Below are 113807 nucleotides of genomic sequence, written 5' to 3'. Positions count from 1 at the left end.
GAACCGCAACTGGTCGCCGTATCTCGAAGAGGCCGTGACCGAGGCGGCCGAGGCGGGCGACACCACGCTGCTGGCGATCGCCACCAGCGCCTACAGCTCGTTCTCGAGCTGCCGCCAGTACCGCGAGGACTACGCGCGGGTGCTCGAGGCCACCGGTCTCGGCGAGACGGTCACCATCGATAAGGTGCGTCAGTTCTTCGACCACCCCGGCTTCGTCTCCACCTTCGTCACGGGCGTCTCTGAGGCCGTGTCGGCGTTCGTGGCCGACGGCATCGCCCCCGAGAAGATCCGCGTGCTCTTCTCCACCCACTCCATCCCGACCGCCGACGCGCAGCGTTCCGGCCCGCGTGACGTCGACTTCGGCGAGGGCGGGGCGTACGAGGCCCAGCACAAGGCCGTCGCCGCCTTCGTCATGGCCGAGGTCGCTGCCGCGGTCGCCGACGTCGAGTGGGAGCTCGTTTACCAGTCGCGCTCCGGCCCGCCGACGCAGCCCTGGCTCGAGCCCGACGTCAACGACGTGATCGCCGAACTCCCCGGCCGCGGGGCGGAGGCCGTGGTCATCGTGCCGCTCGGGTTCGTCAGCGACCACATGGAAGTGCTGTGGGACCTCGACACCGAGGCGATGGAGGCCGCCGAGGAGGCCGGCATCCGAGCGGTGCGCACACCGACCCCCGGCATCGACCCCGCGTACGTGTCGGGTCTGGTGGACCTGGTCGAGGAGCGCCTCAAGGGCACCCCGAAGGCCGAGCGCCCGCACCTGACCGACCTGGGTCCCTGGTACGACGTCTGCCGTCCTGGTTGCTGCGAGAACATCCGCGCCGGCTTCAAGCCCGTCGCGGCAGGGCTTCGGCCCTGACGTCCCCGATGCCGCCCGTCCCTCCGGGGGTGGGCGGCATCGTCGTCCCCGCCCGGCGTGTCCGCGGCCCTCAATAGGATGGGCCCCATGCGCATCCACATCGGCACCGATCACGCCGGTCTCGAGTTCTCCACCCAGATCCAGCACCACCTCGCCGCCCAGGGGCACGAGGTCATCGATCACGGGCCGGTCGAGTACGACCCGCTCGACGACTACCCGGCCTTCTGCATCCGCGCAGCCCAGGCCGTGGTGCGCGACCAGGCGGCCGGCGTCGAGGCCCTCGGTGTGGTCTTCGGCGGCTCGGGAAACGGCGAGCAGATCGCGGCCAACAAGGTGCTGGGCGTCCGCGCAGCCCTGGTGTGGAACATCTCCACCGCCGAGCTCGCCCGCGAGCACAACGACGCTAACGTCATCTCCATCGGCGCGCGCCAGCACACGTTCGACGAGGCCGCGTCGTTCATCGACCGCTTCATCGCGACGCCGTTCTCGGGCGAGGAGCGCCACGTGCGCCGCATCGGCCAGCTCGCCGCCTTCGAGCAGGACGGCGTGCTGCTGCCCGACCCGCGCGCCGGCCGCGCGGAGAACACGATGACCGACGCGAGCGACTCGTTCGACCCCGAGGCAGGCTGATGCCCGAAGGGCATTCCGTCCATCGGATCGCTCGGCAGTTCGAGCGCAACATCGTCGGACGCACGGTCACGGCATCCAGTCCGCAGGGCCGCTTCGTCGAGGGCGCCGCGGTGCTCGACGGGCGGGAGGCGCTGGAGGCGCGGGCGGTCGCGAAGCAGATGTTCCTGCGCTTCGACGGCGATGTGTGGCTGCGGGTGCACCTCGGCATGTACGGCGCGTGGGATTTCTCGGGCGACGTGTCGGTCGACGCCACGATCGCGTCGTCCAACGGGCGCATGGGCCAGACGAACCAGCGGGGCACCGTCGTCGACGAGGCGATCATGGATGCCGCGGGCGAGAACTCCCTGAGCTCGATCGGCGCTCCGCGTCGCGCGCGCGTGCGCATGTCGGAGCAGACGACGGGCCTCGACGAGCAGATCGAGTGGCCGCCGCCGCCCGTGGGGGCGGTGCGCCTGCGCCTGCTCACCGACACGACGTGCGCCGACCTGCGCGGACCGACGGCCTGCGCGCTGCAGACGTCCGACGAGGTGCAGGCGACGATCGACAAGCTCGGGCCCGATCCCCTGGTCGACGACGTCGCCGAAGGCGAAGAGCGCTTCACCGCGACGGTGAAGAAGAAGCCGACCTCGATCGGCCTGCTGCTGATGGACCAGTCCGTGGTCAGCGGCATCGGCAACGTCTATCGCGCCGAGCTCCTGTTCCGGGCGCGGCAGAACCCTCACACCCCCGGTCGTGACGTCCCCGAAGAGGTCGTGCGCGAGCTGTGGCGCGACTGGGCGCGGCTGCTGCCGATCGGCGTCGAGACCGGCCAGATGATGACGATGGACGACCTCGACCCCGAGGCGTACCGCCGCGCGATGGCGCACCGCGACGACCGGCACTGGGTGTACCACCGCGCCGGACTGCCGTGCCGGGTGTGCGGGACGACGGTGCTCATGGAGGAGGCCGCGGGGCGCAAGCTCTACTGGTGCCCGCGCTGCCAGGCGTGACGTCGCGGGATTCCGGCCCCTTCGACGGGCTCAGGGACCTGTGCATCGAGGCTGCGCGTACCGAAGCCTCCGTGGCATCCGGCCCCTTCGATGGGCTCAGGGACCGGGGTGCGGGGGAGCACGGGCTCGTCGCGGCCCACCGCAGCGTTCCGCGCGTTCTAGGCTGATCCGGTGCGCCAGAACCCGAGCTTCACGATGACCGACGTCGGCGAGATCCGCCGTCTCATCGACCTCAACCCGTGGGTGACTCTCGTGAGCGGGAGCGGCGACAGCCTGGTCGCCTCGCACTACGCCGTCATGCTCGACGACACCCGTGACGACCTCACGATCGTCGGTCACGTGGGCAAGCCCGACGACGCCATCCTCGGCCTCGGCGAGCGGGAGCTGCTCGTGGTCGTGCAGGGGCCGCACGGGTACATCACCCCGCGCTGGTACGGCGACGTCCCCGCCGTGCCGACCTGGAACTTCGTCTCGGCGCACCTGTCCGGCATCCCGGAACTGCTGTCGCCCGAGGAGAACCTGCGTGTGCTCGACCGGCTCGTCGACCGCTTCGAGGGACACGGCGCCGACGCGCGCGGACTCTACACCCTCCCCAACGACGCCGCATTCGTCGAGCGGCTCGAGCGCGGCACGGTGGGCTTCCGCCTGACGCCGACCCGCGTGACGGCGAAGCGCAAGCTCAGCCAGAACCGCAGCCCCGAGGTGGTCGACACGATCATCGCCGGGCTCGGGACGCAGAACCCCGCTCTCGCCGCCGAGATGCAGCGCGCCGCCGACGCGCGGGTGCGCCCGTGATCGGGGAACAGGTCGGCTTCGTCCGCGCCGTTCGCGTCGCCGGTCCCGGACGCGAGCTGCTGCCCACCGACGAACCCGTCGACCTCGTCCTTGCCGACGGCGTCATCGTCGACATCGCTCCCACGGGCAACCTGCGCCCCACCGGTGCGGTGGTCGAGGGCGAGGGGGGATGGCTCCTCCCGGGCATGTGGGACCACCACGTGCACGTGCTGCAGTGGGCACTCGCCGCGGATCGCGTCCCCCTGGGCGAGGTCGCCTCGGCGCATGACGCCGCGGCCGTCATGGCGCTCGCGCCCGTCGTCGACGGGCGTCGCATCGGCTCCGGCTTCCGCGACGGCCTGTGGGCCGACAAGCCCCGCCTCGACCTCCTGGATGCCGCGACCGGCGACGTCGCCACGTACCTCATCAACGCCGACGTGCACAGCGTCTGGATGAACTCCGCGGCGTTCCGGCGCGAGGGGTTCGCGCCCGTGGCACCCGGGATGCTGGTCGAGGAGGACGCCTTCGAGATCTCGCGCCGCCTCAATGCGGTCGATGCGCAGACCGCCGACGACGCGGTGGACCGTATGGCCCGCGCCGCGGCGGCCCGTGGTCTCGTCGGGCTCGTCGACCTCGACATGACGTGGAACGACGGACCGTGGCAGCGACGTGCGGCGCGCGGGTTCGACACCCTGCGGGTGTCGTACGGCACGTATCCGCAGCACCTCGACCGGGCGATCGCGGAGGGGCTGCGCACCGGCGACCGCGTGCGCGGGGGGCGCGACGACCTCATCCGCGTCGGGCCGTTGAAGGCGATCACCGACGGTTCCCTGGGCACCCGCACGGCCGCGTGCGCTCACCCCTACCCGGGTGATCCGGCGAACCACGGTCTGCTCACCGTCGCCCCCGGCGACCTCGTCGACATGATGACGCGCGCGACCGCCGCCGGACTCGAGTGCGCGATCCACGCCATCGGCGACGTCGCGAACAGTCACGCTCTCGACGCGTACGCGGTGACGGGCGCGGTGGGAACCATCGAGCACGCGCAGCTCGTGGCGCACGCCGACATCCCGCGGTTCGCCCGCCTCGGCGTGGCGGCGAGCGTGCAGCCCGAGCACGCGCTCGACGACCGCGACATGACGGATGCCATCTGGGCCGGGCAATCCGCCCAGCCCTACCCCCTGCGGGCCCTCGCCGACAGTGGCGCGAACCTGCGGTTCGGTTCCGACGCGCCGGTGGCGCCGCTGGACCCCTGGGCGGCGATCGCCTCGGCGGTGTTCCGCACGCGCGACGGGCGGGAACCGTGGCAGGCGCACCAGCGGGTCGGGATCGGCACCGCGATCGCGGCATCCACCGCCGGCGGGTCGACGACGCCCACCGAGATCGCACCGGGGGCGATCGCCGATCTCGTCATCGTGGGCGTCGATCCGCTCGCCGCCGACGAACGGGCGTTGCGCTCGATGCCGGTACGGGCCACGCTGCTCGCCGGTCGGGTGACGCACGGCGGCTGACGAAGCCTCGAGCGCGGGCGAGGAGTCGCCATCTGTCGCCGCAGAGAGCTTCCGGCGACGCTCTGCCCGAAGGGCCCGTCGGGCGGGACGACGAAGGGGGCGGTGCTGACGCACCGCCCCCTTCGAGGAATCGTCTTACGCGGCGAGGTGTGCGAAGAGGAACCAGCGGTCCTTGTCGAGACCGCGCTTGATCTCGATCGCGACGTCCTGGCTCGACATGTCGATCTCGTCGAGTCCCTCGATCGCGGCCTCGATGTCGACGAGTACGGCGTCGATGTCGGCGATCACGGCGCGGATGACGACGTCGGACTGTGCGAAACCGGCGGGCACCTCGGTGGCCTTCGCCTTGGCGGCGACGGTCGACAGGCGCGAGTCGATCGGCAGGCCCAGGGCGACGATGCGCTCGGCGGCCAGGTCGGCCCAGTCCTGCGCGTGGGCGACCACGGTGTCGAGCAGCTCGTGCACGCCGATGAAGTTCGAGCCGCGCACGTGCCAGTGCGCCTGCTTGCCGTTGACGACGAGCGCTTCGAGGCCGATCACGACGGGGGAGAGGAACTGGGCCGTGCCGGCGGCCATCGTCGGGTCGACGGTGGTGGCGGCGGGGGTCTGAACGGTGCTCATGTCTGCTCCTTGTCGCAGTGAACGAAGTCTGTTGGATGCAACGCTACTCACGCCCGCGCATTCCGCAAGCAAGATGAGGCTCGGCTAAATCCCCGGTGAGCAGGCAATCCTTACCTTGCTTGCGGCCTCGGTCCACGGCATCGGGCGTGCCCTTGGCGAGCGGACCGGACCGCGTCATCAGTACGGCTGATCGCGGGACGCTACCCTCGGCGCATGACGATCGCTTCCGACGCCTCCCTGCTCGCCCTCGACGGCGCCACGCCCTCCGTGCACGACACCGCGTTCGTGGCATCCGGGGCTCGCATCGTCGGCGACGTCCGGCTCGAGGAGGGCGCGAGCGTCTGGTACAACGCCGTGCTGCGTGGCGACAGCGCGTCGATCGTGGTGGGGGCGCGCAGCAACCTCCAGGACAACGTCTCGGTGCACGTCGACGCCGAACACGGCGTCGTGATCGGTGACGACGTCTCGGTGGGGCACAACGCCGTCGTGCACGGCTGCCGGATCGGCGACGGCTCGCTCATCGGCATGGGAAGCGTGGTGCTGTCGGGGGCGCGGATCGGGGCGGGGTGCCTGATCGCCGGGGGAGCGGTGGTGCTCGAAGGGACGGTGGTGCCCGACGGTTCGCTCGTCGCGGGCGTGCCGGCGAGGGTGCGTCGGGCGCTCACCGACGACGAACGTACGGGGATCCTCCGCAACGCCCAGACCTATCTGCGGCACACGGTGCGCCACGCCGACGCGCGGCGCGTGTGAGCGGAACGACCCCTCCGGTCGTCGCGCGCAGCGCCGGCGCCGTGAGGCCTTCGTTCGTCGTCCGCCGCGCGTGACGACACAGACCCCCGGACGGGGCGTGCATAGGGTGGGGCGATGACCATCACCACCCTCCAGCCCGGCGAGGTGTTCGTCTTCGGCTCGAATGCGGCCGGCGCGCACGGCGGGGGAGCCGCACGCTTCGCCCTCGACCACTTCGGTGCTTTGTGGGGGCAGGGTGAGGGCCTGCAGGGGCGGTCCTATGCCATCGACACGATGTCCGGAACGGCCGTCTTCGAACAACAGGCACGACGGTTCGTCGCCTTCGCCGAGGCGCACCCCGAGCTGCGATTCCTCGTCACCGAAGTGGGCTGCGGCATCGCCGGATACCGCCCCGATCAGGTGGCATTTTTCTTCTCCGCGGCGGGCGGGAACGTCGTCCTGCCCGACTCCTTCCGCCGGATCCTGAGCCGGCACGACACCCCGTGACCGGAGTTCCCCATGCCGGGTGCGGGTGTCGACGCCCCGCGGCGGCCGGGAAGTATCGAGAATTCCCCCGGCGAGCCGGGCCGCATAGGAGACACCCAGGCAAGCCCCCCGACCGCTAGTGTCCGATGCATACGGCGTCATCAGCAGCGTTATGGAGGATCCATGTCCGTCGAATACAACCGCCCCGCGTCCGGTCCCGTCCCCGGTCGTACTCTGGGCATCGTCGCCCTCGTCGTCGCGATCTTCTTCAATGTCATCGGGCTGATCCTGGGCATCATCGCGCTCGTGCAGAGCCGCAAGGCGGGGCACAAGAACGGCTTCGCCCTGGCGGCGATCATCGTCGGGGCCGTGCTCACGGTCGTCGGGATCATCGTGGCGATCGCCGTGGTCTCGGCCATCGGCTTCGGTGCAGCGGCCTACCAGGCCTGCGAGGCCGCCGGATTCACCGGCACCGTCGTGGTGAACGGCAACGAGGTCGCCTGCAACACGCTCGGCGGCTGATCACCGGCAAAGAAGAACGGCCCGTCCTCGAGGGGACGGGCCGTTCTTCATGTCGGAGGGGCTGACGAGAATCGAACTCGCATCATCTGTTTGGAAGACAGAGGCTTTACCACTAAGCTACAGCCCCGAATTCCGCCGCTCTCGCGGAGCGACGTCGTCGGATGCTTCCACTCTACGACACCACGCGCGAGCTCGTGAACGCGCCGCAAGCGGCTGGAGGTCGAGCGGGGAAGGCATTTCCGCCCCGCACCGCGGGAAAACCGGCGCTCCCGGGTCGATCGACTAGACTTTCCGAGGTCGTTTCGTCGAACGCGTTCGCGCGCGTCGCCCCGGGGCGTAGCTCAGCTTGGTAGAGCGCCCGCTTTGGGAGCGGGAGGCCGCAGGTTCAAATCCTGTCGCCCCGACGCAACGGCCCCACAGACCACAGGCCCACACGGCCCCCGCGTGCGCGCGGGCCACACGAGGAGAACACACCGCATGGTCAACAGCACCGTCGAGCAGCTCAGCCCCACCCGGGTCAAGCTCCACATCACGGTCTCGCCCGACGAGCTCAAGCCGAGCATCGCCCACGCCTACGAGCACATCGCCCGCGACGTGCAGATCCCCGGCTTCCGCAAGGGCAAGGTTCCGGCTCCCATCATCGACCAGCGCATGGGACGCGGCGCCGTCATCGAGCACGCCGTCAACGAGGGTCTCGACGGGTTCTACCGCGAGGCCGTCGAGGCGCAGGACCTTCGCGTCATCGGTCGCCCCAGCGCCGAGATCGTCGAGCTCCCCGAGCTCAAGGACTTCTCCGGCGACCTCGTCGTCGACGTCGAGGTCGACGTGCGCCCCGAGTTCGAGCTCCCCGCGTACGACACCATCACGGTGACTGTCGACGCCGCCTCCGCCGATGAGGCCGGCATCGACGCCGAGCTCGACCGCCTGCGCGCCCGTTTCGGCACGCTCGTGACCGTCGACCGCCCCGCCACGGCCGGTGACTTCGTCGAGCTCGACCTCGTCGCCACCATCGACGGAAACGAGATCGACCGCGCCGAGGGCGTGTCGTACGAGATCGGCTCGGGCGAGCTGCTCGAGGGCATCGACGAGGCGATCGAATCGCTCACCGCCGACGAGCAGACCACTTTCCGCTCGAAGCTCGTCGGTGGCGAGCACGCCGGCGAAGAGGCCGAGGTGGCCGTCACGATCAAGGCCGTCAAGGAGCGCGAGCTGCCCGAGGCCGACGACGAGTTCGCGCAGATGGCGTCCGAGTTCGACACCATCGCCGAGCTCCGCGAGTCGCTGAGCGAGCGCGTGTCGCAGCAGGCCGTGTTCACGCAGGGCTCCGCCGCGCGCGACAAGTTCATCGACGCCCTCCTCGAGGCCGTCGAGATCCCCGTGCCGCCGCAGCTCATCGAAGACGAGGTGCACAACCACCTCGAGGGCGAGAACCGCCTCGAGGACGACGAGCACCGCGCCGAGGTCACCGAGGCGAGCGAGAAGCAGTTCCGCACGCAGATGGTGCTCGACAAGATCGCCGAGGACGCCAACGTCCAGGTGTCGCAGGACGAGCTGACGCAGTACCTCATCCAGTCGGCAGCGCAGTACAACATGGCGCCGCAGGACTTCGTCAACGCGCTGCAGCAGGGCAACCAGCTGCCCGCGCTCGTCGGGGAGGTCGCCCGCAACAAGGCCCTCGCGATCGCGCTCGGCAAGGTCACCGTCGTCGACACCGACGGCAAGCCCGTCGACCTGACCGGCTTCGTTGCCGTCGAGGGTGAAGAGCCCGTCGAGGACGAGGATGCCGCCGAGGGTGACGCCGCTCCGGCTGACGACGCCGCTGAGGCGCCCGCCGCGGAGGAGGCCCCGAAGAAGGCTCCCGCCAAGAAGCGTGCCCCCGCGAAGAAGAAGACCGACGACGAGGCTCCCGCCGACGAGGCCTCTACGGAGGAGGCCCCGGCGAAGGCTCCCGCCAAGAAGCGCGCTCCGGTCAAGAAGAAGACCGACGCCGCTGACAGCGAGTAAGTCATGACGGAGGGGGTGGATGCCACGGCATCCGCCCCCTCCTTCGTTCGCGGATGCCGTCGCGCGTCGACGACGGGCCGTCCGGCGCACAGCCCGGTCGGCGTGCTCTGGACACTCGACCGCGGGGACGACGACACCTGCTGAGTGTCCACGGCACGCCGAATGTCCCCCCGGCCAGCGGCGTGTCGTGGACACTCAGCGATCAGGACACCGACCCGATCGAGTGTCCACGACACCCGGAAGGGTGGTCGAAGCGTCCGGGTGGTCTGGACATCCCGTGCGTGCGGGCACATCGAGAAAGAGAATGGGATGCGACAGATGGACGAATGGCAGAGCAGAGTGGATGCCGTCTGGGCTGATGACGCGCTCGCCCCCGAAGACGTGATCACCCGCATCGATGAACTCGCCGCCGAGCGACCGGCCGACGACGCCGTCGCCCTGTTCGAGCGCGCCGGCGCCCGGGACTCCGCCGGCGTGGAAGTCGAGGCGGAGGTGCTCTACCGCCAGGCCCTCGCGATCGGACTCGACGACCACCGCCGAACGCGGGCGACCATCCAGCTGGCGAGCACGATCCGCAACCTCGGCAAAACGGAGGAAGCGCTCGAGATGCTCCGCGTCGAGTACGTGCGCGAGCCGCGCGGAGACCTGCATGACGCGGCTGCCGCGTTCTACGCCCTGGCCCTGGTGTCGAGCGGGGAACCGGAGCGGGCGGCATCCATCGCCCTGCAGGCCCTCGCGCCGCACCTGCCGCGCTATACCCGTTCCGTGACCGGATACGCGCGAGAAATCGCCGACGATCCGCGCTGATCCGCCCGCGGCGAACACGGCGTCCCGCCCCCGGGCCCGCCGGTAGATTCGTTGCAGATCACCGGAAGAGGAGCACACATGCCCGAACCCCTTATGGCAACGAGCGTCTTCGACAGGCTGCTGAAGGACCGCATCATCTGGCTCGGTTCGGAGGTGCGCGACGAGAACGCGAACGAGATCTGCGCCAAGATCCTGCTGCTCGCGGCAGAGGACCCGCAGAAGGACATCTACCTCTACATCAACTCGCCCGGCGGCTCGATCACGGCCGGCATGGCGATCTACGACACGATGCAGTTCGTGCCGAACGACATCGTCACCGTCGGTATCGGCATGGCGGCGTCGATGGGCCAGCTGCTGCTGACCAGCGGCACCAAGGGCAAGCGCTACATCACGCCGAACGCGCGCGTGCTGCTGCACCAGCCCCACGGCGGCTTCGGCGGCACCTCGAGCGATATCCAGACCCAGGCGCAGCTCATCCTCGACATGAAGCGCCGCCTGGCCGAGATCACCGCGAACCAGACCGGCAAGAGCGTCGAGCAGATCAACGCCGACGGTGACCGCGACCGCTGGTTCACCGCCCAGGAAGCCCTCGAGTACGGGTTCGTCGACCACATGCGCGAGCACGCCACCGACGTCACCGGCGGCGGCGGAACCGCAGCCTGAGTCGAGAGGAAAAGGACACCGACATGAACATCCCCACCTTCGGCGGCGCCGCATCGCACATGCCCTCGAGCCGCTACGTCCTGCCTCAGTTCGAGGAGCGCACGGCCTACGGCTACAAGCGCCAGGACCCGTACAACAAGCTGTTCGAGGACCGCGTCATCTTCCTGGGCGTCCAGGTCGACGACGCCTCGGCCGATGACGTCATGGCCCAGCTTCTCGTGCTCGAGTCGCAGGACCCCGACCGCGACATCATCATGTACATCAACTCGCCCGGTGGCTCGTTCACGGCCATGACGGCGATCTACGACACGATGCAGTACGTCTCGCCGCAGATCCAGACGGTCGTGCTCGGTCAGGCCGCGTCCGCGGCATCCGTGCTGTTGGCCGCCGGAGCCCCCGGCAAGCGTCTCGCCCTGCCGAACGCCCGCATCCTGATCCACCAGCCCGCCATGGGCGAGGCCGGCCACGGGCAGGCGTCCGACATCGAGATCCAGGCGCAGGAGATCCTCCGCATGCGCACGTGGCTCGAAGAGACGATGGCCCGCCACACCGGGCAGGACGTCGCCAAGGTCAACAAGGACATCGACCGCGACAAGATCCTTTCGGCCCACGAGGCGATGGAGTACGGCATCGTCGACCAGGTCCTCACGACCCGCAAGCGCCAGCCCGCGGCCCTCACGGCCTGACGCGCTCGCGACACGACCAGCCCCGCAGACCCGTTTCGGTCTGCGGGGCTTCGTCGTGTGCGCAGCGCCCGCGTGAGTCTCCAGGTTTCGTCGCCTCGAGCGACGCGGCAGCGACAGATTCTGGCGACTCACGCGGGGGAGCGGCAGGATGCCGCGTGTCCGCCGTCGGCGATCACGACACCGCCGGGCGCGCAAATGCCCTCGGATGTCGCGGGGTCGGGTTAGGCTCGGGTACACACCGGCGGGGGCCGGGCGACGGGAGGAACCGGGATGGCACGCATCGGTGAGAGCGCCGACCTGTTCAAGTGCTCCTTCTGCGGCAAGAGCCAGAAGCAGGTGCAGCAGCTGATCGCCGGTCCCGGCGTGTACATCTGCGACGAGTGCGTCGAGCTCTGCAACGAGATCATCGAAGAGCGCATGGCGGAGTCGTCGGCCGGCGAGGTCGCCGAGTTCGATCTGCCCAAGCCCCGCGAGATCTTCTCGTTCCTCGAGGAGTACGTCGTCGGTCAGGAGCCCGCCAAGCGTGCCCTCGCCGTCGCCGTCTACAACCACTACAAGCGCGTGCGCTCGCACGGCACGCTGCAGCCCGCCGAGGCGCGCGCCGAAGAAATCGACATCGCCAAAAGCAACATTTTGCTGCTGGGCCCCACGGGCTGCGGCAAGACGTACCTCGCTCAGACGCTCGCGAAACGCCTCAACGTGCCCTTCGCGGTGGCGGATGCCACGGCCCTCACCGAGGCCGGCTACGTCGGTGAGGATGTGGAGAATATCCTCCTCAAGCTCCTGCAAGCCGCCGACTTCGACGTCAAGCGCGCAGAGACCGGCATCATCTACATCGACGAGGTCGACAAGATCGCCCGCAAGGCCGAGAACCCCTCGATCACGCGCGACGTGTCGGGCGAGGGCGTGCAGCAGGCACTGCTGAAGATCCTAGAGGGCACGGTCGCCTCGGTTCCGCCGCAGGGCGGACGCAAGCACCCCCATCAGGAATTCATCCAGATCGACACGACGAACGTCCTGTTCATCGTGGCCGGGGCCTTCGCGGGACTCGAGGAGATCATCTCGGCCCGCGTCGGCAAGCACGGCGTCGGCTTCGGCGCTCCGCTGCAGCGCAAGGAAGACGCGCCCGACCTGTTCAGCGAGGCGCTGCCGGAAGACCTGCACAAGTTCGGTCTGATCCCCGAGTTCATCGGTCGCCTGCCCGTCGTGGCATCCGTCTCGCCGCTCGACCAGGACGCGCTCATGGAGATCCTGACCGCGCCGCGCAACGCGCTGGTGAAGCAGTACCAGCGCATGTTCGAGCTCGACGGCGTTCAGCTGGAGTTCGACGAGGATGCGCTGCGGGCAATCGCCGACCTCGCGGTGGCCCGCAAGACCGGCGCCCGCGGTCTGCGCGCGATCCTGGAAGACGTCCTGGGCCCGATCATGTTCGACGTGCCCTCGGCCGACGACATCGCCAAGGTGGTCATCACCCGGGCGGCCGTGGAAGACCGCGCCCAGCCGACGATCGTGCTGGCGCAGAAGCGCCGTAGCGCCTGACGGGGCTTCACGGGGCGTCGTGCCCGGTGCGCGAGCCCGCCAGCGGCAGGATGGGACGATGCTCCCCGACCTGCGCCTTCCCGTCGAGTTGTCCACCCGCGTCGGCGACGTCGCCGTACGTCGCGCGACGGCGTCGGATCTTCCCGCTCTCATCGCGTTGCTCTCGGACGATCCGATCAGCGCGGCCCGTGGTGACCGCGCCGCTGACGGAGACGCCGCAGCGTATCAAGAGGCCCTGACCGGCGTCCTCGACGCCCCGCTCAACGACCTGCTCGTCGTGGATGCCGCCGACGGCACCGTCGTGGGGACTCTTCAGCTGACCGTCATCCCCGGCATGGCCCGCCGCGGCGCGACGCGTCTGCTGGTCGAGGCGGTACGCGTGTCGTCGCGCGTGCGTTCCAGCGGCATCGGCGGCGCGGTGATGCGCTGGGTGATGCACGAGGCGGCCTCGGATACCGGGGCGACCCTCGTGCAGCTGACCTCCGACGCGGCCCGCGTCGACGCGCACCGCTTCTACACGCGACTCGGCTTCGCCGACTCCCACATCGGCTTCAAGTACACCGTCGGAAGATGATCCGGCGGGCCCGCCTCGTGCACGCGAAGCGGGCCCGCCGGCCAGGGTACGGCCTCAGCCGGCGAGACCGCGGCGTTCCAGCAGCGGCTGGATCTCGGCATCCCGACCGCGGAAATCGCGGTACGCGGCGAGAGGGTCGCCGGAACCACCGACCCCCAGCAGGCGCTGGCGGAAGCGGTCGCCGTTCTCGCGCGTGAGTCCGCCGTTCTCGCGGAACCACTCGACCGTGTCGGCGTCGAGCACCTCGCTCCAGATGTAGGAGTAGTACCCGGCGCTGTAGCCGCCCGAGAACACGTGCGCGAAGTACGTCGAGGCGTACCGAGTGGGGGCGGCGGGGTTGTCGAGACCGATGTCGGACAGCGCCGCGGCCTGAAAGGCGGCGACGTCGATCTCGGCGGAGGCCTCCTCGACGGACAGGCCGTGCCAGGCCTGATCGATCCAGGATGCCGCGAGGTACTCGCTCGTCGCGAAGCCCTGGTTGAACGCCTCGGAGGCGTGCAGGCGCTCGACGACGTCGGCGGGCAGGGGCTCGTCGGTGTCGATGTGTCGGGCGTAGTTGGCGAGGATCTCCGGCCACAGGATCCACATCTCGTTCACCTGGCTCGGGAACTCGACGAAATCGCGGTACACGGCCGTGCCGGCGAAGTGCGGGTAGGTGACCGTGGCGAACAGACCGTGCAGGGCGTGGCCGAACTCGTGGAACAAGGTCGTGACCTCGTCGAGGGACAGCAGCGTCGGCGTGCCCGGCGCGGGCTTGCTGACGTTGAGGTTGTTGACCACGACGGGGGCCGTACCGCGCAGGGCGGACTGCGTGACGATCGAGTTCATCCAGGCTCCGCCGCGCTTGGTGTCGCGCGTGTAAAGGTCGAGCAGGAACAGACCGAGCTCGCTGCCGTCGGCGTTGTGCACCTCGAACACGCGCACCTCGGGGTGGTAGCCCTGCAGGTCGTGCCGCTCGGTGACGCGGATGCCGTAGAGCTGCTCGGCCGCGAAGAACACGCCGTCGCGCAGCACGCGCTCGGCTTCGAACCACGGACGCAGCGCTGCGCGGTCGAGGTCGTACTTCTCGGCGCGCACTTTCTCGGTGTAGAACGCCCAGTCGTGTGCCTCGATCCGGATGCCGTCGGCGTCGGCGATGTCCTGAAGGGCGGTCTGTTCGGCCCGGGCGTTCGCGGCAGCGGGGGCGGCGAGTCGACGCAGAAGCTCGGCGACGGCATCCGGGGATCCCGCCGTCTGATCGGCGAGGACGGCGGCCGCGTGGGAGGGATAGCCGAGGAGGGCGGCGCGCTCGGCGCGCAGACGCACGATCTCACGGAGCACCGGACGGTTGTCGTTCGCGTTGTCGCGGGAGGCGCGGGCTCGCGAGGCCTCGAGCAGGCGTCGACGGCTTTCGCGGTTCGTCAGGGAGGCGAGATACGGGTGACCCGTGTACAGCGTCAGGGTGACGACGTACCGGCCGTCGAGCCCTCGGGTCGTGGCGGCCTGCGCGGTGGCCGACAGTTCGCCGTCGCCAAGGCCGTCCAGCTCGGACGCGTCATCGAAGACGACCGCGAGGTCGTTGGTGTCGGCGAGCAGGTTCTTCTCGAACGTGGTGGTCAGCACCGACAGGCTCTGGTTGAGGTCGGTGAGGTGCTGCTTCTGCGCGTCGTCGAGGCCGGCGCCCGCCAGGGCCATCTCGCGGTGGTGGCGCTGGACGAGGTAGCGGCTCTCCGCGTCCAGGTCGAGGTCGTCGAGCTGCTCGTGCACCGCGGCGATGCGGGCGAACAACGTGGCATCGAGCTGGATCGCGTCGCGGTGCGCGGACATGAGCGGCGCGAGCTCCTCCTCGACGGCCTGGATCTCGGCGGTGCCGTCGGCACCCGTGATCGTGTAGAAGGTGCGGGACACGCGGCCGAGGAGCTCGCCGCTGCGCTCGAGGGCGATCAGCGTGTTCTCGAACGTGGGCTCGTCCGTCTGCGCGGTGATCGCGTCGACCTCCGCGCGCTGCGCCGCGAAGGCGGCGTGGAACGCGGGCAGGTAGTGCTCGACCGCGATGCTGCCGTACGGCGGCAGGTCGTAGGGCAGCGCCGGCGGGGACAGGAGGGGATTGGGGGAATCCGTCATCCGCCCAGCCTACGTCGCGGCGCGAACCGAGTGCAGAGAATATGTTGCAAAGAGCATGATGCAAAGATATCTTTGTATACATGACGTCCGAGCCCCGCAGCGAGCGCATCCTCGATGCCGGAGCGCTCCGCGCCCTGGCGCACCCCCTGCGCGTCCGGCTGTACGACATCCTCAGTCAGTACGGTCCGCAGACGGCGAGTTCGCTCGCGGAACTGACGGGGGAGTCTACGGGAGCGACCAGCTACCACCTGCGCGCCCTCGCGCGGCACGACCTCATCCGCGAGGTCGAAGGCCGCGGCACCGCCCGCGAGCGATGGTGGGAACGCCCCGCCGGGATGGTCACCCTCACGAACCCCGAGATGCAGAACACCCCCGCCGGACGCGCCGTGATGGAAGCCGTCCAGTCCGAGACGCTCACCCTGCGTCACCAGCAGCTCATGCACTTCGCCGCCCACGGCTGGGACGAGGCCGAGGACTGGCGTGATGCCGCGGTCATCTCGACGGCGACCGCCCGACTCACGGCGGAGCAGTCGCGCGACCTCGTGTCGCGGATCCAGGCATTGGTCGATGAGACCGTCGCCCTCTACCGCGACCAGACCGGCGAGGGCGTCCGCCCCGTCACGATCCGCAACGACGTCTTCCCGCTCCCGACCGAGAGGGGCTCCGCATGAGCGCCGTCACGCATACCGTCGTCCTGCCGGGCCGCCCCACCCTTCTCGAGGCAGCCCTGCTCGCCCTCTCGCGGACGGCGGCGGGGTTGGCCGAGAAGCGTATGCGCCGCCGCGCCCGGGCCGTCGAGGCGGAGCCGACGCGTCGAGCCGGGCGCGCCGCGTCGGCGGCGATGTCGGCGGATGCCGCGCGGTACCTGCTGCCGCGATGATGACCGGGTCGCGGTGGCTTCGACAGGCTCAGCCACCACCCGCGCGACGCCTGGCAGCGCCTCGGTGGTTGCGACGAACGCGGACACCTTGCGCCGGAAACGCCGCGAGCCCGCCGACGCGAGGAAGCGTCGACGGGCGCAGCGGCTCCAGACGGAGAAGTCAGGCGAATTCGGCGTCGTCGTCGTAGCGCACGACGACCTCGCCCGAGGCGTCCTGGCTCACGATGACCCCGGTGTCGAGCTCGGCGACCGGGCGCCCTTCGAGGAAAGTGAGGGTCCACTTCGGCGCGGGGGCGCTGAGTCCGTCCGGATTCAGCGCGGCCTCGACCGCGGCGATCTGCGCGTGCAGCGCCTCGGGAACGGCCTTCGGCGGCTGCTCACGGGCGGTCCAACGGGTTCCGAGTTGCATCAGGCCTCCTGGGGTGCGAACACGATGTCGGTGACGGTGGTGGTTTCGGCCTCGGCGAAGGAGATCGCCTCGATCCGGCCCACGGCGCGCAGGTCGCCCTCGGCGAGGCGCAGGGCCTCGACGTGGGGACCGGCGACGGTGAGCGAGGTGACCGGGGTCTTCTGGGAGGCCTTCGCTTCGGTCTTGGCGCGACGGATGCCGATCAGAGCGGCGCTGACGGCGGTGAGCACGGCCGGGTCGCCCTCGGAGCCGCTCGGCTCGGGCCACGCGGCGGTGTGCACCGAGCCCTCTTCGAACCACGACCACACCTCCTCCGCCGCGAACGACAGCACGGGGGCGAACAGGCGCACCAGCGTCGACAGGGCCGTGCGCAGCGCGAGAGCCGCGGAGGCCTGCCCGACGTCGGTCTGGTCGTAGGCGCGCTCCTTGACGAGCTCGAGGTAGTCGTCGCAGAACGTCCAGAAGAACGACTCGGTGGTCTCCAGCGCCCGCGCGTGGTCGTAGGCCTCGAACGCGGCGGTGGCGTCGCGCACCACGGCATCCAGGGTCGCGAGCATCGACGCGTCGAGCGCGTGCGTGACCTCGGCGCCCTCGGGCACCGGGAACGACAGTACGAACTTCGCCGCGTTCAGCAGCTTGATCGCCAGGCGCCGGCCGATCTTGACCTGCGTGGGATTCTGCGGGTCGAAGGCCGCGTCGGTGCCGAGACGGCTCGACGCCGACCAGTACCGCACGGCGTCGGAGCCGTGCTGCTTGAGGATGTCGGCGGGCGTCACCACGTTCCCCTTCGACTTCGACATCTTCTTGCGGTCGGGGTCGACGATGAAGCCCGAGATGGCGGCATCCGACCAGGGGCTCCGGTCGTCTTCGAGGGCGCTGCGCAGCATGGTCGAGAACAGCCACGTGCGGATGATGTCCTGACCCTGCGGGCGCAGGTCGAACGGCGAGACGAGGTTCCACAGTTCCTCGTCGCGCTGCCAGCCGCCCGCGAGCTGCGGGGTGAGCGAGGACGTCGCCCAGGTGTCGAGGATGTCGCGCTCGGCGTCGAAGCCGCCGGCGACGCCCCGCTGGTCCTCGGTGTAGCCCGGGGGCACGTCGGTGGTCGGGTCGACGGGGAGCGAGGCGAGGTCGGGGGTCAGCACGCGGTCGTAGTCGCGCTCCCCGTTCTCGTCGAGCGCGTACCAGACCGGGATCGGCACGCCGAAGAAGCGCTGACGCGACACGAGCCAGTCACCCGTGAGGCCGTTGGTCCAGTTCTCGAAGCGCACGCGCATGAAGTCGGGATGCCACGACATCTCGCGACCGAGCGAGATGAGGCGCTCACGCAGCTCGGCATCCCGTGCGCCGTTGCGGATGTACCACTGGCGCGTGGAGACGATCTCGAGGGGACGGTCGCCCTTCTCGAAGAACTTCACGGGGTGGGTGAAGGGCTTGGGCGTGCCCTCCATGTCGCCGGACTCCTGCAGCAGCTCGACGATGCGCTTCTTGGCGCTGAAGACGGTCTTGCCCGCGAGTTCCGCGTACGCCGCCTTCGCGGCATCCGTCGAGATCACGTCGGGAGCGTCGGCGACGATGCGACCGTCTTTCCCGATGATCGTGCGGTTGGGCAGGTCGAGCTCGCGCCACCAGATGATGTCGGTCACGTCGCCGAAGGTGCAGATCATGGCGATGCCCGATCCCTTGTCCTTCTGCGCGAGGGGGTGGGCGAGCACGGGCACCTCGACGTCGAACAGGGGAGTGCGCACGGTCGTGCCGAACAGGGGCTGATAGCGCTCGTCATCCGGGTTCGCCACGAGAGCGACGCATGCGGGTAGCAGCTCAGGACGCGTCGTCTCGATGAACACCTCGCCCGAGCCGTCGGTCTTGGGGAAGCCGACGCGGTGGTACGCGGCGGGCTGGTCGCGGTCTTCGAGCTCGGCCTGCGCGATCGCGGAGCGGAAGTCGACGTCCCAGAGCGTCGGCGCGAGGGCCTGGTACGCCTCGCCGCGCTCGATGTTGCGCAGGAACGCCAGCTGGCTCGTGCGGATCGAGTCGTCGGAGATGGTGCGGTACGTCTGGGTCCAGTCGACGCTGAGGCCCAGCTCGCGGAAGAGGTCTTCGAACTGCTTCTCGTCTTCGACGGTGAGCTGCTCGCACAGCTCGATGAAGTTGCGGCGACTGATGGGCACCTGGTCGGCGGCCTTGCTGCTCTTGTTGTCGCCGCCCGCGAACGGCGGGGTGAAGTCGGCGTCGTAGGGGAGCGAGGGGTCGCAGCGCACGCCGTAGTAGTTCTGCACGCGGCGCTCGGTGGGCAGGCCGTTGTCGTCCCAGCCCATCGGGTAGAACACGGTCTTGCCGCGCATGCGCTCGAAGCGCACCTTCACGTCGGTGTGCGTGAACGAGAACACGTGGCCGATGTGCAGGCTTCCGGATGCCGTCGGCGGCGGCGTGTCCACCGAGTACACGCCCTGACGGCCGGCGTCAGCTGCGCGCAGGCGGTCGAAGACGTACGTGCCGCGATCGCGCCACGCGGCGTCCCACTTCTGCTCGAGGCCTTCCAGTGCGGGTTTGTCCGGGATCGTGGCCATGACGGGTACTCCTCGAGCGATATGGGCGGCACTGTGTGAGCGTGCCTGATGGGTGTGGTGTCCCAGGATACCGGGGCGCGACGTGCCCTGCGGCAGCGGGTGGATGGTGTCTGCGACCGGGGCGGCCGCCGCTCGCGGGTCGAACTCGTCGCGCACGCTCGCAGTGCGCACCCTCAGCGGTCGCCGCATGTGCGCGCGACGGGGCGGAGTTTCCGCACCCGGTCCAGGAACCCGGGTAGGCTGGAGGTTCCCCACCAAGACTTCGAGGTTTCGTCATGCCTTCTCAGCTTTCCCGGCGCGTGCTCTCGGCCGTGGCCGTCGGCGCGGTCGCCGCTCTCTCCCTCTCGGCGTGTGCCGGATCCGACCCGGCGGCATCCGGTGACGGCGAGATCGTCTGGGCGATCGAGGGCGCGAACCTCTCCGCCGGGAAGATGGACCCCCAGACCAGCCAGCTCGACGTCACCGCCATGGTGCAGCGCGCCGTGCTCGACTCGCTCGTGTACCAGGAGGCCGACGGGACGTTCTCGCCGTGGCTCGCCGAATCGTGGGACATCGAGGACGGCGGCGCGAGCTACCTCTTCCGCCTGCGCACCGACGTGACCTTCCACGACGGCACGCCCTTCGACGCCGCCGCGGTCAAGGCGAACTTCGACCGCATCGTCGACCCCGACACGGCGTCCGCCCAGGCCGCGAGCATGCTCGGTGGCGACCTGTACGCGGGTACCGACGTCGTCGACGAGCACACCGTGCGCGTGCGATTCACGCAGCCCTACGCGCCGTTCCTCCAGGCCGCGAGTACGGCGCTCCTCGGCTTCTACTCGCCGGCGGTGCTCGAGACCAAGTCCGACCAGCTCGCCGCCGGTGGCCCCGACATCACCGTCGGCACGGGTCCCTTCGAACTGACCGAATACACGCCCGACCAGGACATCGTCTACACCCGCAACGACGACTACACCTGGGGTCCCGACGGGGGCGGTGCGCCCGCGTTCAAGACGCTGCGCGTCGACATCCTCCCCGAGGCCGCGGTGCGCGTGGGGGCGCTCTCCAGCGGCCAGGCCGATGTCGTCACCAACCTCACGCCGAACCTCGTGTCGCAGGTGCCCGCCGACGACACCGTGCAGTCCATCGCGTATCCCGGCCTGCCCTACTCGCTGTTCCTCAACGAGAAGTACGGCGTCTTCGCCGACCAGAAGGTGCGTCAGGCGTTCACCCGCGCCATCGACGTCGACACGGCGGTGCAGGAGATCTTCTTCGGCCAGTACCCCCGCGCGTGGAGCATCCTCGGCGCCACCACCCCCGGCTACGACGCCAGCCTCGAGAACTCGTGGCCCTTCGATCAGGCCGCGGCCGACGCCCTGCTCGACGAGGCCGGCTGGACCGGGCGGGATGCCGACGGCATCCGGACCAAGGACGGTCAGCGCCTCACGGCTCGCTGGATCGCCTGGACCCCCGTGCCCGACGACCGCGCCGCGCTGGCCAACGCCGTGCAGAGCGACCTGAAGGCCGTGGGCTTCGACCTGCAGCGGGAGGTGCTCGAACCCGGCGCGTACAACGAGCAGTACGGACCCAAGACCTACGACGTGACCGACTGGGGCTTCTCCGGCGTCGACCCCGACCTGCTGCGCAGCCACCTCGCGACCGACGGCTTCCAGAACGCCTCCCAGGTGAGCGACCCGGCGATCGACGCGCTGCTCGAGCAGGGCGCCTCGACCACCGACACGGCCGCCCGCAACGACGTGTACGCCCAGGTGCAGCAGTGGAACGCCGAGCACGCCGCGATCGTGCCGCTGTACAGCCCCACGCTTATCAGCGCCGTGCGTCCCGACGTCACCGGCCTGAGCTTCGACCTGTACGGTCGTCCGCTCTTCGCCACCGCGTCGGTCGGCTGAGCCTCCCACCCACGACGGACCCCGGATGCCACGCTCCCGCCCGCGCGCGATCCTCACGCGCCTCGGTGGGATCGTGGCATCCGTCGTCCTGGTGCTCTGGGGCGCGGCGACGCTCGCGTTCCTCGCCTTCCGCGTCATCCCCGGCGATCCCGTCGAGGTGATGCTGGGGCCGCAGGCGCAGGTGAGCGACGCGGTCAAGGCGGCGATGCGCAGCGACCTCGGCCTCGACCGGCCGGTGCTCGAGCAGTACGCCGCGTTCCTCGGTCGCCTCGTGCGGGGCGACCTCGGCGAGTCGTATCAGCTGCGCCTGCCCGTGACCGAGGTCATCGGTCGGCAGCTCGGGCCGACGCTGCAGCTCTCGGCGCTGGCCCTGGTGATCGCCGTCGTGCTGGCGCTGGCATCCGTTCTGCTCGTGCGCGGGCGGGCGGGCCGGGCGGTGGCATCCGGGATCGAGCTCGTGGTGCTGTCGTCGCCGGTGTTCTGGACGGGGCTCGTGCTGCTGAGCGTCTTCTCGTTCCAGCTGGGGTGGTTCCCGGTGTCGGGCGCGCGCGACGGCGCGGCGATCGTGCTCCCCGCGGTGACGCTGGCCCTGCCCGTCGCCGCCCTGCTGTCGCAGGTGCTGCGCGACGGCGTCGAAGCGGCCGAGCGCGAACCGTTCCTGCTGACCGTGCGAGCCCGCGGCGCGGGAGCGGTGCGCGAGAGCGTGCACCACACGCTGCGCCACGCCGCTGCCGGCGGCGTCACGCTCGCGGCCTACCTCGTGGGCTCGCTCCTGGGCGGAGCGGTGCTGGTCGAGACGGTGTTCGCGCGTCCCGGCATCGGCCGCGTCACGCTCACCGCCATCACCGACCGCGACCTGCCCGTGATCACGGGGGTGATCCTGCTCAGCGCGCTCGTCTTCGTCGTGGTCAACACGATCGTCGACCTGGTCGTGCCCCTCATCGACCCGCGGCTGCGCACCGCCGGCCCCGCCCTGAGTGTGCGCACGGCGGTGCCGTCATGAACGCCGTCGCGACAAGCCGTGCCCGCCGAACGGTCGCGTTGTCCGTCGCGGGCGCGGTGCTCGCCGTCATCGCGCTCGCGGCCGTCGCTCCGACACTGCTCGCGACCCATGACCCGCTGCTCACCGACGTACGGTCGACGCTGCAACCGCCCAGCGCGGCGCACTGGTTCGGCACCGATCAGAGCGGACGCGACGTGTACTCGCGCGTGGTCCACGGGGCCGGTCGGTCGGTCGGCATCGGGCTGCTCGCCACCGTCCTCGCGCTCGTCATCGGCGTCGCCGCGGGCTCGCTCTCGGCCGTCGCGCCGCGCCTCGTCGACGCCGCCGCGATGCGCGTGGTCGATGTGCTGCTGGCCTTCCCCGAGTTCCTTGTGGCGTTGCTCGTGGTCGCGGTGCTGGGCCCCGGCGCGGTCAACGTCGCGATCGCCGTCACGATCGCCGCGGTGCCGGTCTACGTGCGACTGGCGCGCGCGCAGACACGCTCACGTGCCGTGGCCGAGCACGTCGAAGCCGCGCGTCTCATCGGCGTCCCCGCCGCGGCGGTGCACGTGCGGCACGTGCTGCCGGGTGTCCTGGGCGCCGTCAGCGTGCTCGCCACCATCGGGATCGGCACCAGCATCCTCGCCGCCGCCGGGCTCAGCTTCCTGGGGCTCGGCCCCACCGAACCCACACCGGAGTGGGGCCTCATGCTCTCAGCCGGCCGCAATCTCCTCCTGCAGGCTCCGTGGGTGGCCGTCTTCCCGGGGCTCGCGATCACCGCGACCGTGGTGAGCGTCAGCGTCGTCGGCCGCGTCCTGCGCTCTCGAGCCGAGGAGCGCGGCGCGTGAGCGGCGTGCGGCTGCGCGGCTTGCGCATCGAGGGCCCCTCGGGCGAGGTCGTCCGCGGGCTGGACCTCGATGTCGCGCCGGGGGAGTGCGTCGCGATCGTCGGCGAGTCCGGCACAGGGAAATCGGTGAGCGCGCGCGCTCTGCTGGGCCTCGTGCCCCCGGGTCTGCGCGCCACGGTCGACGAGCTCGAGATCGACGGCGTCGACACGCGGACGTTCCGTGAGCGGCAGTGGAGACGGCTCCGCGGCCGTCGCATCGCGCTGGTGTCGCAGGACGCACTGGTGTCGCTCGACCCGCTGCGCCGCATCGGCGCGGAAGTGGCCGAACCGATCCGCATCCACGAGCCGTCCGTGCGCGGCAGGGCCCTCGAGACGCGCGTGCGCGACAGCCTCGACCGGGTGTCGCTGCCCGAGCCCGACCTGCGCGCACGGCAGTACCCGCACGAGCTGTCAGGGGGTCTGCGTCAGCGCGCGCTCATCGCCTCCGCGCTCGCGGCGCGACCGGCGGTGCTCGTCGCCGACGAGCCGACCACGGCTCTGGATGCCACGGTGCAGGCGCGCGTGCTGACCCTGCTGCGTCGCATCGCCGACGAGGGCGTGGGCGTGGTGTTCATCAGCCACGACCTGGGGGCGGTCGCGCGCGTCGCCGACCGGGTGGTCGTGATGCACGAGGGACGCGTCGTGGAAACGGGCGTCACGGCCGAGGTGCTGGCATCCCCCTGCGATCCCCACACGCGGGCACTGGTCGAGGCGGTGTCGCACGAACCGCTCGGGCGGTCGCCGCGGACGAGCGTCCCGCTGCTGAGCGCCGAGGGCCTGACCAAGCGCTTCGGCGATCGACTCGCCGTCGACGACGTCTCGCTCGCCGTCCAACGCGGGCGCACCCTCGCGGTGGTGGGGGAGTCGGGTTCGGGCAAGACGACGCTGGCCCGCATGCTCGTGGGCGCGACGGACCCGGATGCCGGGTCCCTGCGGTTCGACGCCCGCCCATGGTCGTCGCGAGTGGCGGTCGGCGCCGCGCGCCGGCGCGTGCAGCTCGTGCAGCAGAATCCGTGGGGCGCGCTCGACCCGCGCTGGAGCGTCGGACGCACGCTCACCGAAGCCGTCGCCGCGGGGGGCGTGCCGCGCGGGGCGCGCCGCGCCGCCGTCGCCGCCCTCCTCGGCGAGGTCGGCCTCTCGCCGGCGTACGTGCGCCGCCGACCCGCGCAGTTGTCGGGAGGTCAGCGCCAGCGCGTCGCGATCGCCCGGGCCCTGGCGGTGTCGCCCGATCTCCTCGTGCTCGATGAGCCGGTGTCGGCCCTCGATGCGACGGTGCGCGCGCGGATCCTCGACCGCCTTCTCGCCCTCCAGGCCGAGCGCGACCTGGCCGTGGTGTTCGTCACGCACGACCTCGACGTGGTGGCGGCGATCGCTGACGACGTCATCGTCATGCAACACGGACGCGTCGTCGATTCGGGGGCGGTCTCGTGCGTCTTCGCCGCCCCCGGTCACCCGTTCACCCGCGAGCTGCTCGCCTCCGCCGGCCTGGGGCCCGCGGCATCCTGAGCCCGCGCCCTCCCGGTCGTCCGGCGTCGCGCGCGTACGCTCCTCTGTCGAGCGTCCAGGGCACGCCGCATCCACCGCAGACGCGCGGCGTGTCCTGGACACTCGAAGGGTCGACGTCCGGGCGCGCGGGGAAGCCGCCGCGCGGGGCGTCGGGCTCGCGTAGAATGGAGCGAACAGCGTCGATCCGGCCATCACCGGGGAGCTCGCGGAAGAAACGGGCTGCGGCCCGGACTAGAACCGCGCGGGGCAGGCCCGTCACCGCCGCAGTGAGAGTGGCGCTCCGTCGCGGGGCGCAATGCAGGGTGGTACCGCGGTCCTCACAGGATCGTCCCGGCGAGCAGACCTCGACCCGCGGAGAGACATGACCTACCCACGCCCCTCATCCTTCGGCCCCGCCGCCGACGCGTCGAACGCGACCCCGGATGCCACGACCCCGGCAGCCGGCCAGGGCGCCGCCGCCACGGCATCCGTCGTCCCCAGCCCCCGCTTCCCGGCGATCGAGAACGACACGCTCGCGTTCTGGGAGCGCGACGACACGTTCCGCGCGTCGATCGACAACCGGGAGGGCGCCGACGAGTGGGTCTTCTACGACGGCCCGCCCTTCGCCAACGGCCTGCCGCACTACGGGCACCTGCTCACCGGCTATGCGAAGGACGTGTTCCCGCGCTTCCAGACCATGCGCGGCAAGAAGGTCGATCGCGTGTTCGGGTGGGACACCCACGGCCTGCCCGCCGAGCTCGAGGCGATGAAGCAGCTCGGCATCACCGAGAAGGACGAGATCGAGGCCATGGGCGTGGCCACCTTCAACGCCAAGGCCCGCGAGTCGGTGCTCGAGTACACGCGCGAGTGGCAGGACTACGTCACGCGTCAGGCCCGCTGGGTCGACTTCGAGCGCGGCTACAAGACGCTCGATACGACATACATGGAGAGCGTGCTCTGGGCCTTCAAGACCCTGCACGACAAGGGCCTCGCGTACGAGGGCTACCGCGTGCTGCCGTACTGCTGGCGCGACGAGACGCCCCTGTCGACGCACGAGCTGCGCATGGACGACGACGTCTACAAGATGCGTCAGGACCCGTCGGTCACGGTGACGTTCCCGCTCGTCGGGGCGAAGGCCGAGGCGCTCGGCCTCACCGGCGTCCGCGCGCTCGCCTGGACGACGACGCCGTGGACCCTGCCGACGAACCTCGCGCTCGCGGTGGGTCCCGGCATCCGGTACGCCGTCATCGAGGGCGGCCCCAACGGCGCCGCCGACGTGCACACCACCCCCGACGGCACGCCCGATGAGGCGTTCGAGGCGGTCGCCCACCGCTACCTGCTGGCCGAGGACCTGCTGCCGAACTACGCCAAGGACCTCGGTTACGAGACCCCGGATGCCGCCCGCGCGGCCGTGCAGACGACGATCCTGGGCTCCGAGCTCGAGGGCGTGTCGTACGACCGGCTCTTCGACTACTACGCCGACGCCGACACGTGGGGCACGCAGAACGCGTGGAAGATCCTCGTCGACGACTACGTCACCGTCAGCGACGGCACGGGCATCGTGCACCAGGCCCCGGCCTACGGTGAGGACGACAAGCGCCTCGCGGATGCCGCGGGCCTGCCGACGATCATCTCCCTCGACGACGGCGGCCGGTTCCTCGCCGCGGTCACCGACGTGGCCGGCGAGCTGTGGCTCGAGGCCAACCGTCCGTTGATCCGCCTGCTCAAGCAGGGCGGTCGCCTGCTGCGCGAGGCGTCGTACGAGCACTCGTACCCGCACTGCTGGCGCTGCCGGAACCCCCTCATCTACAAGGCCGTGTCGAGTTGGTTCGTCCGCGTGACCGACATCAAGGACGACCTGCTGGCGAACAATCAGCAGATCACCTGGGTGCCCGAGAACGTCAAGGAGGGCCAGTTCGGCAAGTGGCTCGAGGGCGCGCGCGACTGGTCGATCAGCCGCAACCGCTACTGGGGCTCGCCGATCCCCGTGTGGAAGAGCGACGACCCGAACCACCCGCGCATCGACGTGTACGGCTCGCTCGCCGACATGGAGGCCGACTTCGGCCGCCTGCCGATGAACGCCGACGGCGAGGTCGACCTGCACCGCCCCTACATCGACGACCTCACGCGTCCGAACCCCGACGACCCGACGGGGCGGTCGACGATGCGCCGCATCGAGGACGTCCTCGACGTGTGGTTCGACTCGGGCTCGATGCCCTTCGCGCAGGTGCACTACCCGTTCGAGAACCACGACTGGTTCGACGAGCACGCCCCGGCCGACTTCATCGTCGAGTACATCGGGCAGACCCGCGGGTGGTTCTACGTGATGCACGTGCTGTCGACAGCGCTGTTCGATCGCCCCGCGTTCACGGGCGTGTCGTGCCACGGCATCGTGCTCGGCAACGACGGGCAGAAGATGTCGAAGTCGCTGCGCAACTACCCCGACGTGCGCGAGGTGTTCGACCGCGACGGTTCGGATGCCATGCGGTGGTTCCTCATGTCGTCCAGCGTCCTGCGCGGCGGCAACCTCGTCGTGACGGAGGAGGGCATCCGCGCCGGGGTGCGCGAATTCCTGCTGCCGCTGTGGAACGCGTGGTACTTCTTCGCGACCTACGCGAACGCGTCCGGCGCGGAGGGCTACACGGCCGAGTGGCGCACCGACTCGACCGACGTGCTCGACCGGTACATCCTCGCGCTCACGGGCGACCTCGTCCGCGACGTCGCCGCTGATCTCGAGGGCCTCGACTCGACGACCGCGGCCGAGCGCCTGCGCGACTTCGCCGAGGTGCTGACCAACTGGTACATCCGCCGCTCGCGCGACCGGTTCTGGGTCGGCGTGACCGACGACCCCTCGAGTCGCGAGGCGTTCGACACCCTGTACACGGTGCTCGAGACGCTCACCCGCGTCGCCGCGCCCCTGCTGCCCCTGGTCACCGAGCGCGTCTGGCAGGGGCTCACCGGCGGCCGCAGCGTGCACCTCGAGAACTGGCCTGATGCCTCCGTGTTCCCCGCAGCGACGGACATCCGCACCGCGATGGACACCGTCCGCGAGGTCTCGAGCGTCGCCAACGCCCTGCGCAAGCGCGAGGGCAAGCGCGTGCGCCTGCCGCTGCCGCGTCTGACGGTGGTGACCCCGGATGCCGCAGGGCTCGCGCAGTTCGACGACATCCTCCGCGAGGAGCTCAACGTCAAGGCCGTCGAGCAGGTCGCCCTGGAGGGCGGCACGGCCGCCGAGTACGGCATCACCCACCGCCTGTCGGTGAATGCCCGTGCTGCGGGCCCCCGCCTTGGCAAGCAGGTGCAGCAGGCCATCAAGGCGGCGCGCGAGGGCGACTGGAGCGAGGTCGACGGGCGGGTCGTCGCGGGGGGCATCCCGCTCGAGCCCGCCGAGTACGACCTCGTCGTCGAGACCGCCGGCCGGCCCGAGGGCGAGGCGCTCGCGGTGCTGTCATCGGGCGGCTTCGTGCTGCTCGACACCGTCACCACGCCCGAGCTCGAGGCCGAAGGCCTGGCGCGCGACATGATCCGCGGCATCCAGGACACCCGCAAGGCCGCCGGCTTCGACGTGAGCGACCGCATCTTCCTGTCGCTGACCTTCGTCGAGGATGCCGACGCGCGGGCCGTCGCCCAGGCGTTCGACGTCGCCGGGGTGGCATCCGAGACGCTCGCCGAGGCGGTCGTCCTGGCCGGGCCCGAGGGTCGACTCATCGAGAGCGGTTCCGCCCTTCCCGCGGAGTACGAGACGCGGATCGCCGCGAAGACCTATGCGAACGTCGGTGCCGTCACCGTCGCCGTCGCCCGTATCGGAGGAATCGTATGAGCGACCGTACCCGGGCCGACGCCGTCTACAGTGCGCTCCTGCAGCGGCAGGGCGAGCAGTGGGTGCAGCCGCGTGTCGAGCGCACGCGCCGCGTGCTCGAGCTGCTCGCCGACCCGCAGCGCACGTATCGCGTCATCCACGTGACCGGTACGAACGGCAAGACCTCGACCAGCCGCATGATCGAGAGCCTGCTGCGGGCGGTGGGTCTGCGCACGGGCCTGTTCACCAGCCCCCACCTCGAGCGCTTCACCGAGCGCATCCTCATCGACGGCGAGCCCGTCGACGACGCCGCGATCGCCGACGCGTGGGACGAGATCCAGCCGTTCGTCGACCTGGTGGATGCCGAGCTCGCGGCATCCGACGACGCTCCGCTGACGTTCTTCGAGCTGCTCACGGTGCTCGCCTTCGTGGTCGCCGCTGACGCGCCGATCGACGTGCTCGTGCTCGAGGTCGGCATGGGTGGGGAGTGGGACTCCACGAACACCGCCGACGGCGACGTCGCGGTCTTCACCCCCATCGACATCGATCACGCCGACCGCCTCGGTTCGACGATCGCGGAGATCGCGACCGTGAAGGCCGGGATCATCAAGCCCGGCGCGGCGGTCGTCTCGGCCGCCCAGCCGCCCGAGGCGCTGCGGGCTATCCGCGCGCGTGCCGAGAAGGAGGGCGCCATCGTCTCCGTGGCGGGCGACGGCTTCGCGCTCGAGGGCCAGACGCTCGCCGTCGGCGGGCAGCAGGTGTCGATCCGCGGTGTGGCCGGAACCTACCGTGACGTCTACCTCCCGCTGTACGGCGCGCACCAGGGCGCCAACGCCGCCCTCGCCGTCGCCGCGGTCGAGTCGCTCATCGGCGGGGGAGAGCAGCCGCTCAACGCCGACGTCGTGGCCGACGGTCTCGGCAACACGACCTCGCCGGGCCGCCTGCAGCTCCTCGGCACGGCTCCGACCGTGTTCGTCGACGCCGCCCACAACCCGCACGGTGCGCGCGCGCTGGTCGCGGCGTTGAAGGACTCGTTCGACATCGACGAGTGGGGCGCCGTGGTCGGCATCCTGGAGGGAAAGGATGCCGCGGGCATCATGTCGACGCTCGCCCCGGCCGTCGCCCGCGTCTTCGCCACAGCGCCCGACAGCGACCGCGCGACCGACCCCGACACGATCGCCGACGTCGCCGAAGCGGCCGACCTCCCCGTGACGGTGCACCCGACGCTCGAGGACGCGGCCGACGCGGCCCGCGCGTGGGCGGCGGAGTCCGACCGACGCGCCGTCGTCATCGCCGGTTCCGTCGTGCTCGCCGGCGAAGCCCTGCGCCTCGCTGCGCTCGAGGACTGGAAGGCCGGGTGGCAGGGATGAGCCCGCGCGAGTCTCGCGCCCCGCGGCCGCGTCGTCAGCGCGGCGCGCAGGAATCGCTCGGCGCGGTGGTGCTCGGCTTCGAGTCGATCATCGTCTTCCTCGGCGGCCTCGTCGTCTACGGCCTGAAGGTGCTGCCGTTCGGCATCGAACCGTGGTGGGGGATTGTCGGGGGAGTCGTGCTCGCCATCGCGATGGTCGCGGTGTCGGGCCTCTTGCGACACCGCTGGGCGCTGTTCGCCGGGTGGGGACTGCAGGTGCTCCTGCTCCTCGGCGGCTTCCTCGTTCCGGCCCTCGCGGTCGTCGCCGTCATTTTCGGCGGGATGTGGGCGTATGCGACGATCAAGGGAGCGGCCCTCGATCGTGCGAATGCGCGGCGGGCCGCCGACCCCGACCTCTCGAACGGAGAATGACCCATGGCCACCGAAGAGACCCTCGTCCTGGTCAAGCCCGATGGCGTCGCCCGCGGCCTCACCGGCGCGATCCTCGCCCGCATCGAGGCGAAGGGCTACGCGCTCGTCGACATCCGCCTCGTCGAGCCCGACCGTGAGACCCTCGCCCGGCACTACGCCGAGCACGAGGGCAAGCCGTTCTACGAGCCGCTGCTGGAGTTCATGCTCTCCGGCCCCTCTGTGGCGATCCGCCTCGCGGGCAACCGCGTGATCGAGGGCTTCCGCTCCCTCGCCGGCACCACCGACCCCACCACCGCCGCTCCCGGCACGATCCGCGGCGACTTCGGCCGCGACTGGGGCCTCAAGGTGCAGCAGAACCTGGTTCACGGCAGCGACAGCGTCGAATCCGCCGAGCGCGAGCTCGCGATCTGGTTCGCCTGATCCCGGATGCCGACAAGGCCGCCGCCCCGCAAGGGGTGGCGGCCTTCGTCGTGTCACGGTCCCTTCGACGAGCTCAGGAACCTCCCCCTCCGGTGGCACAAGCTTCCGCCCGAGGCGGCTGAGCCGGTCGAAGCCACCGGCGCGGAAACGCGGTCAGGTCCGCGCGACCCCGGCCCGACGACCCGCGAGCAGCCACGAGACCGGCCCGAGCACGGGAACGAGAAGGATCACCAGCGCCCACACCAAGGCTGTCGCCGACGACAGGCGACTCGCACCCCGGGAGAGGCTCACGATGCCCCAGACAGCGAGACCGAACGCCACGACGGTCACGCTTGACCAGACAAGGTCGTACGCCGCGAGCATCAGCGGGTTCACGGCATCCGTTTGTCGAAGCTAGGGCACGGAAGGCCGCACCCGCCAGGTCAGAACTGCGCGAGCACGTTCAGCCGCAGCTGCGCGAGCACCGCGACGACGACGTAGCAGGCGATGCTCATCAGCGGCACCCAGATCATGAGCCGGTCGGCGACCTCGCGCACCCTCGGCGCGCCCGGGATGACCCCCTCGCGAAGCACGTGCAGGGTGACGACGAAGAACGACGGGATGACGACCGACCACGTCACCATGCACCACGGGCAGAGGGTCGCGAGTACGAAGAGACTCTGCGCGATGAGCCAGGCGACGAAACCGATCGCGAAGACGAAGCCCAGCCAGAACAGCACCCAGAACCACCGCGCGAAGCGCGCACCCGCCAGCAAGGCCATGCCGACCACGATGGGTGCGATCCAGGCGGCGAGGCCGATGATCGGGTTGGGGAAGCCGAAGACGCTGCCCTGCGACGACTGCAGGTTGGTGGAGCACTGCACGAGCACGCTGAAGTCGCAGGATGCCGCGGCCCCAGGGTTGATGAGCTGGTGGAAGCGCTCCATGGTCAACGAGAACGCCGCCCACCATCCGACGGCCCCGGCGAAGATCAGCCAGATGGCGACGACGACCGGACGACGGGGGGTGACGCTCTCGCTCATGGGGCGATTCTGCCACCGCCGGCATATCGGCCCGCTGTGGACGCCTCGGCGTCGAAGCGACCACCCCCGCGCGCCCGATCCAGGGGAGCGGATGCCGGTCTCACGGACGACGAGCGCGTGGACGGCCCCGTCCGCTGGCCGTTTCGCCCGTCCGTGCGATAATGAAAGCTGATGTGACCGCGGCCGCGCCGCAGGAACATCACCCAGAAGACTTCGGGCGATGACCGCCCTTCGCAGCACGAGCCGCAGGCCTGCTGCAGACCGAGTGAGTTCGCAGCCCCGCCGGGTGCGGCGCTGCATGAGATTTCGTCGGGCGACGCGCGGTGTCGCCCGCCAGGGAGAACACCCGATATGGCCGAAGTGACCGACGATCAGACCCCCGCCGAGCAGGCGCCGATCGAGACCCCCGAGACCGAGACCCCCGAGACCGAGACGGTCCCCGCCGGCGACACCGCGTCGAACGAGGCGTCCGGCGTCGACGAGGAGGAGGCCGCGGTCCAGGATGCCGCCTCGGCCGCCGCCGACGACACGCAGGCGCCCGCCGTGCTCGAAGCCGACGCTTCCGCGTCCGAGGCCCCGGCCGACGCTCCCGCGGAAGAGTTCGACGCCACGGGTGAGACGGCCCCCGGTGCCCCCGAGGCGGATGACGCCGACGTCCCCGCCGCCGACGCGAATGACGCCGAGGCTCCTGAGGCCGACGCCCCGGCCGCGGACGCTTCCGACGCCGCTCGAGCGAATGACCCCGCGGGTCCCGCCGCTGAGGCGAATGACGCCGGGCAGAGCGCGAACACCGCCGACGCAGCAGCCAAGCGCCGAATCGCCGCCGAGCCCGAGACCCCCGCCGAGCCCGAGAAGCCGGCCCGCCCCACGGCGGTGTCGCTCGGCCTGCTGCCCGAGAACTTCGTCTCGGCCGTGTCGACCGCACTGCACTTCTACGCCCCCGCGCTCCCGCCGCTTCCGGCGCGCGACGAGGCCTGGGAAAGCGACGATCGTGACGACGACGGACCCGCCGAGCGCGGCTCCGCCAACGCGCGCCGCCGCAACCGCCGCCGCGGGGGAGCGAGCACCGGTTCCGCCGACGAGCTCCCCGAGACGCCGGCCGCGCCCGTCCGCCAGCGCGCGGTCGAGGTCATCACCGAGCCGCAGCGCATCAAGGGCTCCACGCGCCTGGAGGCCAAGAAGCAGCGTCGCCGCGACGGACGCGAGGCCGGCCGCCGCCGTCCCGTGGTGACCGAGGCCGAGTTCCTCGCCCGCCGCGAGGCCGTCGACCGCGTCATGGTCGTGCGCTCCAAGGCCGGTCGCATCCAGATCGCCGTGCTCGAAGACAACGTGCTCGTCGAGCACTACGTCGCGCGCAACCAGGACGCCTCGCTCATCGGCAACGTCTACCTCGGCCGCGTGCAGAACGTGCTGCCGAGCATGGAGGCCGCGTTCGTCGACATCGGCCGCGGCCGCAACGCGGTGCTGTACTCCGGCGAGGTCGATTGGGACGGCGTCGAGACCAACAATCAGCCCCGCCGCATCGAGCTTGCGCTCAAGTCGGGCGACCGCGTGCTCGTGCAGGTCACGAAAGACCCCGTCGGTCACAAGGGCGCGCGCCTGACGAGCCAGATCTCGCTGCCCGGCCGCTACCTGGTCTACGTGCCGAACGGCACGATGAACGGCATCTCCCGCAAGCTGCCCGACACCGAGCGCGCACGCCTGAAGAAGATCCTCAAGGAGGTGCTCCCCGAGTCGTCGGGCGTGATCGTGCGCACGGCCGCCGAGGGCGCCACCGAGGAGCAGCTGACCCTCGACGTGCAGCGTCTCACCTCGCAGTGGGAGCACGTGTCCAGCCAGGTCAAGACGATCCAGGCCCCGGCCCTGCTGCACTCCGAGCCCGACCTCCTCGTCAAGATCGTGCGCGACGTCTTCAACGAGGACTTCACGCGCATGCTCATCCAGGGCGACGAGGCGCTGCAGACGATCTCGTCGTACCTGAAGGGCGTCGCGCCCGACCTGCTCGAGCGCGTCGAGAAGTACGAGGGCGAGCAGGACCCCTTCGACGCCTTCCGCGTCACGGAGCAGATCGAGAAGGCCCTCGACCGCAAGGTGTGGCTGCCCTCCGGCGGTTCGCTCGTCATCGACCGCACCGAAGCGATGACCGTCGTCGACGTCAACACCGGCAAGTTCGTCGGGTCGGGCGGCAACCTCGAAGAGACCGTGACCAAGAACAACCTCGAGGCCGCCGAGGAGATCGTCCGCCAGCTCCGCCTGCGCGACATCGGCGGCATCATCGTGGTCGACTTCATCGACATGGTGCTCGAGTCCAACCGCGACCTCGTGCTGCGCCGCCTCATCGAGTGCCTCAGTCGCGACCGCACCAAGCACCAGGTGGCCGAGGTCACCTCCCTCGGTCTCGTGCAGATGACCCGCAAGAAGCTGGGTCTGGGTCTTCTCGAGACCTTCAGCGAGGCGTGCGAGGTGTGCGCCGGTCGCGGCGTCATCGTGCACCACGACCCGGTGGTGCGCCACCGGTCGTCGAGCCCGGCCGGCGGCAGTGGTAGCGGCAACGGCAACGGCAACGGCGGCTCGTCGAACCGTCGCGGTCGCGGCGGCAACGGCCAGGGCGGCAACGGACAGAACAACGGCTCCGGCAACGGCGCGTCGCAGAACGGCGGCAATGGCGCCAACGGCGCAGGCGCGGCGGCGCAAGCCGGCGGCACGCACGTGATCACCGAGGGCGTGAAGTCCGCGCTCGCGCAGATCGCGGCATCCACCGTCAAGCCGACCATCGACGACCCGGCCGTGGTCGAGGCGGCGGTCGTCGCCTCCGTCGAGGCCGTCCTGGAGGCCAAGTCCGAGCCCGAGGCGCCCGCCGCTCCCGTGCGCGAGAAGCGTCCGCGCAAGAAGCGCGAGCCCAAGGCCCCGCGCACCGAGAAGGACGCGCTCCTGGAGTCCGTGCTCGAGGCACTCCCCGAGCCCAAGGCTCCCGGACAGGGACGCTCGCGCCGTCGCGTGACGACCGCGGCCCTCACCGGCACCCCGGTCAACGCGCAGCCGACGACGCCGGAGTCCTGAGTCCGCTCATCCCTCCCGTGGGGTCGTCCTTTATCGCCGAGCACCAGCCCCGGCGACGGAGGACGGCCCCTCGTGCACGAGGGCGGAGGGGCGGATGCCGTCGTCCCGTACGTGATCGCCGAGATCGGCCGCTCGGGAGATCGGCGTCAGCGTCCCGCGTCGCGTCGCTCACGCGCGGTGATGCGCAGCCCGGAGGCGCGCAGGCGGCGGACGAGCTCCTTGCCGCCCACGTGCTCGGCACCGGCGGCGACGAGGTCCGCGTGCCGCGCATCGGGTACGTCGTAGTGGTCGAGGTCGAAGGCACGGGCGGGGATCCCCGCGGCCGCGGCGAAGGCGTGCAGCTCGTCCAGGTCGCTGTCGCTCACCAGGTGCGCCCAGAGCCGTCCGTGCGCGGGCCACTGCGGGTCGTCGATGAGGATCGCCATCCCGCGATCCTACGGTCGACACGCGGGGCGGATGCTTTTGCCGGATGCCCCCGGGTGAGCTAAACTTGACCCTTGGTGCGTCGCGTCCGCTCTCATCGGAGCGTGACCCCGCTGACTTTCGTCGGCCGGATCGCACCGAGACTTGGGTCGCCAGACCCTCCCGACGTCATCAGACAACCGGAGCCGTGCGCTCCCGAACGAAAACAGGTGTGAAGTGGTTTACGCAGTTGTGCGCGCCGGCGGCCGCCAGGAGAAGGTCCAGGTCGGCACGGTCGTCGTGCTCGACCGCCAGAAGGCGAAGGTCGGCGAGAGCATCCAGCTGCCCGCCGTCCTGTTCGTCGACGGCGACGCGGTCACGACCGACGCCGACAAGCTCGCGAAGGTCTCGGTCACGGCCGAGGTGCTCGGCGAGGAGCGCGGTCCGAAGATCGTGATCCAGAAGTTCAAGAACAAGACCGGCTACAAGAAGCGCCAGGGCCACCGCCAGGACCTCACGCGCGTCAAGATCACCGGCATCAAGTAAGAGCCAGGAGACGCAGAGATGGCACACAAAAAGGGCGCAAGCTCCACCCGCAACGGTCGTGACTCCAACGCACAGCGCCTCGGCGTGAAGCGCTTCGGCGGCCAGGCCGTCAACGCCGGCGAGATCCTCGTCCGCCAGCGCGGCACGCACTTCCACCCCGGCGCCAACGTCGGCCGTGGTGGCGACGACACGCTGTTCGCTCTGGCCGCCGGTGCGGTCGAGTTCGGCAACAAGGGCGGCCGCAAGGTCGTCAACATCGTCGCCGCTGCGGAGTAATCCTCAGCGCTCCGGCGCTTCCGAGGGGGTGGGCACTGCCCGCCCCCTCGTCTTTTTTCCCGTGCACGGCTGACCCGAACCCGCCGGCACCGACGGCATTCCCGTCTCCCGCCGCGTCGGCCCCGCCGCCGCCCACCCGGAAGGACCCGCCATGGTCACCTTCGTCGACCGCGTGACCCTGCACCTGCGTGCGGGCAAGGGCGGCAACGGCTGCGTCTCGGTGCGCCGTGAGAAGTTCAAGCCGCTGGCCGGTCCCGACGGCGGCAACGGCGGCAGCGGCGGCGACGTCGTGCTCGTCGCCGACCCGCAGGTGACGACCCTGCTGTCGTACCACCACTCGCCGCACCGCTCCGCCGGAAACGGCGGGTTCGGCATGGGCGACCACCGCTCGGGCGCCCTGGGCGAGGACCAGGAGCTCCCGGTCCCGCTCGGCACCGTGGTCAAAGACCCCGACGGCAACGTGCTGGTCGACATGCTCACCCCCGGCATGCGCTTCGTCGCCGCTCCCGGCGGCCTGGGCGGACTCGGCAACGCGGCGCTCGCGTCGCCGAAGCGCAAGGCCCCCGGCTTCGCGCTGCTCGGCACCCCGGGCTGGGAGGGCGATGTCGTCCTCGAGCTGAAGACCGTGGCCGACGTGGCCCTGGTCGGCTTCCCGTCGGCCGGCAAGTCGAGCCTCATCGCCGCGGTGTCCGCCGCGCGGCCCAAGATCGCCGACTACCCCTTCACGACCCTCCACCCGAACCTCGGCGTGGTCCAGGCGGGCGACGCCCGCTACACGATCGCCGACGTCCCGGGCCTCATCGAGGGCGCGAGCGAGGGCAAGGGCCTGGGGCTGGAGTTCCTCCGCCACGTCGAGCGCTGCACCGCGCTCGTGCACGTTCTGGACTGCGCCACCCTCGACCCGGGCCGCGACCCGCTGAGCGACCTCGACATCATCCTCGCCGAGCTGGCCGCCTACCCGGTGCCCGAGGGCCAGGTGCCGCTGCTCGAGCGTCCGCAGATCGTCGTGCTGAACAAGATCGACGTCCCCGAGGCGCACGAGCTCGCCGACTTCGTCCGCCCCGACATCGAGGAACGCGGATTCCGCGTCTTCGAGATCTCCACCGTCAGCCGCGCGGGTCTGCGTGAGCTGACCTTCGCGCTCGGCGACATCGTCGAGCAGCACCGGCTCGCCACCATCGAGGACGCTCCGGCCGAGCGGGTCGTCATCCGCCCCAAGGGTGCGGAGAAGGATTTCGAGATCAAGGTCGAGGGCGGCACCTACGGTCCCGTCTACCGCATCCTCGGCGAGAAGCCGGTCAAGTGGGTGCAGCAGACCGACTTCCAGAACGAGGAGGCCGTGGGCTATCTCGCCGATCGCCTCGCGCGCCTCGGCGTCGAAGACGGCCTCTTCCGCGCCGGCGCGGTCGCCGGTGCGACCGTGGTCATCGGCCCCGGCGACGGCATCGTCTTCGACTGGGAGCCCACGCTCACCTCCGCGGCCGAACTCATGACGGCCCCGCGCGGAACCGATCCGCGTCTCGTGCAGAACAGCCGCCGCACCTCCTCCGAGCGTCGCGAGCAGTACCACGAGCGGATGGATGCCAAGGCCGACGCTCGAGCCGAGCTCGAAGCCGAGCGCCGCGCGGCGCGTGCCGCGGGTATCTCGCCCGACGGCGACTCGTCCGCGGTGACGTCGGGGGACGAGGAGCGATGACCGCGACGACACGCTCCGACATCCCCGGCGCCGCCCGCGTCGTGGTGAAGGTCGGATCGTCGTCGATCAGCGGCGACGGTGCTCACCGCATCGACACGATCGTGGAGGCGCTGTCCCGGGCCCACGGTGCCGGGACCGAGGTCGTCCTCGTGTCGTCGGGCGCGATCGCCACCGCCCTGCCCCTGCTCGACCTCGAGGGGCGCCCCAACGACCTCGCGACGCAGCAGGCTGCGGCCGCCGTGGGCCAGAACGTCCTCATGTGGCGGTACCAGACCTCCCTCGACCGCTTCGGCCTGCTCGCGGGCCAGGTGCTGCTGACCGCCGGCGATCTCGAGAACGCCACGCACCGTTCCAACGCGCGTCGCGCCATGGAGCGGCTGCTGGGGCTCGGCATCCTTCCGATCGTCAACGAGAACGACACCGTCGCCACCCACGAGATCCGCTTCGGCGACAACGATCGGCTCGCTGCCCTCGTGGCGCAGCTCATCGGTGCCGACGCGCTGGTGCTCCTGAGCGACATCGAGACGCTCTTCACCCGCCCGCCGAGCGAGCCGGGCGCGCGCGCGATCACCGACGTGGCCTGGGGCGACGACCTGTCCGATTTCGAGTTCGGCGCCGGGGTCGTCAACGGCGTCGGTACCGGGGGAGCGGCGACGAAAGCGTCCGCCGCGAAGCTCGCCTCCACCGCCGGCGTCGGGGTGCTCGTCACGAGCGCCGACCTCGTGGCATCCGCCCTCGCCGGCGAGGCCGTCGGCACGTGGTTCGCCCCGAACCCCGACCCCGTCACCCTGGCAACGGGCCCCGTGGGCGCCGTGAACGCGCCGGTACACTGAGCCCATGACCGTGATCGCCGCCTCCGTCGACGAGCGCCTTCGTCTGGCCAAAGACGCCGCGCGCGAGATCGCGCTGCTCGACTCGGCGCGCAAGAGCGCGTTGCTCATGGGGGTGGCGGGTGCCATCGACGCGGCCTCCGCCGAGATCGTCGCGGCGAACGCCGATGACCTCGAGCGCGGTCGGGCGGATGCCATCGGCGAATCGCTGCTGGATCGGTTGCGGCTCGACCCGGGACGTGTCGCGGCTCTGGCCGCCGCCGTCCGCGAGGTGGCCGAGCTACCCGACCCGGTGGGTCGCGTCCTCGACACGCGGGTCCTGCCCAACGGCCTCTCGCTGCAGAAGGTCGCCGTGCCGTTCGGCGTCGTCGGCTCGATCTATGAGGCCCGCCCCAACGTCACGGTCGACATCGCGTCGCTCGCGCTGCGCTCGGGCAATGCCGTCGTCCTGCGGGGCGGCTCGGCGGCCCGGAGCAGCAACGCCACGCTCGTCCGGGTCATGCGCGACGCGCTGAGCGCGCAGGGCGTCAGCGCCGAGGCGATCCAGAGCGTCGACGATTTCGGGCGCGACGGCGCACGGGCTCTCATGAACGCCCGCGGTCTCGTCGACGTGCTCGTGCCGCGGGGGAGCGCCGCGCTCATCGAGACCGTCGTGACCGAGTCCACCGTCCCCGTCATCGAGACCGGCGCGGGCGTGGTGCACGTCTTCCTCGACGCGACGGCCCGCGACGACTGGGCGCGCGACATCGTCCTCAACGCCAAGGTGCAGCGCCCGAGCGTCTGTAACGCCGTCGAGACCGTCCTCGTTCACCGCGACGCCGCCGACCGTCTGCTGCCCGAGCTGCTGGCATCCCTGTCCGACGCGGGGGTCACCGTGCACGGCGACGACGCCACCCGCGCGCACGACGGCCGCGTCGTGGCCGCCACCGCCGACGACTGGGCGCGCGAATACGGCACGCTCGACCTCGCCGTGCGCGTGGTCGACGATCTCGACGACGCCCTGGCGCACATCCGTCGCTATTCCACCCAGCACACGGAGTCGATCGTCACCGCCGACCAGAGCGCCGCCGATCGCTTCCTGGCCGAGGTCGACTCGGCCGTCGTGCTGGTGAACGCCTCCACACGTTTCACCGACGGAGGCGAGTTCGGCTTCGGAGCCGAGGTCGGCATCTCGACCCAGAAACTGCACGCCCGCGGACCCATGGGCCTCGCCGAGCTGACGAGCACCAAGTGGCTCGGGCGCGGCGACGGCCAGGTGCGCGCCTGACCGCCTAAAATGGCAACGCGCGTCGCGACGCGCGGTTACTTCGAACGGAGCACTGATGACTTTCGTGTCACTTCTCGCCCAGGCCGCTGAAGAGGGCGCCCACCACGGGGGCAACGTCCAGGCCTCGACCTTCTGGTACGGCGTGGTGGCCTTCGTCGTCTTCGTCGCGTTGAGCCTGGTCACGCTGTCGTACCGCAACGTCTCCAACCGTCACGCGCACAAGGCCGAGGCCTACACGCAGAAGCACGGCACGCCCACGCCCGAGGCCCACGGCCACTGAGGGCCACCGTATGTCGGTGACGCGCGCCCCTCGTATCGGGGTCATGGGTGGGACGTTCGATCCCATCCATCACGGTCACCTCGTCGCGGCCAGCGAAGTCGCGCAATCGTTCGATCTCGACGAGGTCGTCTTCGTTCCCACGGGCCGCCCCTGGCAGAAGGACGACGTCACCGAGAGCGAGCACCGCTACCTCATGACGGTGATCGCGACGGCATCCAATCCGCAGTTCACGGTGAGCCGTGTCGACATCGACCGGGCGGGCCCCACCTACACGATCGACACCCTGCGCGACCTGCAGGAGCAGCGCCCCGGCGCCGAGCTCTTCTTCATCACCGGGGCCGACGCGGTCGCGCAGATCCTCAGCTGGCGCAACCACCAGGAGCTGTGGGACCTGGCGCACTTCGTCGCCGTCTCGCGTCCGGGCCACGTGCTCACCACGGAGGGATTGCCCTCCGACAACGTGAGCCAGCTCGAGATCCCGGCGCTGTCGATCTCGTCCACAGACTGCCGCGCTCGTGTGCGCCGAGGACACCCCGTGTGGTACCTCGTGCCCGACGGCGTCGTGCAGTACATCGCGAAGCATCACCTCTACCGGAGTAAGGCATGAGCACTTCCGAGACCCCAGAGACGCCCGCGCTGACCCGTCGTCAGCTGCGCGAGCTGCGCCAGACCGGCGCGACCCCGATCATCCCGCCGCAGCCCGAGGGCGAGCAGTCTCCGGATGCCGCGACCCCGGCATCTGCGGAGGTCATCGATGCGGTCCCCGCCGCCCCGGCCGATGAGGCGGCGGCCGAAGACGCCCCCGCCGGCACAGCCGACGAGGCGGCAACCGATGACGTCCCCGCCGGCGCGGACGGCGCAGAGCAGCTCGCCGAGACGCCCGCCGTCGAATCCTCCGACGACGAGTCCGCCGCCCTCGACGACGTCGAGACCGACGACGCTGCGTCCACCGCGAGCGGCGAGACCGCCGCCGCACCGGCACCGGCCGAACAGCCGGCCGCGCAGGCTCTGCGTCCCGCCGTCTTCGACTCGCCGTTCACCGACACGGGCGCCGAATTCGGTGTGTCGGGTCTCACGCGTCGTCAGGCGCGTGCGCAGGAGAAGATCCGCACGGCGGCGGTTCCGATCATCAGCTCCGACCTGGAGCCCGGGCAGCCTCGTCAGAGCGCGGCATCGGCCCCGGCCGCGGGCGCCCCCGTGTCCCCGGCCATCTTCCGGCCCGCCGCCGCCGACGAGAACGCCACCGCGGTTCCCGAGGAGGCACCGGCCCCGTCGGTCGTCAACCCGGCGCTCGGATCCGACCTGCTCGACGGGCAGACGCCCGACATCAGCCTGCCGGCGTCGTTCGATCAGCTCATCTCGCGCAACACCGGGGCCACCGGCACCGTTTCGACCCCGAACGCGCTCATCCTGTCGCAGACCCCCACCGGCGTCCCGCTGGTCGGTCCGATCAACGGCACGGGCGAGATCATGATCACCGGCACGTTCGAGCTGCCCGAGGGACTCGGTTCCGTCGGCCACGCACCCGGCACCACCGACGGCCGTGACGCCGACGCGGTGCTTCTCGACGGCGAGCTCCCGCCCGCCTCGTCCCCCACGCCGATCGCCGCCAGTGCCGCGATCAGCACCGTCAAGCAACCGGGCGAGATCATTCGCCCCCCGGCGCCCGAGAAGGGGAGCAAGCTCCTCGTCGGCCTCATCATCACGACTGGCGCGCTCGCGCTGGCGGTGGCCGTCACCCTCGTGCTCGCCTTCACGACAGGAGTCTTCCGATGACAGCCACCGACAACGGGCGGGAGATGGCGCAGATCGCCGCCCTCGCCGCCGATTCCAAGAGCGGCGACGACATCGTCGCCCTCGACGTGTCCGAGCCCCTTCCTCTGGTCGACGTGTTCCTGCTCGTCACCGGTCGCAACGAGCGCAACGTCGCCGCGATCGCCGACGAGGTCGAGGAGAAGCTCCTCGAGGCCGGCCACAAGCGGCTGCGCCGCGAGGGCCGTCAGGAGTCGCGCTGGGTCTTGCTCGACTTCGGCGACCTGGTCGTGCACGTGTTCCACGAGGAGGAACGCGTCTATTACGGCCTCGAGCGCCTTTGGAAGGACTGCCCCGTCATCCCGATGGAGCTGCCCGCGCCCGCGAACGCGTCCGAGTAACGCACGCACCCGTGACGCCCCCTGCCGATTGGCGGGGGGCGTTCGTCGTCCGCCGCGCACGCCGGTGGAGAATCGTCGGGGTGCGCGCTCCGCGCGGCGAGCCCGACGAGATCGCGACCATCTGCGCACCTCGGCGTAGCGGGGGAGCAGACTCCCCGCTGCGCGCGGCGAGCCCGGCGAGATCCGCCACCGTCTGCGCACTTCGGCGTAGCGGGGGAGCAGACTCCGCGCTCCGCGCGGCGCGACCGATGAGATCCGCGACCATCTGCGCACCGCGGCTCAGCGGGGGCAGACTTCGCGCGGGGGCGGTACCAGCACCAGGATGCAACGAGAAAGCCCCCGCCGAAGCGGGGGCATTCTCAACCGGGTGGACCTGAGGGGACTCGAACCCCTGACCCCCTGCATGCCATGCAGGTGCGCTACCAGCTGCGCCACAGGCCCGTGTTTTTGTTTTCCGCCCCGTTTGAGGCAACTCCATGAGCTTACAACACGGATCGCAGACGAGGAAAATCGGCGCCGCCGGGCGTGTCGTCGGGCGCCGTCACGGCGTCGAGAAGGCGACGGCGCAGCTCCTGCCCTCGGGCGCTCAGCGCGCGCTGCCGGGTGACGTATTCGGCCTTGCCCTCCGGCGTCTCGATCGCGACGGCGCCGTACCCCCAGTCGGTCAGGTCGTAGGGGGACGCCTCCATGTCGAGGGTGCGGATGTCACGGGCGAGCTCGAACGCGTCGAGGAGGATCGCACCGGGGGTCAGGGGGCCGAGTTTGACCGCCCACTTGTAGACGTCCATACCGGCGTGCAGACACCCCGGCTGCTCCCACGCGACCTGGTCGTCGCGCCGCAGCGGCGAGCGGTTCCGGGGCACGGCGTCGGGCGTGAAGAACCGGAACGCGTCGAAGTGCGTGCACTTCAAATCGTGCGCGTCCACGACGGCGTCGGTGCCGTGCCGGCCCAAGCGCAGCGGCACCGCGTGACGCACCTCGTCGGCGCGGTAGGCCATGGCCCACTCGTGCAGACCGAAGCAGCCGAACTGCGCGGGGCGATCGAGCGTCGCCCGCAGGAGGTTCACGATGCCGCGGTACATCGAGTCCTTGTCGGCGCGGAAACCCGCGGCATCCACTCGCACGTCGTCGCCATCGGCGCGGTACCAGCGCCACGCGGAGCGCTCGGCGGCGTCGCGCAGGACGACGCCGGGACCGGGATGCCACCGCCGCAGGATCGCGGGCTTGTACGAGTAGTACGTGAAGAGGAAGTCCTCGACGGGGTGCTTCTCGCCCCGGCTCGCGCGTGCGCGGTGGGCGGCGGTGAGCGCCTCCGCGCGCGCAGCATGCGCGGAGGCCCGTGGCATCCATTCGTCGCGGGAGAGGACGGCGACGGCATCTACCGTGAGGCTCATTCGACCGGTTCGATGAGCTCGGGGGAGTCGTTGCGCACGTTGCCCACGGCGGACGACACGACGTGATCGTCGAGCGTCTCGGCGACGTCGGGGGCAGCGTCGATCGCGGCATCGAGGATGTCGCCGACGTTCTCGGTCGTCGGGTCGAGCCACGCGTCGGCGACATCGGGGTCCATGAACAGCGGCATGCGGTCGTGGATCGAGCCGAGCCGGCCGATCGAGTCGCGCGTGAGGATCGTGCAGCTGAGCACCCAGCGCGCCGGGTCGTCGTCGGCGCGTGCGGGGTCTTTCCACCACTCGTAGAGCCCGGCGAAGAAGAGAGGCGACCCGTCGGCGGGGTGGATGTAGTGCGGCGTCTTGCCGGCCTCGGTCGTCTTCCACTCGTAGTAGCCGGATGCCGGGACGATGGCGCGTCGCTTGATGAGGGCGTTGCGGAACATCGGCTTGTCTTCGACTTCTTCGCTACGGGCGTTGAAGGCGCGTGCGCCGACCTTCACGTCTTTGGCCCACCCGGGCACGAGACCCCAGCGGGCGACCTCGAGGCGGCGCACCGGCGGCTCGCTCTTGAGCGAGTCGAGCACGATCGCCACCGAAGAGGTGGGGGCGATGTTGTACGACGGCTGGGGCAGCTCGTCGGCCTCGACGTCGACGCGGAGCACCCCCACGAGCTCACTGGCGACATTGGCCACGACGAATCGACCGCACATGCCTCCACCGTACGCGGCCCCTCCGACATCGAGCACTCGCAGGTGCCCGCGGCATCCGGCGGTCAGGCGTCGCGCGAGATGACGCCGACGTCTTCGAGGCGGTCGAGCAGGGCCGCGCCGTCGGAGCCGGTGACCCAGGGAACCTCCGCCGCGGAGTGGTCGTCGACGACGGTTCGACCACCGGCGAGCACGGCCTCGGCAGGCAGCAGACGGCGGATCGCGACCGCCTCGACGTTCTGCGGCCGCTCGATCGCGAAGCCCGTGTAGATCGCGTCGTCGTGCTGGCCGTCGTCGCCGACGAGCAACCACTTCACCTGGGGGAACTCGTCCGCGAGGCGACGCAGGTTGAGCTCCTTGTGGTCGCGGCCGCTGCGGAACCACCGGTCGTGCGTCGGGCCCCAGTCGGTGAGGAGGAAGGAACCCGCCGGGAACAGGTGCCGGCGCATGAACCGCGTGAGCGTCGGCGCGACGTTCCACGCGCCCGTGGAGAGGTAGATCACGGGCGTGCCGGGGTGCTCGCGGGTGAGGCGCTCGAGCATGACCGCCATACCGGGGACGGGCTGCCGCGCGTGCTCGTCGACCACGAAGGAGTTCCACGCCGCCAGCAGCGGACGGGGGAGGGCGGTGACCATGACGGTGTCGTCGATGTCGCTGACGACGCCGAAGCGCACGTCGGAGCCGACGATGAAGACGCGCACCTCCGCCGGGGTGCTGCCCTCGACCGACATCGTCACCGTCTGCCACCCGGGCTTCATCGTGGCGGGCAACTTCGCGTCGATGACGCCTCCGCGGTCGGCGGCGACCTGGTGCGTGACGCCGTCGACGACGACCGTGACGTGCGCGAAACCCACCGGCACGGCCGCGAAGCTGCGCCACCCGCGCAGGCTCTCGAGCTCGCCCGTGGACGTGCGTTTGGTCGGCGGGGCGATGAGGACCCGACCGAGGACGCGCACCCACTCTTCGGTGCCGTAGCCCGGGAAGCCGGTGACGGCGGGACGCAGGCCGCGGGCGCGGGCGCGTCGTTCGCGCCAGCGGTGGAAGCGGCGCTCCAGTCGGGCGAACCAGAGCACTTTGGCGCGAGGATTGCGAGGCATCCGCCTCAGTCTTTCACGTCACCGTCCGCGGATTCGAGGATCTGGTCGTCATCGGCCAGGTGACGACGTTCCATCCGTTCGATGACCTTCTTGCCGACGAACACCAGCACGAGGAAGACGACGAGGATGCCGACGAAGACGTAGCCGGCGTAGTGGATGCGATCGCTGAGCTCGCGGTACGTGCCCGCCGCGCCCGCCGCCACTGTCACGTACAGGCTCGCCCAGACGATGCACGCCGGCGTCGTCCACGCGAGGAAGCGGCGGTAGCTGTAGCCGCTCATGCCCACCGTGAGCGGCACGAGGGAGTGCAGCACGGGGAGGAAGCGCGAGAGGAAGATCGCCGGACCCCCGCGTCGGCGCAGGTAGCGGTCGGCACGGTCCCAGTTGCGCTCGCCCAGCTTCTGCCCGATGCGCGACGCGCGAATGCGCGGGCCGAAGTACCGCCCGAGCCAGAACCCGAAGCTCTCGCCGATGAGCGCGCCCACGACGATCGCCGCGGCCAGCACCACACCCTCCACCGGCGAGGCGACGGCCGTGCCGGCGACGATGACCATCGTGTCGCCCGGGACGATGAGGCCGACCAGCACGCTCGTCTCGAGCATGACCGCGAGACCGGCGATGACCGTGCGCAACACGGGGTCGACGTTCTGGACGACGTCGAGCAGCCACGTGAGGATCTCGTTCACCTCCGTCAGCCTAGAGCCGCGCGCCGCGCCTAGCCTGGGAGCGTGCCCGACTCCGCCTCTCCGTTCACCCGGCACGCCTGGATCGACCCCGAAGCGGCGTTCCTGCACCTCTTCGCGGCGTCCGACCAGGCGTTCTGGCTCGACGCGGGCGTCAACGCCGAGTCGGGGTGGAGCTGGATGGGCGTGGGGACCCCGGTCGCGGAGGCCGGCCCCTCCGGCGTCGATGCGACGCGCACGAGCGCGCCAGACGACGAGGCCGGGGCGTTCCGCGGGGGATGGGTCGGCTGGCGCACCTACGAGGGCGACGGCGCGTGGCTGCGCGTCGACTCTTTCCTGGCGTTCGACCACGTCACCCGTCGTCTCCTCGTCTTCGGCGACGCGGCGACGGCTGAGCGCCTCGCCGCCGTTCCCCCCGCGCAGCCCGTGCCCGACGCGCCGGCGCGGGGTGTGGCATCCGCCCGCGTGTCACCCGAGCGGTACGCCGACCTCATCGAGGCCTGTCGGGAGCGGATCCGCGAGGGCGACGCCTACCAGCTGTGCCTCACCACCCGCTTCACCGTCCCGGGGGCGGTCGACGCGCTCGACGTGTTCCGCCGCCTGCGCCGGGCGTCGGGGTCGCACCACGCCGGGTTCCTCCGCCAGGGCGGTGTCGCCCTCGCGAGCGTGTCGCCCGAGCGCTTCCTCACCGTGCGCGACGGCCACGTGCACACGCACCCCATCAAGGGCACGCGGCGCCGCTCGGCCGACGACGCGATCGATCGGGCCCTCGCCGAGGAGTTGCGGACGGATGCCAAGGAGCGCGCGGAGAACGTCATGATCGTCGACCTCATGCGCAACGACCTCTCGCGCGTGTGCGAGCCGTCGACGGTCGGCGTCGATCGCCTGCTCGAGGTCGAGACGTACCCGAGCGTACACCAACTCGTGAGCGAGGTCTCGGGCCGACTGCTGCCCGGCATCACGCTGGGCGATCTGCTGGCGGCGACCTTTCCGGCGGGGAGCATGACGGGCGCGCCCAAGCGCTCGGCGATGGACATCCTCGCCGGCCTCGAGACGGAACCCCGCGGCGTCTACTCCGGGGCGTTCGGGTGGGTCGGCGACGACGGCTCCGCCGACCTCGCCATGGTGATCCGCAGCGTCGTCGTCGAACCGGATGCCGCCTGGGTCGGCGCCGGCGGCGGCATCACGTGGCGCTCGGTCGCGGCATCCGAGGTCGCCGAAGTGGGCCTCAAGGCGCGCAGCCCGCTCGCCGCCCTCGGGGCTGCGGTGCCGCCCGGGTGGTGACGCGGACTCCGATAGCCTGGGAGTTGGTCCCCGCGGCCTCCCGACCTTCACGATTGGCTTCACCCGTGTCTCAGAACTCCGCAGCAGACCCCCGCGAGGGGGGCTTCGACACCCACGCCATCCAGGCGAAGTGGCAGCAGGCTTGGGCCGAGAGAGACCCCTTCCGCGCCGGTGGCGACGACGACACGCGTCCGCGCAAGTACGTGCTCGCGATGTTCCCCTACCCCTCGGGCGACCTGCACATGGGTCACGCCGAGAACTACCTCTACTCCGACATCGTGGCGCGTTTCTGGCGCCACCGCGGCTACAACGTGCTCAACCCCATCGGGTGGGACTCGTTCGGCCTGCCCGCCGAGAACGCCGCCATCCAGCGCGGTGCCGACCCGGTCGAGTGGACCTACGCGAACATCGCCCAGCAGAAGGAGAGCCTGAAGGACTACGGCGTCTCGTTCGACTGGAGCCGCGTGCTGCACACGAGCGACCCTGAGTACTACCGCTGGAACCAGTGGCTGTTCCAGAAGCTGTACGAGAAGGGCCTCGCCTACCGCAAGGACGCCCTCGTCAACTGGGATCCCGTGGATCAGACCGTGCTCGCCAACGAGCAGGTTCTGCCCGACGGGACGAGCGAGCGCAGCGGCGCGGTCGTGGTGAAGAAGAAGCTGACGCAGTGGTTCCTGCGGATCACCGACTACGCCGACCGCCTGCTCGACGACCTGAACCAGCTCGAGGGCTTCTGGCCGAGCAAGGTCATCCAGATGCAGCGCAACTGGATCGGACGCTCCGTCGGCGCCGACATCGCGTTCGAGATCGAGGGCCGCGCCGACAAGATCACGGTGTTCTCGACGCGCCCCGACACGCTGCACGGTGCGACGTTCTTCGTCGTGGCGCCCGAGTCCGACCTCGCCGCCGAGCTGGCGGCATCCGCTGATCAGGGTGTGCAGGAGACGTTCCGCGCGTACCTCGAGCAGGTGCAGCGCGCGACCGACATCGAACGTCAGGCGACCGACCGCCCCAAGACCGGCGTCTTCCTGGGCCACTACGCGATCAACCCGATCAACGGCGAGAAGCTGCCGATCTGGGCCGCCGACTACGTGCTGGCCGACTACGGTCACGGCGCGGTCATGGCCGTGCCCGCGCACGACCAGCGCGACCTCGACTTCGCCCGCGCGTTCGACCTGCCGGTGAAGGTGGTCGTCGACACCAACGCCCCCGTGACCGGCGCCATCCCCGTGATCGAGCTGGATGCCGACGGCGTGCCGATCGATCCGCTCGGCGACGTCGAGGAGACCGACCCGGTGAAGACCGGTGTCGCGCTGACCGGCGACGGTCGCATGATCAACTCCGGATCGCTGAACGGCCTGAGCAAGCGCAACGCGATCGCGCGCATGATCGAGGAGCTCGAGGCGAAGGGCGTCGGCCGCGCGGCCAAGACGTACCGCCTGCGCGACTGGCTGATCTCGCGCCAGCGATACTGGGGCACGCCCATCCCGATGCTGCACGGAGAGGACGGCTCGATCACGCCGGTCCCCGCCGACCAGCTGCCCGTCCGCCTGCCGTCGGTCGAGGGCCTCGACCTCAAGCCCAAGGGCACCTCGCCGCTGGGCGCCGCGACCGAGTGGGTGCAGGTCACCGACCCCGAGACGGGTCAGACACTGCTGCGCGACCCCGACACGATGGACACCTTCGTCGACAGCTCGTGGTACTACCTGCGCTTCCTCTCGCCGAACAGCGAGACCGAGGCGTTCCCGGCCCGCGAGGCGTCGAAGTGGGGTCCGGTCGACTTCTACATCGGCGGCGTCGAGCACGCGATCCTGCACCTGCTGTACGCCCGCTTCATCACCAAGGCACTGTTCGACATGGGCCTGGTGGAGTTCACCGAGCCGTTCTCGAGCCTGATCAACCAGGGCATGGTCATCCTCGACGGCGCGAAGATGTCGAAGAGCAAGGGCAACGTCGTGCTCTTCCAGGAGGAGCTCAACGCCCACGGCGCCGACGCGCTGCGCGTCGCGCTCGCCTTCGCTGGTCCGGTGGAAGACGACAAGGACTGGAGCGACGTCTCGACCACGGGAGCGGCGAAGTTCCTCGCCCGCGCCCTGCGCATCGCGCACGACGTCGACAGCGAGACCGACGTGGTCTGGGCCGAGGGCGACGCGTCGCTGCGCCGCGTGACCCATCGCCTGCTGGCCGAGGCGCCGAACCTCGTCGAGCAGACGAAGTTCAACGTCGTCGTCGCGCGGCTCATGGAGCTCGTGAACGCCACCCGCAAGGCGATCGACGGGTCCGCGGGGGCGAGCGACCCCGCCGTGCGCGAGGCCGCCGAGGTCATCGCGATGACCCTCGACCTCTTCGCCCCGCACACCGCGGAGGAGATGTGGCAGACGCTCGGCTACGACGGCTTCGTCGGTCTCGCCACCTGGCGCCAGGCCGACCCGACGCTGCTGGTCGAAGACACCGTCACCGCCGTCGTGCAGATCGACGGCAAGGTGCGCGGCACGCTGCAGGTCTCGGCCAAGATCGGCGCCGACGAGCTCGAGAAGCTCGCTCGCGGCGACGACAAGGTGCTGCGCGCGCTCGGCGAGCGCGAGATCGTGCGCGCGGTCGTGCGTCCGCCGAAGGTGGTCAGCTTCTCGACGAAGTGATCGTCGACTCCGGATGCCACGTCCCCGAGCTCTGCGGAGCGGTGCGGGCGTGGCATCCGGGGTTTCGGGGGCCGGGCATGTGCTCGGCGTGGTCGACGCGGGGCGTCAGTCGTCCCGGCGCGAGCGAGGAGTTCGCCGGCATCCATCGGGTCGTGACGCGGCATCGTCAGAGGTCGTGCCTCAGCGACGACGGCGGGTCGGCTCGGGATCGCTGCCTTCCCGCCAGGTTCGTCGTGACTTCTCCCCAGCGGGGGAGCTGAGGGGTTTCGTCCACGGATCCGCCCGCCGCGCCCGCGCGGCCCGGCCGGTCGTGCCTACCGTGAGCGCATGATCGCCCGCTCCTCCGATGCTCCGGATGCCGAGACCCCCGGCGCGCGGCGGAAGATGGGCGTCGGCGCCGTCATCGTGCTGATCCTCGCGGCCTTCGCCATCACGATCGCGACCGGGATGTTCCGCGGAGCGACCGGGGCCGAGACGGTCACACCCGGTCCGTCGCCGTCGCGCAGCGCCGTCGTCCCCGCGCAGACCGGGGTCTATGTGCACGTCGCCGGTGCGGTACACCGCGCGGGGCTGTACCGGCTCGACGCGGGCGGTCGGGTCGCCGACGCCGTCGCGCGAGCCGGCGGGTTCGCGGACGATGCGGACCGCGACGGCGTCAACCTCGCCCGCACCGTCACCGACGGCGAGCAGATCGTCGTTCCCGTGCGCGGCGCCGCGCCGGTGGACGCCGGGTCCGGGAGCGCCGGTGGCGGGGGTGCGGGTAGCGGGGGTGCGAGCGGTGGAAGCCCCCTCATCGATCTCAACACGGCGACGCGGGAACAGCTCGACACCCTTCCGCGCGTGGGCCCGGCGATGGCCGACCGGATCATCGCGTGGCGGCAGGAGAACGGACGATTCACCAGCGTCGACGACCTGCTGTCGGTCCCCGGCATCGGCGACAAGATGCTCGCCGCGATCCGCGACCTGGTGCGGGTGTGAGCGAGCGGAAGGCCTTGCGCCGCCGGTCCTGGCGCGCGGTCGCGGTGGCGGCGGCGACCTGGGCGGCGGCTGCCGCAGCGACCGCCGCACCGGAACCCGGGATCCCCGCCGGCGTGCTCGTGGCCGGCACGGCGTGCGCGGTCGTGCTCCTCGCACGGGTGCGGCATCCGGTCGTGATCGTCACCGCCGTCGCGCTGGCGTGCGGGGGAGCGGCCGCGGGCACGGTTGCGTCGCTCCTGCCGGTGAAGGAGGCCATCGACCACCTGCAGGTGGACGGGGGACGCCACCTGCGCGTCACCGCGACCGTCACCGGTCATCTCGCGCGGAGCGCGAGCGGCGGGGCGTGGCTCGACGCGACGGTCTCGACGGTGGTCGCCGGCGACACGGAAGTGCACGGGTGGATCCCCTCGCGGATCGGTCTCGACGGCGACGGTCTGCGCGACGCGTCGCAGGCGGGTCCCGGCAGCGAGATCGTCGTGGCCGGAACCGCGATGCCCCGCGACCCCGCGGACCGCGCGATCCTGGTTCTCCGCGCGACGGATGTCGAGCGCTCAGCCCCGCCCGAGGGCGTCTGGTCCGTGTTCGAGCAACTGCGAGACGGGCTGGTGGCCTCGACGCGCGGACTACCGCAGCCGGGGGCCGGGCTCGTTCCCGGACTGGCCGTGGGCGACACCTCGGCCCTCGATCCGGCTACCGAAGCCGCCATGAACGCGGCCTCGCTGTCTCACCTCACGGCCGTGTCGGGCGCGAATTGCGCGCTCGTGGTCGGAGCGGCCTTCAGTCTCCTCGCGGCCTGCGGCGCGCGGCGGTGGATCCGCGTGAGCGGCTCGCTGCTGGTTTTGGCCGGGTTCGTCGTGCTCGTCACGCCCGAGCCGAGCGTCGTCCGCGCCGCCGCGATGAGCGCGATCGCCCTCCTCGCCGTCGGGCTCGGACGACCCGCGATCGGCGTGGCCGTGCTCGCTGCGGCGACCACGGTCCTCCTGATCGCCGATCCATGGCTCTGCCGCTCCCTGGGCTTCGCCCTGTCGGCCGCGGCGACGGCAGCCCTGCTCGTCCTGGCGCGGCCGCTCGCCACCGGTCTCGGTCGATGGATGCCGGAACCCCTCGCTCTGGGGCTGGCGGTGCCGACGTCGGCTCAGATCGTCTGCGGGCCGCTCATCGTGCTGATCGACCCCCATGTCCCGCTGCTCGGGGTGGTCGCGAACATCCTCGCCGATCCGGCCGCAGCACCGGCGACGATCCTGGGGGCGCTGGCCTGCATCGCCCCCGTCCCCTGGCTCCGCGACGGTCTGACGGCACTCGCATGGATCCCGGCGGCGTGGATCGCCGCCGTTGCGCGCACCACCGCCGGGATCCCCGCGCAGAACTTGCCCTGGCCGGACGGCATCGGCGGGGCCGGGCTGCTGGCCGTCGTGGGTGCAGCGATCACCGTCGCGATCGCCCGTCCGCGAACGGTGCCGCGCCTGACCGCGACGGCGACGGCGATGGTGGCGGTCCTCGTGGGCGTGACAGGGGCGACGGGCGCCGTCCGCTCCGTGGCCGGGCCGCTGACCGTACCGGCAGCCTGGCAGGTGGCGATGTGCGACGTCGGGCAGGGGGACGCCACGCTGTGGCGATCCGGCTCGGCGGTAGCCCTCGTCGACACCGGACCGGATCCGCAGCCGCTCGCGGAATGCCTGCAGACCCTGGGCATCTCACACCTCGACCTGGTCGTGCTCACGCATTTCGATAAGGACCACGTGGGCGGATCGACCGCGGTGGTGGGGCGGACCTCGCTGGTGATCCACGGTCCGGCGGGGGAGGCAGATGACGAAAGGCTGCTCGACCTCTACGCGGCCGGTGGGGCACGGTTGCTCGCCGCGTCGCTGGGGATGACCGGCGAGGTGGGCGACACACGGTGGCAGGCGCTCGGGCCCCTGCCCGGTATGAAGCCCGGGAACGACGCGAGCGTCGCGATCGACGTCGCGGGGGAGGACTTCCCGCGCACCATCCTGCTCGGTGATCTCGGCGCCGAGCCGCAAGCAGCGTTGATGCGACGCGTCGAGCTGCCACGGGTGGAGATCGTGAAGGTCTCCCATCACGGCAGCGCCGACCAGGATCCGGAGCTCTACCGCCGGTTGCACGCCGCCGTCGGACTGATCGGCGTCGGCGCCGACAACACCTACGGCCACCCGACCGCGCGTCTGCTCGACATCCTTCAGCAGGGGGCGACCGTCGCCGCGCGGACGGACACCGGGGGGCTGCTTGCCGTTTGGCACGATGAGGAGGGGCGGCTCGCGCTGTGGCGGCAGCGTGGCGGATGAGGGGACCGGCATCGGTTCCTCGTGCTGCGCGGCCCCTTTCGCGGCGCGGCCCCCCCCGTACCGAGGTCCGGCACGCGGCACCGTCCTCCCGCTCCACGCTCCGGCGCGCGGCACCGTCCCCCGCTCCAGGATGCGTCTCGCCCGTCGCGAGGCTTCCCGCCCACACCTCCAGCGCGGCGGCCGCCGTTCCCACAAAGCGCCGCAGCATCACGGGCTCGTCGCGCCGAGCGTCTCCGGCCCGACCGCGGTGTCCGAGGCGGTCGGTAGGCTGGGGGAGTGACCCCGGCCCCCCGACGCGCAGCCCCTGCCAAGGCCAAAACGGCGATCCCGCAGGTGTCGTGGCGTGCCCCGCAGCCGGCTCCCATCGTGCTCGTCTCGGGCCCCGAAGAGGTCTGCGCCGAACGCGCCATCGCCGGCATCCGCTCGATGCTCAAGAGCGAAGACCCGAGCCTCGAGGTCACCGACATCCGCGCCGACGACTACGCCGCCGGAACGCTGCTCTCCGTCACGTCGCCGTCGCTGTTCGGCGAACCGCGCCTCGTCCGCGTGAGCGGGGTCGAGAAGTGCAGCGACACGTTCCTCACCGAGGCCGTGTCGTACCTCTCGCAGACGCAGGAGGGTGCCACGGTCGTCCTCCGCCACACCGGCGCGAGCGTCCGCGGCAAGAAGCTCCTCGACGGCATCCGCGCGGGCCAGGGGAGCGGTATCGAGATCGCGTGCCCCGCGGTCAAGCGCGACTCCGACCGCTTCGACTTCGCGGTCGGCGAGTTCAAGGCCGCTCAGAAGCGCATCGCGCCGGTCGCGCTGCGCTCGCTCGTCTCGGCGTTCGCCGACGACCTCACCGAGCTCGCCGCCGCGTGCCAGCAGCTCATCGCCGACGTCCCGGGCGACATCGACGAGCGCATCGTCGAGCGCTATTACGGGGGCCGCGTCGAGACCTCCGCCTTCACCGTGGCCGACACGGCCATCGCCGGGCAGTACGGCCCCGCCCTCCTCGCGCTGCGCCACGCCCTGGCATCCGGAGCCGACCCCGTACCCCTGGTCGCCGCCGTCGCGATGAAGCTGCGCACGATGGCCCGCGTCGCGGGCACGCGCGAGTCGTCGTCGGCCACCGCGCAGCGCCTCGGCATGAAGGACTGGCAGGTCGACCGCGCGCGACGCGACCTGGTCGGCTGGACCGGCAACACGCTCGGCATGGCGATCCACGCCACGGCGCGAGCCGACGCCGAGGTGAAGGGCGCCTCACGCGACCCCGTCTTCGCGCTCGAGCGCATGATCACGATCATCGCCACCCGCGCGCCGTACGGCGACTGACGCGGCGCGCGGGCACAGCAAGGCGCCTCCGACATCGGGCGGTGCTATGGGGCACCGTCCCAGAACAGGATCAATCCGGCCGGGGCGCCCCCGTCACGGAAAGGTCCCCGTCCTCGAGTGCGCGCCTCATCGGCATCCGCTCATTCCCGCGTGAGGTGCCGCGCCAGGAACGTCGCCGCCCGGAGCGTGAGCCGAGGCTCCGCCCGCCGCAGGTCGCGAATCACGACGACCTCATCATCGTCCGGCGAGGCCACCGCCCGTGCCCACCGGAGCGCCGATTCCGGAGGCTGGCCGCCCGCCGGGATCTCGCCGCTGAAGAGGCCCACGAGCCGTGCCCGGGGATCCTCCCGATCACCGAAGACCTTCGCCGCGCGTTCGCTCTGCATGCTGCACCTCCTGGCATCCACGCTACGAAGGCCGAGCGGCGGGTGCCTCCGCCGCGCGGGGGAGATCACGGGCGTCCGAGCCTCGCCCACCCCGGAAACGACGAAGCCCGCCCCGCCGAGGCGGGACGGGCTGTCGAAACGGCTGCGGCTCAGAGAGCGTTGACCTGCTTCGCGATGGCCGACTTGCGGTTCGCGGCCTGGTTCTGGTGGATGACACCCTTGCTCACGGCCTTGTCGAGCTTCTTGCCGGCGAGGACGAGCGCCTTCTCGGCGGCTTCCTTGTCACCGGCGAGGACGGCCTCGCGCGTACGACGCACGTGCGTCTTCAGCTCGCTCTTGACGGCCTTGTTGCGCTCGTGCGCCTTCTCGTTGGTCTTGTTGCGCTTGATCTGCGACTTGATGTTCGCCACGTCGACGGTCTTTCGTTTGAGTGAATGTTGGAAGTGCCGGTCAAGCGGTAGAGGGGCGCTGCACCGGCGATCGTGGAGGTCGGGAAAAACCCCACACGCAAGCCAAGAGTCGAGTCTAACAGGTCGAGGTCTCGACCGTGGTGAGCGCCACCTCCAGCAGCGCGTTGAACACGCGCGGCCGCATGGCCGTGACGAGGTGGGTCGTGCGCGGGACGACGATCAACTCGGCATCCTTCGCGATCGACGTGAACAGCTTCTCGTTCACGCGCAGCTGGTCCCACTGTCCGTTGATGAACCACAGCGGTACCTCGATGCGCCGCAGCGCCGCGAGCAGGTCCAGCACCGACAGCGAGGCGAGCGCGGTGTCCTGCGCGTCGAACGCGTAGCCGCCGGCGCCGAAATCCGGCCGCGTCTCGGCCGGGAGCGTGCGATCCAGCACCCGGTTGGTCAGCCCCAGGCCGCGGTCGGGGAGGCTGTCGAACCGCCGCGCAAGGAAGCGGTAGGCCGCGAGCCCCACGCCGCGCGGGATCGACGTGCAGGATGCCGCGACGAACGCCGCGACGGGCGGCGGGTCCTCCCGCCCGACGTACTCGATCGACAGCAGCCCGCCCATCGAATGGCCCACGAGCAGCACGGGACCGCGGGTCGCGGCATCCTGGACCGCCCGGTCGATCGTCGCGAAGGCCTCGTCGAGCGTGAACTCCTCGCCGCGGCGCGTGCCGTGCCCCGGGAGGTCGACGGCGGTCACCGGATTGCCGCGCTGCTCGAGGTACGCGATCTGCGCACGCCACATGGTCGCCGACGTGCGGATGCCGTGCACGAGCACGACCTGGACCGCCATGGCCTCCATGCTACGAGCGCAGGACTCGGCCGAGCCCGGCCGCTCCGGGCTGCCCGCGTCCAGAGCGCGCGACCTGGGCCACGAACCACGCGATCTCAGGCGCAGTGAGCGGCGGTGGAGGCGGAGGATGCCGGGATCGGGCACCTTCGCGGACGGCGATGTCGGCGCACCACCGTAGAATCGTCGGAACATGTCACCGCGCGCCCTGAAGCCCCTCGAGCCGTCCGCCACCCCGCCGGCGCAGATCCGCAACTTCTGCATCATCGCCCACATCGACCACGGCAAGTCGACGTTGGCCGACCGCATGCTGCAGATCACCGGCGTGGTCGCCGATCGCGACATGCGCGCGCAGTACCTCGACCGCATGGACATCGAGCGCGAGCGCGGCATCACCATCAAGTCGCAGGCCGTTCGGATGCCGTGGTCCACCGCCGACGGCACGTTCGCCCTCAACATGATCGACACGCCCGGTCACGTCGACTTCACGTACGAGGTCAGCCGCTCGCTCGCCGCATGCGAGGGCGCGATCCTCCTCGTCGACGCCGCTCAGGGCATCGAAGCCCAGACGCTCGCGAACCTCTACCTCGCGCTCGAGAACGATCTGACGATCATCCCGGTGCTCAACAAGATCGACCTCCCCGCCGCCGACCCCGACAAGTACGCGGCCGAGCTCGCCGGTCTCATCGGCGGCGATCCCGCCGACGTGCTGCGCGTCAGCGGCAAGACGGGAATGGGCGTTGAGGAGCTGCTCGACCTCATCGTCGAGAAGATCCCCGCCCCGGTCGGGGAGGCCGACGCCCCGGCCCGCGCGATGATCTTCGACTCGGTGTACGACGCGTACCGCGGCGTCGTCACCTACGTCCGCATGATCGACGGCGCGCTGCAGCCGCGCGAGCGCCTGCAGATGATGTCGACCGGCGCAACGCACGAGGCCCTCGAGATCGGCGTCTCGAGCCCCGAACCGATCCCGACCAAGGGGCTCGGCGTCGGCGAGGTCGGCTACCTCATCACGGGCGTGAAAGACGTGCGCCAGTCGAAGGTCGGCGACACGATCACGACGCATCGCAAGCCCGCCACCGAAGCACTCGCCGGGTACACCGACCCGAAGCCCATGGTCTTCTCGGGCATCTACCCGATCGACGGCAGCGACTACGCCGAGCTGCGCGAAGCCCTCGACAAGCTCAAGCTCTCCGACGCCTCGCTGCAGTACGAGCCCGAGACCTCGGTCGCCCTCGGCTTCGGCTTCCGCTGCGGCTTCCTCGGCCTGCTGCACCTCGAGATCATCACCGAGCGCCTCTCGCGCGAGTTTGGCCTCGACCTCATCACCACGGCGCCGTCGGTGACGTACGAGGTCACCACCGACACCGGTGAGACGGTCTCGGTCACCAACCCCAGCGAATACCCCGACGGGCGCGTCGCCTCGGTGTCGGAGCCGATCGTCAAGGTCGGCATCCTGCTGCCGAAGGACTACGTCGGCACGGTCATGGAGCTGTGCCAGTCGCGCCGCGGCACCCTGCTCGGCATGGACTACCTCAGCGAGGACCGCGTCGAGCTGCGCTACAACATGCCGCTCGGCGAGATCGTGTTCGACTTCTTCGACCACCTCAAGTCGCGCACGCAGGGCTACGCGAGCCTCGACTACGAACCCGCCGGGTCGCAGACCGCCGACCTCGTCAAGGTCGACATCCTGCTCCAGGGCGACAAGGTCGACGCGTTCAGCTCGATCGTGCACCGTGAGAAGGCCTACAGCTACGGCACCATGATGGCCGAGCGTCTGCGCAAGCTCATCCCGCGCCAGCAGTTCGAGGTGCCCATCCAGGCTGCGATCGGCGCCCGCATCATCGCGCGCGAGACCATCCGCGCGATCCGCAAGGACGTGCTCGCGAAGTGCTACGGCGGTGACATCACCCGAAAGCGCAAGCTCCTCGAAAAGCAGAAAGAGGGCAAGAAGCGCATGAAGATGGTCGGTCGCGTCGAGGTCCCCCAAGAGGCGTTCATCGCCGCGCTCTCCGGCGACGTCGAGGCCAAGAAGTAACGACCCACCCATCCGCCCCATCGAAAGGGAAGATCATGCGCCGGCAGAACTTCACGGACGACACGGTCGATTACGCGGCAGTCGGAGCCACGCAGGCCCACGATCTCATGCAGTACCCGCCCGAGAACTCGGTGCCCGCCGAAGACGCGTGGCGCATCGGCAGCGGTGAGGAGCGCTTCGCCGCCGCCACGGAGCTCCTGCTGTCGTGGGCCCCGCTGCGCGTCGCCGAACTCAGCATCAGCGACGTGCGACCGGCCTCCAACGCCGGGTACTCCGGCGTCGGCTTCGACGCCGACGGCGCCCCGGTCGCCCCGAGCAGTCTCGAGGCCGAGCAACGTTTCGCCGCGGACGGCACCCCGTTCGTCAGCCCCGGTACGGGTGTCCGCCTGCACGGCAAGGTCGACGGTCACCGCGCCGACGCCGAACTGCGCGTCATCTCGGTCTTCGAAGAACCGCGCCGCGTCGGCTTCATCCTCGGCACGGTGGGGCACTCCATCGTGAGCGGTGAGGAGCTGTTCGCCCTCGAGTGGCGCGAGAACGATGAGGTGTGGTTCGTCGTGCGCGCGTTCGACCGACCCACCGCCCCGTCGTATCGTCTCTTCACCAGTCGCGTCCGGCGCCGGCGCAAGGCGTTGTTCGCGCGGTACCTGCGCGCGATCTCGCCGCTGTACTCGTCCTGATGGGCGGGCCCCTGCCACTCGGCGACCCCGCGCCGGTCGACGGACGCCTGCCCGACGACCTCGTCATCGACCCCTCCGCCGACTTCGGCGTATACCTGCACGTGCCGTTCTGCCGGGTGCGCTGCGGCTACTGCGACTTCAATACCTACACCGCGAGCGAGCTGCGCGGGGCACGGCAGGACGACTTCGCCGACACCCTGACCACCGAGGTGCGCCTCGCGGGTGCAGTGATGGATGCCGCGGGCGGTCGGCGCACGGCATCCACGGTGTTCTTCGGGGGCGGGACGCCGACGCTGCTGCCGCCGGGCGACCTCGCCCGCATGCTCTCCGCGGTGCGCGACGAGTTCGGCATCGCCGAGGGCGCCGAGGTGACGGTCGAGGCGAACCCCGACACCGTCGACGACGCCACGGCCGAGACCCTCGCCGCCGCCGGGGTGACGCGCCTGTCGATCGGCATGCAGTCGGCCCGGCCGCACGTGCTCGCTGCCCTCGACCGCACCCACGACCCGCTCAACGTCGCGACCGCGGTCGCCGCCGCGCGCCGCGCCGGTCTCGACGTCTCGGTCGACTTGATCTACGGCGCACCCGGGGAGTCGATCGACGACTGGCGCGCCTCGCTCGAGGCGGCCACCGCCCTCGAACCCGATCACGTCTCGGCCTATGCGCTCATCGTCGAGGACGGCACGAAGCTCGCCCGGCAGATCCGTTCCGGCGCGGTCGAGATGCCCGACGACGATCTGCAAGCCGACATGTACGAGCTGGCCGACGACCTGCTCGCCGCCGCCGGCTACGACTGGTACGAGGTCTCGAACTGGTCGCGGGGCGTGGACCATCGTTCACGTCACAATCTCGCCTATTGGCGCGGCACCGATTGGTGGGGCTTCGGTCCGGGGGCGCACAGTCACGTGGCGGGCCTGCGCTGGTGGAACGTCAAGCACCCCGCCGCCTACGCCCAGCGCCTCGCCGCAGACGAGTCGCCGGCTGCGGCTCGTGAACGGCCCGACGAGACCGCGCGCCGGCTGGAGTCGGTGCTCCTGCGCAGCCGCATCCGCGAGGGGCTGGCGGTGTCGGAGATCCTCGGCGAAGGCCGCAAGGCTGTGGCATCCCTCATCGCCGACGGGCTCATCGAGGGCCCGGATGCCGTGCGCGGGCGCATCGTGCTGACCCGCCGCGGGCGCCTGCTGGCGGATGCCGTGGTGCGGGCGCTGACGGCCTGATCGACGCCGAGAGATCCACCCGTTGGATCTGTGTCTCCCCGAGCGGACGGCGCACGTGGGTGACGGTGCCTCGCGCATCCCGGCATCCCCGGTATTTATTCAGCCCGCGCATCCCGGCTCACCGGCATCCCGGTAGCCGGGCGCCCCGGCATCCCGGCATCCCGGCATCCCGGCATCCCGGTGACCACCGACAGCCCGGCGCATGCCGCATCCCCAACGAGAAACGCCGATCCGTGCGAGACACTGCGCGACGGAGCGTGTTTCGCACGAATCAGCGTTTATCGCCCGGGCTGGATGGGGGCGCCACGGGCGCCACGCGAGCCGCTCGGCGCGCGAGCGGGTCGGGCGTCGTAGAATTGGCACTCAGTCGAGTCGAGTGCCAGACGGGAGGAGCTGCGCATGGTGTCGGAACGCGGCCTGCAGGTCCTGCGCGCAATCGTGCAGGACTACGTCGACACGCGCGAGCCCGTCGGCAGCAAGGCGATCGTCGAGCGGCACGCGTTCGGAGTGTCGGCGGCGACCATCCGCAACGACATGGCCCTGCTCGAAGACGAAGACCTCATCGTCGCGCCGCACACCTCGTCGGGGCGCGTCCCCACAGACAAGGGCTACCGCGTCTTCGTCGACCACCTCGCCGAGCTGCGCCCGTTGTCGACGGCTCAGCGGAGCGCCATCACCTCGTTCCTCGACGAGGCGGGCGACCTCGACGACCTCCTCGCGCGCACGGTGCGGGCGCTCACGCAGCTGACCGGACAGGTCGCGATCGTGCAGTACCCCTCGTTCGCGCGCGCCAACGTCACCCACGTCGAACTCGTCGCCCTCGGCGGGCCGCGCGTGCTCGTCATCCTCGTCACCGATACCGGCCGGGTGTCGCAGCGCATCGCGCTCGTCGCCGCCGAGCCGGGGGAGAGCGACATCGCCCTGCTCCGCGCACGCGTGGGCGCGCTGCTCGTCGGGCGCAGCGTCGCCGACAGCTCTCAGCGGGTCACCGAGGCCCTCGCCGTCGGTCCGCGTCCCGGAGTCGTGCTCGACGCCGTCGCCGACGCCGTGCTGCGTGTCGTCGGGGAGGAGCTCGAGGGGTTCCGCCAGGACCGCCTCGTCATGGCCGGAGCGGCGACCCTCGCCAAGCGCGAACAGGACTTCCGCGGCAGCATCTACCCGCTGCTCGAGGCCATCGAGGAGCAGGTGACGCTGCTGCGTCTCATGAGTGAGATGGTCGCCGACGAGCAGGGACTGTCGGCCAGTATCGGGCGCGAGAACGAGCCGTTCGGCCTCGTCGAGGCGTCCGTCCTCGCGAGTCGCTATGACGGTTCCACCGGCGGTGCACGGGTGGGACTGCTGGGCCCCACGCGCATGGACTACTCCTCCAACTTCGCGGCGGTCCGCGCCGTCGCGCACTATCTGACCCGGATGCTCGAAGACGACGACAGTTCCCGCTGACGTCGGACGCTTGGAGCACTCCCCACGAGAACGACCCCGCGAGAGCGGGCAGGAAGGCGATTGTGGCTGACCACTACGAGGTCCTGGGCGTCGAACGCGACGCCAGCCCGGAAGACATCAAGAAGGCCTACCGGCGTCTCGCGCGCCAACTCCACCCCGATGTGAACCCCGGGGAGGACGCCTCCGAGAAGTTCAAGCTCGTGACCCACGCCTACGACGTGCTCAGCGACCCCGAACAGCGCCGCCGTTACGACATGGGCGGCGACCAGAGCCCGTTCGGCGGCGGGGGAGCGGCCGGCTTCGGCGGCTTCAGCGACATCTTCGAGACGTTCTTCGGCGGCGCGCAGGGCGGCGGCGGTGGTCGCGGTCCGCGACCGCGTTCGCGCCGGGAGCGCGGCCAGGATGCCCTCGTCCGCGTGACGCTGCAGCTCGGCGACGTCGTCTTCGGCACGCACCGCGACCTCGAGGTCGACACGGCCGTGCTGTGCGAGACCTGCCAGGGCGCGTGCACCCAGCCCGGGACGAGCGAGGTCACCTGCGACATCTGCCACGGCTCCGGCCACGTGCAGCGCACCGTGCGGAGCCTGCTCGGCAACGTCGTCACCAGCCAGCCCTGCACCGTGTGCCACGGCCACGGCACGACCATCCCGTACCCCTGCGGCACCTGCCAGGGCCAGGGGCGCGTCCGCGCGCGCCGCACCGTGTCGGTCGACATCCCCGCCGGTGTCGAGTCGGGCCTGCGTCTGCAGCTCCCCGGCTCGGGCGAGGTGGGTCCGGCGGGCGGCCCCAACGGCGACCTTTACCTCGAGATCACCGTCGAGGCGCACGACGCGTTCAGCCGCGAGGGCGACGACCTCGTCGCCACCCTCGAGGTGTCGATGCCCGACGCCATCCTCGGTGCAACGACCACGATCGAGTCGCTCGACGGCTCCGTCGACCTCGAGGTGCGCCCGGGCGTCCAGTCGGGCGACGTGCTGACGATCAAGGGCCGCGGGATCACGCCCCTGCGGGGCAGCCAGCGCGGCGACCTCAAGGTCGGCGTGCACGTGGTGACCCCCACGCGCCTGGACCACAAGGAGCGCGCCCTCATCGAGGAGTTCGCCAAGCGCACCAAGGCCCCCAAGCCGCGCCTGGCAGAGCACCAGCAGGGCATGTTCAGCAAGTTCCGCGACCGCTTCCGCCACTGAGCATGGCGCTGCACTTCGTCACCGACAACGCCGCCGACGCCCGCCCGGGGGATGCCGTGGCCTTGACCGGTGCGGAGGCGCACCACGCCGCGAGCGTGCGACGCGTGCGCGTCGACGAGACGGTGACGCTGGGCGATGGGCGCGGCGTCTGGCTCTCCGGGATCGTGACCGCCGTCGGGCCGAAGCAGGTCGACGTCCGCATCACGGGCCGCGAGGAGGTCGACGCGCCCGGGCCGCGCTTCGTGCTCGTGCAGGCGCTGGCCAAGGGCGACCGCGATGAACTCGCCGTCCAGGCGGCGACCGAACTCGGCGTCGATGCGATCGTGCCGTGGCAGGCGGCGCGGAGCGTCTCGCGGTGGGATGCCAAAGCCGACAAGGGGATCGCCCGGTGGCGCACGATCGTCCGCGAAGCGGCGAAGCAGGCGCATCGGGCCTGGATCCCTGAGGTCGAGGGCGTGGCGCGAACAGCCGACCTCGTGCATCTCGCCGAGACCTCGCTCGTGCTGGTGTTGGAGCCCTCGGCATCCGCCCGTCTCACCTCCGTCGGGGCGGATACCTCCGACGGACGCGACATCGTGCTCGTGGTGGGCCCCGAGGGCGGGATCGCGCCCGAGGAGCTGTCCGCGCTCGAAGCCGCCGGCGCGCGCCTCGTGCGTCTCGGCGACACGGTGCTGCGCACCTCGACCGCGGGAGCGGCGGCGATCTCGGTGCTGTCGGCGGCGCACGGGCGCTGGTGAACCGGCCCTTCCGTTCGGGGCGCATCCTCCCCGTCGGGGCGTGGAAGTGCGGCCCTGATCGGCGATATCCGCCCCGAAGCGCCCGCGGCCCGCGTCAGCATGCGGGCGACCTGATCCGCCCGCAGCCCGCGTCGGCGTACGGGCGACCTGATCCGCCCGCCCTCAGTGTCGGAGGCCCTCACTAGACTGGATGCCATGAGCGAACCGTCGATCTTCACACGCATCCTGCAGGGCGAGATCCCCGCCGAGATCGTGGCCGAGACCGAGAACGCCTTCGCGATCCGCGACATCGCCCCGCAGGCGCCGGTGCACCTGCTCGTCATCCCCAAGACGCAGCAGTACCGCAACGTCATCGAGCTCGCGGCCGGCGACCCCGCGCTGCTGACCGAGGTGATCGGTCTCGCCAACAGCGTCGCCGCCGAGCACGCCGACGGCGACTTCCGTCTGATCTTCAACACCGGCGCAGGCGCCGGCCAGACCGTCTTCCATGTACACGCCCACGTCCTCGCGGGTGGCCTGAACGAAAAGAGCCTGGGTGGCTGATTCCCCCGAAGAGACCGTCGTCGAGCAGATCGCCGTCGACGGTGTGGCCATGGTGCAGCTGCTCGGACCGCAGGATCGACTGCTGCGCGTCGTCGAGAAAGAGCATCCCGAGGTCGACGTGCACGTGCGCGGCAACGAGATCACCCTCTCCGGCGCGCCCGCGGCGGTCCGGGCCGCCCGCGGCCTGGTCGACGAACTGCTCTCGATGACGCGCTCGGGCCAGGGCCTCGACCCGGCGGACGTGTCGAGCTCGAACCGCATGCTCCGCAGCGACGGCGGGCCGCGCCCGTCCGAGGTGATGGGCGAGGCGATCCTGTCGTCGCGCGGCAAGGTCATCCGCCCCAAGACGGCGGGCCAGAGGGAGTACGTCGACGCGATCGACGAGAACACCATCGTGTTCGGCATCGGTCCGGCCGGTACCGGCAAGACCTACCTCGCCATGGCGAAGGCCGTCCAGGCGCTGCAGCGCAAAGAGGTCAACCGCATCATCCTCACGCGCCCCGCCGTTGAGGCGGGGGAGCGGCTCGGATTCCTGCCCGGAACCCTGACCGACAAGATCGACCCGTACCTGCGGCCGCTCTACGACGCGCTCAACGAGATGATGGACCCCGACATCGTGCCGAAGCTCATGGCGACGGGCACGATCGAGGTGGCCCCTCTGGCCTACATGCGCGGTCGCACGCTGAACGACTCCTTCGTCGTGCTCGACGAGGCGCAGAACACCACGCCCGAGCAGATGAAGATGTTCCTCACGCGCCTCGGCTTCGGCACGCGAATGGTGGTCACCGGCGACATCACCCAGGTCGACCTCCCGCAGGGGGCTTCGGGGTTGCGCCTGGTCACCCGTGTGCTCAGCGACATCGACGACATCCACTTCTCTCGCCTCACCAGCGACGACGTCGTGCGTCACTCCCTCGTCGGCCGCATCGTCGACGCCTACAGCGAGTACGACGAGAAGCGCCTGGCCGCGCGTCGCGAACGCGACGAGGCCTCCGAATTCGCCAACCGTGCGGAGCGACGCGGCCCCGGTGCCGCCGGTCCCCGCGATCACCTCCCGAGACGAAACCGCTCATGACGATCGAGATCAACAACGAGTCCGGCCACGAGGTCGACGAGCAGGTGCTGCTGCGCCTGATGGAGTACAACCTGGCGGAGCTGCACGTCAGCGCCGACGCCGACGTGGCGATCGTGCTCGTCGACGAAGGGGCCATGGAGTCGCTGCACGTGCAGTGGATGGACGAGCCCGGCCCCACCGACGTGCTCAGCTTCCCGATGGACGAGCTGCGCCCCGGTTCCGAAGACGCCCCCACCCCCGCGGGCCTCCTCGGCGACATCGTGCTCTGCCCCGCCGTGGCCGAGACCCAGGCCGTCGCCGCGAAGCACTCGACCCAGGACGAGCTCATCCTGCTCACCACGCACGGGCTGCTGCACCTGCTCGGGTTCGATCACGCCGAGCCCGACGAGGAGCGCGAGATGTTCGGCCTGCAGCGTGAGCTGATCACCGGCTTCCAGGCCGTCGAGCGCCAGCGTCGGGCATGACCGAAGCGCTCCTCCTCGTCGCCGCCTTCCTCCTCGTCGCCTTCGGCGGCCTGATGGCGGCCTCCGAGGCGGCGCTGGGCGTGACCTCGCGCACCGACCTCCTCGAGCTCGGCGCTTCGGGCCGCAACGCGCGTTCCCTGCGGCGCATCGCCGACGACACCAGCGCGCACAACACCGCGGTGGTGTTCATCCGCGTGCTCGCCGAGACGACCGCCGCCGTACTCGTCGCCGCCGCGTTCATGCTGATCTTCGACGACATCTGGCTGGCGGTGGCGTCTGCGGCCGTGCTCATGACGGGCATCTCGTTCGTCGCGGTGGGGGCGAGCCCCCGCTCGGTCGGTCGTCAGCACGCGCGGGGATTGCTGCGCGGGGTGGCTCCGGTCATCCGGGGCATGCGGATCCTGCTCGGACCCCTCGCGCACGGACTCGTCGCCGTCGGCAACCGGGTGACCCCCGGCGTGTCGCACTCCACGTCGTTCGCCTCCGAGGAGCAGCTGCTCAGCATCATCGACGAGGCGGCGGAGAACGAGCTCATCGAAGAAGACGACCGCGAGCTCATCCACTCGGTCTTCGACTTCACCGACCGGTACGTCCGCGAGGTCATGGTGCCGCGCACCGACATGGTGAGCGTGGATGCCGCGGCCACCTCCCGCGAGGCCCTCGCCCTGTTCCTCGAGAAGGGCGTGTCCCGGGTACCCCTCGCCGACGACGAGGCCGACGACGTCGTGGGCGTGCTGTACCTGAAGGACCTGGTCCAGTTCGGTTTCCGCGACGAAGTGGGGTGGCGCGACGCGCCGATCCGCCGTATCGCGCGTCCCGCCGTCTTCGTCCCCGAGTCGATGAAGGCCGAGACGCTGCTGCAGCAGATGAAGAAAGATGCCGTGCACGTCTGCCTCGTCGTCGACGAGTACGGCGGTGTCGCGGGCCTGGTCACCCTGGAGGATCTGATCGAGGAGCTCGTCGGCGAGATCGCCGACGAGTACGACGCCCCCTCCAACGAGGTGGTCGAACTTCCCGACGGCCGCTACCGGGTCAACGCCCGCCTCGGTCTCGACGAGGTCGGCGACCTGTTCGGCCTCGAGCTCGACGACGAGGACGTCGACTCGATCGGCGGTCTGCTCGGCAAGGCCCTCGGTCGCATCCCCCAGCCGGGCGCCACCGCCGAGCACTCCGGCCTCGTGATGACCGGAGGCGCATCGCGCGGCCGGAACCGGGGCATCGCCACCGTGATCGTCGAGCGCAGCGAGATCCCCGCCGACGACGACGCCGAGGCAGAGCCCTCGGCGCGTGAAAGGAACGACAGATGACCGACACCCGCTCCGGGTTCGTGACCTTCGTGGGCCGTCCCAACGTCGGCAAGTCCACCCTGACCAACGCCCTCGTCGGCGAGAAGGTCGCCATCACGAGCGAGAAGCCGCAGACGACGCGCCGCGCTATCCGCGGCATCGTCAACCGTCCCGGTGGTCAGCTCGTCGTCGTGGACACCCCCGGCATCCACCGCCCGCGCACCCTGCTCGGGCAGCGCCTGAACGACCTCGTCGAGCAGGTGCTCGGCGATGTGGACGTCATCGCGTTCTGCGCGCCGGCGACCGAGAAGGTCGGCCCCGGCGACCGGCGCATCGCGGAGTCGCTGTCGGGCTATCCGCGCGCGAAGAAGGTCGCCCTCGTCACGAAGACCGACGCCGCGACCCGCGACCAGATCACCGAACGCCTCGTCGAGGTCGACGCGCTGCGTGAAGACTGGGCCGCCGTCATCCCTCTGTCGGCCGTGACGAACGACCAGCTCGACGTGCTCAGCGACGAACTGCTCGCGCTCATGCCCGAGGGTCCTGCGCTGTACGCCGACGACGTCGTCACCGATGAGACGCTCGAGGACCGGATCGCCGAGATCATCCGCGAGGCCGCGCTGCACGGCGTGCGCGACGAGCTCCCGCACTCGATCGCCGTGACGGTCGATGACGTCGCCGCCCGCGAGGACAGCGACCTGACCGACGTCTACGCGAACATCGTCGTCGAGCGCGACAGCCAGAAGGCGATCATCATCGGCCGGAAGGGATCGCGCCTGGCCGACGTCGGGGCGCGCGCTCGCGCCGGCATCGAACCGCTCGTGGGCGGGCGCGTCTATCTGTCGCTGCACGTGCGGGTGGCGAAAGAATGGCAGCGCGACCCGAAGCAGCTCGGACGCCTCGGCTTCTGAGCGCCGGCGGCCGCGGACCCCATCAGCCCGACCGCGCCGTGCGCGCGATCGCAACGGAAGGTGCACGCATGGCGAAGAGGTGGACGGCCCCGGCTCCGGGGCCCATCGAGACGTGGAGCTTCGACGAGATCGAGGTGCCGGCACCCGGGCCGGGCGAGGTGACGATCCGCGTGCGCGCGGCCGGCATCAACCCCGCCGACGCCAAGCACGTCGCGACAGCGCGTCCGGGAGCATCCTTCCCCCTCCCGATCGGGTATGAGCTGTCGGGTGAGATCACCGCTGTCGGCCGCGACGCCCTCGGCGGTTCGGGTGAGCTCGCGGTCGGCGACGAGGTGGTGGCGTTCCGGGTGCAGGGTGCCTATACGACCGACATCACGGTGCCCGCGCGCGACGTGTTCGCCAAGCCCGCGAACCTCCCGCATCCCGAGGCGGCCAACCTTCTGCTCGCCGGGACCACCGCAGCCGAGATGATCCAGGTCACGCGCGTCGTGGAGGGCGAGACGGTGCTCCTGCACGCCGCGTCCGGAGCCGTCGGTGTGAGCCTGCTGCAGCAGGCCCGCGATCTCGGCGTGCGCGTCATCGGCACGGTCGGAGCGGATGCCGAGGACTCCGCCGAGCGGGTCCGCCGCTACGGCGGCATCCCCGTCGCGTACGGGGACGGCCTGCGCGATCGCGTCGAAGCCGCCGCCGACGGCGCCCCCATCGCCGCCGCCTGGGACGCGGCGGGCACCGACGAGGCCATCGACGTCTCGCTCGAGCTGGTCTCCGATCGCGACCGCGTCGTCACCATCGTCTCGCCCGACCGGGCGAAGGCCGACGGCTTCCTCTGGATCGCGGGAGCGCGTCCCGAGAGCACTCGCTTCCGCGACATCGCCCGCGCCCGGGTGCTCGAGCTCGCGGCATCCGGGGCCCTCGAGGTGCCGGTCGCGCGCACGTACCCGCTCGCCGAGGCCGTCGAGGCCGTGCGCTTGGTCATGACCGGACACCCCGGAGGCAAGGTCGCCCTGCTGCCGTGAGCGGCTCGCCGTTCGTGCTGCCGCCCGCGCCCGAGACCCTCGAAATCACGGGGGAGCGGGTGCGCCTGCGCCCCTTCGAGGAACGCGACCTCGAGGCCATGGCCCGCTACCGAGGCGACGCCGAGGTGTGCCGGTTCCTGCCGTTCGACCCTCAGTCGGCCGACGACATTCGTCGCCGCAACGGGCATCTGATGGGCCGCACCACGCTGGAGGGCGAGCGGGGCGGGGTGATGCTCGCCATCGAGAGCCTCGACGATGACGCCGTGATCGGCGACCTCGTCCTGTTCCACCTCGACGCCGAGGCCGGATCCGCCGAGATCGGCTGGGTCGTGAGCCCCTCGGCATCCGGGCGGGGACTCGCCACCGAGGCGGTGCGCGCCCTGATCGACACGGCGTTCGAGGTGTACGGGCTGCGGCGGCTGGTGGCGCAGATCGATCCCGACAACGTCCGCTCGGTCGCGCTGGCGGAGCGGCTCGGCATGCGTCGCGAGGCGCACTTCGTCGAGAGGGATTGGTTCAAGGGACGCTGGGGCGACCTGCTCGTCTACGCCGTGCTGGCCCGCGAGTGGCGATCCTCCAAGGGGTGACCGCAGCGGCTGCCGGGCTGCCGGTGGCCGGATGCCGCGTCACGAGGCTGCTACGATCGCACCATGCGCTTCGGTGGCCTGCTTCTTCTTAGCTGCCGCGACGAGTCCTCGTTCTAAGGGCCTTCCTCGTCGCGGAGATCGTCGTCGGCCCCACCGAACGAATCAAAAGAAGCGACACATCATGAAGAACAGCCAGAAGCCCACGTCCGCTCCGGTGCACAAGTACCGTCCCTTCCACGAGCAGATCCGGGTCGACCTGCCCGACCGCACCTGGCCGGCCAAGCGCATCGAGGCGGCGCCCCGCTGGTGCGCCGTCGACTTGCGCGACGGCAACCAGGCCCTCATCGACCCGATGAGCCCCGAGCGCAAGAGGGTCATGTTCGACCTGCTGGTGAAAATGGGCTACAAGGAGATCGAGGTCGGCTTCCCGAGCGCCAGCCAGACCGATTTCGACTTCGTCCGTCAGCTGATCGACGACGATCTCATCCCCGACGACGTCACCATCCAGGTTCTGACGCAGGCGCGTGAGCACCTGATCGCCCGCACGTACGAGGCGATCGCCGGCGCCAAGCAGGCCATCGTGCACCTCTACAACTCCACGAGCGTGCTGCAGCGCGAGGTCGTGTTCCGCACCGATGAGCAGGGCATCGTCGACATCGCCCTCGAGGGCGCGCGCCTGTGCAAGAAGTACGAGGCGACGATCCCCCAGACCGAGGTCTACTACGAGTACTCGCCCGAGAGCTACACCGGGACCGAGCTCGAATTCGCGCTGCGCATCTGCAACGACGTGCTGGAGGTCTTCCAGCCGACGCCCGAGCGCAAGGTCATCCTGAACCTGCCCGCCACCGTCGAGATGGCGACGCCCAACGTCTACGCCGACTCGATCGAGTGGATGTCCCGCCGCCTCAATCACCGCGAGAACGTCATCCTGTCGTTGCACCCGCACAACGACCGCGGCACCGCCGTGGCGGCCGCCGAACTCGGGTACATGGCCGGTGCCGACCGCATCGAGGGATGCTTGTTCGGCAACGGTGAGCGCACGGGCAACGTCGACCTGGTCGCGCTGGGCATCAACCTGCTGACGCAGGGCATCGACCCGCAGATCGACTTCAGCGACATCGACCAGGTCAAGCGCACCGTCGAGTACTGCAACCAGCTGCCCGTGCCCGAACGCAGCCCCTGGGCCGGCGATCTGGTCTTCACCGCCTTCAGCGGCTCGCATCAGGATGCCATCAAGAAGGGCTTCGAGGCGATGGAGGCCCGCGCTCAGGCCGAGGGCAAGAGCATCGACGAGATCGAGTGGGCGGTTCCGTACCTGCCCATCGATCCGAAGGACCTGGGCCGCTCGTACGAGGCCGTCATCCGCGTCAATTCGCAGTCGGGCAAGGGTGGCGTCGCCTACCTGTTGAAGGCGGACCACGCGATCGATCTGCCGCGCAAGCTCCAGATCGAGTTCTCCGGCGTCGTGCAAGCGCGTACCGACGCCGAGGGCGGTGAGGTCTCCAGCAACCAGATCTGGGACATCTTCACCGACGAATACCTGCCCTCGACGGTGGACGACCAGCGCTGGGGCCGCTTCGAGCTGCTCTCGACCCGCTCCTCGAGCGACATGTCGGGCGACGTGCACCTCGACGTCTCGCTGCGCGACGGCGAGTCCACCCACCCGGCCTCGGCCGTGGGCAACGGTCCGGTCGCCGCGTTCCTCGAGATCGTCCGGTCGCAGGGCTTCGACGTGACGCTCTACGACTACGTCGAGCACGCCCTGAGCTCCGGCGGCGACGCGCAGGCCGCGGCCTACGTCGAGCTGCAGGTCGACGACCAGCGCCTGTGGGGCGTGGGCATCGACGGTGACATCTCGACCGCGTCGCTGAAGGCGATCGTGTCGGGCGTGAACCGCGCGATCCGCACGCGCCAGGCCGCCGGCGCCCTGGCCGGCGTCTGACCCGACCGGAGAATCCGGCCGTGGCCTACGCCCACGGACACCACGAGAGCGTGCTGCGTTCCCACGCCGCACGGACCGTCGCCGATTCGGCGGCGTACCTGGTGTCTTCGCTGTCGCCCGGCGTCCGCATCCTCGATGTGGGCGCCGGGCCCGGCACCATCACCGTCGACCTCGCCGACCGGGTCTTCCCGGGAGAGGTCGTCGGGGTGGATGCCGCGTCGGACGTCGTCGAGGTGGCCCGAGCCGTCGCGGGGGAGCGCGCGAACGTGACCTTCCGGACGGGCGACGCTTACGCCCTCGACGTGCCCGACGCCTCGTTCGACATCGTGCACGCCCACCAGGTACTGCAACACCTCGAACGTCCGGTCGACGCCCTGCGGGAGTTCCGCCGCGTCGCCGGGCCCGACGGCCTGGTCGCGGTACGCGACGTCGATTACGGCGGTGTGATCTGGTATCCGCTCATCCCGGCCCTCGACGACTGGCTCGAGATCTACCACGGCGTGCACCGCGGGTCGTCGGGCGAGCCCGATGCGGGTCGACGGCTCACAGCGTGGGCGCGGGAGGCGGGGTTCAGTCGGATCGATGCGAGCGCGAGCGTCTGGGTGTTCGACACGCCCGACAAGCGCGCGTGGTGGGGCGGCATGTGGGCCGACCGCGTGCTCGCCTCGGCGTTCGCCGGGCACGCGAAACGGCTCGGCCTGGCCGACGACGCGCAGCTGCAGCGCATCTCCGACGCGTGGCGCGAGTGGGCCGAGCACCCCGACGGGTGGATCCTGCTGCCGCACGGCGAGGTGCTCGCCCGCGGGTGATCGGACGAGAGGGCGTTGATGCGAGGATGAGACGGTGATCCGCGTCGACGCCCTCTACCGCTACCCCGTGAAGGGCTTCACGCCCGAGAAGCGCGGGAGCCTGGTCATCCAGGACGACGGCCGCGTGCAGGGCGATCGCTCGCTCGTGTTCCGCTTCGCCGACGCCCTCGAGCCGGCGGATGCCACCTTCCCCAAGAGCCGCGGACTCGCGCTCATGACGTTCCCGACGTTGGCTCGCGTCGACCTGACCTTCGACGACGACGCCCGGACGCTGCGTCTCCGGGTCGACGACATCGATGTCACCGCCGATCTCAGCGACGAAGGCCGCGCCCGACTGAGCGAGGCGGTCACCGCCTACCTGCGGACGACGAGTGATGCGAAATCGCTCGAGGCCGACGGCATCCTGCCCCTGGGTCTTCTCGGCGACGGCCGCACCGCCCGCTTCCAGGACCGCCCGCGCGGCTTCGTCTCGCTGCACGGCGCCGCCTCGGTCGGCGACGTGGATGCCGCGGTGCGGGCGCCCGTCGACGATCGCCGCTTCCGCTCGAACATCGTCGTCGGCGGCGCCGCGCCGTGGGCCGAGCTCGAGTGGCGGGGCCGCGTGCGGATCGGGGAGGTGGAGTTCGAGGTGCAGAAGCCGATCGAGCGCTGCGCCGCGATCACTGCGAACCCCGACACCGGCGTGCGCGATGCGCGACTGCTGCGGGTGCTCACGACGGAGTTCGGTCAGGACGAGCCGACCCTCGGCATCCTGTTGCTGCCGGTCGCCGCGGGCGGCACTGTCCGCGTCGGCGATGAGGTCACGCCTCTCGCCTGAGCTCAGAAACCCCCGCGCGAGTCGCCAATATCTGTCGCTTCAGCGGGCGCTCGAGCGACGAATATTGGCGACTCACGCGTGAGGGCCCGCATCATTCGGCGCTGTCGGAGCGGACGATCGGGATGCCGGTGGTCTCGACCGCGACCTTACGGCGATAGAGCTTGCGCTGTTCCGGCAGGGACAGGTCGAAGATGACGGCGAGCACGCGGATCACGGTGGTCACCACCACGCCGATGACCGCCGCGAGCGGCAGGGGGACCCCGAACGCGGCCGTGACCGCCAGCACGACGCATCCGCCGCCCGCGGCGACGGCGTAGAGCGAGCCCACGTGCATAATCGCGACCGGAAGGCCCATCAGCACGTCGCGCAGGACGCTGCCGCCGGCCGCCGCCAGCACGCCGACGAAGATGGCGGGCACCGCGGGCATCCCGAGGGCGAGCGCCTTCGAGGTGCCGAACGCGCCGAACAGTCCGATCACGACCGCGTCGAGCATCACGATCGCGCGATTGAGCCGCTGGAAGATCCCCGACAACAGCATGCCGACGATCGAGGCGAGCGTGGCGGTGATGAGGTACCAGTTGCTCTGCAGCGTCGCCGGCGTGAGCCCCAGCAGCAGGTCGCGGATGAGGCCTCCGCCCATGCCGAGCAGGATGCCGATGATCGCCACCCCGAGCAGATCCAGGCGACGCTGGCCCTGGAATCCCGAGGCGAACAGCGCGCCCTGGACGCCGCCGAGCGCGACGGCGGTGAGATCCGCCCACAGGGGGATGACGAAGGTCGGCGTGTCCACGGCATCCATTCTCCCGTTCCTCGTGGACCCGACGCGCGCGCCGCGCAGGCCGCTCACGGGTGGGCGGACGGATAATGGACTGTGCCCACCTACCGCGACGAAGTCGTGGTCCTGCGTACCCACAAACTGGGGGAGGCGGACCGCATCCTCACCCTCCTCAGCCGCCGCAACGGCAAGATCCGCGCGGTCGCGAAGGGCGTGCGGCGCACGTCGTCGAAGTTCGGGTCGCGCCTCGAGCCTTTCATGGTGGCCGACGTGCAGCTGTTCAAGGGCCGCAACCTCGACATCGTCCAGCAGGCCGAGTCGCTCGGCTCGTACGGCGCCGACATCGTCGTGAACTACGACCGCTACACCACCGCCAGCGCGATGGTAGAGACCGCCGACCGTCTCAACGAGGCCGAGGCGACGCCGCAGCAGTACCTGCTGCTGGTCGGGGGTCTGCGCTCCCTGGCGCGCGGCGACCACTCCGAGCGCAGCGTGCTGGACTCCTATCTGCTGCGCGCCATGGCGCTTTCGGGCTGGGCGCCGGGCTTGACCGAGTGCGCGCGGTGCGGCACGGTCGGCGACCACGACTATTTCCTCGCGCAGCTCGGTGGAGTGGTCTGCTCCACGTGCGCGCCCGCGGGCTCGCCGCGCGTCGCCCGCGACACCGTCGACATGCTCCGCGCGCTCATGGCGGGGGAGTGGGACACCATCGACACCGCGCCCGGCCGCACGGTGGCCGCGGCGTCGGGTCTCGTGGCCGCGTACGCGCAGTTCCACCTGGAGCGCGGCATTCGTTCCCTCTCGCACCTGGAGTCGCATCGATGACACCCAAGCCGTTCACGCACCGCGACGCCGTGCCGTACCGCCCCCTCGACTGGACCGCCGAGTACCCGCCGGCCTACCCCAAGGGGGCCGTGCCCGAGCACGTCGCGATCGTCATGGACGGCAACGGACGCTGGGCCAACCGACAGGGGCTCACGCGCGTCGAGGGACACCGGGCGGGGGAGGCGGCGCTGCTCGACGTCGTCGCGGGAGCGATCCAGGCGGGCGTGAAGCACCTGTCGGTCTACGCCTTCTCGACCGAGAACTGGTCGCGCTCTCCCGACGAGGTGCGCTTCCTCATGGGCTTCAACCGCGAAGTGCTGCACCGCCGCCGCGACCAGTTGAATGAGTGGGGCGTGCGCATCCGGTGGTCGGGACGCAAGCCCCGCCTGTGGGGCTCGGTGATCAAGGAGCTCCAGCACGCCGAACGCCTCACCGAGGGCAACTCGACGCTGACGCTGACGATGTGCGTCAACTACGGCGGGCGCGTGGAGATCGTGGATGCCATGCGCCGCATCGGCGACGACATCGCCGCCGGCAGGCTCAAGCCGTCGGCGGTGACCGAGAAGCTGATCCGCAAGAACCTGTACCAGCCCGACATGCCCGACGTCGACCTCTTCGTGCGCTCGAGCGGCGAGCAGCGCACCTCGAACTTCCTGCTGTGGGAGTCGGCGTACGCCGAGATGGTGTTCCTCGACACGCTGTGGCCCGACTTCCGGCGCACCCACCTCTGGGATGCCATCGGGTTGTACCTCTCGCGCGATCGCCGTTTCGGCGGGGCTGTCGACGCGCCGACCGCCTGAGCCGCCGATCGACTAACGCGACAGCTCGGCCCGCAGGGACGCCGCGGCCTCCAGGGCCACGCGCCGCATGGCCTCGCGCGTCTGTCCGCCGATGTGCGGGGTGACGAGCACGTTCGCCCGACCGCGCAGCGGGTGATCGGCGGGCATCGGCTCCACTTCCGAGACGTCGAGCCCCGCCCCGCCGATCTCCCCGGCGTCGAGCGCCGCGGCAAGCGCCTCTTCGTCGACGACCCCGCCGCGGGAGGTGTTCACCACCACCGCGTGCGGACGCATGCGGCGGAACTGCGCGGCGCCGAGCAGTCCCCCCGTGCCGGCGACGAGGGGCACATGCACGCTGACCGCGTCGGCCTCCGCGAGGAGGTCATCGAGCGCGCGCGGTTCGGCGCCGTCGGCGCGGACGTCGTCGTCGGGCACGGCCGGATCGAACGCGAGGACGCGCATATCGAACCCGCCCCGGGCGATGCGGGCGACGCGGCGCGCGATGCGGCCGTAGCCGATGAGCCCGAGCGTCGAGCCGCTCAGCTCGCCCCCGACGAGCGCGGCGCGGTCGGCCGTCCCGGCGGCTGCGGCACCGACGCCGCGCCGTACCGCCATCAGCAGCGCGATCGCGTGCTCGGCGACCGAGAGGACGTTGGCCTCGGGCGTCGTCGTGATCCGGATGCCGTGCTCCCGGGCGAACACGGTGTCGACGGTGTCGGTCCCCACGCCGTGCCGCGCGACGATGCGCAGCCGCGGCATCCGGCGCAGCTGTTCGGCATCCAACCGAGCGGTCCGCAGGAGGACGCCCTGCGCGAGCGGCGCGATCTCGGCCTCGGTCGTGGCATCCGCTCCCCAGCCCCGGCGGACGTCCGCCCACGTCTCGAGGTCGGCGACCGCGTCGGCGTGCACCTCGCGGGGGATCCAGACGAGCGGGCGGTTCGAGGGCGCGTCAGACACGGGGCACCAGGGCGCGGTTGGCGGAGCGACGTTCGGCCTCGCCGCGCACGAGAGCGTCGGCGGCGGCGGTGACCTCGGCGATGCGCGCGCGGGGCACGACCGCGACGCCGTCCGCGTCGCCGATGATCCAATCACCCGGAGCCACGGGCACGCCGCCGAGGGTGACGACGCCACCCAGGCGGTAGGGGCCCGTCTTCCACGGTCCCGCGGGCGTCACGGCGCGGGCGAAGACCGGCACGCCCACCTCGCGCAGCTCGATCGCGTCGCGGGCGGCCCCGTCGAGCACGATGCCGGCGACGCCGAGTGCTTTGGCCTTCTCGGCGACGAGTTCGCCGATGAGTGCGCGGGTGTCGTCCGCTCCGCCGTCCACGACGAGGATCTCGCCCGCGCGGATCTGCTCGAACGCCGCGTGAACGCCCTTGTTGTCTCCGGGGCGGGTGAGGACCGTCGCCGCGGGCCCCGACACGACCGCGCCCTCCCACAGCGGCGACAGGCCGCGGGCCACGCCGAAGCGCTCCATCGCATCGCCGACGGTCGCGGCGGCATAGGCGCCGGGCGGCGGGTAGGTCGTGCTCTCGGGGATCGTGCTCGTCATCGGGCGGTCCTCTCGATCGGGGGAAGGGATCAGTCCAGCGCGGCCGGGAGACCGCTGCGGCGGATGTCGGCCGCGGCGGCGGCCAGAGCCTCGAGGAAGACCGGCACGCGCTCCTCGGTGAAACGGGCGGTGGGCCCGCCGAGGCCGAGCACGACCGCCGGCCGCCGCTCGTCGCCCTCGCGCACGATCACCGCGACCCCGCTGTTGCCGGGCTCGCGTGCACCGTGCGAAACGGCGTACCCCGCGCGCTGGGCGTCGGCCACCGCGGCACGGAAGGCGTCGGTGTCGACACCGGACCGCTCGGCGGCGGGCAGAACGTCGAGGAGGTGCGCGGCGGCGTCCGGGCCGCTCGCGGCCACGAGCAGCGTGGAGGCGGCGCCGAGCAGCAGGGGCATCTCGTCGCCCACCTGCACGACATGGCGGAGCGAGTAGGGGCTCGGCGACTGCCCGACGGCAACGCGCCGCAGCCCGCTGCGCGCGTACAGGCTCGCGGTCTCGCCGGTCTCCTGCGCCAGCCGCGTCATGCGGTCGGCGGTCTCCTCGGGCACGGCCCAGGCCGCCTCGGCGAAGGCCGCGAGACGGATGAGGCGCGCGCCCACCGTGATGCGGCCGTCGGCGGCGTGCCGCAGCATCCGTTCGCCGACGAGGGTGTCGATGAGGCGCAGGACGGTGGTGCGCGGCAGTCCGCTCTCCCGGACGATCTCGGCGAGCGAGAGCACGGGTCGCACCGCGGTGAAGCACTGCAGCACCTCGAACGCGCGCGTGACGGCGCGGACGCCTCCGCTTTCGGGGGTCGAGCGATCGGAGACCTCGTTGACGGTGGACACGGTCGCTCCCCTCCGCGGTGCGTCGGTTGCACCTGCTGCCTCGCAAGGGTACCGTCTGGTGGACACCGGAGTCCACTAGGCGGACACCTACCTCGACCTCATCACGAAGGAGTGACGACGTGAGAACCAGACGCGTTCTATGGAACGCCCTCGGCATCACCGCCACCGCGGTGCTCGTGGGGGTGGCCGCGGTCAATGCCAGCGGCGCCACCGCCGGAGTCGATCCCCGCGCCAAGCTGACCATCATGGCCCCGGCGGCCCCGGGCGGCGGGTGGGACCTCGCGTCCCGCGAATCGCAGCAGGTGCTTCGATCGACCTCGGTCGTCAACAACGTCCAGGTCGTGAACGTCCCCGGAGCCGGCGGCACGATCGGGCTCGGCCAGTTCACGCAACTCGGCGACGATCCGACCAACCTCATGATGACCGGCACGGTCATGGAGGGCGCCATCACGGTCAACGCGTCGGCGGCGACCCTCGGCGACACGACGCCGATCGCCCGGCTCGCCGAGGACTACATCGTCTTCATCGTGCCCGCGAACTCGCCCTTTCAAGACCTCGACGACTTCATCCAGGCCTGGCGCGCCGACCCGCACGGCCAGGCCGTCGGCGGGGGCGGCATCGGTGGAACCGACCACCTGCTCACCGGGTTGACGGCTCAGGCCGCCGGCATCGACCCCGGCGAGGTGAACTACGTCTCGTACGCCGGGGGCGGCGAAGTGCTCACCGCGCTGCTGTCGAACACGGTGGCGGTCGGCGTCAGCGGATACAACGACTTCAGCGACCAGATCGAGGCCGGCCGCCTCCGGGCCCTCGCCGTCTCGGCCGAGGAGCCGGTGCCCGGCATCGACACCCCCACCTTCATCGAGCAGGGCGTCGACGTGAACCTCCCGAACTGGCGAGGACTCGTGGCACCCCCGGGCATCACCGACGCGCAGCGCGACGAACTCGTCGCGATCATCGAGGAGATGGCCGCGACCCCCGAATGGTCCGAGGTGATGGAACGCAACCGCTGGCGCGACGCGCTGCTCACCGGCTCCGACTTCGCGGACTTCATCGAGCAGGACCAAGCGCGTGTCAACGCCATCATCGAGGAGCTGGGCCTGTGAGCGGCGTCATCCCCACCATCCCGCGGACTCATCGCATCCGCTCCTCCGACGGCTTCTGGCGTCGCCGTTCCGGTCTCGTCGTCCCGGCCGTGATGCTCGCCGTGGGCATCGCGCTCATCGTCGGCACGGTCACCATGACCGTTCCGGCGAACACGGCTCCGCCCGGCCCGCAGCTGTTCCCGGCGATCATCGCGATCGCGGTGATCGTGCTCGCCGCGCTCCTCGCGATCGACATCCTCCGCCGACCCGAGCCGATCGACGTGGCGGATGCCGAGGGCCCGGCCGGCGACACCGACATCGACGACGAGGCCCTCATCGCGACCGTCGAGGGCCGGGAGCCCGAGGCCCCGGCCGTCCGCCCCCGCAGCAACCTCTGGGCCATGCTCGGCGCCGTCGGCACGGTCGTCGTCTTCATCGCGGCCCTGACCCCACTGGGGTGGCTGCTCTCGGGCGCGTTCCTGTTCTGGGGCATCGCCCGCTCGCTCGGCAGCCGCCGACCCCTCTTCGACATCTTCCTGTCGCTGGCGATCTCCGCCCTCGTGCAGATCGCCTTCTCGGGCGGTCTCGGACTCAACCTTCCGCCCGGAATCCTGGAGGGACTCTTCTGATGGACGCTCTCGTCAACCTGGGGGAGGGCTTCGCGGTCGTCCTCACCCCCATCAACATGCTGTGGGTGCTCATCGGCGCCGTCCTCGGCACCGCCGTCGGCGTGCTCCCGGGCCTCGGCTCGGCGATGGCCGTCGCGCTCCTGCTGCCCGTCACCTTCTCGCTCGACCCGATCGGCGCGTTCATCATGTTCGCCGGCGTGCTCTTCGGCGGCCTGTTCGGCGACTCCATCGCCGGCATCCTCATGAACACCCCCGGCAACAGCACCGCCATCGCCGGCTCGATCGAGGGTCACCGGATGGCCAAGAGCGGTCGCGCCGCGCAAGCCCTCGCGACCTCGGCGATCGGTGCCTTCATCGGCGGGATCGTGGCATCCATCCTCGTGGTGTTCTTCGCGCCGCGCCTCGCGGAGTTCGCGACCCTCTTCGGGCCCGCCGAGTACCTCGCGCTCGCCGTGTTCGCGTTCGTGGCGATCTCCGCGGTGGTGACCGAATCCGTCGTTCGCGGCCTCGCCGCCCTCGTGATCGGCCTGGCCATCTCGGTCGTCGGCATCGACGGCGCCTCCGGCACCTCGCGCTTCACCTTCGGCCTTCCGGAGCTGTTCGACGGCATCGACATCGTGGTGATCACGGTCGGTCTGCTGGCCCTGGGCGAGGTGTTCAGCGTCGCCGCTCGCCGCGGCACCCCCGACGAGACGAAGCTGCTGCCCTCGACCGGGCGCCTGTGGCTGTCGTTCCGCGAGCTGCGCCAGGCGCTTCCCGCGTGGCTGCGCGGCACGGCGATCGGCATCCCGTTCGGCATCATCCCCGTCGGCGGGTCGGAGGTGCCCACGTTCCTGTCGTACGGCGCGGAGCGCAAGCTCGACGGGCGCCGGAAGAAGCCGATGTTCGGGCGCGGCGCGATCCAGGGCGTCGCAGGCCCCGAGGCGGCCGGCAACGCGACCGCCGGAACGGCGATGGGCGCCCTGCTGGCCCTGGGCCTTCCGACCTCGGCGACCGCGGCGATCCTGCTCGCGGCGTTCCGTCAGTACGGCTTGCAGCCGGGGCCCCTGCTCTTCGACCGCGCCCCCGACCTCGTGTGGGCGCTGCTGGCGAGCTTCTTCGTCGGCATGGTCGTGCTGCTCATCCTCAACCTGCCGTTCGCTCCTCTCTGGGCGAAGCTGCTGAAGGTGCCGAAGCACTACCTGTACGCCGGCATCACGGTCTTCGCGATGCTCGGCGTCTACGCCACCAGCAGCAAGATCCTCGACCTTGTGCTCGTGCTCGTGGTGGGCCTGCTCGGCTTCCTCATGCGCCGCTACGGGCTGCCCGTCGCGCCGATGCTGATCGCGATCATCCTCGGGCCGCTCGCCGAGACCGAGTACCGCCGTGCCATGGCGGTGAGCGAGGGGGATGCCGGCATCCTGGTGTCGAGCCCCATCTCGATCACGCTGTACGCGGTGCTCGCGATCGCGATCGTCGGCGTCGTCTTCACCCGCGTCCGCGCGGCCCGCCGTTCGAAGGTGACGGCATGACGGATGCCACGGTGCCCGGGCCGCTCGCGGGAGTGACGGTGCTCGACCTGACCAACGTGCTCGCGGGTCCCTACGCGGCGTATCAACTCGCGCTGATGGGCGCCGACGTCATCAAGGTGGAGACCCCGCACGGGGGCGATCTCGCGCGTCGGCTCGGCACGTCGGCGGAGCTGAACGCCCGCCACCTCGGCATCTCCTTCCTCGCCCAGAACGCGCAGAAGCGCTCCATCACGCTCGACCTGAAGACCGAGGGGGGCGCGCAGGCGCTGCGACGACTGGTCGCCACCGCCGACGTGCTCGTGGAGAACTTCCGGCCCGGGGTGCTGGAGCGCCTCGGGTTCGGCTGGGAGCAGTTACGGGCCCTCAACTCGAGGCTCATCCTGTGCCAGATCTCGGGGTTCGGGCAGACGGGTCCCATGCGGACGAAGCCCGCGTACGACCAGATCATCCAGGGCTATTCGGGGATGATGAGCGTCACGGGGACGGAGGAGACCGGCCCCCTGCGCGCCGGCTTCCCCCTCGCCGACACGATCGGCGGACTCGCTGCGGCGTTCGCCGTCTCGAGCGCCCTCGCCGGTCGTGCCCGCACCGGTGTCGGGAGCGTGATCGACGTCTCGATGCTCGAGACCGCCGTCACCGCGATGGGATGGGTGGTGTCGAACCTCCTCGTCGACGGCCACGAGCCGCGCCCGCTCGGCAACGACAACGGCACGGCCGCGCCCTCGGGTGCTTTCGCCACGGGCGACGGGCTGCTCAACATCGCGGCGAACAAGCAGGAGCAGTTCGAGACGCTGTGCACGCTGCTGGGCCGGCCCGAGCTCATCGGTGACACGCGATTCGCGGAGCGGGAGAGCCGCAAAACCCACCGCACGGCGCTCACGGACGAGCTGGAACTCGCGCTCTCGGCGCGACCGGCGGCGGAGTGGGAGGACCTGCTGAGCTCGGCCGGGGTCCCGGCGGCGGCCGTCCTGCGGGTGGACCAGATGCTCGCGAGCCCGCAGATCCGGGATCGCGGGCTGGTGCACGAGCTGCCGTTCCCGGGCGGCGGGGGCGATCCGCTGAAGGTGCTCGGCAACGGCATCCGCATCGACGGCGCGCTCTCGGCCCCGCGCACCCCGCCCCCCACGCTCGGAGAGCACACCGACGAGATCCTGGCGGCGATCGGCTACTCCGCGGACGAGATCGCCGCCCTGCACGAGGAAGGTGCCGTATGACCGACGACGCGCTCGCGCCCGTCACCGCCTGGTGGTCCACCGCCATCACCCGTATCCAACCGGGGGAGATCGCCTTCCGCGGCCGACCGGTGCAGGACCTCATCGGCACGACGGGCTTCGTCGACACGATCTGGCTGCTGGTGACCGGCGGTGAGCTCGCTCCTGCCCGGCGACGTCTGCTCGAGGCGACCCTCGTCGCCAGCGTCGACCACGGCCCGCAGGCTCCCTCGATCGCGAGTGCGCGGATGGCCGCCACGTGCGGCGTCGGCATCAACTCGGCGATGGCGAACGGCATCAACGTGCTCGGCGACACCCACGGCGGAGCGGGGCAGCAGTGCGTCGCGATGCTCGGGCGCATGGTGAGCGCGCACCGCGAGGACGGCTCGGGCTGGGACGACCTCGCCGCCGAAGAGATCACGGAGCACCGCGCGCGCGGCGCGTTCGTCCCGGGTTTCGGGCACCGCTTCCACCCCGTCGATCCGCGCCGCGACCCGCTGCTGGCGCTGGTCGAGCAGGCCGCGGCGTCCGGCGACGTCATCGGCGACCACCTGCGCGCAGGTCTCGCGATCGAACGCGCGCTCGCCTCGCGCGGGGTGCCGATGAACATCGACGGCATCTCGGCGATCGTCTACGGAGAGCTCGGGGTCGAGCCGGAGCTCGCGCGCGGGCTCTTCGTCCTGGCCCGCTCGGTCGGCATCCTCGCCCATGCGTGGGAGGAGAGTCGCTCGGGTCGGCGCATCAAGGGTCCGCTGCCCCCACCGCTGCTCGCGGACTACACCGGTCCGGAGGTGCCGACGCCCTGACCCTCCCGAGCCGAACGGCGGGGTCGCGTTGAAGAATGCCGCTCCGGGAATAGACCCGTGGATCGCGGGGTTGCACGCGTCATGACGGATGCCATCAAGATCGACGTGTGGAGTGACATCGCCTGCCCCTGGTGCTACATCGGCAAGCGGAACCTCGAGAACGGCCTTGCCGCCACGGCCGCCGATGACGACGCCCCGGTCGTCGAGATCGAGTACCACTCGTTCGAGCTCTCGCCCGACACCCCCGAGGACTTCCACGGCGGCGAGGTCGACTACCTCTCGCAGCACAAGGGCATCTCGCCCGAGCAGGCCCGCGAGATGCTCGACCGCGTCACCGGCGTCGCCGCCGACGCGGGGCTCGCGTACCGCTTCGACATCCTCCAGCACACCAACACCGTGAAGGCGCACGAGCTGTTGCATTTCGCGAAGGAGAACGGCAGGCAGCTCGAACTCGCCGAGCTGCTCATGTCGGCCTACTTCCTCGAGGGCAAGCACGTCGGCCGCGACGACGACCTCGTGCAGCTGGCCACCGAGGCGGGTCTCGACGCGGATGCCGCCCGCGAGGCGCTGAGCTCGCAGCGCTACCGCGCCGCGGTGCGTGCCGACCAGGAGCAGGCCCGCCAGTTCGGCATCACCGGCGTGCCCTTCTTCGTGATCGACGGGAAGTACGGCGTCAGCGGTGCACAGCCGGTCGAGGCGTTCACCCAGATCGCCCGCCAGGTGTGGGGCGAGCGACGCGAGGTGTCGGAGACCGCCGACGCGTGAGACTCCTCCCCATCCCGTGCCCGTCCCCGCATCCGTCGGGGGCGGGCACCGTCGTGATCGGACGTCTGGGAGAATGAGACGGTGAATACGGCATTGGCTCCGGCGCGGTCGCTCCGCATCGGCAACATCGAACTCGACGCCCCCGTCGTGCTCGCCCCCATGGCCGGCATCACGAACACGGCGTTCCGTCGCCTGTGTCGCGAATACGGTGCCGGGCTCTACGTCAGCGAGATGATCACGACGCGCGCCCTCGTGGAGCGCAACGACACCACGATGCGACTCATCCGGCATCACGAATCCGAGACGCCGCGCTCGATCCAGCTCTACGGTGTGGATCCCGCCACGGTCGAGGCGGCGGTGCGCATGATCGTCGACGAGGATCACGCCGACCACATCGACCTCAACTTCGGCTGCCCCGTGCCCAAGGTCACCCGCCGTGGTGGCGGCGCCGCGCTGCCGTGGAAGACGTCGCTGTTCCGCGAGATCGTCGAGCGCGCGGTTTCGGCCGCGGCCGACAAGCCGCTGACCATCAAGATGCGCAAGGGCATCGACGCCGACCACCTCACCTATCTCGAGGCCGGACGCATCGCCGAGGGGGCCGGTGTGGCATCCATCGCCCTGCACGCGCGCACGGCGAGCGAGTTCTACTCCGGGCACGCCGACTGGGCCGCGATCACGAAGCTGAAGGAGACCGTCACGAGCGTGCCGGTCCTCGGCAACGGCGACATCTGGTCGGCTGACGACGCGGTGCGCATGATGGATGAGACCGGCTGCGACGGCGTCGTCGTCGGTCGCGGCTGCCTCGGGCGCCCGTGGCTGTTCGGCGACCTCGCCCGCGCTCTCGGCGGGCCGGGTGCCGCCCACGGCGAGCCCGTCGACGCCACGCTCGGTTTCGTCGCGAAGGCCTTCCGCCGCCACGCCGAGCTGCTCGTGGAGTTCTTCGACGACGAGGGCCGTGGATGCCGCGACATCCGCAAGCACGTGGCCTGGTACTTCAAGGGCTACCCGGTCGGCGGCGAGCTGCGGGCGAGCCTCGCGACCGCCTCCACGCTCGACGAGATCGACGAGCTGCTGGCCACGATGGAGCTGGACGCCCCCTACCCGGGCGCCGCCGCCGAGGGTCAGCGCGGTCGCGCGGGGACCCCCAAGCGCCCGGCACTGCCCGACGGGTGGCTGGAGTCGCGCGAGATCGGCCACGACGCCGGTCGCGCCCTCGCCGATGCGGAGTTGCACCACAGTGGTGGTTGAGGCGTCGGCCACGGCCGCCCGCCCGGCCGGCTACGACGACGAGGACGCCGGCCGCTTCCACGTCGAGCGGCATCGCTCGCAGCGCGACGATTTCGCCCGCGACCGGGCGCGTGTGCTCCACTCGGCAGCTCTCCGCCGACTCGCCGCGAAAACGCAGGTGCTGAGTCCGGCGAGCCCCGCCGACTTCGCGCGCAACCGCCTCACGCACTCCCTCGAGGTCGCGCAGGTGGGCCGCGAGCTGGCGACCGCACTGCAGCTCTCGCCCGACGTGGTCGACACGGCGTGCCTCAGCCACGACCTCGGCCACCCGCCGTTCGGTCACAACGGCGAGCGGGCGCTGAACGAGTGGGCCGACGGCATCGGCGGCTTCGAGGGCAACGCGCAGACGCTGCGCATTCTCACGCGCCTCGAGCCCAAGGTGTTTGCCGCCGACGGCGAGCCGTTCGGCCTCAACCTCACCCGCGCCAGCCTCGACGCCACGTGCAAGTACCCCTGGACCGTCGACGAACCCGTGCCCGACCCCGGCGGTCGCCTCAAGTTCGGCGTCTATCCCGACGACGAGCCGGTGTTCCACTGGATGCGCGGGGGCGCCCCGGCGCGGCAGCGGTGCATCGAGGCGGAGGTCATGGACCTCTCCGACGACATCGCCTATTCGGTGCACGACTTCGAAGACGCCGTCGTCAACCGCTACGTCGACCCCGCGCGTCTGGCGTCACGCGTGGGCCGTGAGGGGCTGCTCGACGCGATCCAGCGCTGGGTCGGCTACGACTTCGTGCGCGACGACCTCGCCGCGGGCCTGGAACGGCTCATGGCCATGCCGGAGTGGATTCACTCCTTCGACGGCACCCGCCCCGCGCTCGCGCGCCTGAAGAATCTCACCTCCGACCTCATCGGCCGCTTCGCGCGCGCCGCGACCGCCGCCACCCGCGAGGCGTACCCGGCCGACGAGCTCACGCGCTATCGCGCCCACGTCATCGTCCCGGCCGAGGTCGAGGTCGAGATGGCGGTGCTCAAGGGCATCATCGGCGCCACGGTCGTGTCGATCGACGGCCGCAAGGTGCTCTACCGGGAACAGCGTCACGTGCTCAAGCGCCTGGCATCCGCCCTGTGGGAGAACCCCGGCGCGCTCGACGCCCTGCACGCCCCCGACTTCGCCGCCGCGCCGGACGACGCCGCGCGCCGCCGCGTCGTCGTCGACCAGGTGGCCAGCCTCACCGACCAACTCGCCATCTCGTGGCACGGGCGTCTGGTGGGCGAGGTCGATGCCGCCGAACTCGGCGTGTGGGCTCCCGGCGCGCGCGCATCGCGCGGGGCGGATGCCTGATGGCGGGTCGCATCCGTCAGGCCGACGTCGACGAGGTCAAGGCGCGGGTGAACATCGCCGACGTGATCGGCGAGCGGGTCGCGCTCAAGCCCGCCGGCGTCGGGTCGATGAAGGGACTGTGCCCCTTCCACGACGAGCGCAGCCCGAGCTTCAACGTGCGGCCGCAGGTCGGCTATTACCACTGCTTCGGCTGCGGCGAGTCGGGTGACGTCTACTCGTTCCTGCGGGCGATGGACCACGTGTCGTTCACCGAGGCGGTCGAGCGCATGGCCGCGCGCGTCGGATACACGCTCCACTACGAAGACGGGGGAGCGGCGCCCGAGACCTCCGGACGCTCGCGCCTCTACGCGGCCAACGCCGCCGCGGCGGAGTACTTCCGCACGCAGCTGATGAGCCCCGAAGCCGAGACCGGCCGTCGCTTCCTCGGCGACCGCGGGTTCGACGCGGGCGCGGCGGCGCACTTCGGCGTGGGCTACGCGCCCAAGGGCTGGTCGCACCTGCTCGACCACCTCAGCGCGCAGAAGTTCACGCGCGAAGAGCTGCTGCAGGCCGGACTCGTCTCCCAGGGCCAGCGCGGCGTCTACGACCGTTTCCGCGGACGCCTGGTGTGGCCCATCCGCGACATCACCGGCCAGGTCATCGGCTTCGGGGCGCGCAAGCTCTACGACGACGACCAGGGCCCCAAGTACCTCAACACCCCCGAAACCCCGCTCTACAAGAAGACGCAGGTGCTCTACGGTCTCGACCTGGCCAAGCGCGACATCTCGCGCTCGCACCGCGTCGTGGTCGTCGAGGGCTACACCGACGTCATGGCGTGCCACCTCGCCGGCGTGACCACGGCCATCGCGTCCTGCGGAACCGCGTTCGGCAGCGACCACATCACGGTGCTCCGCCGCGTGATGGGCGATGACAGCAGTTCCGGCGAGGTCGTGTTCACCTTCGATCCGGATGCCGCGGGGCAGAAGGCGGCGCTGCGCGCCTTCGCCGACGAGAAGCGTTTCGCCGCACAGACGTACGTCGCCGTGGCTCCCGAGGGCCTCGACCCGTGCGACCTGCGTCTGCAGCGCGGCGACGGCGCGGTCCGCTCGCTCATGGAGACCAAGGCGCCCATGTTCGAGTTCGTCATCGATCAGCGCCTGAAGGACTTCAACCTGTCCAGCGTCGAGGGCCGCGCCGGCGCCCTGAACGCCGCCGCGCCGATCGTCGCCGACATCCGTGACCCGGCGCTGCGTCCCGGCTACGTGCGCGTACTCGCCCGTCGCCTCGGCCTCGACATCCCCGAGGTGCAGGCGGCCGTGGAGCGCGCCGCACGCGGCGCCGACCGCGCCGAGAAACGCGACGCCCAGCGCGGCGCCGAACCGGCGCCCGTCGCCGTCTCCGTCACGATGGCCTCGCTTCCGCACACCCGCGACGTCGCCCTCGAGCGCGGCGCCATGATGGCGTTCCTGCAGTACGGGCACCGTATCGAGCCCGACCTGTTCTTGCGCGCGCTGCAGACGCCGTTCGGCCACCCGGCTCTGGAAGCGGTGCGCAGTTCCCTGGCATCCACCGATCTGTCGCAGCCCGGCTGGGCGGTGACGGCCGTCGAGGCGGTTCGGGAGCCGTTCCGGTCTCTGGCAGCGGAGCTGCTGACGGCGGAGTTCCCGGCGCGCACCGAGGAGGGAGCCGTGGCCTCGGCGAACGACCTCGCGCGCGGCCTGCTGGTGCGCGAGCTGCAGCGCGAGAAGGACGAGTTGCTGCGCGGGATCCAGCGCGTGCCGGCGGAGTCCGAGGAGGGGCGCCGTCTGCGCCTGCGCCTTCGCGAGCTGGATGCCGACCGCCAGCGCCTCGTCGTCGGCTGACGTCCCGACCGGGATCCGCCCGAGCAGTCGCGGCCGACGCACCGGCTACCGCACCGGCGTGTCGCGAGGAAGCCCCGCGACAGCGAGGCGGATCGTCGGGGAGGATGAGGAAATGGCCCGGTCTCTCGACACAGACGTCGCCCTCCGCACCGACGACCTCTCGCTCGCGCGCAACGGCGTGCGCGTCATCGACGGGATCACCGTGACCCTCGCCGCCGGGGGCACGCTCGTGGTGCGTGGCGCGACGGGGGCGGGCAAGACCTCGCTCGTCTCGCTGCTGGCGGGCCACCCCGACGACGGCCTGACCGTGGTCGGGGGAGACGCCCGCATCCACGGGATCTCGGCGCGGCGCCCCGGGCGTGCGCGCCGCGAGTGGGTCTTCCACACCGGATACCTGCCCCAAGGCGCCGGTGCGGGGCTGCCGTCGCGGCTCACCGTGCAGGACGTCATCGCCGAACCCATCACGAGCCGCGACCGCCGGGTCAACACGCGAGCCCTCGCGGTGCGCGTGGCGACGCTGCTCGACGAGATGGAGCTGCCGCTGGGCACCGCTCCGAAGTATCCGTACGAGTTGAGCGCCGGGATGCGGCAGCGCGTCGCGCTGGCCCGTGCCCTCGTGCTCGAGCCGCGCCTGTTCGTCGCCGACGACCTGTACGCCAACCTCGATGTGGAGGTGCGCGCCGCGGCGCGCGCGTCGATCACGCGCCGCCGCGACGAGCGGGGCATGGCGTCGCTCATCGTCACGAACGACGCCGACGCCCCGCGCGACCTGGATGCCGACGTCCTCGTCCTGCATGCCGGACACGCGGTCGCGCTGGGCCACGGCGATCGGACCCTCCAGTGGACCCCCGACGGCACGCCCGAGCGACGGATTTCGGCGCGCTGATTTTTCCGCCGCCCCCGCGTGCTGTTAGTATCGTGGGGTTGCCCGCCGCGAGGTGAGCATGATCCTCGGTAGCTCAATTGGCAGAGCAATCGGCTGTTAACCGATAGGTTCTTGGTTCGAGTCCAAGCCGGGGAGCAACGAACCCCCGCCCGGGTTATCCGGGCGGGGGTTTTCCGTTCCCCGCTCCAGCCACTCGGTGTCCACGCCGGTTGCCATCGCCCACGCGAGCACGGTCGCTCGTCGGGGCTGCGTGAAGCCGCGCTCGTAGTTGCTCACAGTCTGCCGAGACACGCCCAGCGCCTCCGCGACCTGGGCTTGCTCCATCTCGGCCACCTCCCGAGCCAGGACAAGCCGGTGGCGCAGATCGAAGGTCGGACGGCGACGCGCGTCAAAGACGGTGCTCATGCGTCAAACGATAGGACATTGCCGAGACACGCCGCAAGTGGGTCATCGTTTGACATACGCCAAAGCAACACGCATGCTTTGTCGCATGTCCAATCCGTATTCTCAGGCCATGACTTCGGCGGAGGTGGCCGAAGCGCTCGACAAGTCAGTGAAGACCGTCACGCGCATGGTGCAGGACGGGCGGCTGACTCCCGTGAAGCGTCTGCCCGGGCCGCGCGGCGCGTTCCTGTTCAACCCAGCTCAGGTGGAGGCCATCCTCGCCAACGAGCCGTGGGAGCCTGCGCAGTGAGCGCCATTGCCCACCCGCGCGGCCAGGCCGACGACGGACGCGCGTGGGCGCGCGGCTTCCGCGCCGCATGGGCCGTACTGTCGCCCGCCCTCGCCCGCGCCGAGTCGGACGCCGACTACTGGTACGCCCGCGCGAACAACTCACCCGCTGAATTCCGGGAGCTGCGCTCAGATGCAGCGCGCGAAGGAGTCGCGGCCTACTCGGCAGGGGGTATCGGACCGGCTGATCCTCCCGACCCGTCTGCGTCATGGATCGACGCCCGGAAGGACTCATGATGGCCGACCCCACGCCCGCACCCACCATCGAGACCGCACGGTGGCACGAGCTGCAAGCCGCCCTTCACTGCGTCAACATGGCCGCTTCCGCCATTGGCCGGCACGACGAAGAGGTCGCCCTCGTCTACATCGAAGATGCGCGCCGCGCGCTCGGCGGCGTCGCGCTCCTCCTCACGGATGGCCCCGACGCTCAGGGCTACATGCACCTTCTCCGCCACGTCTTGGAAGGGCCGACCGATGCTTAATCCCGACGCCATGCCCTGGCAGATTGGTCTGCCAATCGCGGGAATGCTCTGGGCATACTTGGCCATCGTCTGGACCGCGCCACGTCGGCGCGAACGTAGGACGCGCAAGTGAGCGTCAGCCAGTTCATCGACCCGGACACCAATCGCCTGGACGCCACGCTGATCGCGGATCACGTGGCGTTCACGCCGACAGCCCTAGGCCGCGGCCTCGACGGCGACATGTACGAGTACCGCAACGGCATCTACGTCCGGGACTCCGATGTCGTCACCAAGCGCACCGCAAAAGCCCTCGGCGCACGCTACTCCGCGAGCGTGTGCGGACAGACCATGGCCCACCTGCTCAACATCGACCTGCCCACCATCGGCCTCCCCGAGCTGCCCCGCGGATACCTCGACTACATCGTCCTGGAGAACGGCATCTACTGGTGGGCCGACGACACCCTCCAAGAGCACTCACCCGGCCTCGGAGCAACCACCAAGCTCCCCATCGAGCACGACCGCGGAGCCGTCCCGCACTCGTTCATGGCGTGGCTGGATCAGGTCTTCCCCGACGATCCCGAGCTGCAACGCCACGTCTGGGAGGTCCTCGGCTACATGCTCATGACCGGCAACCCGTTCCAGAAGGCCATCGTCCTGCACGGCGAGGGCGGAAACGGAAAAGGCACGCTCCTCCGCCTCCTGCGGGCCATGCTCGGGCGCGGCAACTACTCCTCCGTGTCCATGCACCAGCTCGTGGACGACCGCTTCGCCACTGCCTCGCTCTACGGCATGGTGGCCAACATCTCTGGCGACCTATCGAGCAAGTTCCTGTCGGACCCTCAGATCCTCAAAGAGATCACGGGCGGGGACTCCATCAACGCCTCCCGCAAGTTCGGGCACTCCTTCGAGTTCGTGCCCTACGCCGTGCCCCTGTTCGCCAACAACGAGCACTTCCGCACCTCGGACAACTCGGTTGGCTGGCGACGGCGCTGGCTCGTCATCGACTTCAAGCAGCGGGTGGACACCGGCCAGGCCTTCGATGAGCAGCTCCTCTTGGACGACATCTCCGGCGTCTTCAACCTCGCCATGGACGGCCTGCGCCGCCTCATGAACCGCGGCAAGTTCGCACCACCCGCCGCCGCCGAAGAGGCCACCGAGCGCATGCACGACGCCGCCGACCCCTTCATGCTGTGGCTGGATGAAGACGAGAACGTCTTCCAGGGGCCAGACCAGGACGCACCCTGCGCCGACGTGTACCGCGTCTACGCCGGGTGGTGCCGACGCAACGGCTACTCACCCATGGCTTCCGGTCCCTTCGGCCTCCGCCTGAAGCAGCTCGGCATTACCCGCACCCGCCCCCGCGTCGGCACCGCACGCACGTGGCATTACGTCGGCATCAGCGTCATGCTGCGCCTCCAGGACGCATGACCATGGGCCAGGCGCACGGCGTGACGGGTGGACCGCACGCCCGGACCACCGCACCCCGCACCCCAGAAAAACCGACCCTCCGGGAGGAATCCCGGGGTGGTCCAGCCCCGCGGTCCAGCCGGTCCAGGCAGGTGGTCCAGGCGGAATGCCAGTCAGGACAAGGGGTGGTCCAGGCGGTCCACCTATCTCCTTACCCATACACACACAGGAAAGAGAAGAGAGAAGGAGTGCGCATGGACCTGGACCGGGTGGACCACCCATGAGTGACAAGCACACCGACCCCGAGTTCCTGGCCAACGCCCGCATCGTGCGCGCGCAGGTCCGACGCGACTGGGCCTACGGCAACGAGGTCCGCTGCTGGCGACGAGGCTGCCCCATCGAACCGGGCCAGCGCTTCGACGTGGGTCACCTCGACCCGAACGGCGGACACTCGCGCAGCAACCTCGCTCCCGAGTGCGTGCCCTGCAACCGCAGCGAGGGGGGACGGAGGGGCGCGGCTATCACCAACACTCGCGACCGCGCGCGCCGCCCTCGCCCGCACCGTCCGACACGAGCTGCCGGCCGATCCGGCCCCGACCGATCCGGCCTCGCGCCGTGGTGACCCGCGTTTTTTTGGTCGCGCGGTCGCACCCCCGCCTACGGCTCCAACAGCACTTTCCCCCCCTGACCTGGGAGACACCATGACCCGCACTCCGCTCCTCACCGATCTGTGGTCCGAAGCCAACTGGCTCGAATGGCGCTCCCGCCTCGACCCGCTGCACCTCATCAGCTCGCCCACCCTCGTCACCACCGAGCAATCACGCGGCGAATTCATCGAAGGGGCGCGGCTGCTCCGCCTCGACAAGCGGTCGCGCGCGGGGGACGGGGGCATGGGGCCGTCGCCCGCGCAGCTCATGGTGGCCGACCTCCTCGCCGCGGGCGTGTTCATGAACGCCATCGACGAGGCCCGACGCTCCACCAAGACGACCGCCGTCCAGGCCGTCATGCTCGGACGGTGCTACCACCGCGAGGACTACCAGGTCGGGTGGACCATGTTCACCACCGGAGCCAAGGCGGGGGAGCGGTTCCGCAAGGACATCGTGGCGCACCTGCGCCGCGTATACCCCGACGAGCGCGTCAGCCCCATCAAGATCAACGTCGGCAAGGGCACCGAGCACCTGGAGTTCCGCGACACCGGATCCTTCCTCAACGTCTACACCCCCAACGGCGAGGGCTTCCGCTCCGGCGGATTCGACTTCGCCTTTGGCGATGAAGCGGCGGAGGCCGACATCGAGCAAGGCGAGGACGTGGAGCGCGCCGTCATCCCGACCATGGACACCAAGGAGGGCGCGCAATTCGTACTCGCCGGGACCGGCGCCAAGTGGCGCACAGGCAACCTCCTCTGGCGCTCGCTTCACGACCCCGACGCCAACGTCCTTTGGCACGGCATCCCCGAGACCACCGAGCGCGAGCAGCTCGTGTCGTGGGAGCCGGACATGCCCCACCCCCTCACCGGGGCCACGGGCGGTCGCATGCGCGAATGGATCGAGAACACACACACGGGCGTCAGCTTCACCACCCCCGTCGAAGCCGTCAAGCGCTCCTTCCACAAGGTCAAGCTCGACGACTTCCTCATCGAGTACGGCGGACAGTTCGGTTTTGAGGGCGCGGCTGACACGCTCATCCCTCCCGCCCTCTGGGCCGCTCGCCGCGCGCAGCACGGCTTCCCCGCTGAGCTGCCGCGGCACCTCAGCGTTGCCCTGAAGGTCCACCACCTCGGACTCACCGCCTCCCTCGCCGTCGCCTGGGAGTACGAGGAGCCGACGACGGACCTCGTGGACGAGGCCTACGAGTTGGACGGGGGCCGCGAGCGCCCACGCCGCCGAGCCATCGCCCTCTGGCACTGGCAGGAGGGGACACCTGGCCTGGCCCGCGAAGTAATCGACAAGCTCCGCAAGCGTCCCGGTCTCGTCCTCGGCTACGACAAGCGCGGCTACACGGAGGACGTGGTGGAGAAGGAAGTCATCCTCGCCAACCCCGTCCCGCTCCTGCGCGGCAGCGTCGCCGCCGACATTCCGCGCTCCGCGGTCGCATTGTTCAAGGCCATCACCACCGGCACCGTCGTCGTCTTCGGTCACGAGAAGCTGGACGCTGCCGCCGCCCGCGCCACCCGTCAGTCTTTTGGCAACTACGGGACGTGGCGCTTCGGCGCGCCGAAGGATGACCCCGATTTCGACGTGACCCCCCTCGAAGCCGCCGCGCTCGCGCTGCACTGGCTCGAAGACATGCCCGCCATCCAGTCGCCCGACGACAGCTTCTGAGGAGACTCCACCATGACCCTCCGCCTCGACAAGTCCAAGGTGACCGGCGTCGTCATCGTCTGCGACGAATGCCCCCACTGGTCCGCGTTCCGCTTCGACGTCGAAGAGGGATGGGTGTGCGCAGTGGACCACGAGCAACGCGTCCACCCCGGCCAGCACCAAGCCAAGAGGGCCGCGCACGCCTACGCCGCCACCCAAGGCGTTCGTCCGATTTAGAAGACGGCCACGACGCTCTGAGATGTGGGCATCTTCGGGCGGAACATCGAGAAGACGTACGGGTCACGGGCGGCACTGCCGCTCGTGACCCCGTTCGCATCCCAGGACTCCCTGGAGAAAATCCTGGTCGATGACCTCTACCCCGAGCACGAAGAGACCGTCGCGCTCACCCGCGAGACCGCGCTCCGCATCCCCGCCGTCAAGCGCTCCCACGACATCATCTGCTCGATCCTCGCCCGCACCCCGTGGCGACAGTACAACGGTGACGCCGAAGTCGCCGCACAACCGAGATGGCTTGTCAACTCCCGCAGCGGCGTCGGACCGCGCGCCCTCCGCTGGGGCGTCGCCTCCGACCTGTTCATGAACGGCTGGGCCGCCATCGGCTTCCAGCTCGACGGCCAGACCATCACGGACGCGCTCCATCTCCCGTACGGGTGGTGGGAAGTGGCCGAAGACGGCTCCGTCAGGGTCAACGACCAAAAGGCGGGTCTCGTCCCCGCCCGCTACACGCACCGCATCGTCGCCATCCCCCTGGGCTACGGCTCCTCCGGAATGCTCGTGGACGCCCGCACCTCGATGCACGGCGCGCGCGCCATCGAAGCCGCCTACGTGGACCGCGTGGAAAACCCCATCCCCGCTACGGACATCGAGCTGTCCAAGGAGTACTGGAACGCCTGGGGCAAGGAGGAGCGCGAGACCTTCCGCCGCACCTACATCAAGAACCGCCAGGCCAAGAACGGCGCAGTTTCCCTCCGCCCCGAGTACGCCAAGCCGAACTACTCCGGCGGTGTCGAGACCGACCTCTTCGAGTCCGCACGCAATGGCGTCCGACTCGACATCGCGAACCACGCGGGAATCCCCGCCTCACTGCTCGAAGGCTCCCGCCAAGGTGGCGGCACCGACATCAAGTACTCCGGCGTCAAAGACGGAGCCGACCGCAACGAGCTGTGGGATTTCGGCCTGGACAAGTACGCCTCCGCCATTGAAGACCGCCTTTCGCTGGACGACGTGTGCCCCTCCGGCGAGTCCATCCGCGTGGACGCCTCCCGCTATCTCTCCGTTCCCCAGCCGACCACACCCCAGACCAGCGAGGACTGACCCATGATCGAACCCGTCATCATCGACGCCGGAACCCTGGAGTTCTCCGACGCGGACATGACCGCCACCGGCCTGCTCATCCCGTACGGGGTGCAGTGTCGCTCCAACCTCGGCATGTTCACCTTCGCCCAGGGTGACGTGGTGATCCCCACCGACTTCACCGGCATGTCCCTCAACGAGGAGCACAAGCGGGAGAACGTCATCGGCGGCTTCACCAACGCCTGGGAACAGCCGGAAGGCACCTTCGCGACGTTCAAGTACGCCGACACCCCGGCAGGACGCCAGGCCTACGCGGACGGCAAGAGCGGTAAGCGCAAGCACCTCTCCGCCGAAGTCGCCAACGTCCGCATTCGCGCAGGCAAAGCACTTCCCGGTGGTGTCCTCTTCGCCGCCGCCCAGGTGGAGCGTCCCGCCTTCGAGGGCGCAACGCTCCTCGCTGCCGAAGACACTCCCTCGTCCTCGGAGTGGGAAGACCCGAACGCCTCCCGCGACAGCCGCTACGTCACGCAGTTCACCGACGACAGCGGCGTCAAGTGGCAGCGCATCGAAGAGACCACCACCACGACCAAGCTCACCAAGCTCGACGACTCCGACGCCCCGGAGGACACCGACACCGACACCGAGAACGAACCCGACAAGGAGACCACGTTGAACGCCACCGCCACCCCCGAGCCGACTCTGATCACCGTCCCGGCCACCTTCCTCGGCTCCGCGCCGCGGGCCAAGGACGGCAAGATGAAGGCCGAAGACATCGACCTCGGCACCGTCTTCGCCTCCATCGCGGCCATCAAGAACCGCGAACCCGGTGCCGTCGAGGATGCCGTCACGCTCCTCGCCGCGCTGGCCGACATCACCTACAACGCGCCCGGTGGCCTCACGACCGCCGACTCCGGCGTGCTCCAGCCCGCGTGGGTCGGCAAGCTCTGGCAGGGTCGCCGCTACCAGCGCAAGTACATCGACCTCGGAACGCACGTCTTCGGCGGCATCCAGCTCGGTGGGCGCAAGGGCTACACGATGACCGCGGACGGCGAGCTCGTGCAGACCTGGCAGGGCAACAAGGCCGACATGCCCACAGGTGGCGCGAGCACCGACACCCGCAAGTCGTCCCTGCGCAAGTACGGCTGGGCCGCCGACATCGCCCGCGAGTGGTTCGACCTCGAAGGCGGAGCCGACGTGCTCGAGGAGCTGTTCAAGCTCGTGGCCGACAGCTACGCCCGCGTCACCGACCAGGACGCCCTCCGCGACCTGTTCGCCATCGCCTCCCGCGGCGCGGGTGCCGCCCTGTCGCGCCGCATCGCGCCCGACTCCCTGCCCGCCGGCACTCCGGCCAACCTCGCCTACTACCCGGCCGCGGTGCAGCTCATCCAGGCCATCGAGGTGGTCACCGACGCCGACGACACCCCCACGTTCGCCGTCGTCAACCCCACGTCCTGGAAGCAGCTCATCTACACGCCCAAGGACCTGCTCCCCGAGTACGTGGAGCTGTCGGTCGGCGTCGGCACCGGAGAGGCCAGCATCACCGCGGGCAGCGGCAAGGTCATCGTCAAGAAGGCCCCCCAGGCGTTCTTCCCCGGCACCAAGGCCACCGACCCGCAGACCATCGCGGGAGCCAAGGGTGGCATCGAGTTCCGCGAGCACGGCACCACGCCCATCTCCTTCGACGCCATCGACATCGCCCGCGGCGGAGTGGACCGCGCCAACGTCGGCTACCTCGAAACCATGAACGTCCGCGAGGAGTCCTTCGCGTTCGTCGGCACCCCCGCCTGAGACCCGGGAGTGTAGGCCATGTACACCTGGTACGTCGTGGACGCGGAGGACCCTGCCACCGTGCAGCGGCTTCGGGCAGCGTGGAAAGACGCGCCCATCGAGAACCTCGAAGTTCTCGACATGATCCTCGACACCGCCAAGGCCCAGGTCATCGCCTACGCTCCCGAGCTTCCCAGCGACGACGAGTACCCCTCGCGCTATGTCCTCGCCCAGCTCATGCAGGCCCGCACCCTCTGGGCCGCGGGTCAGGTCACGAGCGCGGGCACGGTCGGTGAAGGCGAGTACGTCTTCACTCCCCGCCCCATGGACAAGACCGTGCGCACCATCATCCGCCCCGAGGACGGCAAGCCCGATGTCGGCTAGGCAGCGCGCGGCTGACCTCATCACGCCGATGCTCCCCGAAACCTGGCGTGGTCGCGTGACCGCCCAGACCGTCGAGAGCATCGGCACCCTGAGCGCCCCATCCGTCTTCATCAGCTTCACGAGCATCACCCACGAGGGGATGCCCGCGGGAGCCATGATCGACAGCTTCGATGTGGTGCTCCTGTCCGATCACACCGACTACGCCAAGGCGGAAGACGCCTTGGACGAAGCCATCCGCCCATTCGTCCGCGCTCTCGACGCCTCGCCCCTCGTGGCGTGGGCCGGAGCCGACAAGAAAAAGTACGGCGACTACCTCGGGTGGCTCGTCGTCATTCAGATTCCCGTCAACGCACACCAGGAGTAAGTCATGGCCGATATCGCCACCGTCGCATTCTTCCCCGCGGGCAAGGTTGCATTCGAGGCGGACGACTACACGTCCGCCGTCGATTCCTGCACCCTCACCCCCACGACCCCTGTCACCCCCGTCACCCTCGTGAGCGGCGAGACCGTCCACGTCGCGGGCGTGCCGGTCTGGGCGCTCGCGCTCAGCAACCTCCAGGACCTGACGACCGCCAAGTCCCTCTCGCTCCAGCTCATCGCGTGGGCGGGTCAGGTCAAGACCGTCAAGTACACCCCCAACAACGGAGGCAAGAGCTTCACCGTCAAGGTCGTCATCGTCCCCGGCATGATCGGCGGAGCCGGTGGCGCGCTGGCCAAGAGCACCGTCACGCTCCAGTGCAACGGTCAGCCGGTCATCGACGCTGCCGCCGCCTAACGTGCGCATCTCGCTCCTCATCGACGGGTCCCCGCTGGCCGTGCTCGCCACGGTCATGCGGGGCCTCCCGTCCGACGTGAAGCGCGAGATCAGCACCCGCACGAAAGGGCCGGCCACGGAGATGTGGCGTGACGAGTTGAACCAGAACGTCGAGACCAAGCTCCAGGGAGCTGTGGCCAGCTCCGGCACCGTCAGCGTCACCGCCCGCAACGTCACCCTCAAAGCCGGAGCCGCTGGCGCCCTGTCCTCTGGGACCCCCGTGGGCGACATCATCACCGCCACGGAGTTCGGAATGCGTTCCGCCGCTCCCATCGAGACCACCAGCCGCAAGGGCACCCGCTACACCCGCCGCGCGGGAACCGCGTTCGGCCCCCGTCGCCGCGCGGGAAACACCGTCTACCCCGCCGCCAAGGCCGTCATTGCCCGCATCGCATCCCTGTGGGTGCAGACCGCCTACCGCACCACCGCCGAGAAGATCGAGAGGGCCTGACCATGGCACGCAAAGCCATCGAAATCCCCATCGGCGCGGACACCGGAGCCTTCGAGAAGGGCATGTCTTCCGGCGTCATCGAGCCGCTGAAGGACGCTGAGAAGGCCCTCGAAGACCTCGCGGACGCCAAGGGACCCCGCCAGCTCGAAGCGGAGCTGAAGGACGCTCAGCGCCAGACGGAGAAGCTGAAAGACGAGACCCGCGAGACCGCCGACGCCATCGAGCGGAGCTGGAAGGGTGCCTACCGCAAGGTCAAGGAAGAGTCCGCCGACAGCACCCGGAAGGTCAAGGAAGGCTTCACCGAAGCCAAGGACGAAGCGAACTCATCGGGCCGCGAGGCCGCGGCATCCTTCGGCGGTGGCTTCGAGGACGTGGCCGACTTTGTCCAGGAGACCCTGGCCAACGCCCTCTCCGGCTTCGGGCCGGTCGGAGCCGCAGCGGGCATCGCCCTCGCCGCCGTCCTCGGCACCGCCCTCGCCAACGCCGAAGCCGCCCAGGACAAGCTCAACGACGCCCGCGAGGCCGCCGCCGAGCTGGCCGCCCAGCTCTACGAAAACGGGGGAGAGCTGCCCCTCCAAGACAAGGTGGACCAGCTCTTCGAGACTCTGAGCAAAGAGTCGAAGGCCAACGGCGCGCTCCAGTCGATGATCGACCAGTGGGCCGACTTCGGAACGGTCCTGGACGACCTGAAGGGCAGCGCCTCCGCCGTCAACCGACCTGTCTCGCAGCTCATCGACGCACTCGGCGGCGGTGACCTCGACCAGGCCCGGGAGATGCTTGCCCGCGTCAACGAAGAGTTGGACGCCATGTCCGACTGGACGCCCGTGTGGGATGAGCAGTACCAGTCGCTCAACGGCTACAAGAACGAGCTGGAACAGGTCATCAAGGCCACTGAGATGGCCGACGAGCTGAACCGAACGGTCTCGGAGACAGGCGTCGCCGCGGCTCAGGCCCAGGCGGATGCTGCGGAGGATCAGGCGGAGCGCGTCAACGCCGCGACGGAGAGCGTCCGTCAGTCCGCCGCGGGCGCATATGACTCGATGCGCGACAAGGCCTACGAGAAGGCCACCGCCGACGATGCCGCGTTCGACTTGGACCGGTGGCTGACCTACGTCGAAGAGACCCGCGCCCAGGCCGACGCCTACCGCGCCAACCTTCAAGCCATGCAGCTTACCCCCGACGAATGGTCCAACCTCCTGTCCCTCCCGGAAGACGCCCGTGCCACCATCGCTGCGTCTTACGCCTCCGCGGGCGACGAGGGCAAGGCCCGCATCCGCGCCGCCCTCGGTGACGGCGGCGGCGGCGAAGCCGGATCGGAAGCGACCGTCGCATTCGATGACAGCTTCAACCCCGCCGCCAAGGTCACGCCGAAGGTGGACGGCGCACCCGCCGAAGCCGCCATGAAGGAGCTGACCCGCCAGCGCGAGGTGGTCGTCAAGGTCAAGGTAGACCGCTCCGAGCTGGACGCGCTGCCCACTCGCCGAACCATCACCATCGATGCCGACACGTCGTCCGCACGGCGCACCGTGGACCAGCTCAACGGTCGAACCGTCACCGTCAATGTCGAAGGACGAAAGGTCGGTGCCGCATGGCAGTGAACATCACCAACGGCCCCCTCTCGGTCCTGCCGTCAATCGGCCTGTCGGACTACACCGCGGATCAGGAGGACGGCCCCCTCACGCACCGAGTCCTGAGCCGCCAAGACCCGGAGATCACCCTCCGTCCCCTCGGGGCGCGCGAGGGTAGCTTCACCCTCGACTTCACGAGCGAGGCCGAAGCCGCCACCGCACGCCGCACGCTCTCGACGCCAACGGTGTGGACGCTCCTGCACCCTGAGCGGACCTCCATCGAAATGGAGTTCATCGTCGCCGGTCTCAGCTACCCGCTCGACGGGTCTGGCCGGTGGTGCCTCACCGTGCAATTCGAGGAGGTGTCGTGACCACCTCCCAGCACATCTACACCGCCGCGCTCGACGATGGACAGCCCCTCCTGGTCACGGGCGGCTCGCTCAGCTTGGACGACTCTCGTTCGCCCCACGTCGAAGGCGAGCTGCATCTCGCGTTCCCCGGCCAGTGGGCGGACTCTCTGTGGGACGACCCCTTCGCCCCCGGCCTCGGAGAAGACACCTACGGTGACGGCACCTTCGGCGGCAAGAACGTCATCCGCCAATGGCAGACCGATGAGGCAGCCCTGGCCAACATCGACCCCCGCACGAACGTCCGCGTCATCTTCACCGCCAACGTCACCACCGACACCTATACGCACGTTCGCCGTTTCAACCTCGCGCTCCGCGAGCGTGACGCCGACCACGCTGATGGCACCGTGACGCTCCGCCTCGCCAGCGACGAAGCCCTCCTGGACGACTGGAAGGCCTTCACCGAAGACCGCCGGCCCCTGGACCTGCGCCACAGCGTCCGCGCAATCTGCAACTACGTCCTCAACCTCGTCATCCCGGGAGCCGCTCTCACCAACATCACGGACGCCGACTGGAGCTTCACCGACACGGACTACGACCTCGAAGCCCTCGTCATCCAACCCGGCCAATCCGCCATGGACTTCCTCCGCCCCCTCGTACAAGCCGGTGGCCTCCGGCTCGTATGCGACGAGCTGCGCGGGTGGACCCTCCGCGACGGCTCATACGTCACGGGCGGCTCGCTGCCCATCGAGCAAGGCCGCAACGCACTCACCGGCTCGGAGAAGATCAACCGGGCCGACGACGACTGGTTCGACGCCGCGGTCACCGTCTACACCTGGAAAGACCGCGACGGCGTAGAGCAGACCCGCACCGACGCCTTCGCCATGAAGACCCCCTACCGCCGCGCCCGCACCTTCGAAAAGGACACCCCATACCCGGGACGCGGCTTCAGCTCCTACGCCGTCCGCCGCGCGCAGCGACGCGGACGTGAGGGCACGGCGTCCACCGTCGCGGACTGGCGCGCCCACGCCGAAATGCCCGTCGTCCTCACCCTGGACGGCATGCCCACCCAAACCGGCAAGACCGGACGCGTCGAGTTCGACCTAGACCGCGACGAAATGACCGTCACCACCCGCACCATCGACACCCGCGCCACGGCCTGGCTGTTCCTGCCCGCGGGTCAAGCATGGTCGGACTCCCCAGTCGGGGCGTCCTGGACCGAAGAGGAGGCCTGACATGGCAATCGGAGACGCCGCACAAGCCGCCGGAATGGACGTGGTCCTCTCCAGCGACGACCGCCGCGCGGGATACCAGGAGATCAACCGCACCCGTGACTACATCGCCGCGGAGCGCCGCAAAGCCGTGCGCAACGTCAGCGAAGAGTCCCACGTCATCGGCATCTACTGGGATCCCGCCCGCGCCCACCTCGTAGCGCGCGTGGACATCACCGACATTGGACACCTCGCCCTCACCGAAGACGTTCGACTGACCAACGCGAACCTGCAAGCCCAGCTCACCGAAGTCTTCTCCCGGCTCTACGCCCTCGAACAGCGCGCGGGCATCGCCGCCACCAACACCACGACCGCGGAAGGCGGAACCGGACATGCCTAAGCTCGACCTCCCCAAAGTCGGTGACCGATCGGACACCGGCTGGGCCGCCAAGTTCCTCACCGCCTTCGGCGTCCTCAATGGTGACCTCGACGGACGACTCGCCCCCGACAAAGTCGCCATGCGACGGCAGGACTACGTCACCCCGCGCGACTTCAATGCTGTCAACGACGGCCAGGCCGATGACACCGCGCCCCTGCAAGCCATGGCGGAGTGGGCCGCGGCGAACAACAAGGCCGTCAAGATCGAAGGTCGCATCCGCGGCTCCCTCGACCTGACCAACGTCCCCGTCAACATCATCGGGGACGGTGCCGAATGGGTCCACGCCCCCGGCACCATCCCCATCCGCGCAAAACACACCCTCCTGGGCGGTCCCCGCGGGCAGGTCGTCAACGGCATCGGCTCCCTCATCCTCGAAGGGGGCGGCTTCTCTGAGTCGGGTGAAGACGCCAAGTGGCAGGCCTACAACACCCTGACCGTGGCGGACAGCGTGCTCCGCAACCTCACCCCCAATCAGGGCGATTGGCTGAAGACCACTTCCGACGACGCCTACGCGGGCGACTACCTCGGCACCGGCAAGAGCACTTGGGTATCCGAGCCGTCTCAGGTCGCGGGTATTGCCATGCGCGCCGCTCTCACCGGAGGCTCCGTGGCCGCCGATGACGTGGTGACCGGCGCGACCTCGGGCGCGACGGCCTACGTCGCGTCCAACCGCAAGGAGTACGGCGAGACGGTGGCCACCAACCGGCTCCTCATGCTCAACAACGTCAAGGGCGTCTTCCTCGACGGCGAACCGCTCATGCAGGGCGGCGTGCAGCGAGGGACCGTGACCTCCAAGGTCGTGGCTGTCGCGCTCATGATGTACCCCGAGGGCCTGAAGACCAACGTTCGCGTCCACAAGTACCGCGACATTCCGTTCCGTGTGCTTGGCGTGACGTTCGTTGCCTCCGATGACGTGGACTCCGACCAGCCGGGGGCCTCGCGCGCCCCCGCGATGGAACTGACCACCATCGCCGGAGCCGACATCGACGTGCACGTTGCGTCGTCGTGGCGGCAGGGCGTGCGGGCGTACTCCTGTGTGGCCGGTCGAGCCCGCATCAAGATCGACAAGCTTCCCGGCTACGCCGAAGACATTCGCGCGGCGTGGGGGTACGGTTTCGAGGCCTACGCCGCCACCTGCTACTGGTCGATCTCGCTCGACTTCCACAACGGCCGGCACGGCTTCTCCACCAACATCAACGCCACTTCCATCGCGCCGTCGCAACAGTCGGACGAAGCGGTGGAGTATCGGTACGCCGTCGCGGGCGTCGCCGCGAAGATCGACGTAACCGGCACGTTCTACAACTGCACCGACGCGGCCATGGACACCCACGGCGGGTCCATGTACATCCGATTCCACGACTTCTACGTCTCGGGATCGATGTCGGGCGGGCGCTCCCAGGCGCGGCCCACCGGCATCCAGAACCGCAGCTTCGCCACCGTCATCGAAAACGGTGTCATCGAAGACGTGGTGGTCGGCATCCGCGACATCTCCACCTACTTCGCATCGCCGTTCCCGGCGCTCCGTGCCATCACGCACATGCGCGACATCGTTATGCGGCGCATCCTGCAATTCGGTGTGGAGGCCGTCGAGGACGGCAGCACCGACGAGAGCAAGGGCTACGCCCGCCACGTCATGACCAACCTGGACATCACGTTCCGGCGCGTCCCCAACCTCACCGGAGCACTCGCGCCGAACAAGCAAGCCGGACTGCGCTTCCGAACCGGACGCATCGAAGCCAACAACGTCACCGTCCGCGGTACCAACGACGCCTACGCAAGCTTCGAGGGCGGGCCGACCGGCATGAAAGAGGTCATCATCCGCGGCGGTCTGAACGACATCGCGGACTCTCCCAACCAGGCCTACAACATCCGCATCAAGGGCGGAGACATCCCCGTCCTCGTTGTGGAGAACCTGAAATGCCGCGTCGGGGCGTGGTCGGTGCCGAGCATCCTGCGCATCGCCAACCCCATGCCCGCCACCACCTTCCGCACGGACGGATGCGGCGCTCTCGACACGTCCGATTCCATGGCTGCGCAGTCGGGCGACGGGGCTGTCAGTTCCGTTGTGCGCCTCCGTGGTGGGAGCGTCACCCTCCGCGGCTCCGCCAACTGGGACGTCCCCACCCTCGCCAACGGTGCCGCCACCTCGCTCACCATCGACCTGGCCGGAGCGTCTCTCGGGGACTACGCCACCGCCGCGCCCACGAGCGCGCTCAGCGGCGTCACCCCGAGCGCCTACGTGTCCGCCAGCGGCAAGGTCACCGTCGTCCTCACCAACAACACCGGCAGCGCCAAGAGCCTCGGCACCATCGGCATGCGCGTCCGGGTCGAGAAGTAGGAGACAGCCATGGTCCTCGCATACGCCGACGCCGTAGACATCGGCCACGGTCGCGGCAGACTCGCCCCCGACCCCGCCGCCTCGCTCCGCCGCGTGGACTCCGCCTTCGGGCGCGCCGCCGACATCAACGAGGCCTGGCGCTCACCCGAGCAAGCCAACGCCAACTACGCCCGCTACCTCGCCTACCTCCGCGGCGGGCCGTGGGCACCCATTGCCCTCCCTGCAGACCAGTCCATCCACTGCGTCGGCTACGCCGTGGACACCGACGACACCCTTGCCTGGCAAATCGCCATCTGGAACGACCACGGATGGTACTGGACCGTCTACCGCGATGGCGAGCTGAAGGAGCGCTGGCACCTCGAGTACTTCTGGTGGCGCGACAACCACCGGTACGACCACAACCTCCCCACCGGGGAGGCCATCACCGAAGCAAAGGAATGGCTGGACATGGCATCACCCGAAGAGATCCGACAGGCGTTCGTGGACGCCCTCCGCATCACCGACAAGGAGAACCCTGACAAGAGCATCACCGTCAGCGTCCCCGCGATGGACGGCACCGACAACCAGGTCTACTGGGCCGTCAACCTCGACGCCAACACCAAGGCCCGCCTCTGGAACGGTGACCAGCTCATCTTCCGCCGCAACCTCGGACTCCGCGAAGCCCTCAACCAGGCCCCGCAGGTCCTCGACGGCATGACCGAAATCACGGTCATCCCGTGAGCCTCACCACCCGCCGCGCACGCCGCGCAGAAAAGGACGCCATGACCGACCAGCAGAACCACCCCGCCGACCGCCCCGCCGTATCCAGCACCGTCGTGCTCGTCGTCGTCGGTGCCCTCCTGCTCGTCGGGCTGGGCGGGGCCATCCTCATCCACATCATCCGCCCGGACGCCTCCGCGACCTACACCGCCCAGGCACTCCAGTTCCTCGGCTTCATGGTCACCGTGCTCACCATCGTCTACGGAGTGAACAAGGTGTCCGCCCAGGTCGGCACCGTGCAGAAGCAGACCAACGGCACCCTCTCCAAGCTCCAGGAGGACAACCAGCGCCTCCACGCCGAGAAGGCGGAACTCCTGCGTCAGCTCCCTCCGAAGGACTGAGCGACGGGAGGGTGTCAGGCGATTACCGGACACCCTCCCGGGACTCGTATGTCGCGTCGCACTCGAAAGTGCTGACGCCGTTCGCCAAGCACCAGTCGTCGCGCTCCTCCTTGGCCGCTGTGGCGTTCGCGCCTATTGCGAGCTGCACGACGATCCACAGGACGATGGCGAAGATGATGGCGGTGAGCGTCGTCGCCATGATGCGAAGCTTCTGGGCGTGTGTCACGCCGCGAGCTTAGACCGCTCTCGCCTAATGATGGTCGCTGCGGCTACGCGGCGGCGGATATCGGCGTCCAGGTGCAGGTAGCGCTGCGTCGTGGCTAGCGAAGCGTGGCCCAACATGTCCTGCACCGCACGCAGGTCTCCAGTCTCCCGATAGGCCTGTGTAGCGCATGCGTGACGGAGGCTGTGCGGGTTCCAGCCGGTGATGCGCGTGATGATCTTGTTGACGCTCATCTTGTGCATGTGCTCGCCGCGGAGGCCCGGGAAGTAGTAGCCGCTGTGGTCGCGCTCCAGGGTGCGCAGAGCAGCGAGAAGCGGCTCGTTCAGCCCGACGACGCGCTCCTTGTTGCCCTTGCCGAGAACGCGGAGCATGTCCCCATCGCGGTGGTCACTGTGCGAGCGGGCAATTTCCTCCAGGCGGAGGCCGGCATACCGGGGGAGCATCACCATGGCCCGATGTAGGTCACTAGCGCGTGACAGAGCAAGCTCGATGTCACCGTCTGCCGCCACCCGCGGAACACGGACGGGCACGCGAATGGACTTCATCTCGACGGTCGGGTCGTCGCGGCGGTGGCCGCGGCGAAGCGCCCATCCGAAGTAGACCCGCCAAGACGCCAGCATCGATTTTCGGGTCTCGGCGGCGAGGCCGCGGCGGTCGGCCAAGATGTCGTGCAGCTCGTCTTCCGTCGCGGTGGTCAGCTCCACGCGGCACGCGAGGTCCACGACGTGTCGCATGCGCAGGGCAATCGTCCCGTCCATGCGGTCCGTCCCTAAGAGCCACCGCTCGAACGCCGTGACCAGCTCCTGATTCCCCGGAATCATCGTTCCCCCCGATACGACCCGCAACCCTGCGGGGACGTTTACCGTAGAACGCATGTTCGATACTCCGGTTACTTCTCGGCTAATACTCAGCGCCAGAACGGCCTAGGCCGCGCGGCGTTTGAGGACCACGATGGGCTGCAAACCGATAGGTTCTTGGTTCGAGTCCAAGCCGGGGAGCCACAGAAGGCCCGACGTCCGCGTCGGGCCTTCGTCGTCTCATCCCACGGTGACCGGCAGGTCTTGGTCCGATCGCGGCGGGCGCGCCACGATCTCGCGCGCCTGCGCCGCGTCGAGGTGCGTCGGGTAGAGCGTGCGCGAGAACTTCCCGCGCGGATCCTCCTTCGCCCGGGGCAGCTCGATCGCCGCAGCCTCCACCAGCGCGACGGCGGCCCGTCGCTGCGCAGGGGTCATCGCCAGCTCGCCGCGTCGGCGCAGCAGCAGGGGGACGCGCAGCTTCCCCGGTCCCTCCAGGATGAGGAACAGCGACCTCGAGCCGCCCGTCATCATCGCGGTCGCGCTGACCCGCGCCGCCGTGAGGGCGCCGGCCGACGCCGTGTGCGCACCGACCCGCACGCGGGCGGCGTGCGCATCCACCCATACGTCGGGGATCAAACGCACCGCCCACACCGCGCCGGCCCCCACGACGGCGACCCCGGCGAGCCCCAGCGTCGCCGCCAGGAGCGTCGGTCCCTCCCGCAGAGACAGCAGGAAAAACGGCACGAACTGCCACGCGCCCCACAGCACGGCGAACAGTCCCGGGAGCGCGAAGACGAGCAGCGAGCCGCGGTCGCGCCGCGACACGAGGATCCACCCCGAGGGGACGGGCTCGTCGTCGGAGACGGCATCCTGTTCCCCTTTCGCGCGTCCGGTGGCACGGGCCACCACGATGCTCACCGCACCGAGGATCAGCAGGCCCACCGCGAGGGCGCCGAAGCGCACGGCGCTGCGCTCGTCGTCGTCGAGCCCGAGGACGAGCGCCAGGAGGCCGAGACCCCCGATGACGCCGATCCACCCCTCCACCTGCAGCCCCCGCCGAGTTCGACGTTGCGCCGCCGCGCGATCGAAGGTGCGCGCCGCGGGGGCGGGCTCGGGCGCCCACGACGAGCGAGTCGCCCAGAGCAGCGCGAGGCCGATGCCCGCGAGGCTGAGGGCGAGGCCCACGGCCGCCAGCAGACTCACGACGCCACCGGCGGGGAGGAAGACGACGGATGTCACCAGCACGGGTATTGCGGCCAGCGCGACGACGATCGCGGCTCTCTTCGGCGTCATGTTCCCCCCGCCGTTCAGTCAAGCGCGCGTCACGCAGTGGCGCGAGGGGTTGCGATCGCCCCGTCCCGGGTGCGAGCACGCGAGGACCCGGCGTCGCGAAAGGCTTGCGGGCCCCGCGGTCGATGACGCCCCGGTCAGGCCGGGTCGTCCAGCCCCTCCGTGCGGCGGGCCTCCTCCTCAACCGGATCGGCCTCCATGTCGGGGACGATCGAGGTGTCGTCGCGGTCGGTCTTCTGCGCGGCGGGGTCGGGCACGGGGAGGCGGTCGGAATCACTCATACGAGCAGCGGACCAGGCTCACCGGTTCTGGTCACGACCGTTGACACCCGCCGGGTCTGCGACCCGCCTCACGCGCCCGTCGTGTCAGCGCGCACCGGGGCCGCCGTTCCCGGTGCTCGCGCCGTTCGCCTTGCCGTTGCCGTTGCCGCTCGCATTGCCGTTGGCGTTGTCCCCGCCGTTCGCGTTGCCGCGGCCCGATCCGGGCCCGCCGCCGGCATCCGCTCCCGGACCGGTGTGCGGCCCGGACTCCGGGACGGACGCCGGCGGGTCGGCGGGCGCGGGCTCGAGCGGCACGATCTCGACGGGGGGCTGCTCCACGGGCGACGGCTCAGTCGGGGCCTGGTCGTCCGAGACGTCGCCGGTGCTCGTGTCGGCGACCGGTTCGACGACGGCGTCTGGAACGGTCGCCGCGGGAGACGGCACCGTGGTCTCCGCCATCAGCGACGGCGTCGGGGAGGGGGCGCCCCCGGTCGACGGGGTGCCGCCCGCTCCCGCGAACGAGAAGGCCACGAGGTGCCCGGCGACGACGACGGCCGCGGCCGTCCCGACCCCCGCCCACGCCCGTCGGCGTCGACGCGGATTCGGAGGACGCCGTGCGGTCGTCCGTGCCGCCGCGTCGGCGGCGAGGAGCGTCGTGTCCAGCGCCGAGGCCGCAGGCAAGGCCTCTCCGGCCTCGACCGTGGCGAGCGTTGCGGCGTCGGGTGTCCGAGAGGGTGATGTCGCGAGGGGAGCGCGTTGTGCTGACGTGACCTCCGTGCCACCGGATGCGGCGGCCGCCGCCACCGGCGCCGTCGGCACGCCGACGGGGACCACCGGCCCGGGCGCGTCCATCCGGGCGGTCGGGGCATCGGCATCCGCTCCGAGGCCCTCGAGGCCGAGGTCGGCCCATCCGGTGCTGTCCGCGACCGTCAGCGGTCCGGTATCGGCGGCGAGCGGTTCGCCACCCGTCGCGAGGGCCGCGGCCCGCTCGGCGACCTCGGAAGCGCTCGGCCGGGCCGACGGCTCGTGCGCCGTCATCGCGGAAAGAAGCGATCTCCACTCGTAGCCGAGGGTCGAGGGGACGTCGGGCTGACGGGCGAGCCGGGCGAGGAGGGTCTCCTGCACCGAGCCGCCGCCGAACGGGTGCAGTCGGGTCAGGGCCTCGATCGCCAGGAGCCCGAGCGCATAGACGTCCGATGCCGGCTGCGGCGGCTCGCCCCGCACCTGCTCGGGCGCGAGATAGGCGGCCGTGCCGATCACGGTGCCGGGCGTCGTCAGACGCGTGGCATCCACGAGGTGGGCGACGCCGAAGTCGGCCAGAACCGCCTCGAATCCCCGCTCGGTCCCGCGCACCGGCCGCAGCAAGACGTTCGAGGGCTTGATGTCGCGGTGAACGATGCCGGCCCCGTGCACGACGGCGAGGGCGGCGGCGAGGTCGGCCATGATGGCGGCGACCTCGGAGGTCGCCAGCGCGCCCTGCTCGATGCGCCGCTGCAGGGAGGGGCCGTCGATGAGCTCCATCACGAGGTAGACGTGATCGTCGGTGTCGAGCCGCGCGTCGTACAGCGTGACGAGCGACGGGTGGGCCAGGGCGGCCAGAGCGCGCGCCTCCGCCATCCGTCGCAGCGACTCGGCCTCGTCGCTGCGGTCGGTGAAGAAGATCTTGATCGCCACGTCGCGCCGCAGCACTTCGTCGCGCGCGCGGAAAACACGACCCATGCCGCCGGCGCCGATGCGCTCCACCAGCACGTAACGCCCGCCGAGGATGTCGCCGGCGTGGGGCATCGACAGATCGGGAGCGTGGCTCATCGGATCCTTCACAGGGAGTGCCGCGAGGGCGAGCGGCGAACGGGAGTCGGGCGACACCCGCCACGCGGAACGTTACGGCGCACCCGTGCACGGGCGGCGGGGGTAGCGAGGGATGGTCGCCGCGCGCATAATGGGCGCCCGCTCTGATCGAGCCGCTGTCGGCGATCGGGGTGGGAGCGGTTCCACTAAGCTCTTCCCGGCCGTTCGCCTCGGCCGGAAGGGACCCTCCGTGACCGTTCGGGTATCGCGCGTCCGCCGTGACCTGCAGGGGCTGCGCGCGGTGGCCGTCCTGGCCGTCGTCGCGACCCATCTCACCGGGTGGCCCCGCGGGGGTTTCGTCGGCGTCGACGTCTTCTTCGTGCTGTCGGGGTTCCTCGTGACCGGCATCCTCCTCGCCGACCTGCGGGCCGAGGGCACCGTGCGACTAACGACATTCCTCGCGCGCCGCCTCAAGCGCCTGATGCCCGCCGCCCTGCTCGTCCTCGGCACCGTCACCGCCGCCGGCTACGCGCTCTTCTCGGCCACCCGGGCCGACCGGACCGTCGGCGACGCCCTGGCGGCGGCGGGGCTTGCGTCGAACTGGCGCTTCGGCCTCGAGGGCCGCGACTACTTCGCCACCGGCGACGTCTCGCCGCTGCAGCACTTCTGGTCACTGTCCGTCGAAGAGCAGTTCTCCCTCGTCTGGCCCCTGCTCGTGCTGCTCGCGGTGGGCCTGCTGCCGGCGGCGATGCGACGCGGACGTGGAGCCCGCGCGATCGTCGCCGTCCTCGCCCTCACGGTGGTCGTGGCATCCGGTGCCGCCGCGGTGGCGCTGACGCCGGTCGACCCGTCACTGGCGTACTTCTCGACGCTCACGCGGGTCGGGGAGCTCGCCGTGGGCGCGGTGCTCGCGGCGAGTGCGGGGCTTCTCTCGCGCATCCCGGTGCCGGTCGGGGGTGCCGCGGCCTGGATCGGAGTGGCGATCATCGTCGCGGCGTTCTTCGTGGTGGACCCTGCCGCACCCTTCCCCGCGCCGTGGGCTGCGCTGCCCGTGGCCGGGGCCGCCCTGGTGATCGCGGGTGGGGTGGCCGGCGACCCGCGGCACCGTCACCTGTTCGTGCTGACAAACCCCCTCTCGGTGGCGATCGGCGACGTGTCGTACTCGCTGTACCTCTGGCATCTGCCCGTGATCGTGTTCGCCGCCGTCGTGCTGCCGCCGGGGCCGGCGGCTCTCGCCATCACCGCGCTCGTGATCGTCGTGCTCGCGGTGGCGACCTTCCTCGGCGTCGAGCAGCCGCTGCACCGACTGCCCTGGCCGCGCGACCGACGCGTCACCGAACCGGCCCCGGCGTCGTCGCCCGAGCTCGCGGCCCCCGCCGCGCCTGCTCCGCCCGCCGCGTCCGTTCCCCGCGCCGGAGCCCTCGCGTCGCGCCCCGCGGGGTGGGTGCCCGGCCAGCGGTACTATCCGGGCGCACGCCCGCCCGCACCCGCGACGGCCACGCCGGCGACCGAGCCCCTCTTCGCGTCCGTCGCGGCGGAACCCCTCGCTGCGGCACACCCGGGCACCGTGACGCGTCCCGGTACCACCGTGGAGCCCGAGCCCGCGGCATCCGTCCCGACCCACCCCACAGCGCTCCCCACGGCTTCCGAGACCCCGCCCGCCGCCAGAACCCCCACCGCTGCCGAGACCCCGACCGCTGCCGGACCCTCCACCGCCGCCGAACCGCCGACCGCAGCCGACGCCTGGTCGTCGTGGCGCGCTCGTTTCGCCCCGCGCGTGGGGCTGGCCGCCGCCACCCTCGTCATCGGCGCCGGCGCGACGGTGCTGACGATGTTCGCGACCTATGGCGCACCGACGCTGCCGGGCGTGCCCGTCGCCGCTTCCGCCCCCGCCGACGTCGGCACCACCGCCGGCGACGCCCTCGCGACCCTGCAGAGCGATCTGGCGGCGGCCACCACGGCGGGCAGCTGGCCCGCGCTGCATCCCTCCCTGGACGAGGCCATGCGCGACTCGTCGGCGGCGAACCGCGCCCACGACTGCTTCACCCCCGATCGCACCCCCGGCCTCGGCGGCTGCACGTGGGGCGACGCCGGCGCCGCGCACCACCTGTACCTCGTCGGCGACTCCAGCGCGATGGCCTACGCGCCCGCGTTCGCGCGTCTCGCGGAGGAGAGCGGTGGGGCGTGGCGGGTGACGACCGTCGGAATGTACGGATGCCGCTTCACCGACGTCCTCATCGAGAGTCGCGATCCGTCTGTCACGGCCGGCTGCGGCGCGCGCAAGGGCGAGGTCGGGGCGATGGTGGCGTCGGACCCCGCGGATCTGCTCGTGGTGTCGAACGCGTTCACCCTCGCCCGCACGGTCGACGGCGTCGATCTGGACGCCGCGGAGCTGGCATCCGCCACCGCCCGGGAGGTCGCCGGCTGGGCTCCGCCCGGACGCACGGTCTACCTGGCGCCTCCGCCGCACGGCGCGGATCTCGGCCGCTGCTTCTCGCCGGTCACGGGGCCGGGGGCCTGCCTCTCCGCCGTGGACGACGTCTGGACCGGGATGGAAGCCGCGAGCGAGGCGCAGGCCGCCTCCACGGGGGATGCCGCGATCAGCGCGCTGTCGTTCACGTGCTGGCAGGGGGTCTGCCCGGCATTCGCCGGCGACACCCCCGTCCGCTACGACGAGACGCACGTGACACCGGCGTTCGCCGAACGCCTGACCCCGATCCTGCGGGGCGAGCTGGCGGCCCGGGGTCTGTACTGACCGCCGGAAAGCGCAACGGCGGGCGCACGGCCGCGGACGGCTGCAAGGGTGGGGGAGTGACCACCCTTGCCGCACCATCTTCTCCGGACCCTTCCCGTTACGACGTCGATGCGCTGCGCGAACGCCTGCGTCCCCACCGGGACGGGCGAGTGGACGACAGCATCCCCGCCCTCGCCGGCGCCGATCCCGACCTGTGCGCCATCGCGCTTGCCCTCCCCGACGGCAGCGTCGTCCGCAGCGCAGAGGCCGACGTCCGCATCAGCGTGCAGTCCGCGGTGAAGCCGTTCCTGTTCGCCCTCGCCCTGCTCGACACCGACGGCGGAGCCCTCGACCGCGTCGGCATCGAACCGACGGGGGAGTCCTTCGACGCCCTCATCCTCGAGAGCGGCACGGGTCGTCCCCCGAACCCCATGGTCAACGCGGGCGCGATCCTCACGGCATCCCTCGTCGACGGCGCGGGCCCGGAGGGGCGCATGGAGCGGATCACCGCCGGACTGTCGGCGTTCGCCGGGCGCGACCTCGACGTCGACGACGACGTCGCCCATCACGAGCGCCTGCTCGGCGACCGCAACCACGCCCTCGCGCATCTTCTGCGCGCCGAGGGCGTGATGCACGCGTCGGCCGACGACGCCGTCGCCGTCTACGCGCGGGCCTGCGCGACCCTGGTGGATGCCGAGACCCTCGCCGTCATGGGCGCGACGCTGGCGGGAGGCGGGGTCAACCCGCGCACCGGCGTCCGCGTGATCCCCGAGCGCGTCGCGCGCGACGTCGTGTCGGTCATGGCGACCTGCGGGATGTACGACGGATCAGGACGATGGATGCGAGAGGTCGGCGTTCCGGCCAAGTCGAGCGTGTCGGGCGGGATCGTCCTCGCCGCGCGCGGGGGTCTGGGCGCCGCGGTCGTCAGTCCGCCTCTCGACGCACAGGGGACCAGCGTCCGGGGCCACCGGGCCAGCGCGGCTCTCAGCGACGACCTCGGTCTTCACGCCTTCGGCCGGTGACGTCGCGGCACGACCCGGGCGTCTCCCGGGTGTGAGAGCATCGCCGAAGACCCGCCCGATCCGGCATCCCCGAGGAGACCCCCCGATGCAAGCC

General features: G+C 70.6%; 114 protein-coding genes and 4 tRNA genes (2 of these 118 running past the window's edge). 92 read left to right on the top strand and 26 right to left on the bottom strand.

The genetic code is table 11. From position 1 onward, the window contains the following. The 5 genes from B0B15_RS10635 to B0B15_RS10610 form a co-directional block, all read left to right on the top strand. On the top strand, positions 1–856 hold the 3' portion of the coding sequence (locus B0B15_RS10635) for a ferrochelatase (protein ID WP_076675889.1). 332 nt of this gene lie to the left of the window's left edge; 856 of the gene's 1188 nt are visible here — the last part of the coding sequence; its start codon lies off the left edge, out of view; it ends in the stop codon at positions 854–856. An 87-nt stretch (positions 857–943) separates the two neighbouring features. After that, positions 944–1486 carry a ribose-5-phosphate isomerase gene (locus tag B0B15_RS10630; RefSeq protein ID WP_076675888.1) on the top strand — a complete coding sequence of 181 codons (543 nt, stop codon included), beginning with the start codon at positions 944–946 and terminating at the stop codon, positions 1484–1486. Then, positions 1486–2475, top strand: coding sequence for an Fpg/Nei family DNA glycosylase (locus B0B15_RS10625; protein WP_076675882.1), 990 nt, complete (start codon positions 1486–1488; stop codon positions 2473–2475). The genes B0B15_RS10630 and B0B15_RS10625 overlap by 1 nt, the downstream gene beginning before the upstream one ends. A 171-nt stretch (positions 2476–2646) precedes the next feature. After that, the gene (locus B0B15_RS10615) at positions 2647–3270 is read left to right on the top strand and encodes an FMN-binding negative transcriptional regulator (RefSeq protein WP_176776619.1); all 624 of its coding nucleotides are present in this window, start codon (positions 2647–2649) and stop codon (positions 3268–3270) included. Then, entirely contained in the window at positions 3267–4760 is a 1494-nt protein-coding gene (locus tag B0B15_RS10610; protein ID WP_076675874.1) for an amidohydrolase, read from the top strand. Before B0B15_RS10615 ends, B0B15_RS10610 begins: the two co-directional genes overlap by 4 nt. A gap of 135 nt (positions 4761–4895) precedes the next feature. Here B0B15_RS10610 and B0B15_RS10605 read toward each other — a convergent pair whose 3' ends face one another. After that, complete coding sequence (locus B0B15_RS10605) at positions 4896–5381, bottom strand: Dps family protein (protein WP_076675873.1); 486 nt, start codon at positions 5379–5381, stop codon at positions 4896–4898. Between the two features lie 213 nt (positions 5382–5594). Here B0B15_RS10605 and B0B15_RS10600 point away from each other — a divergent pair, with 213 nt between their 5' ends. The 3 genes from B0B15_RS10600 to B0B15_RS16820 all read left to right on the top strand — a co-directional run bounded on the left by B0B15_RS10600 (position 5595) and on the right by B0B15_RS16820 (position 7118). Then, positions 5595–6131, top strand: a complete 537-nt coding sequence (locus B0B15_RS10600; protein WP_076675872.1) for a gamma carbonic anhydrase family protein — start codon at positions 5595–5597, stop codon at positions 6129–6131. A 114-nt stretch (positions 6132–6245) separates the two neighbouring features. Further along, positions 6246–6617: an A1S_2505 family phage non-structural protein gene (locus B0B15_RS10595; RefSeq protein WP_076675870.1), complete on the top strand. Its 372-nt coding sequence runs from the start codon at positions 6246–6248 to the stop codon at positions 6615–6617. A gap of 162 nt (positions 6618–6779) precedes the next feature. Beyond that, positions 6780–7118 (top strand): DUF4190 domain-containing protein, encoded by a 339-nt coding sequence (locus B0B15_RS16820; protein WP_076675869.1) that lies wholly within the window; start codon positions 6780–6782, stop codon positions 7116–7118. A 56-nt stretch (positions 7119–7174) separates the two neighbouring features. On the opposite strand, the gene B0B15_RS10585 is transcribed toward B0B15_RS16820, so the two are convergent. Continuing rightward, positions 7175–7245, bottom strand: a tRNA-Gly gene (locus B0B15_RS10585). A gap of 203 nt (positions 7246–7448) precedes the next feature. Here B0B15_RS10585 and B0B15_RS10580 point away from each other — a divergent pair. The 7 genes from B0B15_RS10580 to B0B15_RS10550 all read left to right on the top strand — a co-directional run bounded on the left by B0B15_RS10580 (position 7449) and on the right by B0B15_RS10550 (position 13391). Then, positions 7449–7522, top strand: a tRNA-Pro gene (locus B0B15_RS10580). Positions 7523–7595: 73 nt separating this feature from the next. Next, positions 7596–9122 carry a trigger factor gene (gene tig / locus B0B15_RS10575; protein ID WP_076675868.1) on the top strand — a complete coding sequence of 509 codons (1527 nt, stop codon included), beginning with the start codon at positions 7596–7598 and terminating at the stop codon, positions 9120–9122. Between the two features lie 318 nt (positions 9123–9440). After that, positions 9441–9929, top strand: coding sequence for a tetratricopeptide repeat protein (locus B0B15_RS10570; RefSeq protein ID WP_076675866.1), 489 nt, complete (start codon positions 9441–9443; stop codon positions 9927–9929). A gap of 78 nt (positions 9930–10007) precedes the next feature. Then, positions 10008–10592: an ATP-dependent Clp protease proteolytic subunit gene (locus tag B0B15_RS10565; protein WP_058231493.1), complete on the top strand. Its 585-nt coding sequence runs from the start codon at positions 10008–10010 to the stop codon at positions 10590–10592. A gap of 23 nt (positions 10593–10615) precedes the next feature. After that, positions 10616–11278, top strand: a complete 663-nt coding sequence (locus B0B15_RS10560; protein ID WP_076675865.1) for an ATP-dependent Clp protease proteolytic subunit — start codon at positions 10616–10618, stop codon at positions 11276–11278. Between the two features lie 270 nt (positions 11279–11548). Continuing rightward, on the top strand, positions 11549–12817 hold the full coding sequence (clpX, locus tag B0B15_RS10555) for an ATP-dependent Clp protease ATP-binding subunit ClpX (protein WP_076675864.1): 1269 nt from the start codon (positions 11549–11551) through the stop codon (positions 12815–12817). Between the two features lie 58 nt (positions 12818–12875). Further along, complete coding sequence (locus B0B15_RS10550) at positions 12876–13391, top strand: GNAT family N-acetyltransferase (protein WP_076675858.1); 516 nt, start codon at positions 12876–12878, stop codon at positions 13389–13391. Between the two features lie 54 nt (positions 13392–13445). Here B0B15_RS10550 and B0B15_RS10545 read toward each other — a convergent pair whose 3' ends face one another. Beyond that, positions 13446–15494, bottom strand: a complete 2049-nt coding sequence (locus B0B15_RS10545; RefSeq protein ID WP_076675856.1) for a M3 family metallopeptidase — start codon at positions 15492–15494, stop codon at positions 13446–13448. 80 nt (positions 15495–15574) lie between these two features. Here B0B15_RS10545 and B0B15_RS10540 point away from each other — a divergent pair, with 80 nt between their 5' ends. Then, positions 15575–16165, top strand: coding sequence for a winged helix-turn-helix domain-containing protein (locus tag B0B15_RS10540; RefSeq protein ID WP_076675854.1), 591 nt, complete (start codon positions 15575–15577; stop codon positions 16163–16165). Continuing rightward, positions 16162–16374, top strand: a complete 213-nt coding sequence (locus tag B0B15_RS10535) for a hypothetical protein (RefSeq protein WP_076675852.1) — start codon at positions 16162–16164, stop codon at positions 16372–16374. Before B0B15_RS10540 ends, B0B15_RS10535 begins: the two co-directional genes overlap by 4 nt. 160 nt (positions 16375–16534) lie before the next feature. Here B0B15_RS10535 and B0B15_RS10530 read toward each other — a convergent pair whose 3' ends face one another. Together B0B15_RS10530 and valS are read right to left on the bottom strand one after the other, a co-directional pair. Beyond that, positions 16535–16783, bottom strand: a complete 249-nt coding sequence (locus B0B15_RS10530; RefSeq protein ID WP_076675851.1) for a hypothetical protein — start codon at positions 16781–16783, stop codon at positions 16535–16537. Then, entirely contained in the window at positions 16783–19350 is a 2568-nt protein-coding gene (gene valS, locus B0B15_RS10525) for a valine--tRNA ligase (RefSeq protein WP_076675850.1), read from the bottom strand. Before valS ends, B0B15_RS10530 begins: the two co-directional genes overlap by 1 nt. A gap of 275 nt (positions 19351–19625) precedes the next feature. Here valS and B0B15_RS10520 point away from each other — a divergent pair, with 275 nt between their 5' ends. The 8 genes from B0B15_RS10520 (at position 19626) to ndk (ending at position 30591) form a co-directional block, all read left to right on the top strand. Further along, positions 19626–21239: an ABC transporter substrate-binding protein gene (locus B0B15_RS10520; protein ID WP_076675849.1), complete on the top strand. Its 1614-nt coding sequence runs from the start codon at positions 19626–19628 to the stop codon at positions 21237–21239. A 25-nt stretch (positions 21240–21264) separates the two neighbouring features. Then, complete coding sequence (locus tag B0B15_RS10515) at positions 21265–22242, top strand: ABC transporter permease (protein ID WP_076675848.1); 978 nt, start codon at positions 21265–21267, stop codon at positions 22240–22242. Then, positions 22239–23069, top strand: a complete 831-nt coding sequence (locus tag B0B15_RS10510) for an ABC transporter permease (RefSeq protein WP_076675847.1) — start codon at positions 22239–22241, stop codon at positions 23067–23069. Before B0B15_RS10515 ends, B0B15_RS10510 begins: the two co-directional genes overlap by 4 nt. Beyond that, the gene (locus B0B15_RS10505) at positions 23066–24613 is read left to right on the top strand and encodes a dipeptide ABC transporter ATP-binding protein (protein ID WP_076675845.1); all 1548 of its coding nucleotides are present in this window, start codon (positions 23066–23068) and stop codon (positions 24611–24613) included. The genes B0B15_RS10510 and B0B15_RS10505 overlap by 4 nt, the downstream gene beginning before the upstream one ends. A 361-nt stretch (positions 24614–24974) precedes the next feature. After that, complete coding sequence (gene ileS / locus B0B15_RS10500; protein ID WP_076675844.1) at positions 24975–28412, top strand: isoleucine--tRNA ligase; 3438 nt, start codon at positions 24975–24977, stop codon at positions 28410–28412. Continuing rightward, positions 28409–29761, top strand: a complete 1353-nt coding sequence (locus B0B15_RS10495; protein WP_076675838.1) for a bifunctional folylpolyglutamate synthase/dihydrofolate synthase — start codon at positions 28409–28411, stop codon at positions 29759–29761. The genes ileS and B0B15_RS10495 overlap by 4 nt, the downstream gene beginning before the upstream one ends. Continuing rightward, entirely contained in the window at positions 29758–30171 is a 414-nt protein-coding gene (locus B0B15_RS10490; RefSeq protein ID WP_076675836.1) for a DUF4233 domain-containing protein, read from the top strand. Before B0B15_RS10495 ends, B0B15_RS10490 begins: the two co-directional genes overlap by 4 nt. Before the next feature lie 3 nt (positions 30172–30174). After that, entirely contained in the window at positions 30175–30591 is a 417-nt protein-coding gene (gene ndk, locus B0B15_RS10485; protein ID WP_058231506.1) for a nucleoside-diphosphate kinase, read from the top strand. 153 nt (positions 30592–30744) lie between these two features. Here ndk and B0B15_RS10480 read toward each other — a convergent pair whose 3' ends face one another. Both B0B15_RS10480 and B0B15_RS10475 read right to left on the bottom strand, forming a co-directional pair. Next, the gene (locus tag B0B15_RS10480; RefSeq protein WP_256334276.1) at positions 30745–30966 is read right to left on the bottom strand and encodes a PLD nuclease N-terminal domain-containing protein; all 222 of its coding nucleotides are present in this window, start codon (positions 30964–30966) and stop codon (positions 30745–30747) included. 47 nt (positions 30967–31013) lie between these two features. After that, positions 31014–31613, bottom strand: coding sequence for a vitamin K epoxide reductase family protein (locus B0B15_RS10475; RefSeq protein WP_076675834.1), 600 nt, complete (start codon positions 31611–31613; stop codon positions 31014–31016). Positions 31614–31964: 351 nt separating this feature from the next. On the opposite strand from B0B15_RS10475, the gene B0B15_RS10470 reads away from it, so the two are divergent. Then, complete coding sequence (locus B0B15_RS10470; protein ID WP_076675832.1) at positions 31965–34673, top strand: Rne/Rng family ribonuclease; 2709 nt, start codon at positions 31965–31967, stop codon at positions 34671–34673. Between the two features lie 146 nt (positions 34674–34819). On the opposite strand, the gene B0B15_RS10465 is transcribed toward B0B15_RS10470, so the two are convergent. Next, positions 34820–35098 carry a DUF4031 domain-containing protein gene (locus B0B15_RS10465; RefSeq protein WP_076675830.1) on the bottom strand — a complete coding sequence of 93 codons (279 nt, stop codon included), beginning with the start codon at positions 35096–35098 and terminating at the stop codon, positions 34820–34822. 214 nt (positions 35099–35312) lie between these two features. Here B0B15_RS10465 and rplU point away from each other — a divergent pair, with 214 nt between their 5' ends. The 9 genes from rplU (at position 35313) to rsfS (ending at position 42123) form a co-directional block, all read left to right on the top strand. Beyond that, on the top strand, positions 35313–35621 hold the full coding sequence (rplU, locus tag B0B15_RS10460; protein WP_076675829.1) for a 50S ribosomal protein L21: 309 nt from the start codon (positions 35313–35315) through the stop codon (positions 35619–35621). An 18-nt stretch (positions 35622–35639) separates the two neighbouring features. Next, positions 35640–35897, top strand: coding sequence for a 50S ribosomal protein L27 (gene rpmA / locus B0B15_RS10455; RefSeq protein ID WP_058596273.1), 258 nt, complete (start codon positions 35640–35642; stop codon positions 35895–35897). Positions 35898–36048: 151 nt separating this feature from the next. Continuing rightward, positions 36049–37593 carry a GTPase ObgE gene (gene obgE / locus B0B15_RS10450; protein ID WP_076675828.1) on the top strand — a complete coding sequence of 515 codons (1545 nt, stop codon included), beginning with the start codon at positions 36049–36051 and terminating at the stop codon, positions 37591–37593. After that, on the top strand, positions 37590–38426 hold the full coding sequence (proB, locus tag B0B15_RS10445) for a glutamate 5-kinase (protein WP_076675827.1): 837 nt from the start codon (positions 37590–37592) through the stop codon (positions 38424–38426). Before obgE ends, proB begins: the two co-directional genes overlap by 4 nt. 4 nt (positions 38427–38430) lie before the next feature. Continuing rightward, a complete protein-coding gene (locus B0B15_RS10440) occupies positions 38431–39690 on the top strand; it encodes a glutamate-5-semialdehyde dehydrogenase (RefSeq protein WP_076675826.1) in 1260 nt (419 codons plus the stop codon). Between the two features lie 55 nt (positions 39691–39745). Beyond that, on the top strand, positions 39746–39970 hold the full coding sequence (locus B0B15_RS10435) for a hypothetical protein (protein ID WP_076675817.1): 225 nt from the start codon (positions 39746–39748) through the stop codon (positions 39968–39970). Positions 39971–39980: 10 nt separating this feature from the next. Then, positions 39981–40577: a nicotinate-nucleotide adenylyltransferase gene (nadD, locus tag B0B15_RS10430; protein WP_076675816.1), complete on the top strand. Its 597-nt coding sequence runs from the start codon at positions 39981–39983 to the stop codon at positions 40575–40577. After that, positions 40574–41746 carry a hypothetical protein gene (locus B0B15_RS10425; protein WP_076675815.1) on the top strand — a complete coding sequence of 391 codons (1173 nt, stop codon included), beginning with the start codon at positions 40574–40576 and terminating at the stop codon, positions 41744–41746. The genes nadD and B0B15_RS10425 overlap by 4 nt, the downstream gene beginning before the upstream one ends. Next, positions 41743–42123 carry a ribosome silencing factor gene (gene rsfS / locus B0B15_RS10420; protein WP_076675813.1) on the top strand — a complete coding sequence of 127 codons (381 nt, stop codon included), beginning with the start codon at positions 41743–41745 and terminating at the stop codon, positions 42121–42123. The genes B0B15_RS10425 and rsfS overlap by 4 nt, the downstream gene beginning before the upstream one ends. Positions 42124–42491: 368 nt before the next feature. Here the strand turns inward: rsfS and B0B15_RS10415 are convergent. The 5 genes from B0B15_RS10415 to B0B15_RS10395 form a co-directional block, all read right to left on the bottom strand. Next, a tRNA-Ala gene (locus tag B0B15_RS10415) sits at positions 42492–42564 on the bottom strand. Between the two features lie 41 nt (positions 42565–42605). Continuing rightward, entirely contained in the window at positions 42606–43517 is a 912-nt protein-coding gene (locus tag B0B15_RS10410) for a 3-methyladenine DNA glycosylase (RefSeq protein WP_076675811.1), read from the bottom strand. Continuing rightward, complete coding sequence (locus B0B15_RS10405; protein ID WP_076675809.1) at positions 43514–44224, bottom strand: SOS response-associated peptidase; 711 nt, start codon at positions 44222–44224, stop codon at positions 43514–43516. Before B0B15_RS10405 ends, B0B15_RS10410 begins: the two co-directional genes overlap by 4 nt. Positions 44225–44286: 62 nt before the next feature. Then, complete coding sequence (locus B0B15_RS10400) at positions 44287–45318, bottom strand: App1 family protein phosphatidate phosphatase (RefSeq protein WP_076675807.1); 1032 nt, start codon at positions 45316–45318, stop codon at positions 44287–44289. Positions 45319–45323: 5 nt separating this feature from the next. Beyond that, entirely contained in the window at positions 45324–46004 is a 681-nt protein-coding gene (locus tag B0B15_RS10395; RefSeq protein ID WP_076675805.1) for a DedA family protein, read from the bottom strand. A 42-nt stretch (positions 46005–46046) separates the two neighbouring features. Here B0B15_RS10395 and B0B15_RS10390 point away from each other — a divergent pair, with 42 nt between their 5' ends. The 5 genes from B0B15_RS10390 to holA all read left to right on the top strand — a co-directional run bounded on the left by B0B15_RS10390 (position 46047) and on the right by holA (position 54519). Further along, positions 46047–47285, top strand: coding sequence for an anthranilate synthase component I family protein (locus B0B15_RS10390; protein ID WP_076675803.1), 1239 nt, complete (start codon positions 46047–46049; stop codon positions 47283–47285). A 65-nt stretch (positions 47286–47350) separates the two neighbouring features. Next, entirely contained in the window at positions 47351–49924 is a 2574-nt protein-coding gene (gene leuS, locus B0B15_RS10385; protein ID WP_176776618.1) for a leucine--tRNA ligase, read from the top strand. Between the two features lie 327 nt (positions 49925–50251). Continuing rightward, complete coding sequence (locus B0B15_RS10380) at positions 50252–50902, top strand: helix-hairpin-helix domain-containing protein (RefSeq protein ID WP_076675799.1); 651 nt, start codon at positions 50252–50254, stop codon at positions 50900–50902. Further along, positions 50899–53205 (top strand): ComEC/Rec2 family competence protein, encoded by a 2307-nt coding sequence (locus B0B15_RS10375; protein WP_076675797.1) that lies wholly within the window; start codon positions 50899–50901, stop codon positions 53203–53205. Before B0B15_RS10380 ends, B0B15_RS10375 begins: the two co-directional genes overlap by 4 nt. Before the next feature lie 276 nt (positions 53206–53481). Continuing rightward, positions 53482–54519 (top strand): DNA polymerase III subunit delta, encoded by a 1038-nt coding sequence (gene holA / locus B0B15_RS10370; protein ID WP_076675795.1) that lies wholly within the window; start codon positions 53482–53484, stop codon positions 54517–54519. Between the two features lie 140 nt (positions 54520–54659). On the opposite strand, the gene B0B15_RS10365 is transcribed toward holA, so the two are convergent. From B0B15_RS10365 to B0B15_RS10355, 3 genes are all read right to left on the bottom strand, one after another. Next, entirely contained in the window at positions 54660–54905 is a 246-nt protein-coding gene (locus B0B15_RS10365) for a hypothetical protein (RefSeq protein WP_076675793.1), read from the bottom strand. A gap of 149 nt (positions 54906–55054) precedes the next feature. Further along, positions 55055–55315, bottom strand: coding sequence for a 30S ribosomal protein S20 (gene rpsT / locus B0B15_RS10360; RefSeq protein WP_076675791.1), 261 nt, complete (start codon positions 55313–55315; stop codon positions 55055–55057). Positions 55316–55430: 115 nt separating this feature from the next. Next, the gene (locus B0B15_RS10355; RefSeq protein WP_076675789.1) at positions 55431–56156 is read right to left on the bottom strand and encodes an alpha/beta fold hydrolase; all 726 of its coding nucleotides are present in this window, start codon (positions 56154–56156) and stop codon (positions 55431–55433) included. Positions 56157–56346: 190 nt separating this feature from the next. Between B0B15_RS10355 and lepA the strand changes: the two genes are divergently transcribed. The 16 genes from lepA to B0B15_RS10275 all read left to right on the top strand — a co-directional run bounded on the left by lepA (position 56347) and on the right by B0B15_RS10275 (position 72902). After that, positions 56347–58191 (top strand): translation elongation factor 4, encoded by a 1845-nt coding sequence (lepA, locus tag B0B15_RS10350; RefSeq protein WP_076675787.1) that lies wholly within the window; start codon positions 56347–56349, stop codon positions 58189–58191. A gap of 35 nt (positions 58192–58226) precedes the next feature. Then, positions 58227–58871 (top strand): DUF1990 domain-containing protein, encoded by a 645-nt coding sequence (locus B0B15_RS10345; protein ID WP_076675784.1) that lies wholly within the window; start codon positions 58227–58229, stop codon positions 58869–58871. Then, positions 58871–60088, top strand: coding sequence for a radical SAM family heme chaperone HemW (gene hemW / locus B0B15_RS10340; RefSeq protein ID WP_076675782.1), 1218 nt, complete (start codon positions 58871–58873; stop codon positions 60086–60088). The genes B0B15_RS10345 and hemW overlap by 1 nt, the downstream gene beginning before the upstream one ends. A 399-nt stretch (positions 60089–60487) precedes the next feature. After that, positions 60488–61528 carry a heat-inducible transcriptional repressor HrcA gene (gene hrcA, locus B0B15_RS10335; protein WP_076675780.1) on the top strand — a complete coding sequence of 347 codons (1041 nt, stop codon included), beginning with the start codon at positions 60488–60490 and terminating at the stop codon, positions 61526–61528. A gap of 62 nt (positions 61529–61590) precedes the next feature. Then, a complete protein-coding gene (dnaJ, locus tag B0B15_RS10330; protein WP_076675778.1) occupies positions 61591–62715 on the top strand; it encodes a molecular chaperone DnaJ in 1125 nt (374 codons plus the stop codon). 2 nt (positions 62716–62717) lie between these two features. After that, positions 62718–63452, top strand: coding sequence for a 16S rRNA (uracil(1498)-N(3))-methyltransferase (locus tag B0B15_RS10325; protein ID WP_076675776.1), 735 nt, complete (start codon positions 62718–62720; stop codon positions 63450–63452). Between the two features lie 195 nt (positions 63453–63647). After that, positions 63648–63995, top strand: a complete 348-nt coding sequence (locus tag B0B15_RS10320; RefSeq protein WP_076675775.1) for an HIT domain-containing protein — start codon at positions 63648–63650, stop codon at positions 63993–63995. A gap of 49 nt (positions 63996–64044) precedes the next feature. Next, positions 64045–65070, top strand: coding sequence for a PhoH family protein (locus tag B0B15_RS10315; protein WP_256334291.1), 1026 nt, complete (start codon positions 64045–64047; stop codon positions 65068–65070). Beyond that, entirely contained in the window at positions 65067–65534 is a 468-nt protein-coding gene (gene ybeY, locus B0B15_RS10310; protein WP_076675771.1) for an rRNA maturation RNase YbeY, read from the top strand. The genes B0B15_RS10315 and ybeY overlap by 4 nt, the downstream gene beginning before the upstream one ends. Then, entirely contained in the window at positions 65531–66841 is a 1311-nt protein-coding gene (locus tag B0B15_RS10305) for a hemolysin family protein (protein WP_076675769.1), read from the top strand. Before ybeY ends, B0B15_RS10305 begins: the two co-directional genes overlap by 4 nt. Further along, positions 66838–67731: a GTPase Era gene (gene era, locus B0B15_RS10300; RefSeq protein WP_076675767.1), complete on the top strand. Its 894-nt coding sequence runs from the start codon at positions 66838–66840 to the stop codon at positions 67729–67731. Before B0B15_RS10305 ends, era begins: the two co-directional genes overlap by 4 nt. A gap of 68 nt (positions 67732–67799) precedes the next feature. Beyond that, positions 67800–68747 carry an NADP-dependent oxidoreductase gene (locus B0B15_RS10295; protein ID WP_076675765.1) on the top strand — a complete coding sequence of 316 codons (948 nt, stop codon included), beginning with the start codon at positions 67800–67802 and terminating at the stop codon, positions 68745–68747. Further along, entirely contained in the window at positions 68744–69334 is a 591-nt protein-coding gene (locus B0B15_RS10290) for a GNAT family N-acetyltransferase (RefSeq protein ID WP_076675763.1), read from the top strand. Before B0B15_RS10295 ends, B0B15_RS10290 begins: the two co-directional genes overlap by 4 nt. Positions 69335–69515: 181 nt before the next feature. Continuing rightward, a complete protein-coding gene (leuA, locus tag B0B15_RS10285; protein WP_076675761.1) occupies positions 69516–71276 on the top strand; it encodes a 2-isopropylmalate synthase in 1761 nt (586 codons plus the stop codon). Positions 71277–71296: 20 nt separating this feature from the next. After that, positions 71297–72085 carry a methyltransferase domain-containing protein gene (locus tag B0B15_RS10280; RefSeq protein ID WP_083708978.1) on the top strand — a complete coding sequence of 263 codons (789 nt, stop codon included), beginning with the start codon at positions 71297–71299 and terminating at the stop codon, positions 72083–72085. A 34-nt stretch (positions 72086–72119) separates the two neighbouring features. Continuing rightward, positions 72120–72902, top strand: a complete 783-nt coding sequence (locus tag B0B15_RS10275; protein WP_076675757.1) for an MOSC domain-containing protein — start codon at positions 72120–72122, stop codon at positions 72900–72902. A 91-nt stretch (positions 72903–72993) separates the two neighbouring features. On the opposite strand, the gene B0B15_RS10270 is transcribed toward B0B15_RS10275, so the two are convergent. Next, positions 72994–73701 (bottom strand): trimeric intracellular cation channel family protein, encoded by a 708-nt coding sequence (locus B0B15_RS10270; protein ID WP_076675755.1) that lies wholly within the window; start codon positions 73699–73701, stop codon positions 72994–72996. A gap of 72 nt (positions 73702–73773) precedes the next feature. Between B0B15_RS10270 and recO the strand changes: the two genes are divergently transcribed. Both recO and B0B15_RS10260 read left to right on the top strand, forming a co-directional pair. After that, complete coding sequence (gene recO / locus B0B15_RS10265) at positions 73774–74502, top strand: DNA repair protein RecO (RefSeq protein WP_076675753.1); 729 nt, start codon at positions 73774–73776, stop codon at positions 74500–74502. After that, positions 74499–75302, top strand: coding sequence for an isoprenyl transferase (locus tag B0B15_RS10260; RefSeq protein WP_076675752.1), 804 nt, complete (start codon positions 74499–74501; stop codon positions 75300–75302). The genes recO and B0B15_RS10260 overlap by 4 nt, the downstream gene beginning before the upstream one ends. A 12-nt stretch (positions 75303–75314) precedes the next feature. Here B0B15_RS10260 and B0B15_RS10255 read toward each other — a convergent pair whose 3' ends face one another. The 3 genes from B0B15_RS10255 to B0B15_RS10245 are packed head-to-tail and all read right to left on the bottom strand — an operon-like array spanning position 75315 to position 77660. Further along, positions 75315–76238, bottom strand: a complete 924-nt coding sequence (locus B0B15_RS10255) for an NAD(P)-dependent oxidoreductase (protein ID WP_076675750.1) — start codon at positions 76236–76238, stop codon at positions 75315–75317. Further along, a complete protein-coding gene (locus B0B15_RS10250; RefSeq protein ID WP_076675748.1) occupies positions 76231–76833 on the bottom strand; it encodes an RraA family protein in 603 nt (200 codons plus the stop codon). Before B0B15_RS10250 ends, B0B15_RS10255 begins: the two co-directional genes overlap by 8 nt. Before the next feature lie 29 nt (positions 76834–76862). Next, complete coding sequence (locus B0B15_RS10245; protein WP_076675746.1) at positions 76863–77660, bottom strand: IclR family transcriptional regulator; 798 nt, start codon at positions 77658–77660, stop codon at positions 76863–76865. Positions 77661–77779: 119 nt separating this feature from the next. On the opposite strand from B0B15_RS10245, the gene B0B15_RS10240 reads away from it, so the two are divergent. The 11 genes from B0B15_RS10240 to B0B15_RS10190 all read left to right on the top strand — a co-directional run bounded on the left by B0B15_RS10240 (position 77780) and on the right by B0B15_RS10190 (position 89101). Then, positions 77780–78766: a Bug family tripartite tricarboxylate transporter substrate binding protein gene (locus tag B0B15_RS10240; protein ID WP_076675744.1), complete on the top strand. Its 987-nt coding sequence runs from the start codon at positions 77780–77782 to the stop codon at positions 78764–78766. Further along, positions 78763–79374 carry a tripartite tricarboxylate transporter TctB family protein gene (locus B0B15_RS10235; protein WP_176776610.1) on the top strand — a complete coding sequence of 204 codons (612 nt, stop codon included), beginning with the start codon at positions 78763–78765 and terminating at the stop codon, positions 79372–79374. Before B0B15_RS10240 ends, B0B15_RS10235 begins: the two co-directional genes overlap by 4 nt. Then, a complete protein-coding gene (locus tag B0B15_RS10230) occupies positions 79374–80885 on the top strand; it encodes a tripartite tricarboxylate transporter permease (RefSeq protein WP_076675742.1) in 1512 nt (503 codons plus the stop codon). The genes B0B15_RS10235 and B0B15_RS10230 overlap by 1 nt, the downstream gene beginning before the upstream one ends. Then, the gene (locus tag B0B15_RS10225; RefSeq protein WP_076675740.1) at positions 80882–82099 is read left to right on the top strand and encodes a CaiB/BaiF CoA transferase family protein; all 1218 of its coding nucleotides are present in this window, start codon (positions 80882–80884) and stop codon (positions 82097–82099) included. Before B0B15_RS10230 ends, B0B15_RS10225 begins: the two co-directional genes overlap by 4 nt. Then, entirely contained in the window at positions 82096–82902 is an 807-nt protein-coding gene (locus tag B0B15_RS10220) for a citryl-CoA lyase (protein ID WP_076675738.1), read from the top strand. Before B0B15_RS10225 ends, B0B15_RS10220 begins: the two co-directional genes overlap by 4 nt. 81 nt (positions 82903–82983) lie before the next feature. Next, entirely contained in the window at positions 82984–83667 is a 684-nt protein-coding gene (locus B0B15_RS10215) for a DsbA family oxidoreductase (RefSeq protein WP_076675736.1), read from the top strand. A gap of 81 nt (positions 83668–83748) precedes the next feature. Next, a complete protein-coding gene (dusB, locus tag B0B15_RS10210) occupies positions 83749–84915 on the top strand; it encodes a tRNA dihydrouridine synthase DusB (protein ID WP_076675734.1) in 1167 nt (388 codons plus the stop codon). Further along, on the top strand, positions 84887–86239 hold the full coding sequence (locus B0B15_RS10205; RefSeq protein ID WP_076675732.1) for a deoxyguanosinetriphosphate triphosphohydrolase: 1353 nt from the start codon (positions 84887–84889) through the stop codon (positions 86237–86239). The genes dusB and B0B15_RS10205 overlap by 29 nt, the downstream gene beginning before the upstream one ends. Continuing rightward, complete coding sequence (gene dnaG, locus B0B15_RS10200; protein ID WP_076676455.1) at positions 86239–88080, top strand: DNA primase; 1842 nt, start codon at positions 86239–86241, stop codon at positions 88078–88080. Before B0B15_RS10205 ends, dnaG begins: the two co-directional genes overlap by 1 nt. Positions 88081–88192: 112 nt before the next feature. Next, complete coding sequence (locus B0B15_RS10195; RefSeq protein ID WP_076675730.1) at positions 88193–88966, top strand: ATP-binding cassette domain-containing protein; 774 nt, start codon at positions 88193–88195, stop codon at positions 88964–88966. A 62-nt stretch (positions 88967–89028) separates the two neighbouring features. Further along, positions 89029–89101: transfer RNA gene (locus B0B15_RS10190), tRNA-Asn, on the top strand. Here the strand turns inward: B0B15_RS10190 and B0B15_RS16920 are convergent. After that, entirely contained in the window at positions 89063–89371 is a 309-nt protein-coding gene (locus tag B0B15_RS16920; protein WP_076676454.1) for a helix-turn-helix transcriptional regulator, read from the bottom strand. The genes B0B15_RS10190 and B0B15_RS16920 overlap by 39 nt on opposite strands. A 109-nt stretch (positions 89372–89480) precedes the next feature. On the opposite strand from B0B15_RS16920, the gene B0B15_RS16230 reads away from it, so the two are divergent. From B0B15_RS16230 to B0B15_RS10095, 20 genes are all read left to right on the top strand, one after another. Continuing rightward, on the top strand, positions 89481–89660 hold the full coding sequence (locus tag B0B15_RS16230; protein WP_143016360.1) for a helix-turn-helix domain-containing protein: 180 nt from the start codon (positions 89481–89483) through the stop codon (positions 89658–89660). Next, positions 89657–89935, top strand: coding sequence for a hypothetical protein (locus tag B0B15_RS16225; RefSeq protein WP_143016359.1), 279 nt, complete (start codon positions 89657–89659; stop codon positions 89933–89935). The genes B0B15_RS16230 and B0B15_RS16225 overlap by 4 nt, the downstream gene beginning before the upstream one ends. Continuing rightward, complete coding sequence (locus tag B0B15_RS10180) at positions 89935–90180, top strand: hypothetical protein (RefSeq protein WP_143016358.1); 246 nt, start codon at positions 89935–89937, stop codon at positions 90178–90180. Before B0B15_RS16225 ends, B0B15_RS10180 begins: the two co-directional genes overlap by 1 nt. A gap of 108 nt (positions 90181–90288) precedes the next feature. Beyond that, positions 90289–91587, top strand: a complete 1299-nt coding sequence (locus B0B15_RS10175) for a DNA primase family protein (RefSeq protein ID WP_076675726.1) — start codon at positions 90289–90291, stop codon at positions 91585–91587. A gap of 259 nt (positions 91588–91846) precedes the next feature. After that, positions 91847–92188, top strand: a complete 342-nt coding sequence (locus B0B15_RS10170; protein WP_076675724.1) for a hypothetical protein — start codon at positions 91847–91849, stop codon at positions 92186–92188. A gap of 79 nt (positions 92189–92267) precedes the next feature. Further along, positions 92268–93887, top strand: coding sequence for a hypothetical protein (locus B0B15_RS10165; RefSeq protein ID WP_076675722.1), 1620 nt, complete (start codon positions 92268–92270; stop codon positions 93885–93887). A gap of 12 nt (positions 93888–93899) precedes the next feature. After that, positions 93900–94103 carry a hypothetical protein gene (locus tag B0B15_RS10160; protein WP_076675720.1) on the top strand — a complete coding sequence of 68 codons (204 nt, stop codon included), beginning with the start codon at positions 93900–93902 and terminating at the stop codon, positions 94101–94103. A gap of 24 nt (positions 94104–94127) precedes the next feature. Continuing rightward, a complete protein-coding gene (locus B0B15_RS10155) occupies positions 94128–95201 on the top strand; it encodes a hypothetical protein (RefSeq protein WP_076675718.1) in 1074 nt (357 codons plus the stop codon). A gap of 3 nt (positions 95202–95204) precedes the next feature. Continuing rightward, positions 95205–96968 (top strand): hypothetical protein, encoded by a 1764-nt coding sequence (locus B0B15_RS10150; RefSeq protein WP_076675716.1) that lies wholly within the window; start codon positions 95205–95207, stop codon positions 96966–96968. A gap of 18 nt (positions 96969–96986) precedes the next feature. Next, positions 96987–97331: a hypothetical protein gene (locus tag B0B15_RS10145; RefSeq protein WP_076675714.1), complete on the top strand. Its 345-nt coding sequence runs from the start codon at positions 96987–96989 to the stop codon at positions 97329–97331. A gap of 55 nt (positions 97332–97386) precedes the next feature. Next, entirely contained in the window at positions 97387–97695 is a 309-nt protein-coding gene (locus B0B15_RS10140) for a hypothetical protein (RefSeq protein ID WP_143016356.1), read from the top strand. Positions 97696–97698: 3 nt separating this feature from the next. Then, positions 97699–98106: a hypothetical protein gene (locus tag B0B15_RS10135; protein WP_076675710.1), complete on the top strand. Its 408-nt coding sequence runs from the start codon at positions 97699–97701 to the stop codon at positions 98104–98106. Between the two features lies 1 nt (position 98107). Next, positions 98108–98596, top strand: coding sequence for a hypothetical protein (locus B0B15_RS10130; protein ID WP_076675708.1), 489 nt, complete (start codon positions 98108–98110; stop codon positions 98594–98596). Beyond that, positions 98545–100194: a hypothetical protein gene (locus B0B15_RS10125; protein ID WP_143016355.1), complete on the top strand. Its 1650-nt coding sequence runs from the start codon at positions 98545–98547 to the stop codon at positions 100192–100194. Before B0B15_RS10130 ends, B0B15_RS10125 begins: the two co-directional genes overlap by 52 nt. After that, positions 100185–100535: a hypothetical protein gene (locus tag B0B15_RS10120; protein ID WP_143016354.1), complete on the top strand. Its 351-nt coding sequence runs from the start codon at positions 100185–100187 to the stop codon at positions 100533–100535. The genes B0B15_RS10125 and B0B15_RS10120 overlap by 10 nt, the downstream gene beginning before the upstream one ends. Then, positions 100532–101746, top strand: coding sequence for a hypothetical protein (locus B0B15_RS10115; protein WP_076675702.1), 1215 nt, complete (start codon positions 100532–100534; stop codon positions 101744–101746). The genes B0B15_RS10120 and B0B15_RS10115 overlap by 4 nt, the downstream gene beginning before the upstream one ends. Position 101747: 1 nt before the next feature. Further along, entirely contained in the window at positions 101748–102122 is a 375-nt protein-coding gene (locus tag B0B15_RS10110) for a hypothetical protein (protein WP_076675700.1), read from the top strand. Beyond that, entirely contained in the window at positions 102115–104499 is a 2385-nt protein-coding gene (locus B0B15_RS10105; protein WP_076675698.1) for a hypothetical protein, read from the top strand. The genes B0B15_RS10110 and B0B15_RS10105 overlap by 8 nt, the downstream gene beginning before the upstream one ends. Positions 104500–104508: 9 nt before the next feature. Then, positions 104509–105219, top strand: coding sequence for a hypothetical protein (locus B0B15_RS10100; RefSeq protein WP_076675696.1), 711 nt, complete (start codon positions 104509–104511; stop codon positions 105217–105219). After that, positions 105216–105599 (top strand): hypothetical protein, encoded by a 384-nt coding sequence (locus B0B15_RS10095; RefSeq protein WP_143016353.1) that lies wholly within the window; start codon positions 105216–105218, stop codon positions 105597–105599. The genes B0B15_RS10100 and B0B15_RS10095 overlap by 4 nt, the downstream gene beginning before the upstream one ends. A 22-nt stretch (positions 105600–105621) precedes the next feature. Here B0B15_RS10095 and B0B15_RS10090 read toward each other — a convergent pair whose 3' ends face one another. From B0B15_RS10090 to B0B15_RS16645, 5 genes are all read right to left on the bottom strand, one after another. Continuing rightward, positions 105622–105825 (bottom strand): hypothetical protein, encoded by a 204-nt coding sequence (locus B0B15_RS10090; protein WP_076675692.1) that lies wholly within the window; start codon positions 105823–105825, stop codon positions 105622–105624. Beyond that, complete coding sequence (locus B0B15_RS10085; RefSeq protein WP_176776617.1) at positions 105822–106526, bottom strand: tyrosine-type recombinase/integrase; 705 nt, start codon at positions 106524–106526, stop codon at positions 105822–105824. The genes B0B15_RS10090 and B0B15_RS10085 overlap by 4 nt, the downstream gene beginning before the upstream one ends. A gap of 333 nt (positions 106527–106859) precedes the next feature. Then, entirely contained in the window at positions 106860–107912 is a 1053-nt protein-coding gene (locus B0B15_RS10080; protein WP_076675690.1) for a hypothetical protein, read from the bottom strand. Between the two features lie 134 nt (positions 107913–108046). After that, the gene (locus B0B15_RS16505; protein ID WP_176776616.1) at positions 108047–108190 is read right to left on the bottom strand and encodes a hypothetical protein; all 144 of its coding nucleotides are present in this window, start codon (positions 108188–108190) and stop codon (positions 108047–108049) included. 84 nt (positions 108191–108274) lie between these two features. Further along, the gene (locus B0B15_RS16645; protein WP_076675688.1) at positions 108275–109978 is read right to left on the bottom strand and encodes a serine/threonine-protein kinase; all 1704 of its coding nucleotides are present in this window, start codon (positions 109976–109978) and stop codon (positions 108275–108277) included. A gap of 229 nt (positions 109979–110207) precedes the next feature. On the opposite strand from B0B15_RS16645, the gene B0B15_RS10070 reads away from it, so the two are divergent. The 3 genes from B0B15_RS10070 to B0B15_RS10060 form a co-directional block, all read left to right on the top strand. Further along, a complete protein-coding gene (locus B0B15_RS10070) occupies positions 110208–112712 on the top strand; it encodes an acyltransferase (protein WP_076675686.1) in 2505 nt (834 codons plus the stop codon). 56 nt (positions 112713–112768) lie between these two features. Next, positions 112769–113713, top strand: a complete 945-nt coding sequence (gene glsA / locus B0B15_RS10065; protein ID WP_076675684.1) for a glutaminase A — start codon at positions 112769–112771, stop codon at positions 113711–113713. A gap of 85 nt (positions 113714–113798) precedes the next feature. Next, on the top strand, positions 113799–113807 hold the beginning of the coding sequence (locus B0B15_RS10060) for a tRNA-dihydrouridine synthase (RefSeq protein ID WP_076675683.1). It continues 366 nt past the right edge of the window; 9 of the gene's 375 nt are visible here — the first part of the coding sequence; it begins with the start codon at positions 113799–113801; the stop codon falls past the right edge of the window.

The organism is Microbacterium sp. RU1D, from assembly GCF_900156435.1.
GTDB lineage: Bacteria > Actinomycetota > Actinomycetes > Actinomycetales > Microbacteriaceae > Microbacterium.
Note: the sequence above shows the minus strand (reverse complement) of the source record. Positions and strands in the feature narration are given on the sequence as shown.

Coding starts and splice junctions, on each gene's coding strand:
- B0B15_RS10305 (WP_076675769.1), top strand. CDS start 65,531: ATGACCGAAGCGCTCCTCCTCGTCGCCGCCTTCCTCCTCGTCGCCTTC.
- hemW (WP_076675782.1), top strand. CDS start 58,871: ATGGGCGGGCCCCTGCCACTCGGCGACCCCGCGCCGGTCGACGGACGC.
- B0B15_RS10270 (WP_076675755.1), bottom strand. CDS start 73,701: ATGGATGCCGTGGACACGCCGACCTTCGTCATCCCCCTGTGGGCGGAT.
- rsfS (WP_076675813.1), top strand. CDS start 41,743: ATGACAGCCACCGACAACGGGCGGGAGATGGCGCAGATCGCCGCCCTC.
- B0B15_RS10105 (WP_076675698.1), top strand. CDS start 102,115: ATGCCTAAGCTCGACCTCCCCAAAGTCGGTGACCGATCGGACACCGGC.
- B0B15_RS10230 (WP_076675742.1), top strand. CDS start 79,374: ATGGACGCTCTCGTCAACCTGGGGGAGGGCTTCGCGGTCGTCCTCACC.
- B0B15_RS10135 (WP_076675710.1), top strand. CDS start 97,699: ATGGCCGATATCGCCACCGTCGCATTCTTCCCCGCGGGCAAGGTTGCA.
- B0B15_RS10205 (WP_076675732.1), top strand. CDS start 84,887: ATGCGGAGTTGCACCACAGTGGTGGTTGAGGCGTCGGCCACGGCCGCC.
- ndk (WP_058231506.1), top strand. CDS start 30,175: ATGGCCACCGAAGAGACCCTCGTCCTGGTCAAGCCCGATGGCGTCGCC.
- B0B15_RS10605 (WP_076675873.1), bottom strand. CDS start 5,381: ATGAGCACCGTTCAGACCCCCGCCGCCACCACCGTCGACCCGACGATG.
- B0B15_RS10295 (WP_076675765.1), top strand. CDS start 67,800: ATGGCGAAGAGGTGGACGGCCCCGGCTCCGGGGCCCATCGAGACGTGG.
- B0B15_RS10400 (WP_076675807.1), bottom strand. CDS start 45,318: ATGCCTCGCAATCCTCGCGCCAAAGTGCTCTGGTTCGCCCGACTGGAG.
- B0B15_RS10100 (WP_076675696.1), top strand. CDS start 104,509: ATGGTCCTCGCATACGCCGACGCCGTAGACATCGGCCACGGTCGCGGC.
- B0B15_RS10165 (WP_076675722.1), top strand. CDS start 92,268: ATGACCCGCACTCCGCTCCTCACCGATCTGTGGTCCGAAGCCAACTGG.
- B0B15_RS10110 (WP_076675700.1), top strand. CDS start 101,748: ATGGCAATCGGAGACGCCGCACAAGCCGCCGGAATGGACGTGGTCCTC.
- B0B15_RS10560 (WP_076675865.1), top strand. CDS start 10,616: ATGAACATCCCCACCTTCGGCGGCGCCGCATCGCACATGCCCTCGAGC.
- B0B15_RS10510 (WP_076675847.1), top strand. CDS start 22,239: ATGAACGCCGTCGCGACAAGCCGTGCCCGCCGAACGGTCGCGTTGTCC.
- B0B15_RS10535 (WP_076675852.1), top strand. CDS start 16,162: ATGAGCGCCGTCACGCATACCGTCGTCCTGCCGGGCCGCCCCACCCTT.
- B0B15_RS10195 (WP_076675730.1), top strand. CDS start 88,193: ATGGCCCGGTCTCTCGACACAGACGTCGCCCTCCGCACCGACGACCTC.
- B0B15_RS10625 (WP_076675882.1), top strand. CDS start 1,486: ATGCCCGAAGGGCATTCCGTCCATCGGATCGCTCGGCAGTTCGAGCGC.
- B0B15_RS10495 (WP_076675838.1), top strand. CDS start 28,409: ATGAGCGACCGTACCCGGGCCGACGCCGTCTACAGTGCGCTCCTGCAG.
- B0B15_RS16230 (WP_143016360.1), top strand. CDS start 89,481: ATGACTTCGGCGGAGGTGGCCGAAGCGCTCGACAAGTCAGTGAAGACC.
- B0B15_RS10365 (WP_076675793.1), bottom strand. CDS start 54,905: ATGCAGAGCGAACGCGCGGCGAAGGTCTTCGGTGATCGGGAGGATCCC.
- B0B15_RS10550 (WP_076675858.1), top strand. CDS start 12,876: ATGCTCCCCGACCTGCGCCTTCCCGTCGAGTTGTCCACCCGCGTCGGC.
- B0B15_RS10600 (WP_076675872.1), top strand. CDS start 5,595: ATGACGATCGCTTCCGACGCCTCCCTGCTCGCCCTCGACGGCGCCACG.
- tig (WP_076675868.1), top strand. CDS start 7,596: ATGGTCAACAGCACCGTCGAGCAGCTCAGCCCCACCCGGGTCAAGCTC.
- ybeY (WP_076675771.1), top strand. CDS start 65,067: ATGACGATCGAGATCAACAACGAGTCCGGCCACGAGGTCGACGAGCAG.
- B0B15_RS10220 (WP_076675738.1), top strand. CDS start 82,096: ATGACCGACGACGCGCTCGCGCCCGTCACCGCCTGGTGGTCCACCGCC.
- B0B15_RS10515 (WP_076675848.1), top strand. CDS start 21,265: ATGCCACGCTCCCGCCCGCGCGCGATCCTCACGCGCCTCGGTGGGATC.
- B0B15_RS10545 (WP_076675856.1), bottom strand. CDS start 15,494: ATGACGGATTCCCCCAATCCCCTCCTGTCCCCGCCGGCGCTGCCCTAC.
- B0B15_RS10315 (WP_256334291.1), top strand. CDS start 64,045: ATGGTGCAGCTGCTCGGACCGCAGGATCGACTGCTGCGCGTCGTCGAG.
- B0B15_RS16820 (WP_076675869.1), top strand. CDS start 6,780: ATGTCCGTCGAATACAACCGCCCCGCGTCCGGTCCCGTCCCCGGTCGT.
- B0B15_RS10435 (WP_076675817.1), top strand. CDS start 39,746: ATGACTTTCGTGTCACTTCTCGCCCAGGCCGCTGAAGAGGGCGCCCAC.
- B0B15_RS16505 (WP_176776616.1), bottom strand. CDS start 108,190: ATGAGTGATTCCGACCGCCTCCCCGTGCCCGACCCCGCCGCGCAGAAG.
- B0B15_RS10160 (WP_076675720.1), top strand. CDS start 93,900: ATGACCCTCCGCCTCGACAAGTCCAAGGTGACCGGCGTCGTCATCGTC.
- proB (WP_076675827.1), top strand. CDS start 37,590: ATGACCGCGACGACACGCTCCGACATCCCCGGCGCCGCCCGCGTCGTG.
- B0B15_RS16920 (WP_076676454.1), bottom strand. CDS start 89,371: ATGAGCACCGTCTTTGACGCGCGTCGCCGTCCGACCTTCGATCTGCGC.
- B0B15_RS10345 (WP_076675784.1), top strand. CDS start 58,227: ATGCGCCGGCAGAACTTCACGGACGACACGGTCGATTACGCGGCAGTC.
- hrcA (WP_076675780.1), top strand. CDS start 60,488: ATGGTGTCGGAACGCGGCCTGCAGGTCCTGCGCGCAATCGTGCAGGAC.
- B0B15_RS10180 (WP_143016358.1), top strand. CDS start 89,935: ATGGCCGACCCCACGCCCGCACCCACCATCGAGACCGCACGGTGGCAC.
- B0B15_RS10490 (WP_076675836.1), top strand. CDS start 29,758: ATGAGCCCGCGCGAGTCTCGCGCCCCGCGGCCGCGTCGTCAGCGCGGC.
- B0B15_RS10475 (WP_076675834.1), bottom strand. CDS start 31,613: ATGAGCGAGAGCGTCACCCCCCGTCGTCCGGTCGTCGTCGCCATCTGG.
- B0B15_RS10440 (WP_076675826.1), top strand. CDS start 38,431: ATGACCGTGATCGCCGCCTCCGTCGACGAGCGCCTTCGTCTGGCCAAA.
- B0B15_RS10170 (WP_076675724.1), top strand. CDS start 91,847: ATGAGTGACAAGCACACCGACCCCGAGTTCCTGGCCAACGCCCGCATC.
- B0B15_RS10225 (WP_076675740.1), top strand. CDS start 80,882: ATGACGGATGCCACGGTGCCCGGGCCGCTCGCGGGAGTGACGGTGCTC.
- nadD (WP_076675816.1), top strand. CDS start 39,981: ATGTCGGTGACGCGCGCCCCTCGTATCGGGGTCATGGGTGGGACGTTC.
- B0B15_RS10630 (WP_076675888.1), top strand. CDS start 944: ATGCGCATCCACATCGGCACCGATCACGCCGGTCTCGAGTTCTCCACC.
- dnaG (WP_076676455.1), top strand. CDS start 86,239: ATGGCGGGTCGCATCCGTCAGGCCGACGTCGACGAGGTCAAGGCGCGG.
- B0B15_RS10565 (WP_058231493.1), top strand. CDS start 10,008: ATGCCCGAACCCCTTATGGCAACGAGCGTCTTCGACAGGCTGCTGAAG.
- valS (WP_076675850.1), bottom strand. CDS start 19,350: ATGGCCACGATCCCGGACAAACCCGCACTGGAAGGCCTCGAGCAGAAG.
- ileS (WP_076675844.1), top strand. CDS start 24,975: ATGACCTACCCACGCCCCTCATCCTTCGGCCCCGCCGCCGACGCGTCG.
- B0B15_RS10540 (WP_076675854.1), top strand. CDS start 15,575: ATGACGTCCGAGCCCCGCAGCGAGCGCATCCTCGATGCCGGAGCGCTC.
- B0B15_RS10465 (WP_076675830.1), bottom strand. CDS start 35,098: ATGGCGATCCTCATCGACGACCCGCAGTGGCCCGCGCACGGACGGCTC.
- B0B15_RS10595 (WP_076675870.1), top strand. CDS start 6,246: ATGACCATCACCACCCTCCAGCCCGGCGAGGTGTTCGTCTTCGGCTCG.
- obgE (WP_076675828.1), top strand. CDS start 36,049: ATGGTCACCTTCGTCGACCGCGTGACCCTGCACCTGCGTGCGGGCAAG.
- lepA (WP_076675787.1), top strand. CDS start 56,347: ATGTCACCGCGCGCCCTGAAGCCCCTCGAGCCGTCCGCCACCCCGCCG.
- B0B15_RS10410 (WP_076675811.1), bottom strand. CDS start 43,517: ATGAGCCTCACGGTAGATGCCGTCGCCGTCCTCTCCCGCGACGAATGG.
- clpX (WP_076675864.1), top strand. CDS start 11,549: ATGGCACGCATCGGTGAGAGCGCCGACCTGTTCAAGTGCTCCTTCTGC.
- B0B15_RS10355 (WP_076675789.1), bottom strand. CDS start 56,156: ATGGCGGTCCAGGTCGTGCTCGTGCACGGCATCCGCACGTCGGCGACC.
- B0B15_RS10215 (WP_076675736.1), top strand. CDS start 82,984: ATGACGGATGCCATCAAGATCGACGTGTGGAGTGACATCGCCTGCCCC.
- B0B15_RS10145 (WP_076675714.1), top strand. CDS start 96,987: ATGTACACCTGGTACGTCGTGGACGCGGAGGACCCTGCCACCGTGCAG.
- B0B15_RS10250 (WP_076675748.1), bottom strand. CDS start 76,833: ATGACGAGCACGATCCCCGAGAGCACGACCTACCCGCCGCCCGGCGCC.
- B0B15_RS16645 (WP_076675688.1), bottom strand. CDS start 109,978: ATGAGCCACGCTCCCGATCTGTCGATGCCCCACGCCGGCGACATCCTC.
- B0B15_RS10380 (WP_076675799.1), top strand. CDS start 50,252: ATGATCGCCCGCTCCTCCGATGCTCCGGATGCCGAGACCCCCGGCGCG.
- B0B15_RS10120 (WP_143016354.1), top strand. CDS start 100,185: ATGGCAGTGAACATCACCAACGGCCCCCTCTCGGTCCTGCCGTCAATC.
- leuA (WP_076675761.1), top strand. CDS start 69,516: ATGAAGAACAGCCAGAAGCCCACGTCCGCTCCGGTGCACAAGTACCGT.
- B0B15_RS10425 (WP_076675815.1), top strand. CDS start 40,574: ATGAGCACTTCCGAGACCCCAGAGACGCCCGCGCTGACCCGTCGTCAG.
- B0B15_RS10470 (WP_076675832.1), top strand. CDS start 31,965: ATGGCCGAAGTGACCGACGATCAGACCCCCGCCGAGCAGGCGCCGATC.
- era (WP_076675767.1), top strand. CDS start 66,838: ATGACCGACACCCGCTCCGGGTTCGTGACCTTCGTGGGCCGTCCCAAC.
- rpmA (WP_058596273.1), top strand. CDS start 35,640: ATGGCACACAAAAAGGGCGCAAGCTCCACCCGCAACGGTCGTGACTCC.
- B0B15_RS10520 (WP_076675849.1), top strand. CDS start 19,626: ATGCCTTCTCAGCTTTCCCGGCGCGTGCTCTCGGCCGTGGCCGTCGGC.
- B0B15_RS10325 (WP_076675776.1), top strand. CDS start 62,718: ATGGCGCTGCACTTCGTCACCGACAACGCCGCCGACGCCCGCCCGGGG.
- B0B15_RS10320 (WP_076675775.1), top strand. CDS start 63,648: ATGAGCGAACCGTCGATCTTCACACGCATCCTGCAGGGCGAGATCCCC.
- B0B15_RS10405 (WP_076675809.1), bottom strand. CDS start 44,224: ATGTGCGGTCGATTCGTCGTGGCCAATGTCGCCAGTGAGCTCGTGGGG.
- B0B15_RS10080 (WP_076675690.1), bottom strand. CDS start 107,912: ATGACGCCGAAGAGAGCCGCGATCGTCGTCGCGCTGGCCGCAATACCC.
- B0B15_RS10570 (WP_076675866.1), top strand. CDS start 9,441: ATGGACGAATGGCAGAGCAGAGTGGATGCCGTCTGGGCTGATGACGCG.
- B0B15_RS10530 (WP_076675851.1), bottom strand. CDS start 16,783: ATGCAACTCGGAACCCGTTGGACCGCCCGTGAGCAGCCGCCGAAGGCC.
- B0B15_RS10150 (WP_076675716.1), top strand. CDS start 95,205: ATGATCGAACCCGTCATCATCGACGCCGGAACCCTGGAGTTCTCCGAC.
- B0B15_RS10260 (WP_076675752.1), top strand. CDS start 74,499: ATGACACCCAAGCCGTTCACGCACCGCGACGCCGTGCCGTACCGCCCC.